Source organism: Imbroritus primus (assembly GCF_964332355.1).
Classification (GTDB): Bacteria; Pseudomonadota; Gammaproteobacteria; order Burkholderiales; family Burkholderiaceae; genus Imbroritus; species Imbroritus primus.
The window spans coordinates 1594883-1707784 of sequence record NZ_OZ201293.1 but is presented as its reverse complement, the minus strand read 5'-3'; the positions used below and the strand labels follow the sequence as shown (position 1 = coordinate 1707784).

The 112902-nt window shown below is 62.9% G+C and carries 109 protein-coding genes and 1 tRNA gene (2 of these 110 only partly in view); 75 read left to right on the top strand and 35 right to left on the bottom strand.

All coding sequences use genetic code 11. The features are described 5' to 3' along the window. From odhB to zapE, 3 genes are all read left to right on the top strand, one after another. Window positions 1-556: the end of a 2-oxoglutarate dehydrogenase complex dihydrolipoyllysine-residue succinyltransferase gene (odhB, locus tag ACQ3C8_RS07840; protein WP_428851196.1), read on the top strand. 707 nt of this gene lie to the left of the window's left edge; only the last 556 of its 1263 coding nucleotides appear in the window; the start codon falls outside the window, past its left edge; its stop codon occupies window positions 554-556. 181 nt (window positions 557-737) lie between these two features. Next, window positions 738-2174, top strand: a complete 1437-nt coding sequence (gene lpdA / locus ACQ3C8_RS07835; RefSeq protein WP_428851195.1) for a dihydrolipoyl dehydrogenase — start codon at window positions 738-740, stop codon at window positions 2172-2174. A gap of 186 nt (window positions 2175-2360) precedes the next feature. Then, window positions 2361-3458 (top strand): cell division protein ZapE, encoded by a 1098-nt coding sequence (zapE, locus tag ACQ3C8_RS07830; RefSeq protein WP_428851194.1) that lies wholly within the window; start codon window positions 2361-2363, stop codon window positions 3456-3458. Between the two features lie 80 nt (window positions 3459-3538). On the opposite strand, the gene ACQ3C8_RS07825 is transcribed toward zapE, so the two are convergent. Beyond that, window positions 3539-3829, bottom strand: a complete 291-nt coding sequence (locus ACQ3C8_RS07825; RefSeq protein WP_428851193.1) for a toxin-antitoxin system HicB family antitoxin — start codon at window positions 3827-3829, stop codon at window positions 3539-3541. 173 nt (window positions 3830-4002) lie between these two features. Here ACQ3C8_RS07825 and ACQ3C8_RS07820 point away from each other — a divergent pair, with 173 nt between their 5' ends. From ACQ3C8_RS07820 to ACQ3C8_RS07780, 9 genes are all read left to right on the top strand, one after another. After that, complete coding sequence (locus ACQ3C8_RS07820; RefSeq protein ID WP_428851192.1) at window positions 4003-6564, top strand: heavy metal translocating P-type ATPase; 2562 nt, start codon at window positions 4003-4005, stop codon at window positions 6562-6564. A gap of 12 nt (window positions 6565-6576) precedes the next feature. After that, window positions 6577-6726 carry a cbb3-type cytochrome oxidase assembly protein CcoS gene (gene ccoS / locus ACQ3C8_RS07815; RefSeq protein ID WP_009524177.1) on the top strand — a complete coding sequence of 50 codons (150 nt, stop codon included), beginning with the start codon at window positions 6577-6579 and terminating at the stop codon, window positions 6724-6726. 162 nt (window positions 6727-6888) lie between these two features. Continuing rightward, window positions 6889-8346, top strand: a complete 1458-nt coding sequence (gene ccoN / locus ACQ3C8_RS07810; RefSeq protein ID WP_428851191.1) for a cytochrome-c oxidase, cbb3-type subunit I — start codon at window positions 6889-6891, stop codon at window positions 8344-8346. A 15-nt stretch (window positions 8347-8361) separates the two neighbouring features. Further along, the gene (ccoO, locus tag ACQ3C8_RS07805) at window positions 8362-9015 is read left to right on the top strand and encodes a cytochrome-c oxidase, cbb3-type subunit II (protein ID WP_009524179.1); all 654 of its coding nucleotides are present in this window, start codon (window positions 8362-8364) and stop codon (window positions 9013-9015) included. Then, window positions 9012-9176: a cbb3-type cytochrome oxidase subunit 3 gene (locus ACQ3C8_RS07800; protein ID WP_083840489.1), complete on the top strand. Its 165-nt coding sequence runs from the start codon at window positions 9012-9014 to the stop codon at window positions 9174-9176. Before ccoO ends, ACQ3C8_RS07800 begins: the two co-directional genes overlap by 4 nt. Before the next feature lie 2 nt (window positions 9177-9178). Continuing rightward, on the top strand, window positions 9179-10099 hold the full coding sequence (gene ccoP / locus ACQ3C8_RS07795; protein ID WP_428851190.1) for a cytochrome-c oxidase, cbb3-type subunit III: 921 nt from the start codon (window positions 9179-9181) through the stop codon (window positions 10097-10099). 112 nt (window positions 10100-10211) lie between these two features. Then, entirely contained in the window at window positions 10212-11639 is a 1428-nt protein-coding gene (ccoG, locus tag ACQ3C8_RS07790; protein WP_428851189.1) for a cytochrome c oxidase accessory protein CcoG, read from the top strand. 68 nt (window positions 11640-11707) lie between these two features. Then, window positions 11708-11923 carry a FixH family protein gene (locus tag ACQ3C8_RS07785; RefSeq protein WP_009524183.1) on the top strand — a complete coding sequence of 72 codons (216 nt, stop codon included), beginning with the start codon at window positions 11708-11710 and terminating at the stop codon, window positions 11921-11923. Further along, window positions 11920-12183: a hypothetical protein gene (locus ACQ3C8_RS07780; protein ID WP_428851188.1), complete on the top strand. Its 264-nt coding sequence runs from the start codon at window positions 11920-11922 to the stop codon at window positions 12181-12183. Before ACQ3C8_RS07785 ends, ACQ3C8_RS07780 begins: the two co-directional genes overlap by 4 nt. A gap of 37 nt (window positions 12184-12220) precedes the next feature. Here ACQ3C8_RS07780 and fnr read toward each other — a convergent pair whose 3' ends face one another. Beyond that, on the bottom strand, window positions 12221-12946 hold the full coding sequence (fnr, locus tag ACQ3C8_RS07775; protein ID WP_428851187.1) for a fumarate/nitrate reduction transcriptional regulator Fnr: 726 nt from the start codon (window positions 12944-12946) through the stop codon (window positions 12221-12223). A 71-nt stretch (window positions 12947-13017) separates the two neighbouring features. Here fnr and ACQ3C8_RS07770 point away from each other — a divergent pair, with 71 nt between their 5' ends. The 12 genes from ACQ3C8_RS07770 (at window position 13018) to ACQ3C8_RS07715 (ending at window position 28062) form a co-directional block, all read left to right on the top strand. Then, complete coding sequence (locus ACQ3C8_RS07770; protein WP_428851186.1) at window positions 13018-13761, top strand: sulfite exporter TauE/SafE family protein; 744 nt, start codon at window positions 13018-13020, stop codon at window positions 13759-13761. 378 nt (window positions 13762-14139) lie between these two features. Further along, window positions 14140-15123, top strand: coding sequence for an SMC-Scp complex subunit ScpB (scpB, locus tag ACQ3C8_RS07765; RefSeq protein WP_428851185.1), 984 nt, complete (start codon window positions 14140-14142; stop codon window positions 15121-15123). 31 nt (window positions 15124-15154) lie between these two features. Then, entirely contained in the window at window positions 15155-16813 is a 1659-nt protein-coding gene (locus ACQ3C8_RS07760; protein ID WP_428851184.1) for a pseudouridine synthase, read from the top strand. A 216-nt stretch (window positions 16814-17029) separates the two neighbouring features. Further along, complete coding sequence (gene rimP / locus ACQ3C8_RS07755) at window positions 17030-17518, top strand: ribosome maturation factor RimP (RefSeq protein WP_009523951.1); 489 nt, start codon at window positions 17030-17032, stop codon at window positions 17516-17518. Then, window positions 17515-18990 (top strand): transcription termination factor NusA, encoded by a 1476-nt coding sequence (nusA, locus tag ACQ3C8_RS07750; protein WP_428851183.1) that lies wholly within the window; start codon window positions 17515-17517, stop codon window positions 18988-18990. Before rimP ends, nusA begins: the two co-directional genes overlap by 4 nt. A 69-nt stretch (window positions 18991-19059) precedes the next feature. After that, window positions 19060-21948, top strand: a complete 2889-nt coding sequence (infB, locus tag ACQ3C8_RS07745; RefSeq protein WP_428851182.1) for a translation initiation factor IF-2 — start codon at window positions 19060-19062, stop codon at window positions 21946-21948. Between the two features lie 253 nt (window positions 21949-22201). Continuing rightward, window positions 22202-22576: a 30S ribosome-binding factor RbfA gene (rbfA, locus tag ACQ3C8_RS07740; RefSeq protein ID WP_428851181.1), complete on the top strand. Its 375-nt coding sequence runs from the start codon at window positions 22202-22204 to the stop codon at window positions 22574-22576. A 20-nt stretch (window positions 22577-22596) separates the two neighbouring features. Next, window positions 22597-23574, top strand: a complete 978-nt coding sequence (truB, locus tag ACQ3C8_RS07735; RefSeq protein WP_428851180.1) for a tRNA pseudouridine(55) synthase TruB — start codon at window positions 22597-22599, stop codon at window positions 23572-23574. Window positions 23575-23666: 92 nt separating this feature from the next. After that, entirely contained in the window at window positions 23667-25490 is a 1824-nt protein-coding gene (gene typA, locus ACQ3C8_RS07730) for a translational GTPase TypA (protein ID WP_428851179.1), read from the top strand. A gap of 114 nt (window positions 25491-25604) precedes the next feature. Then, window positions 25605-26708, top strand: a complete 1104-nt coding sequence (locus tag ACQ3C8_RS07725) for an enoyl-CoA hydratase/isomerase family protein (protein ID WP_428851178.1) — start codon at window positions 25605-25607, stop codon at window positions 26706-26708. Between the two features lie 44 nt (window positions 26709-26752). Further along, a complete protein-coding gene (dusA, locus tag ACQ3C8_RS07720; protein WP_428851177.1) occupies window positions 26753-27841 on the top strand; it encodes a tRNA dihydrouridine(20/20a) synthase DusA in 1089 nt (362 codons plus the stop codon). Between the two features lie 145 nt (window positions 27842-27986). Beyond that, a tRNA-His gene (locus ACQ3C8_RS07715) sits at window positions 27987-28062 on the top strand. Window positions 28063-28157: 95 nt separating this feature from the next. On the opposite strand, the gene ACQ3C8_RS07710 is transcribed toward ACQ3C8_RS07715, so the two are convergent. The 10 genes from ACQ3C8_RS07710 to ACQ3C8_RS07665 form a co-directional block, all read right to left on the bottom strand. Further along, window positions 28158-29210 carry a tyrosine-type recombinase/integrase gene (locus tag ACQ3C8_RS07710; RefSeq protein ID WP_428851176.1) on the bottom strand — a complete coding sequence of 351 codons (1053 nt, stop codon included), beginning with the start codon at window positions 29208-29210 and terminating at the stop codon, window positions 28158-28160. Beyond that, window positions 29207-29419: a hypothetical protein gene (locus tag ACQ3C8_RS07705; protein ID WP_428851175.1), complete on the bottom strand. Its 213-nt coding sequence runs from the start codon at window positions 29417-29419 to the stop codon at window positions 29207-29209. Before ACQ3C8_RS07705 ends, ACQ3C8_RS07710 begins: the two co-directional genes overlap by 4 nt. A 9-nt stretch (window positions 29420-29428) precedes the next feature. Further along, window positions 29429-29755, bottom strand: coding sequence for a hypothetical protein (locus ACQ3C8_RS07700; protein WP_428851174.1), 327 nt, complete (start codon window positions 29753-29755; stop codon window positions 29429-29431). A 265-nt stretch (window positions 29756-30020) separates the two neighbouring features. Further along, window positions 30021-31706 (bottom strand): DNA cytosine methyltransferase, encoded by a 1686-nt coding sequence (locus tag ACQ3C8_RS07695; protein ID WP_428851173.1) that lies wholly within the window; start codon window positions 31704-31706, stop codon window positions 30021-30023. Next, a complete protein-coding gene (locus ACQ3C8_RS07690; RefSeq protein ID WP_428851172.1) occupies window positions 31703-32173 on the bottom strand; it encodes a hypothetical protein in 471 nt (156 codons plus the stop codon). The genes ACQ3C8_RS07695 and ACQ3C8_RS07690 overlap by 4 nt, the downstream gene beginning before the upstream one ends. Further along, window positions 32170-32298, bottom strand: coding sequence for a hypothetical protein (locus ACQ3C8_RS07685; protein WP_428851171.1), 129 nt, complete (start codon window positions 32296-32298; stop codon window positions 32170-32172). The genes ACQ3C8_RS07690 and ACQ3C8_RS07685 overlap by 4 nt, the downstream gene beginning before the upstream one ends. Further along, window positions 32295-32966 carry a hypothetical protein gene (locus ACQ3C8_RS07680; protein WP_428851170.1) on the bottom strand — a complete coding sequence of 224 codons (672 nt, stop codon included), beginning with the start codon at window positions 32964-32966 and terminating at the stop codon, window positions 32295-32297. Before ACQ3C8_RS07680 ends, ACQ3C8_RS07685 begins: the two co-directional genes overlap by 4 nt. 245 nt (window positions 32967-33211) lie before the next feature. After that, the gene (locus ACQ3C8_RS07675; protein WP_428851169.1) at window positions 33212-33424 is read right to left on the bottom strand and encodes a hypothetical protein; all 213 of its coding nucleotides are present in this window, start codon (window positions 33422-33424) and stop codon (window positions 33212-33214) included. Beyond that, entirely contained in the window at window positions 33424-33636 is a 213-nt protein-coding gene (locus ACQ3C8_RS07670; RefSeq protein ID WP_428851168.1) for a hypothetical protein, read from the bottom strand. Before ACQ3C8_RS07670 ends, ACQ3C8_RS07675 begins: the two co-directional genes overlap by 1 nt. After that, on the bottom strand, window positions 33633-34370 hold the full coding sequence (locus ACQ3C8_RS07665; protein WP_428851167.1) for a hypothetical protein: 738 nt from the start codon (window positions 34368-34370) through the stop codon (window positions 33633-33635). Before ACQ3C8_RS07665 ends, ACQ3C8_RS07670 begins: the two co-directional genes overlap by 4 nt. Window positions 34371-34643: 273 nt before the next feature. Between ACQ3C8_RS07665 and ACQ3C8_RS07660 the strand changes: the two genes are divergently transcribed. After that, the gene (locus ACQ3C8_RS07660) at window positions 34644-34997 is read left to right on the top strand and encodes a hypothetical protein (RefSeq protein WP_428851166.1); all 354 of its coding nucleotides are present in this window, start codon (window positions 34644-34646) and stop codon (window positions 34995-34997) included. A 13-nt stretch (window positions 34998-35010) separates the two neighbouring features. Further along, entirely contained in the window at window positions 35011-36639 is a 1629-nt protein-coding gene (locus tag ACQ3C8_RS07655) for a divalent metal cation transporter (protein ID WP_428851165.1), read from the top strand. Here ACQ3C8_RS07655 and ACQ3C8_RS07650 read toward each other — a convergent pair. Both ACQ3C8_RS07650 and ACQ3C8_RS07645 read right to left on the bottom strand, forming a co-directional pair. After that, entirely contained in the window at window positions 36585-37787 is a 1203-nt protein-coding gene (locus ACQ3C8_RS07650) for a CaiB/BaiF CoA transferase family protein (protein ID WP_428851164.1), read from the bottom strand. The two genes, ACQ3C8_RS07655 and ACQ3C8_RS07650, sit on opposite strands and share 55 nt — an antisense overlap. A 34-nt stretch (window positions 37788-37821) precedes the next feature. Then, entirely contained in the window at window positions 37822-39036 is a 1215-nt protein-coding gene (locus ACQ3C8_RS07645; RefSeq protein WP_428851163.1) for an acyl-CoA dehydrogenase family protein, read from the bottom strand. Window positions 39037-39123: 87 nt separating this feature from the next. Between ACQ3C8_RS07645 and ACQ3C8_RS07640 the strand changes: the two genes are divergently transcribed. From ACQ3C8_RS07640 to ACQ3C8_RS07600, 9 genes are all read left to right on the top strand, one after another. Beyond that, the gene (locus ACQ3C8_RS07640; RefSeq protein WP_428851162.1) at window positions 39124-40398 is read left to right on the top strand and encodes a CaiB/BaiF CoA transferase family protein; all 1275 of its coding nucleotides are present in this window, start codon (window positions 39124-39126) and stop codon (window positions 40396-40398) included. 87 nt (window positions 40399-40485) lie between these two features. Further along, on the top strand, window positions 40486-41244 hold the full coding sequence (locus ACQ3C8_RS07635; protein ID WP_428851161.1) for a crotonase/enoyl-CoA hydratase family protein: 759 nt from the start codon (window positions 40486-40488) through the stop codon (window positions 41242-41244). Window positions 41245-41288: 44 nt separating this feature from the next. Continuing rightward, window positions 41289-42242, top strand: a complete 954-nt coding sequence (locus ACQ3C8_RS07630; protein ID WP_428851160.1) for an NADPH:quinone oxidoreductase family protein — start codon at window positions 41289-41291, stop codon at window positions 42240-42242. Window positions 42243-42288: 46 nt separating this feature from the next. Beyond that, complete coding sequence (locus ACQ3C8_RS07625; protein ID WP_428851159.1) at window positions 42289-43254, top strand: Bug family tripartite tricarboxylate transporter substrate binding protein; 966 nt, start codon at window positions 42289-42291, stop codon at window positions 43252-43254. Between the two features lie 261 nt (window positions 43255-43515). Then, window positions 43516-44178 (top strand): TetR family transcriptional regulator, encoded by a 663-nt coding sequence (locus ACQ3C8_RS07620; RefSeq protein WP_428851158.1) that lies wholly within the window; start codon window positions 43516-43518, stop codon window positions 44176-44178. Window positions 44179-44487: 309 nt separating this feature from the next. Next, window positions 44488-46008, top strand: coding sequence for a chlorohydrolase family protein (locus ACQ3C8_RS07615; RefSeq protein WP_428851157.1), 1521 nt, complete (start codon window positions 44488-44490; stop codon window positions 46006-46008). Window positions 46009-46099: 91 nt separating this feature from the next. Then, window positions 46100-47080, top strand: a complete 981-nt coding sequence (locus ACQ3C8_RS07610) for a Bug family tripartite tricarboxylate transporter substrate binding protein (protein ID WP_428851156.1) — start codon at window positions 46100-46102, stop codon at window positions 47078-47080. 65 nt (window positions 47081-47145) lie between these two features. Then, complete coding sequence (locus ACQ3C8_RS07605; RefSeq protein WP_428849639.1) at window positions 47146-47922, top strand: phosphate/phosphite/phosphonate ABC transporter substrate-binding protein; 777 nt, start codon at window positions 47146-47148, stop codon at window positions 47920-47922. A 111-nt stretch (window positions 47923-48033) separates the two neighbouring features. Then, complete coding sequence (locus ACQ3C8_RS07600; RefSeq protein WP_009523939.1) at window positions 48034-48516, top strand: MarR family winged helix-turn-helix transcriptional regulator; 483 nt, start codon at window positions 48034-48036, stop codon at window positions 48514-48516. A gap of 58 nt (window positions 48517-48574) precedes the next feature. Here ACQ3C8_RS07600 and ACQ3C8_RS07595 read toward each other — a convergent pair whose 3' ends face one another. Beyond that, window positions 48575-48733, bottom strand: a complete 159-nt coding sequence (locus ACQ3C8_RS07595) for a hypothetical protein (protein WP_009523938.1) — start codon at window positions 48731-48733, stop codon at window positions 48575-48577. 145 nt (window positions 48734-48878) lie between these two features. Continuing rightward, the gene (gene lexA, locus ACQ3C8_RS07590; protein WP_009523937.1) at window positions 48879-49526 is read right to left on the bottom strand and encodes a transcriptional repressor LexA; all 648 of its coding nucleotides are present in this window, start codon (window positions 49524-49526) and stop codon (window positions 48879-48881) included. Between the two features lie 207 nt (window positions 49527-49733). Here lexA and ACQ3C8_RS07585 point away from each other — a divergent pair, with 207 nt between their 5' ends. From ACQ3C8_RS07585 to ACQ3C8_RS07550, 8 genes are all read left to right on the top strand, one after another. After that, window positions 49734-50771, top strand: a complete 1038-nt coding sequence (locus ACQ3C8_RS07585) for an asparaginase (protein ID WP_428851155.1) — start codon at window positions 49734-49736, stop codon at window positions 50769-50771. Between the two features lie 109 nt (window positions 50772-50880). Then, window positions 50881-51255 carry a 30S ribosomal protein S6 gene (rpsF, locus tag ACQ3C8_RS07580; RefSeq protein ID WP_009523935.1) on the top strand — a complete coding sequence of 125 codons (375 nt, stop codon included), beginning with the start codon at window positions 50881-50883 and terminating at the stop codon, window positions 51253-51255. A 73-nt stretch (window positions 51256-51328) separates the two neighbouring features. Beyond that, window positions 51329-51628: a primosomal replication protein N gene (gene priB, locus ACQ3C8_RS07575; RefSeq protein WP_428851154.1), complete on the top strand. Its 300-nt coding sequence runs from the start codon at window positions 51329-51331 to the stop codon at window positions 51626-51628. Window positions 51629-51631: 3 nt separating this feature from the next. Continuing rightward, window positions 51632-51907, top strand: coding sequence for a 30S ribosomal protein S18 (gene rpsR, locus ACQ3C8_RS07570; RefSeq protein ID WP_009523933.1), 276 nt, complete (start codon window positions 51632-51634; stop codon window positions 51905-51907). Window positions 51908-51933: 26 nt separating this feature from the next. Next, window positions 51934-52386 (top strand): 50S ribosomal protein L9, encoded by a 453-nt coding sequence (rplI, locus tag ACQ3C8_RS07565; RefSeq protein WP_009523932.1) that lies wholly within the window; start codon window positions 51934-51936, stop codon window positions 52384-52386. A 191-nt stretch (window positions 52387-52577) separates the two neighbouring features. Then, window positions 52578-53972, top strand: coding sequence for a replicative DNA helicase (locus ACQ3C8_RS07560; RefSeq protein ID WP_009523931.1), 1395 nt, complete (start codon window positions 52578-52580; stop codon window positions 53970-53972). 156 nt (window positions 53973-54128) lie between these two features. Next, on the top strand, window positions 54129-54755 hold the full coding sequence (locus ACQ3C8_RS07555) for a DUF47 domain-containing protein (RefSeq protein WP_009523930.1): 627 nt from the start codon (window positions 54129-54131) through the stop codon (window positions 54753-54755). Window positions 54756-54769: 14 nt separating this feature from the next. Beyond that, entirely contained in the window at window positions 54770-55780 is a 1011-nt protein-coding gene (locus ACQ3C8_RS07550; RefSeq protein WP_037030899.1) for an inorganic phosphate transporter, read from the top strand. Window positions 55781-55852: 72 nt separating this feature from the next. Here the strand turns inward: ACQ3C8_RS07550 and ACQ3C8_RS07545 are convergent, their stop codons facing one another. The 5 genes from ACQ3C8_RS07545 to ACQ3C8_RS07525 all read right to left on the bottom strand — a co-directional run bounded on the left by ACQ3C8_RS07545 (window position 55853) and on the right by ACQ3C8_RS07525 (window position 60514). Continuing rightward, complete coding sequence (locus ACQ3C8_RS07545; protein WP_428851153.1) at window positions 55853-56560, bottom strand: C40 family peptidase; 708 nt, start codon at window positions 56558-56560, stop codon at window positions 55853-55855. After that, entirely contained in the window at window positions 56560-56973 is a 414-nt protein-coding gene (locus tag ACQ3C8_RS07540) for a hypothetical protein (RefSeq protein WP_009523927.1), read from the bottom strand. The genes ACQ3C8_RS07545 and ACQ3C8_RS07540 overlap by 1 nt, the downstream gene beginning before the upstream one ends. A 122-nt stretch (window positions 56974-57095) precedes the next feature. After that, on the bottom strand, window positions 57096-58823 hold the full coding sequence (locus ACQ3C8_RS07535) for a PhoH family protein (protein WP_428851152.1): 1728 nt from the start codon (window positions 58821-58823) through the stop codon (window positions 57096-57098). A gap of 399 nt (window positions 58824-59222) precedes the next feature. Continuing rightward, window positions 59223-59687 (bottom strand): peroxiredoxin, encoded by a 465-nt coding sequence (locus ACQ3C8_RS07530; RefSeq protein WP_009523924.1) that lies wholly within the window; start codon window positions 59685-59687, stop codon window positions 59223-59225. A 392-nt stretch (window positions 59688-60079) separates the two neighbouring features. Next, window positions 60080-60514, bottom strand: coding sequence for an Mth938-like domain-containing protein (locus ACQ3C8_RS07525; RefSeq protein ID WP_009523923.1), 435 nt, complete (start codon window positions 60512-60514; stop codon window positions 60080-60082). Window positions 60515-60767: 253 nt separating this feature from the next. Between ACQ3C8_RS07525 and ACQ3C8_RS07520 the strand changes: the two genes are divergently transcribed. The 9 genes from ACQ3C8_RS07520 to ACQ3C8_RS07480 all read left to right on the top strand — a co-directional run bounded on the left by ACQ3C8_RS07520 (window position 60768) and on the right by ACQ3C8_RS07480 (window position 73002). Continuing rightward, window positions 60768-62003: a pyridoxal phosphate-dependent aminotransferase gene (locus tag ACQ3C8_RS07520; RefSeq protein ID WP_428853046.1), complete on the top strand. Its 1236-nt coding sequence runs from the start codon at window positions 60768-60770 to the stop codon at window positions 62001-62003. Window positions 62004-62083: 80 nt separating this feature from the next. After that, window positions 62084-63394: a homoserine dehydrogenase gene (locus ACQ3C8_RS07515; protein ID WP_009523921.1), complete on the top strand. Its 1311-nt coding sequence runs from the start codon at window positions 62084-62086 to the stop codon at window positions 63392-63394. 59 nt (window positions 63395-63453) lie between these two features. Next, entirely contained in the window at window positions 63454-64899 is a 1446-nt protein-coding gene (thrC, locus tag ACQ3C8_RS07510) for a threonine synthase (protein ID WP_428851151.1), read from the top strand. Window positions 64900-65152: 253 nt separating this feature from the next. Then, entirely contained in the window at window positions 65153-66376 is a 1224-nt protein-coding gene (locus ACQ3C8_RS07505; RefSeq protein ID WP_083840483.1) for a molybdopterin molybdotransferase MoeA, read from the top strand. Between the two features lie 2 nt (window positions 66377-66378). Beyond that, window positions 66379-66636: a molybdopterin converting factor subunit 1 gene (gene moaD / locus ACQ3C8_RS07500; protein WP_009523918.1), complete on the top strand. Its 258-nt coding sequence runs from the start codon at window positions 66379-66381 to the stop codon at window positions 66634-66636. A gap of 16 nt (window positions 66637-66652) precedes the next feature. Further along, window positions 66653-67171 carry a molybdopterin synthase catalytic subunit MoaE gene (moaE, locus tag ACQ3C8_RS07495; protein ID WP_428851150.1) on the top strand — a complete coding sequence of 173 codons (519 nt, stop codon included), beginning with the start codon at window positions 66653-66655 and terminating at the stop codon, window positions 67169-67171. Further along, entirely contained in the window at window positions 67168-67548 is a 381-nt protein-coding gene (gene crcB / locus ACQ3C8_RS07490; RefSeq protein ID WP_428851149.1) for a fluoride efflux transporter CrcB, read from the top strand. Before moaE ends, crcB begins: the two co-directional genes overlap by 4 nt. Before the next feature lie 208 nt (window positions 67549-67756). Next, entirely contained in the window at window positions 67757-70342 is a 2586-nt protein-coding gene (clpB, locus tag ACQ3C8_RS07485; protein WP_428851148.1) for an ATP-dependent chaperone ClpB, read from the top strand. Window positions 70343-70581: 239 nt separating this feature from the next. Then, a complete protein-coding gene (locus ACQ3C8_RS07480) occupies window positions 70582-73002 on the top strand; it encodes an NEL-type E3 ubiquitin ligase domain-containing protein (RefSeq protein WP_428851147.1) in 2421 nt (806 codons plus the stop codon). Window positions 73003-73105: 103 nt separating this feature from the next. Here the strand turns inward: ACQ3C8_RS07480 and ACQ3C8_RS07475 are convergent, their stop codons facing one another. From ACQ3C8_RS07475 to ACQ3C8_RS07465, 3 genes are all read right to left on the bottom strand, one after another. After that, window positions 73106-74089, bottom strand: coding sequence for a leucine-rich repeat domain-containing protein (locus ACQ3C8_RS07475; RefSeq protein WP_428851146.1), 984 nt, complete (start codon window positions 74087-74089; stop codon window positions 73106-73108). Beyond that, a complete protein-coding gene (locus ACQ3C8_RS07470; protein ID WP_428851145.1) occupies window positions 74004-74621 on the bottom strand; it encodes a hypothetical protein in 618 nt (205 codons plus the stop codon). The genes ACQ3C8_RS07475 and ACQ3C8_RS07470 overlap by 86 nt, the downstream gene beginning before the upstream one ends. Window positions 74622-75118: 497 nt before the next feature. Continuing rightward, the gene (locus ACQ3C8_RS07465; protein WP_428851144.1) at window positions 75119-78721 is read right to left on the bottom strand and encodes an autotransporter domain-containing protein; all 3603 of its coding nucleotides are present in this window, start codon (window positions 78719-78721) and stop codon (window positions 75119-75121) included. Window positions 78722-79219: 498 nt separating this feature from the next. Here ACQ3C8_RS07465 and ACQ3C8_RS07460 point away from each other — a divergent pair, with 498 nt between their 5' ends. From ACQ3C8_RS07460 to aceA, 12 genes are all read left to right on the top strand, one after another. Beyond that, on the top strand, window positions 79220-80215 hold the full coding sequence (locus ACQ3C8_RS07460; protein WP_428853045.1) for a sulfate ABC transporter substrate-binding protein: 996 nt from the start codon (window positions 79220-79222) through the stop codon (window positions 80213-80215). A 4-nt stretch (window positions 80216-80219) separates the two neighbouring features. Beyond that, a complete protein-coding gene (locus ACQ3C8_RS07455) occupies window positions 80220-81110 on the top strand; it encodes an EAL domain-containing protein (protein WP_428851143.1) in 891 nt (296 codons plus the stop codon). Continuing rightward, a complete protein-coding gene (locus ACQ3C8_RS07450) occupies window positions 81107-81778 on the top strand; it encodes an RBBP9/YdeN family alpha/beta hydrolase (protein WP_428851142.1) in 672 nt (223 codons plus the stop codon). The genes ACQ3C8_RS07455 and ACQ3C8_RS07450 overlap by 4 nt, the downstream gene beginning before the upstream one ends. Window positions 81779-81934: 156 nt before the next feature. Next, entirely contained in the window at window positions 81935-82933 is a 999-nt protein-coding gene (cysT, locus tag ACQ3C8_RS07445; RefSeq protein ID WP_428851141.1) for a sulfate ABC transporter permease subunit CysT, read from the top strand. Window position 82934: 1 nt separating this feature from the next. Then, entirely contained in the window at window positions 82935-83870 is a 936-nt protein-coding gene (cysW, locus tag ACQ3C8_RS07440; RefSeq protein ID WP_428851140.1) for a sulfate ABC transporter permease subunit CysW, read from the top strand. Next, a complete protein-coding gene (locus ACQ3C8_RS07435; protein WP_428853006.1) occupies window positions 83867-85000 on the top strand; it encodes a sulfate/molybdate ABC transporter ATP-binding protein in 1134 nt (377 codons plus the stop codon). The genes cysW and ACQ3C8_RS07435 overlap by 4 nt, the downstream gene beginning before the upstream one ends. Continuing rightward, on the top strand, window positions 84997-85926 hold the full coding sequence (locus ACQ3C8_RS07430; RefSeq protein ID WP_428853005.1) for a CysB family HTH-type transcriptional regulator: 930 nt from the start codon (window positions 84997-84999) through the stop codon (window positions 85924-85926). The genes ACQ3C8_RS07435 and ACQ3C8_RS07430 overlap by 4 nt, the downstream gene beginning before the upstream one ends. Before the next feature lie 186 nt (window positions 85927-86112). Then, the gene (locus tag ACQ3C8_RS07425) at window positions 86113-87375 is read left to right on the top strand and encodes an MFS transporter (protein WP_428853004.1); all 1263 of its coding nucleotides are present in this window, start codon (window positions 86113-86115) and stop codon (window positions 87373-87375) included. Between the two features lie 158 nt (window positions 87376-87533). After that, a complete protein-coding gene (locus ACQ3C8_RS07420) occupies window positions 87534-89255 on the top strand; it encodes a thiamine pyrophosphate-binding protein (RefSeq protein WP_428853003.1) in 1722 nt (573 codons plus the stop codon). A gap of 33 nt (window positions 89256-89288) precedes the next feature. Further along, window positions 89289-89795 (top strand): ribonuclease E activity regulator RraA, encoded by a 507-nt coding sequence (gene rraA / locus ACQ3C8_RS07415; RefSeq protein WP_009522722.1) that lies wholly within the window; start codon window positions 89289-89291, stop codon window positions 89793-89795. A 55-nt stretch (window positions 89796-89850) separates the two neighbouring features. After that, window positions 89851-90252, top strand: coding sequence for a gamma-glutamylcyclotransferase family protein (locus ACQ3C8_RS07410; RefSeq protein ID WP_428853044.1), 402 nt, complete (start codon window positions 89851-89853; stop codon window positions 90250-90252). Between the two features lie 317 nt (window positions 90253-90569). Next, a complete protein-coding gene (gene aceA / locus ACQ3C8_RS07405; RefSeq protein WP_428853002.1) occupies window positions 90570-91862 on the top strand; it encodes an isocitrate lyase in 1293 nt (430 codons plus the stop codon). A gap of 228 nt (window positions 91863-92090) precedes the next feature. On the opposite strand, the gene ACQ3C8_RS07400 is transcribed toward aceA, so the two are convergent. From ACQ3C8_RS07400 to ACQ3C8_RS07390, 3 genes are all read right to left on the bottom strand, one after another. Beyond that, window positions 92091-92513, bottom strand: coding sequence for a hypothetical protein (locus ACQ3C8_RS07400; protein WP_428853001.1), 423 nt, complete (start codon window positions 92511-92513; stop codon window positions 92091-92093). 365 nt (window positions 92514-92878) lie between these two features. Continuing rightward, window positions 92879-93313: a universal stress protein gene (locus ACQ3C8_RS07395; protein ID WP_009522718.1), complete on the bottom strand. Its 435-nt coding sequence runs from the start codon at window positions 93311-93313 to the stop codon at window positions 92879-92881. A 262-nt stretch (window positions 93314-93575) separates the two neighbouring features. After that, window positions 93576-94493, bottom strand: a complete 918-nt coding sequence (locus tag ACQ3C8_RS07390; protein WP_009522717.1) for a LysR family transcriptional regulator — start codon at window positions 94491-94493, stop codon at window positions 93576-93578. A 175-nt stretch (window positions 94494-94668) separates the two neighbouring features. Here ACQ3C8_RS07390 and ACQ3C8_RS07385 point away from each other — a divergent pair, with 175 nt between their 5' ends. From ACQ3C8_RS07385 to ACQ3C8_RS07370, 4 genes are all read left to right on the top strand, one after another. Then, window positions 94669-95385, top strand: coding sequence for a haloacid dehalogenase type II (locus tag ACQ3C8_RS07385; protein ID WP_428853000.1), 717 nt, complete (start codon window positions 94669-94671; stop codon window positions 95383-95385). A 65-nt stretch (window positions 95386-95450) separates the two neighbouring features. Further along, window positions 95451-97037 carry a malate synthase A gene (gene aceB / locus ACQ3C8_RS07380; RefSeq protein WP_009522715.1) on the top strand — a complete coding sequence of 529 codons (1587 nt, stop codon included), beginning with the start codon at window positions 95451-95453 and terminating at the stop codon, window positions 97035-97037. A 188-nt stretch (window positions 97038-97225) separates the two neighbouring features. After that, the gene (locus ACQ3C8_RS07375; protein ID WP_009522714.1) at window positions 97226-97696 is read left to right on the top strand and encodes an SRPBCC family protein; all 471 of its coding nucleotides are present in this window, start codon (window positions 97226-97228) and stop codon (window positions 97694-97696) included. Continuing rightward, window positions 97693-99159 carry a DHA2 family efflux MFS transporter permease subunit gene (locus ACQ3C8_RS07370; RefSeq protein WP_428852999.1) on the top strand — a complete coding sequence of 489 codons (1467 nt, stop codon included), beginning with the start codon at window positions 97693-97695 and terminating at the stop codon, window positions 99157-99159. Before ACQ3C8_RS07375 ends, ACQ3C8_RS07370 begins: the two co-directional genes overlap by 4 nt. A gap of 23 nt (window positions 99160-99182) precedes the next feature. On the opposite strand, the gene ACQ3C8_RS07365 is transcribed toward ACQ3C8_RS07370, so the two are convergent. Next, window positions 99183-99446 (bottom strand): acyl-CoA-binding protein, encoded by a 264-nt coding sequence (locus ACQ3C8_RS07365; RefSeq protein WP_428852998.1) that lies wholly within the window; start codon window positions 99444-99446, stop codon window positions 99183-99185. A gap of 103 nt (window positions 99447-99549) precedes the next feature. Here ACQ3C8_RS07365 and tsaB point away from each other — a divergent pair, with 103 nt between their 5' ends. Genes tsaB through ACQ3C8_RS07345 form a run of 4 tightly spaced genes read left to right on the top strand, consistent with a single transcriptional unit; the run spans window position 99550 to window position 102819 of the window. Next, on the top strand, window positions 99550-100275 hold the full coding sequence (tsaB, locus tag ACQ3C8_RS07360) for a tRNA (adenosine(37)-N6)-threonylcarbamoyltransferase complex dimerization subunit type 1 TsaB (protein ID WP_428852997.1): 726 nt from the start codon (window positions 99550-99552) through the stop codon (window positions 100273-100275). Window positions 100276-100296: 21 nt separating this feature from the next. After that, window positions 100297-100839: a ribosomal protein S18-alanine N-acetyltransferase gene (rimI, locus tag ACQ3C8_RS07355; protein WP_428852996.1), complete on the top strand. Its 543-nt coding sequence runs from the start codon at window positions 100297-100299 to the stop codon at window positions 100837-100839. After that, complete coding sequence (locus ACQ3C8_RS07350; RefSeq protein ID WP_428852995.1) at window positions 100836-101723, top strand: uracil-DNA glycosylase; 888 nt, start codon at window positions 100836-100838, stop codon at window positions 101721-101723. The genes rimI and ACQ3C8_RS07350 overlap by 4 nt, the downstream gene beginning before the upstream one ends. Beyond that, on the top strand, window positions 101689-102819 hold the full coding sequence (locus tag ACQ3C8_RS07345; RefSeq protein ID WP_428852994.1) for a DUF1853 family protein: 1131 nt from the start codon (window positions 101689-101691) through the stop codon (window positions 102817-102819). Before ACQ3C8_RS07350 ends, ACQ3C8_RS07345 begins: the two co-directional genes overlap by 35 nt. 40 nt (window positions 102820-102859) lie before the next feature. On the opposite strand, the gene lplT is transcribed toward ACQ3C8_RS07345, so the two are convergent. After that, a complete protein-coding gene (lplT, locus tag ACQ3C8_RS07340; protein WP_428852993.1) occupies window positions 102860-104179 on the bottom strand; it encodes a lysophospholipid transporter LplT in 1320 nt (439 codons plus the stop codon). Window positions 104180-104507: 328 nt separating this feature from the next. Between lplT and alr the strand changes: the two genes are divergently transcribed. Together alr and radA are read left to right on the top strand one after the other, a co-directional pair. Then, entirely contained in the window at window positions 104508-105599 is a 1092-nt protein-coding gene (alr, locus tag ACQ3C8_RS07335; RefSeq protein WP_009522706.1) for an alanine racemase, read from the top strand. Window positions 105600-105659: 60 nt separating this feature from the next. Further along, on the top strand, window positions 105660-107024 hold the full coding sequence (gene radA, locus ACQ3C8_RS07330) for a DNA repair protein RadA (protein WP_009522705.1): 1365 nt from the start codon (window positions 105660-105662) through the stop codon (window positions 107022-107024). Between the two features lie 111 nt (window positions 107025-107135). Here the strand turns inward: radA and ACQ3C8_RS07325 are convergent, their stop codons facing one another. The 6 genes from ACQ3C8_RS07325 to ACQ3C8_RS07300 all read right to left on the bottom strand — a co-directional run bounded on the left by ACQ3C8_RS07325 (window position 107136) and on the right by ACQ3C8_RS07300 (window position 111999). Further along, complete coding sequence (locus ACQ3C8_RS07325) at window positions 107136-108107, bottom strand: Bug family tripartite tricarboxylate transporter substrate binding protein (protein WP_009522704.1); 972 nt, start codon at window positions 108105-108107, stop codon at window positions 107136-107138. Window positions 108108-108218: 111 nt separating this feature from the next. After that, complete coding sequence (locus ACQ3C8_RS07320; protein WP_428852992.1) at window positions 108219-109310, bottom strand: 2Fe-2S iron-sulfur cluster-binding protein; 1092 nt, start codon at window positions 109308-109310, stop codon at window positions 108219-108221. Continuing rightward, a complete protein-coding gene (locus ACQ3C8_RS07315) occupies window positions 109291-109632 on the bottom strand; it encodes a Rieske 2Fe-2S domain-containing protein (RefSeq protein WP_428852991.1) in 342 nt (113 codons plus the stop codon). Before ACQ3C8_RS07315 ends, ACQ3C8_RS07320 begins: the two co-directional genes overlap by 20 nt. Before the next feature lie 9 nt (window positions 109633-109641). Then, window positions 109642-110148 (bottom strand): aromatic-ring-hydroxylating dioxygenase subunit beta, encoded by a 507-nt coding sequence (locus ACQ3C8_RS07310; protein ID WP_428852990.1) that lies wholly within the window; start codon window positions 110146-110148, stop codon window positions 109642-109644. Beyond that, a complete protein-coding gene (locus ACQ3C8_RS07305) occupies window positions 110142-111431 on the bottom strand; it encodes an aromatic ring-hydroxylating oxygenase subunit alpha (RefSeq protein WP_428852989.1) in 1290 nt (429 codons plus the stop codon). The genes ACQ3C8_RS07310 and ACQ3C8_RS07305 overlap by 7 nt, the downstream gene beginning before the upstream one ends. A 40-nt stretch (window positions 111432-111471) precedes the next feature. Further along, entirely contained in the window at window positions 111472-111999 is a 528-nt protein-coding gene (locus ACQ3C8_RS07300) for a type 1 glutamine amidotransferase domain-containing protein (RefSeq protein ID WP_009522699.1), read from the bottom strand. Window positions 112000-112158: 159 nt separating this feature from the next. On the opposite strand from ACQ3C8_RS07300, the gene ACQ3C8_RS07295 reads away from it, so the two are divergent. Beyond that, on the top strand, window positions 112159-112902 hold the 5' portion of the coding sequence (locus tag ACQ3C8_RS07295; protein ID WP_428852988.1) for a GntR family transcriptional regulator. 39 nt of this gene lie beyond the right edge of the window; only the first 744 of its 783 coding nucleotides appear in the window; its start codon is at window positions 112159-112161; the stop codon falls past the right edge of the window.

Sequence of the window (112902 nt, the reverse complement as noted above, 5' to 3'; positions counted from 1 at the left end):
GGATCGCTTCGAGAAGGAACACGGCGTCAAGCTCGGCTTCATGTCGTTCTTCGTCAAGGCGGCCGTGCACGCGCTGAAGAAGTACCCGGTCATCAATGCCTCGGTCGACGGCAACGACATCGTCTACCACGGCTATTTCGACATTGGTATCGCGGTCGGTTCGCCGCGCGGCCTCGTGGTACCGATTCTGCGCAATGCAGACCAGATGTCGCTGGCCGACATCGAGAAGAAGATCGCCGAGTACGGCGCCAAGGCGCGTGACGGCAAGCTGTCGCTGGAAGAGCTGACGGGCGGTACGTTCTCGATCTCCAACGGCGGTACGTTCGGTTCGATGCTGTCGACGCCGATCATCAACCCGCCGCAGTCCGCGATCCTGGGCGTGCACGCCACCAAGGACCGCGCCGTGGTGGTCGATGGCCAGATCGTGATCCGTCCGATGAACTACCTGGCAATGTCGTACGACCACCGCATCATCGACGGCCGCGAAGCCGTGCTGGGCCTGGTGGCGATGAAGGAAGCGCTGGAAGACCCGGCCCGCCTCCTCCTCGACCTGTAAAACCTGCTCATGATCCTACTGCGCGCCCCGATCTTGGCCCTGTGATGCTCGCCGTACCCATGTACGGCTGTGCTTCTCGGGCCAACCTCGGGCCGCTCGCTACGGATCCTGAACAGGTTTTCCTGCTTATTGATGTTTCTGTTTCTGCGTGTGCGGAAACAGCGAACCAAAGGATTTCTTCATGAGCAAAGAATTTGATGTGCTGGTCATCGGCGCAGGCCCCGGTGGCTACATCGCTGCGATCCGTGCTGCCCAGCTGGGCCTGAACGTTGCCTGCTGCGAATCGAATCCCTACGATGATCCCAAGGGTGAGCCGCGTCTGGGCGGTACCTGCCTGAACGTTGGTTGCATCCCGTCGAAGGCGCTGCTGGCGTCGTCGGAGGAAGTCGAGAACGTGAATCACCACCTGGCCGATCACGGTATCACCGTGAAGGACGTGGCGGTGGATGTCGCCAAGATGCTCAAGCGCAAGGATGACATCGTCGGCAAGATGACCAAGGGCATCGAGTTCCTGTTCCGCAAGAACAAGGTCACGCTGCTCAAGGGTCACGGCAAGTTCGTCGGCAAGGCCGACGGTGGCTATCAGATCGAGATCGCCGGCAAGGATGGCGCAGAGACGGTGAAGGCCAAGCAGGTCATCATCGCTACCGGCTCCAAGGCGCGCCACCTGCCATCGATTCCGGTCGACAACGTGATGGTGTGCGACAACGAAGGTGCACTGAAATTCGGCGAAGTGCCGAAGAAGCTCGGCGTCATCGGCGCGGGCGTGATCGGCCTTGAACTCGGTTCGGTGTGGCGCCGCCTGGGCGCAGACGTGACCATCCTCGAAGCGCTGCCGGCCTTCCTGGGCGCGGTGGATGCCGGTGTGGCCAAGGAAGCGCAGAAGCTGTTCACCAAGCAGGGCCTGAAGTTCGAGCTGGGCGTCAAGATCGGTAACGTGAAGGCCGACAAGAAGGGCGTGTCGTTGGCCTACACGGCTGCCGACGGGTCGGAAAAGACGCTCGAGTGCGACAAGCTGATCGTGTCGATCGGCCGCGTGCCGAACACCGACAAGCTGGGTCTCGACGCCGTCGGCCTGGCTGTAGACGAACGCGGCTTCATCCCCGTGGATGACCACTGCGCCACGACCGTGCCCGGCATCTGGGCAATCGGCGACGTGGTGCGCGGACCGATGCTGGCGCACAAGGCGGAAGACGAAGGCGTGGCCGTGGCCGAACGCATCGCCGGCCAGAAGCCGCACATCGACTACAACTGCATCCCGTGGGTGATCTACACTTCGCCGGAAATCGCCTGGGTCGGCAAGACCGAGCAGCAGCTCAAGGCTGAAGGCCGCGAGACCAAGGCTGGCCAGTTCCCGTTCATGGCCAATGGCCGTGCGCTGGGCATGGGCGCCGCCGACGGCTTCGTGAAGGTGATTGCGGACGCCAAGACCGACGAGATTCTCGGCGTACATATCATTGGCGCCAATGCCTCCGACCTGATCGCGGAAGCCGTGGTGGCGATGGAGTTCAAGGCGGCAAGCGAGGATATCGCCCGCGTCTGCCATCCGCATCCCTCGCTGTCCGAGGTGGTGCGCGAAGCGGCCCTCGCGGTCGACAAGCGCGCGCTCAATATGTAATGACAAGACGGCACGCGCAAGGCGTGCCGTTTTTGATTGCAGGGCCGCCCCAGGGCAATGCACGTCTTCCCGGGGGCAGCGCCGCCGCATGGCGGCAAGCGTGGGGCATTTTCAAGTGGTTCCCGCCAGCCGGTGTCATGTGACATCCGGCCGGCAGCACGCAACGCGTGCCGGCGATTTTCGACGATGAACGTTCAGCAGGCTTACGAACACGAACTCCAGCAGCGTGGCTATCAGTCCGACGAGGCCCAGCGGCGCGCCGTTGCACGTCTGCAGCAATGCTATGACGAGTGGGTGGCGTACAAGCAGAAGCGCGGTTCGGCGCTTAAGAAATTCCTTAATCGCCCCGAGGTGCCGCGTGGCGTCTATCTGTGGGGCGGGGTGGGGCGCGGCAAATCGTTCCTGATGGACTGTTTTTATCAATGCGTGCCGCTGGTGCGCAAGACCCGCCTGCATTTCCATGAATTCATGCGCGAGGTGCATCGCGAGCTCGAAGAGCTGCGTGGCACGGCCGACCCGCTCGACGTGCTCGCCAAGCGGATTGCCAAGCGCTATCGCCTGATCTGTTTCGACGAATTCCATGTGAGCGACGTGGCCGATGCCATGATGCTGCACAAGTTGCTGGACCAGCTGTTCGCCAATGGCGTGCAGTTCGTGATGACCTCCAACTACCGGCCCGACCTGCTGTATCCGGATGGTTTGCATCGTGAGCGTATCCTGCCGGCGATTGCGCTGCTGCAGGACAAGCTCGACATCCTGAACGTCGATGTCGGCACCGATTACCGCAAGCGTGCGCTGGAGCAGGTGGATGCCTATCACACGCCGCTCGATGCCAAGGCCAATGCGGCCCTGCGTGATGCCTTCACGGCGGTGGCTGGCGTGGCGGACGAGTCGCCCATCCTTCACATCGAACATCGCGAGATCCACGCGCTGCGTAAGGCCGGCGGTGCCGTATGGTTCGATTTTGCGACGCTGTGCGGCGGACCGCGCTCACAGAACGACTATCTGGAAATCGCCACGCAATTCCACACCGTGGTGCTTTCGGACGTGCCAAAGATGACGCCCCGCATGGCCTCCGAGGCGCGCCGCTTCACTTGGCTGATCGACGTGTTCTACGATCACAAGGTCAAGCTGCTGATGTCGGCGGAGGTGCCGGCGGTGGATCTGTACACCGAGGGTCCGATGTCTGGCGAATTTCACCGCACGGTGTCGCGCATCATCGAGATGCAATCGCGCGAATATCTGGAGGCGCCACGCCGCGTGGTCGATACCGCACTCACCTGAGGCGGGTGCCCGGCCGTTCAGTCCGCCGCACCTTGGACGCCTCGGCCTTTCGGTCTTCAGCCTTTTCGGCCTGCAGTCCCTCAGCCCTTCAGGCCCTTTTCAAGCAGCTCGCTGACCAGCGCATTCACGCTGATCTGGCGCGCTTGTGCCTCGGCGTGCAGGGCTTTTACCAGTTCACCGTTCAGCTTGACCGCAAACGGCACCAGCCCTTGTGCCTGATCGAGGCGGCGCTGTTCGCGCCGGTCCACCGGCTTGCCGCCAGCCTGGACGGGCAGGGTGGTGCGCTTCATGTTGTGGATCAGTTTGAGCGCCTTGTTTTTCTCGAGATCAGTCTTTTTCACGATGGTGTCCGATAGGGTTGTGGGCGGCATTGTACGCATCTTTTGAGCGTGGTCCGGATGACTTGGCGTGAGGCCGGCGGGACGGGGAGCCGCTGCTTGCCCGGATGCGTGACAGCCCCTCCATGGATCTGCGTCTTGCCACTCCGGGATGCCATTGACCCAGATCAACCCACGTTCCAGACCACACGGGCATACTGTGGACCATGGGTACCCTTGGCTCCGATTTTCCTGCGCCGGCCGGCGCCGCGGCCGTGATGCAGATGCGCACGCCGGTTGCAGCAGCGACGGAAGCCGGCTGCTACCACTGCGGCCAGCCGATGCCCGCGGACACACCTTGGCACACGACATTGGGCGACGTGCCGGCGGCGTTCTGCTGCGCGGGCTGCCAGGCGCTGGCGGAGACCATCCATGCCGGCGGTTTTGGCCATCTATACCGTGCCGACACGCGTTTTGCCACGCCGCTGGAGGGGGCCGCGTTGCAGGATGCCGAACGTCGCTGGCAGGCCTACGATGCCCCGGAGCTGATGGCACAGTTCACCCGCCCGGTGGGCGACGATGTGCTGGAATGTACGCTTGCCGTCGAGCAGCTCCGTTGTGCCGCCTGCGTCTGGCTGATCGAGCAGACGCTGGAGAAGCTGCCGGGCGTGCAGTCCGCGCAGGTCAATTTCAGTACCGGGCGCGCTACCGTGCGGTGGCGCCGCAGCACCTGCCAACTGTCCAGCCTGCTGCGCCGCATGGCGGAGATCGGCTATCCGGCATGGCCATTCGAGGCGGCCCGCTCCGATGCCCACGCCCGACGCGAGCGCCGCAGCCTGCTGATGCGGCTGGGCGTGGCGATGCTGGGCATGATGCAGGTGATGATGTATGCGTGGCCGGTGTATACCCATGCCTATTCCATCGATCCTGATCACCTGACCTTGCTCCGCTGGGCTAGCCTCTTGCTGACGCTACCGGTGGTGCTGTATTCAGCCCAGCCCATTTTTGCCGGCGCATGGCGCGATCTGCGGCGGCGTCACCTCGGCATGGATGTGCCGGTTGCACTGGGTATCGGCGCGGCCTTCCTCGCCAGCCTGGCCGCCACGATTCTGGATCGTGGCGACGTCTGGTACGACTCAGTCACCATGTTCGTCGCCTTCCTGCTGGCGGCGCGTTATCTCGAATTGCGGGCGCGCCAGTCGGCGCGCAGCGGAGCCGAGGCGCTGGCGCGCCAGCTACCGGCCACGGTCGAGCGGCTGGACGCCTCCGGCAGCGCCGAGGTCGTGCCCGTGGTACGCCTGCGCCACGGTGACAGGATCCGTATCCGGCCCGGTGAAACGATTCCTGCGGATGGCGTGGTGCAGGATGGCCAGACAGACGTGGATGAATCGCTGCTGTCCGGTGAAAGCCTGCCGGTGCCGCGCGCCGCAGGCGACGCTGTCCTCGCAGGGAGTTTCAACTGCAGCAGCCCGATCGTCGTGGAAGTCACGGAAGTTGGTGCCGGCACCCGCCTGGCGGGCATCGTGCAACTGCTCGACCGGGCGTTGGCGGAGCGACCGCCGGCAGCCGTCATGGCGGATCGCGTGGCCTCGGTCTTCGTGCTGGTGCTGCTCATACTGGCAGCACTGTCGGGGCTAGTGTGGTGGTGGGTCGACCCGTCCCGCGCGCTGCAGGTGATGGTCACCGTGCTGGTGGTGAGCTGCCCCTGCGCGCTCTCGCTGGCGACACCGGCGGCACTGGCGGCGGCACACGGCGCGTTGGCGCGATGCGGGCTGCTGGTGACGCGCGGCCGGATGATCGAGACGCTGGCCGGCGTGAGCGACGTCATGCTCGACAAGACCGGCACGCTTACGCACGGCCGGTTCATGGTCGCGGACATCGTCACGTACGGCCCGGCCAGTGCGGAAGCGTGCCTGGCGCTCATGGCCGGCATAGAGCAGGCCAGCGAGCATCCGCTGGCACGCGCGCTCTGTACCGAGGCGGCCCAGCGCGGCATCGCGCCGGTGGCGGCCGGCACGGTGCGGGCCGTGCCGGGGCGGGGCATGACAATGGATACTCCGCAGGGTGAAGTGCGCATCGGCAGCCTGGCATTCACCCAGGCGCTGTATGGCGGTGAGGGCGCCAGTCATGGTATTGCCGCAGGCGATGCGAAAGCCTGGGCAGGCACGGTAGCGCCGTCGCCCGCAGCGGGACAGACGCGCATCTGGCTGGCAGACACACATGGCCCGCTGGCTTGCGTGACGCTGCAGGATACGCTGCGCGAGGCGGCGCGCAGCCTGCTCGACGACCTGCGCGAACAGGGGTGCACCGTGCACCTCGTGTCCGGCGACGCGCCGACGACGGTCGCGTGGTGGGCAGGCGAACTGGGGATTGTGCACGCTGCTGGCGGTGTCAGCCCCGAGGACAAGCGCGCGTATGTCAAGGCGTTGCAGGCGCAGGGCAAGACCGTGCTGGCCGTCGGCGACGGCATCAATGATGCGCCGGTGCTCGCGCAGGCCGATGCTTCCATCGCCATCGGCAGCGGCGCGCCGCTGGCGCAGGCCGGAGCGGACGCGGTCCTGAATGGCGGGGACATCGGGGTGGTCGGCACATCCCTGGCATTCGCACGGAAGGCGCGCCGCGTGATTCGCCAGAACCTCGGCTGGGCCTTCGCCTACAATGTCACGGCGATCCCGCTGGCCATGGTCGGATGGATGCCGCCCTGGCTGGCGGCCATCGGTATGTCGCTGTCGTCGTTGCTGGTAGTCGGCAACGCATGGCGCCTGTCGCGCGGCGCGCATCGGTCTTGAGCGAGTTCTAAGATGGAAACCCTGTTCCTCCTGATTCCCCTGAGCCTGGTGCTGGTCGTGGCGATTGCCTGGGGCCTGTGGTGGGCGCTGCGCTCGGGCCAGTACGATGATCTGGAGCGCCCGGCGCAGTCGGTGCTGCTCGACGACGACCGGGCGCACTGACCGTCCGGCGCAACCGTGCCGGAATATGGCGTTCTACCGCTTTTTTGCAACAGTTCCCTGTCCACCATGTGAAAGCGCCTCCGCTTGACCTGGATCAACGCGGATTGCACAGGGCCCGCCTAACATGCTCCCATCGACTTATTTTGACACTCGGGGGGTAGTATGGGTGCGTCCCAATCGTTGACGCCTACGGCGGATACGTTCAACTACAAGGTGGTGCGGCAATTCACCATCATGACGGTCGTCTGGGGGATCGTCGGCATGGCCGTGGGGGTGCTGATTGCCGCTCAGCTGATCTGGCCCTCGCTCAATTTCGATATTCCCTGGCTGACCTATGGCCGCCTGCGACCGCTGCATACCAATGCGGTGATCTTTGCCTTTGGCGGCTCGGCATTGTTTGCCACCTCCTATTACGTCGTGCAGCGCACCTGCCAGGTGAGGCTGCTGTCCGATAAGCTCGCGGCTTTTACCTTCTGGGGCTGGCAGGCAGTGATTGTCGCTGCGGCGATTACGCTGCCGCTGGGCATCACGACCTCCAAGGAGTATGCCGAACTGGAGTGGCCGATCGACATCCTCATCACGCTGGTCTGGGTGGCGTATGCGGTGGTGTTTTTTGGCACGATCGTCAAGCGCAAGACGCGCCACATCTATGTCGCCAACTGGTTCTTTGGCGCCTACATCCTGACGATCGCGCTGCTGCACATCGTCAACAACATGGAACTGCCTGCCACGCTGTGGAAGTCGTATTCCGCCTATGCCGGGGTGCAAGACGCGATGGTGCAGTGGTGGTATGGCCACAATGCAGTCGGCTTCTTCCTGACCACCAGCTTCCTCGGCATGATGTATTACTTCGTGCCCAAGCAGGCTGAACGTCCGATCTACTCGTACCGCCTGTCTATCGTCCACTTCTGGGCGCTGAACTTCACCTATATGTGGGCCGGCCCGCACCACCTGCAATACACCGCACTGCCGGACTGGGCGCAGTCGCTTGGCATGGTGTTCTCGCTGATCCTGCTGGCGCCGTCCTGGGGTGGCATGATCAACGGCATCATGACGCTGTCGGGTGCCTGGCACAAGCTGCGGACCGATCCGATCCTCAAGTTCCTGGTGGTGGCCCTGTCGTTCTACGGCATGTCGACCTTCGAAGGTTCGATGATGTCGATCAAGACGGTGAACGGCCTGTCGCACTATACCGACTGGACCATTGGTCACGTGCACTCCGGTGCACTGGGCTGGGTGGCCATGATCACTATCGGCTCGCTGTACTACATGGTGCCGCGCCTGTTCGGCCAGAAAGAGATGTACAGCACGCGCGCCATCGAGCTGCATTTCTGGATCGCCACTGGCGGCGTGGTGCTGTACATCGCCGCGATGTGGATCGCCGGCGTGATGCAGGGCCTGATGTGGCGCGCCGTGCAGCCTGACGGCACGCTGACCTACACCTTCGTGGAATCGGTCAAGGCCACCTATCCGTTCTACGTGATTCGCCTCGCGGGTGGCCTGTGCTTCCTCGGCGGTATGTTCCTGATGGCCTGGAACGTATTCCGGACGGCGTACGGCAAGCCGGCGTTCGAAGCGGTCATTCCCCAGTCCCTGCCGGCTACGGCAACCAGCCACTAACCAGGAGGCGGAATCATGAATCAAGGCAAGCGCCGCTTCTTCTCGCACGAGACGCTTGAGCAGAACATCGGCTGGCTGATCCTGGCCACCATCGTCGTGGTCAGCATCGCCGGTCTGGTCCAGATCGTGCCGCTGTTCTTCCAGCATTCCACGACCCAACCCACCCCGGGCGTGGTGCCGTATTCGCCGCTGCGCCTGATGGGGCGCGACATCTATATCCGCGAGGGCTGCGTGGGTTGCCACTCGCAACACGTGCGTACGCTCCAGGCCGAGACGGAACGCTATGGCCACTATTCGGTCGCCGGCGAGTCGGTGTTCGACCGGCCGTTCCTGTGGGGCTCCAAGCGTACCGGCCCGGATCTGGCGCGGGTTGGCGGCCGCTATTCAGATGACTGGCACCGTATCCACCTGCGCAATCCGCGCGACGTAGTGCCGGAGTCGAACATGCCGGCTTACCCGTGGCTGGAGAAGACGCCTGTCGCGACGCACGATATCGAGGTACGCATGCGGACTTTGCGCACGCTAGGCGTGCCTTATACCGATGCGCAGATTGCTGGCGCCAAAGCCGAGCTTGCGGGCAAGAGCGAGGAAGACGCGATGGTCGCCTATCTGCAGGGCCTCGGCACCGCGCTTAAACCTGTGCGCCTGGGTGCGCAGAAGGAGCAATGATGGGCATGCTTTCCGCACTGGCCACGGTGATCTCCATGGCGACATTCATCGGCATCGTCTGCTGGGCATGGTCGAAAGGCCGACAGGCGGCCAACCGTGATGCGGCCATGCTGCCGTTCGCGCTGCCCGACGAGGCAGAGGACTCCAAGACAGGATACTGACAATGAGCGACTTCTTTTCCGCCGGCTGGGGATACTACATCGCCGCCATTTCCCTCATCGGTATCGCATGGTGCCTGTGGCTGCTGTGGTCGCAGCGCAAGACCACCGTGCAGCTCAAGCCGGATGGTTCGGTCGACGATACGACCGGGCATGTCTGGGACGGAGACCTGCGTGAGCTGAACAATCCATTGCCACGTTGGTGGGCCTGGATGTTCATCCTGGCGTGCGTATTCGGTCTGGCCTATCTGGTGCTCTATCCGGGCCTCGGTACCTACAAGGGCACCCTGCAGTACACCACGCGCGATGCGTTGGCCAAGCAGCAGGCCGAGGTCGAGGCCAACGTACGTCCGCTATATGCGAAGTACATGCAGATGGACGTGCCGGCAATCGCCAAGGATAGCCAGGCGCGCGAGATCGGCCAGCGCCTGTTCCTGAACTACTGTGCGCAATGCCATGGCTCCGACGCGGGCGGTAGTAAGGGCTTTCCGAATCTGACCGATGGCGACTGGCTGTATGGCGGCGAGCCCGACACGATCACGCAATCGATCCTGAAAGGCCGTAACGGCATCATGCCGCCGTTTGCGGCGCAACTCGACGGCAACAAGGCCGGCGATGTCGCGCAATACGTGCGCTCGCTGTCCGGGCTGCCTGCCGATCCGATTCGCGTGGCGCGCGGTGAGCCGCTGTACAAGGCGAATTGCGTGGCATGCCATGGCGCGGGCGGCAAGGGCAACCAGGCCCTGGGCGCACCGAATCTGTCCGACCGCACATGGCTGTATGGCAGTTCGGAACGCACCATCGTGGAAACGATTCTCAAGGGCCGCAATAACGTGATGCCTGCCCATGAAGAAATCCTGACACCGGAAAAAGTGCGCATGATCAGCGCCTACGTCTGGGGTCTGTCGAATGGCGCGGCACGCTAGAGCTGTGTTCGGCCGTGCCCGGGGCTGGCGCCCCGGCACGGTTATCCCGCAGCGCGTTGGAATGCAATAAGGAACGGATATGAGTACCCCGGCACCTCCGGACTGGCAGCCCATGCAGCCCCAACAATCCACGCAGCCAGAAAGCGTGGAAGCGGCGCTGTACGAGGTTCGACGCAAGATCTATCCGCGCGCCGTGTCCGGGCTGTTCGCCCGGTGGCGCGTGTGGACGGTGCTGCTGACCCAGCTGCTGTTCTACGGGTTGCCGTGGATGTCATGGAATGGCCGGCAGGCCGTGCTGTTCGATCTCGCCGGACGTAAATTCCATATCTTCGGGCTCGTGATGTGGCCGCAGGACATTATCTTCCTGACGGTTCTGCTGGTGATTTCAGCGCTCTCGCTGTTCCTGTTCACCGCGTTGGCCGGGCGCCTGTTCTGCGGGTATGCGTGCCCGCAAACGGTCTACACCGAAATCTTCATGTGGATCGAGCGCAAGATCGAGGGCGATCGCTTTGCGCGGATCCGCCTCGACAGCGATCCATGGTCACTGCGCAAGCTGCGCCTGAAGACCGCCAAGCATCTGGCCTGGGGCGCCATCGCCCTGTGGACCGGCTTTACCTTCGTCGGCTACTTCACCCCGATCCGCGAGCTGGGCCAGGCAGTCGCGACCTTCAGCCTCGGTCCGTGGGAAACCTTCTGGCTGCTGTTCTACAGCGTTGCCACCTGGGGCAATGCGGGCTTCCTGCGCGAACAGGTTTGCAAGTACATGTGCCCATATGCTCGCTTCCAGAGCGTGATGGTCGATCACGATACGCTGGTGGTGACGTATGATCCGGTACGTGGCGACCCGCGCGGTAAGCGTTCCAAGCGCGAAGACCATCGCGCGGCTGGCCTGGGTGATTGCGTCGACTGCCGTATCTGCGTGCAGGTCTGTCCGACCGGCATCGACATCCGCGATGGCCTGCAGTACGAGTGCATCGGCTGTGGCGCCTGTATCGATGCGTGCGACCAGGTCATGGACAAGATGATGTATCCGCGTGGCCTGATCCGCTACACGTCGGAGCGCGCCATCGAGGAGCGCCTCACGCCCGCCGAGGCACGGCGCCATATCAAGCGTCCGCGCATCCTGATCTACAGCGTGCTGTGGATCGTGCTGGTAGGGGCCTTCTTTACCGCACTGGCGATGCGTTCGCCGCTCAAGGTCGATGTCATCCGCGACCGGGGCGCGCTGGCGCGGGAAGTGGAGGGCGGCATGATCGAGAACGTATACCGCCTGCAGTTGATCAACACCACCGAGTCGCCGATGCCGCTGCGCATCACGGCCGAGGGCCTGCCGGCACTGCAGGTACGTGGCCTGCCGACCGAGACGGAGGGCGTGGTGGTGGTGGCAGCAGCGTCCAACCTGCTGGTGCCGGTGCGTCTGCGCCTGCCGATGGATGCAGCCGAGCCGGGCACACATGCCATTCGCTTTCGCATCGCTTCCCTGCAGCCGGATGGCGGCGCGGAGATCAACGAAGCGTCGAGTTTTATTGTGCCGAGATAATCAGGAAGGTGGGTCGTACATCGCGATCACGTACCGCCCAACCAGAACCGCGATCATAGGAGCGCGTGATGAAAGCAGCGACTGAAAGCAAGGTATGGTGGAAGGAGCCCTGGCCCTGGCTGCTGATGGCCGGTCCGGCCGTGGCAATGGTGGGCTGTGGCGTGACCATCTGGCTCGCCGTGTCCGGAGCCGACAAGGAAATCGTGCAGGGCGTCAGCAAGCAGGGGCTCAAGGTCGAGCAGGTCCAGGCGACTGCTGCGCCGGCCCGCCAGGAGCGGCCATGACAGTGCGGATCCTGCTGGCGGTGCTGTGGCCGGCATTCCTGGTCGCCGGGCTGGCCGAAGGCCTGCTGTTTTCAATGTTCAACCCGGACGACATCCAGGTGTTTGGCGTGGATGTCGAGCTGTCGCGCATGGCAGCCTACACCATCGGCTTCTTCATGCTGTGGGGAATGTGCACGATGTCCGGGTTGCTGACCGCCTACGTCATTACCGGATTGCGTGATCCGCTGATGGAGCCGGCACAAGATGATCTGCGCCGGTAGCCGGCATGCCGTGCCACGGCATGCGGCAGCTCATTGCTCAGCAGCGGGAACCGACCAGCTGGCGCAGGGCATCCATGTCCACCAGCTTGACCTGGCGTTGCTTGACCTGGATGAAACCGGATTCGGCGAAGCGCGAGAACAGCCGGCTGACGGTCTCCAGCTTCAGGCCGAGGTAGCTGCCGATTTCCTCGCGGCTCATGCGCAGGAGAAATTCCGTGGCGGAGTATCCGCGCGTGGACATGCGTTGCGACAGGTTCAGCAGAAAGGCTGCCAGCCGCTCTTCGGCGCGCATGGCGCCGAGCATCACGAGCATGTCATGGTCGCGCGAGATCTCGTTGCTCATCAGGCGCATGATCTGGATCTGCAGGGAAGGGAGTTCGCGCGCCAGTTCCTGGAGTTCATCGAACCGCAGCACACAGGCTTCGCTATCTTCCAGCGCGATGGCGTCCGACACGTGCACCATCTTGCCCAGGCCGTCAAGGCCGACGATTTCGCCCGGCAGGTGAAAGCCGGTGATCTGGCTGCGGCCATCCTGCAGCGTCAGGACGGTCTTCAGGGTACCGAAGCGCACGCCGTAGACGGTGGTCAGCGGGTCGCCCTGACGGTACAGCAGCTTGCCGCGAGGAATACGGACGCGTTCGCTGACCAACGCATCCATCCTGGTCGCGTCTTCGGCGGCAATGCCGACAGGCAGGCAGATCTGACCCAGGGCACAGGTCGAGCAGCGGGTACCGTTTTCGGCGACGGGCGTTCGAATAAGCACGGCAAAACCTGCCTTAAAACCATCAACGCGGGGATTGTACCCCTTACCGCGCCTCTCGGGGTGAAGTCCGTATGACAACCGGGATCCTCTTCAGTGCCTTCGTGATGGCCCTGCTCGGCGGTGTTCATTGTGCTGCGATGTGCGGCGGGGTCGCCGTGCTGGCCGAAGACCGCATGGCGTTGCCGCTGCGGCAGGTAAGGCCAGGCCGGCTGTGGCTGGAACAATGGGTCATGCACCTGGGCCGCCTGACCACTTACGCCATACTGGGCGGGGTGCTGGGCGCACTCGGCATGCTGGTCTGGCAGCAGTCGTGGCTGCCGGTTCAGCGCTGGCTGTTCGCCGCGGGCAGTTTCTGGATGATCGCCTACGGCCTGTTGCTCATGCTGCCAAACTCCCGCGACCGGACCGGCTGGGCGGGGCGTATGGGCCTGTGGCTGGGCCGGCTGATGCGCACGCTGCCAGGGCATGCCGCGTTCGGCCACTGGCTGGCCGGGCGGCCGGTCCTGCAGCGTTATGTCGCCGGGCTCGGGTGGGGGCTGATTCCCTGCGGGATGGTATATGGTGCGCTGGCACTGGCGCTGCTGGCCGGTAATCCGGTTGGCAGCGCGCTGGTCATGCTGGCGTTTGGCGCCGGCACCTTGCCTAATCTCCTGTTGCTCTCGGGCGGCGCGGGCTGGCTGCGGCACTGGGTCCGGCGGCCCGCCGTGCGCGGTACACTGGCGCTGGCCGTCACCGGCTTCGGACTGCTCGGACTGTACCGGGCCGTGCATCTGCCGGATGCATTGCTGGCGCAAGGCTTCTGCGTGACATTCTAGCGACGGTGTACGGTCGTCGCGCCCCGTCCCGCTGCCGACGTATTGCAGCCGATCGCGGAATTCGCCTACAATCCGGGAAAAGCAGTATTCAGATGGCCCGGTGCTAGGACCGCAGGCCCTGATTCAACGGAAGCCAGCCCCGGCACACACATGTTTCCTGCATGATTCCTGTGACGGGCCACCGGTGGCAACACCAGGCAAGCCGTGTAATCCCGTTTTCCGAAGTCGTGTGACTGTTGCAGCCTGTCGTTCTGGCGGTCCCTGCACTTTCCCGGCTGCTGGCTGCGAACCGGCAACGCCGTTTCGCCAGATTGAACCCAAGAATCCCGGGCGCCCGGGCACCACCGGCTGCCAGACCAAAACTGATCGCACACCTACATGAATACTCATGAGGCGAAAATCGTCCTCGAGACGGCGCTGATCTGCGCGCAGGAACCCTTGCGCGTCAACGATCTCCGCAAGCTGTTTGCCGAAGAAATCGGCCCGGATACGATTCGCGTCCTGCTTGAAGAGCTGCGGCTCGACTGGGAGGGGCGTGGTGTCGAGCTGGTCGCCTTGGCCACTGGCTGGCGTTTCCAGAGTCGCCCGGATCTGCGCGAATACCTGGACCGCCTGAACCCGGAAAAGCCCCCCAAATACTCACGGGCCGTGATGGAAACGCTGGCGATCATCGCCTATCGCCAGCCTGTGACGCGCGGCGATATCGAAGAAATCCGCGGCGTGACGGTCAATACGCAGATCATCAAGCAGCTCGAGGATCGCGGCTGGATCGAAGTGATTGGTCACCGTGACGTCCCAGGCCGGCCCGGCCTGTACGCGACCACCAAGTCTTTCCTGGACGACCTGGGCCTGCGCTCGCTCGACGAGTTGCCGCAACTGCAAGATGGACAGGCGCAACTCGCCGCCATGATGGCCAGCCAGGAAAGCATGGACTTCGCCCCGGAGGCCGCAGACGCAGATGCTGCAGCGAATGACGTCTCCGCAGAGGCGGAAGCTGGCGCGGTTGCTTCGGTCGCTGTTGATGCCGTAGAGGCGGCAGCCATCGAGGCCGGTGCTGCTTCGGACGTTGCCGAGGTCGAAACGACCCAAGCCGACGAAGACGACGAAGACGACGAAGACGACGAAGACGACGAAGACGACGAAGACGACGAAGACGACGAAGACGACGAAGACGACGAAGACGACGAAGACGACGAAGACGACGAAGACGACCGGTCGGCGCAGCGCGCTGCTCCCACCGATCCGGCGGCATCGGCTCACGTAGCAGCCAATCATTCCACAAGTGAACCGGACGCGCATGCGGACGGCAGCGCGGACGCCGATGAGCAGGCGCGTCGCGACAACACTCAACCAGATCACTAACGTGACAGATCAACATCAGCAGGATACCCGCATGGCCGACACGCCCAAGGTCAGTAACGACGATGCCGGCGCAGCGCCGGGCAACCCGGCTGCGGAGGGCAGTGAAGCCCCGCGCCGCAAGGGTTTGCGCCGCGGCCCCCGTAATCTCGTCACCGGAAGGCGGCAAGCCGCTCGTCCGGGCCGGCCCGAGAACCAGGGCGAGGCTGCCGTGGAAGCCGGTACCGATACCGGCGGTGGCGCGGGCAGGCAAAAGCCGGCAGGTTCGGCGCGGCCGGGCAAGCCGGCGGCAGGAAAAGGCCAGAAGGCCGGCGGCCGGGGGCGTCAGCAGAACGCCCGTGACCCGCAGAAGCGCCAGCCAGCAGCCCAGGCGCGTCCCACGGACAGCGGCATCGCGGGTCGCCCGCTGGCGGGTACCGTCGGCGACGACCTGTTTCGTTATGTCGTGTCCGGCGAATATGACCAGTTTGACGATGCATCACCCGATGATCCGCAGCGCGAGGCCAGGAAAAAGGGCCGCGAGCTGACAGCCGAGGATGATGCTCCGAAGCTTCACAAGATCCTGGCCGAGATCGGCATGGGATCGCGCCGCGACATGGAGGAGCTGATCCTGCAGGGCCGCGTATCCGTCAATGGCTTGCCGGCGCATATCGGACAGCGCATCCTGCCGACTGACCAGGTTCGCGTGAATGGCAAGCCAGTGCAGCGCAAGATCGCCACCAAGCCGCCGCGCGTGTTGCTGTATCACAAGCCAGCGGGCGAAATCGTCAGCCAGTCCGATCCCGAAAAACGTGCAACCGTATTCGAGAGCCTGCCGCGCATCAAGTCTGGAAAATGGGTGGCGGTGGGGCGGCTCGACTACAACACCGAAGGCCTGCTCATCTTTACGACCTCGGGTGATCTTGCCAACCGTTTTATGCATCCGCGCTATGGCGTGGAGCGCGAATACGCCGTGCGGACCCTTGGAGAGCTGCAGGAGTCGGATCGGCAGAAGTTGCTGCATGGTATCGAGCTGGATGACGGCCCGGCCAACTTCCTGCGGATTGCGGACGGCGGCGGGGAGGGCAGCAACCACTGGTATCACGTGGCGCTGACCGAGGGCCGCAACCGCGAAGTGCGCCGCATGTTCGAAGCCGTTGGCCTGACGGTCTCGCGGCTGATCCGTACGCGCTATGGCCAGTTCCTGCTGCCGCGCGGGCTCAAGCGCGGCCGCTGGGAGGAACTGAAGCCGGAAGACGTGCGTGCCGTCATGCAGGCCGTCGGCCTGAAGGCGCCCGGAGGTGCCGACACTCGCAAGAGTGGTGGCCCACAGGGCAAGCCGGCCGGTGGCCGGGGGCAACAGCAGCCCAAGAACGGCGGTGCGGCCAAGCGCCGGACCGGCAAGGTGATCGACAATGCCGTGATGGTGGCGTCGGATCTGTTGGCCAGGCCGCAAGGCGGCAAGGGTGGCAAGCCAGGGCGGGGGCCGCGCACGGAGAATCGCGGCCGTGGCCAGCCCGACCCCATGCAAACCGCCATGGGTTATTTCTCGACTGGTAGCGGTATGCTGTCCGGCCCTTCGCGTGGCCGGGGGCGCCGCGACAACAGCGCAGGCGAGCTGATCGGTCCGATGCGCAGTTCTACCAGCAATGTGCCGGGGCTCAGCCGGCCAGGTGGGCGCTCGCAAGGACGCGGGCGCAACGGCAACCGTTAAGGCGGGGCGGCCCGGAATCCCGGCCGCTTCCCTGTCCTGCTTTTGCTTTTTCAGTGAAAACGGTTTAAAATCCGAGTCTTATCAAAACTCATCTGGCGCCGGGTGAGCACATGATGGGCATTGCGCCCATTTTTTTTTGCTTTGGCGCGGTGATGGGGTTGATTTTGTGGCGCCCCAAGTGGCGCCTATGTATCTTAGTGATTTCTCAGGAAAACCGTGCAACTGGTTGATTTGATTGAAAAAACCGTCGAAGGAATGGGTTACGAGCTCGTGGATGTCGAGCGCGCCCCGGGCGGACTGCTGCGCGTTTCAATCGATCATGCCGAGAATGGCGTCGGAGTGGATGACTGCGAAAAGGTCAGTCATCAGTTGACGCACCTGTTGACGGTGGAAAATGTGGCTTACGAGCGTCTGGAGATCTCGTCTCCAGGCCTGGACCGGCCGTTGCGCAAGCTGGCCGATTTTGTCCGCTTCGCCGGCGCCGAAGCCAAGGTGACGTTGCGCGTTCCGCTGGATGGGCGGAAAAATTTTGTCGGAATCGTACATGAACCCACCGGCGGGCCCGGTGAGGAAAAGATCGGTCTCGAATTCGAGAGCAAGGATGGTCCGGCATTGCTGGAGTTCACGCTCGCGGAACTCGACAAGGCCAGGCTGGTGCCGGTGATCGACTTCAAAAGAACTCAGAAGAAAGGGAACAAGCAATGAGCCGCGAAGTTCTGTTGCTCGTCGATGCTCTGGCGCGCGAGAAAAACGTTGACAAGGACATCGTCTATGGTGCGCTGGAGGCGGCATTGGCCTCCGCGACCAAGAAGCGTTTCGAGGAAGACGTCGATATCCGCGTGTCGATCGACCGCGAGAGCGGCGAACACGAAACCTTCCGCCGCTGGCTGGTTGTGCCCGACGAAGCCGGACTGCAGGAAGCCGACAAGGAAATCCTGCTGTTCGAAGCGCGCGAACAGGATTCCGCCGTCGAAGTGGGCGACTATATCGAAGAGCAGATCGAATCGGTGGAGTTCGGCCGGATCGGCGCGCAGGCTGCCAAGCAGGTGATCCTGCAGAAGATCCGCGACGCCGAGCGCGAGCAGATCCTGAACGATTACCTCGAGCGTGGCGAACTGATCATGACCGGCACGATCAAGCGCGCCGACAAGAAGGGTTTGATCGTCGAGACTGGCCGCGTCGAGGCACTGCTGCCGCGTGAGCAGATGATTCCGAAGGAAAACCTGCGGACTGGCGACCGCGTGCGTGCCTACATCATGAATGTCGATCGCACCGCCCGCGGCCCGCAGATCGAGCTGTCGCGCACGTGCCCCGAGTTCCTCGTCAAGCTGTTCGAGAACGAAGTGCCGGAAATGGAGCAGGGCCTGCTCGAGATCAAGGCGGCCGCCCGTGATCCCGGCGTGCGCGCCAAGATCGCCGTGGTGGCGCACGATAAGCGCATTGATCCGATCGGTACCTGTGTCGGCGTGCGTGGCACGCGTGTCACCGCCGTGCGCAATGAAGTCGGCGGCGAGGCTGTAGATATCGTGCTGTGGTCGGAAGATCCGGCCCAGTTCGTCATCGGCGCGCTGGCCCCGGCCCAGGTGCAGTCGATCGTGGTCGACGAGGAAACGCACGCCATGGACGTGGTGGTCGATGAAGAGAATCTCGCCATCTCCATTGGCCGCAGCGGTCAGAACGTCCGTCTCGCGTCTGAACTGACCGGCTGGAAAATCAATATCATGACGCCCGACGAATCCGCCAAGAAGCAGGCGGAAGAGAGCAATGTCGTGCGTGAGCTGTTCATGCAGAAACTGGACGTTGACGAGGAAGTGGCAGACATCCTCATCGAAGAAGGTTTCTCCACACTTGAAGAGGTGGCTTACGTCCCGCTTCAGGAAATGCTCGAGATCGATGCCTTCGACGAAGACACGGTCAACGAGTTGCGTAACCGGGCCCGCGACGTGCTGCTGACGATGGAGCTGGCCAAGGAAGAAAAGGTCGAGGCGGTGTCGCAGGAACTGCGTACGCTGGAAGGACTGAATACCGAGCTGATCGCCAAACTGGCAGAAGGCAATATCCACACGCGCGATGACCTCGCCGAGCTTGCAGTCGATGAACTGGTCGAAATGACCGGCATGGACGAAGAGCAGGCAAAGGTGCTGATCATGAAAGCGCGGGAACACTGGTTTCACTGACAGGCACTCGTCACCGCGCTTCGGCGCGATTCGCAGTTCCCATGTGAAACACGCAATGAAAGGGTTTGAATGGCAAGCACAACCGTTGCCCAACTGGCCGCAGAACTGAACCGAGACGCCGCCAACCTGCTGGAACAGCTGCAGGCGGCTGGTCTGGGCAAGGCTTCGCCGGAAGATACGATTACCGAGTCCGACAAGGCCCAGCTGCTGGATCATCTGAAGCGCGCACATGGCGCGCCGCTGGACAGTTCACGCAAAAAAATCACGCTGACCAAGCGTGAGACCTCCGAGATCCGTCAGGCGGATTCCACGGGCAAGACCCGTACTGTCCAGGTCGAGGTGCGCAAGAAGCGCGTGCTGATGAAGCGCGACGATCCCACGCCTGCCGCTGCGGAGCCGGAAGATAACGCCGCCGCAGTGGTCGACGCGGCCGAGCAGGCGCGCCGGGAAGAAGAGGCGCGTCGCCAGAGCGAGCTGCTGGCCCGCCAGGAAGCCGATCTGAAGGCCCGCCAGGAAGCGCTGGAGCGCGAAGAGGCGGAGCGCCGCGCGCGTCAGGAAGCCCTCGAGGCCGAACAGCGCCGTCAGGTCGAGCTTGCCCAGCAGAAGGCGCTGGAACAGGCTGAAGCTGCCAAGGTGGCTGCCGAGTCGGCAGACGAAGCACCGCGCAAGAAGGCCGAGGAAGATGCATCGCGTCTCGCCTCGGAGCGCGAAGCCGCCCAGCAGGCCGCCGAGCAGGCGCGCATCGAATCCGAAAAGATCAAGGCCGAGGAAGAGGCTGCGCGCAAGCGCCGTGCCGCCGCAGAGGCAGAAGCACGGGCCATCCGCGAGATGATGTCCGCGCCGGCCCGCGTGCTGAAGACGCCGGCCGAACGCGCCGCCGAGGAGCGCAAGGCCGAGCAGACCACGGGAACGCTGCACAAACCCGTGAAGGCGCCGGGTACCGAAGTGCGCAAGGATGCCAAGAAGCCGGTGACCACGACAACGGCACCCGCGACGGCGACGACGGCTGACAAGAAAGGCAAGCCAGGCAAGACTGGTGGCTGGCAGGACGAAGGCGCCAAGAAGCGCGGCCTCAAGACGCGCGGCGACAGCTCTGGCGGTGTGGCCGGCTGGCGTTCGGGTGGTCGTGGCGGTGGCCGCAACCGCCATGGTGCCCAGGCCGACGATGGACGCAATGCCTTCCAGGCGCCAACCGAGCCGGTGGTGCGTGAAGTGCACGTGCCCGAAACGATTTCCGTCAGCGATCTGGCACACAAGATGTCCGTCAAGGCATCCGAGGTCATCAAGCAGATGATGAAGCTCGGACAGATGGTGACCATCAACCAGGTGCTGGACCAGGAAACCGCGATGATCGTCGTGGAAGAAATGGGCCACAAGGCATTTGCCGCCAAGCTGGATGATCCGGAAGCGCTGATCATCGAGGGTGCCGAGCCGAGCGATGCCGTTGCGCTGCCGCGTCCGCCGGTCGTGACCGTGATGGGTCACGTCGACCACGGCAAGACCTCGCTGCTGGACTACATCCGCCGCGCCAAGGTTGCAGTGGGCGAAGCCGGTGGCATTACGCAGCACATCGGCGCCTATCACGTCGAGACTGAGCGTGGTGTGGTCACCTTCCTCGATACGCCGGGTCACGAGGCCTTTACGGCCATGCGTGCCCGGGGTGCGCAGGCAACCGACATCGTCATCCTCGTGGTGGCTGCAGACGACGGCGTGATGCCGCAGACCAAGGAAGCGATTTCGCACTCCAAGGCTGCGGGTGTGCCAATCGTCGTGGCGATCAACAAGATCGACAAGCCGGAGGCGAACCCGGATCGTGTCAAGACCGAACTCGTGGCCGAAGAAGTCGTGCCGGAAGAATACGGTGGCGATTCGCCATTCGTGCCAGTGTCGGCCAAGACGGGTGCGGGCATTGATGATCTGCTCGAGCAGGTGCTGCTGCAGGCCGAGGTGCTGGAGTTGAAGGCGCCGGTCGATGCGCCCGCCAAGGGTCTCGTGGTGGAAGCTCAGCTCGACAAGGGCAAGGGTCCCGTGGCGACGATCCTGGTGCAGAGCGGTACGCTCAAGCGAGGTGACATCGTGCTGGCAGGTTCGGCATATGGCCGTGTCCGGGCAATGCTCGACGAGAATGGGCGTCCTATCAAGGAAGCTGGTCCTTCGATTCCCGTGGAAATCCAGGGTCTGTCCGAGGTGCCGCGTGCTGGTGAGGAAGTGGTTGTGCTGCCGGACGAACGCAAGGCCCGCGAGGTTGCGCTGTTCCGCCAGGGCAAGTTCCGCGACGTGAAGCTGGCCAAGCAACAGGCCGCCAAGCTCGAGAACCTCATGGAGCAGATGACGGAAGGCGACGTGAAGACGCTGCCGCTGATCATCAAGGCCGACGTGCAAGGCTCGCAGGAAGCGCTGGCGCAATCGCTGCTCAAGCTGTCGACGGGCGAAGTGCGCGTGCAGATCGTGCACGCCGCGGTGGGTGGTATCTCCGAATCCGACGTCAACCTGGCGACGGCTTCGAAGGCGGTCATCATCGGCTTCAACACACGTGCCGATGCCGGTGCCCGCAAGCTGGCCGAGAGCAACGGCGTCGATATCCGCTACTACAACATCATTTATGATGCGGTAGACGAGGTCAAGGCAGCCATGTCGGGCATGCTTTCTCCGGAGAAAAAGGAGGAAGTCATCGGTCAGATCGAAATCCGCCAGGTCTTCAAGGTGCCGAAGGTTGGCGCCGTGGCAGGCTGTATGGTGCTCGATGGCATGGTCAAGCGTTCCTCGCGTGTGCGCCTGCTGCGCAACAACGTGGTGCTGCACGACGGCGAGCTCGATTCGCTCAAGCGCTTCAAGGACGATGTGAAGGAAGTGAAGCAGGGCTTCGAATGCGGCCTGTCGATCAAGAACTTCAACGACATCATGGAAGGCGACCAGCTCGAGGTCTACGAGATTACCGAGGTGGCGCGTACGTTGTAATGTACGCAGGCCGGAAGAGGGCTCGCGCTCTTCCGGTCGCGGTACCGCGAGATCTGCAACGGCGCGACTTCATGTGCGCCGTTTGCTTTTGGGGAGTGTGTCCCGTGGGAAGCGGGGCGGTCGGCATCGGGATGCCGCGGCCGTCGCGTGATGTGGCGGGGGTGGATTCCACCACAAGGCTTCCCGGACACTATTCCGGAGCGCGTGCCGCGCTCGCTGCCCGGGCAGTCAATCCCGACAGGATAATTTCATCATGGCCAAGAAAAGTACGCCCCCGCGCAACTTGCGCATTGCCGATCAGATCCAGAAGGATCTGGCGCAGATGATCCAGCGCGAGATCCGTGATCCGCGCATGGGGCTGGTGACCCTGCAGAGCGTCACCCTGACGCCGGACTACGCGCACGCCAAGGTGCATTTTACGGTGCTCGGTGCCGAACCCGAGGTGGCTGCGGCGATCCTGAACGAACGCGCAGGTTATCTGCATTCGCTGCTATTCAAGCGCATGCACATCCATACGGTGCCGACCCTGCATTTTCATTACGATGGATCCGTACGACATGCCGTGGAGATGTCGCGTCTCATCGACGAGGCCAACGCCACGCGCGCCAAGGATGATGACCAGGCTTGACTTCTGCGATATCGCCATCCGTGACTGATTCCACCGATTCGCGCCCTGACGGACAGCCCGCCCAGCAGCCATCCGGTCGTCCTGCCCGGCTGCCGCGCCGCGACGTGCACGGCGTGCTGCTCCTCGACAAGCCGCTCGGGCTGTCGTCGAACGACGCATTGGTGCGCGCCAAGCGCCTGTTGCGTGCCAACAAGGCCGGCCATACCGGCACGCTTGATCCGCTTGCGACGGGCCTGCTGCCGCTCTGTTTTGGCGAGGCGACGAAGTTCTCCCAGGATCTGCTCGACGCCGACAAGGAATACATTGCCACCTTGCGCCTGGGGCAGGAGACCACCACGGGCGATGCGGAAGGCGAGGTCGTGAAGGCATTACCAGTCACGTGCGATGCCGCAGCCGTGGATGTGGCAGTACGCGCCTTCCTTGGGCCAATCGAGCAGGTACCGCCGATGTACTCCGCGCTGAAGAAGGATGGCAAGCCGCTCTACGCCTACGCGCGCGCAGGCGAAGTGGTGGAGCGTGCGGCACGTGCCGTCACCATCCATGAAATCGAAGTCCTGTCATGCACTGTGCCCCAGGTGACGTTGCGCGTGCTGTGCAGCAAGGGCACGTATATCCGGACGCTGGCGGAGGACATTGGCCAGCATCTCGGTTGCGGGGCACACCTCACGGCGCTGCGGCGTACACGCGTCGGTGCGCTGTCGCTGGACGGAGCATTGACGCTGGAACAGCTGGGTGAGTGCGACGACTTGGCACGTCCGGCACTGCTGGCGCCCGTCGATCGTCTTCTGGGCACCTTGCCCGAGGTGCGTCTGGACGCCGAGGGGGCGCGCCGTTTTGGCCATGGCCAGCGCCTGGCCTTGCGCGACGTGCTGAAAAGCGGACAGCCCCTGAGCAATGGCACCCTGGTGCGGGTCTACCGTGACTCAGACGCCACATTGCTCGGTGTGGCACGTATCGAGGCGGGCGCTTTGCGCCCTGAACGGCTGGTCAAGCTATAAAACCTTGCGCCGGTCGTTTAGCCGACACGGCTCTTGCACTGCAGCATGCTATAATTTCAGGCTTCACTTTTGATTACTGCGAGCCTGACATCATGTCCCGCGCCATTCGCAACATTGCCATCATTGCCCACGTCGACCACGGCAAAACCACACTGGTCGACCAGCTCCTGCGCCAGGCGGGCACCTTCCGCGCCAACGAACAAGTGGCCGAGCGGGTCATGGATTCGAACGATATCGAAAAAGAACGCGGTATCACGATCCTGGCGAAGAATTGCGCGGTCGAATACAACGGCACCCACATCAATATCGTCGATACCCCGGGACACGCCGACTTCGGTGGCGAGGTCGAGCGGGTGCTGTCGATGGTCGACGGCGTGCTGCTGCTCGTGGACGCCGTGGAAGGCCCCATGCCGCAGACGCGCTTCGTCACGCGCAAGGCGCTGGCGCTGGGTCTCAAGCCGATCGTGGTCATCAACAAGGTGGACCGTCCGGGTGCGCGCCCTGACTGGGTCATCAACCAGACGTTCGACCTGTTCGACAAGCTTGGCGCGACCGATGAGCAGCTCGATTTCCAGGTTGTGTACGCTTCGGGACTGAACGGCTATGCCGGACTGACCGACGATGTGCGTGAAGGCGACATGAAGCCGCTGTTCGACACCGTGCTCGAGAAGGTACCGGTGCGTGACGATAACCCGGATGGTCCGCTGCAGATGCAGATCATCTCGCTGGATTATTCGAGCTACGTCGGCAAGATCGGCGTCGGCCGGATCTCGCGCGGTCGCGTGCGGCCGCTGCAGGATGTCGTGGTCAAATTTGGCCCTGAAGGCGCTCCCATCAAGGGCCGGGTCAATCAGGTGCTGAAGTTCAGCGGCCTGGAGCGCGAGATTGTTCAGGAAGCGGAAGCTGGCGATATCGTGCTGATCAACGGTATCGAAGAACTCGGTATCGGTTGCACCGTGTGTGCACCGGAGGCGCAGGACGCGCTGCCGATGCTGAAGGTCGATGAGCCGACGCTGACCATGAACTTCTGCGTCAATACGTCGCCGCTGGCCGGCCGCGAAGGCAAGTTCGTGACCAGCCGCCAGATCCGCGAGCGGCTTGATCGCGAGCTCAAGTCTAACGTCGCGCTGCGTGTGGCCGATACTGGTGATGACACCGTATTCGAAGTGTCGGGCCGTGGCGAACTGCACCTGACGATTCTGCTCGAGAACATGCGTCGTGAAGGCTACGAGCTGGCTGTGTCTCGTCCGCGCGTGGTGATCAAGGAAATCGACGGCGTCAAGCACGAGCCGTACGAACTGCTGACGGTCGATGTCGAGGACAGCCACCAGGGCGGCATCATGGAAGAGCTGGGCCGTCGCAAGGGCGAACTTCTCGATATGGCCTCCGATGGCAAGGGCCGCACGCGTCTCGAGTACCGTATTCCGGCACGTGGCCTGATTGGCTTCCAGGGCGAGTTCCTGACACTGACGCGCGGCACCGGCCTGATCAGCCATATCTTCGACGACTACGCCCCGCTGCGCGAAGGTGGTGTCGGCGAGCGCCACAATGGCGTGCTGATCAGCCAGGACGATGGCGATGCCGTGGCCTACGCGCTGTGGAAGCTGCAGGATCGGGGCCGCATGTTCGTCAAGCCGGGCGATCCGTTGTACGAAGGCATGATCATCGGCATCCACAGCCGCGACAATGATCTGGTGGTGAACCCGATCAAGGGCAAGCAACTGACCAACGTGCGGGCTTCCGGTACCGACGAAGCGGTGCGCCTGGTGCCGCCGATCCAGATGTCGCTTGAGTACGCGGTGGAATTCATTGCGGACGACGAACTGGTTGAGATCACGCCCAAGAGCATCCGCCTGCGCAAGCGTCACCTGAAGGAGCACGAGCGCAAGCGTGCCGCGCGCGACGAGGCAGCCTGATGTCTTTGACCGTGTCATGAAAAAGCGTCCTGCGGGGCGCTTTTTTCATGCCTGTCGGTTTGGGATGAGAGTGGCTCTGATAGAGTGCGAGGCTGGAGGACACTGGAGAGAGCAATGCAGGACTGGATCGAGTGCGAAGTGCAGGGCGGTATCGGCTATCTGACGATGGCCCGTCCACAGGCCCTCAACGCCTTGTCGCACAGCATGCTGCTGACCATGCGCGACACGTTGCGCGCATGGGAGTCGGACCCGGCGGTACACGCAGTGATCATCGCCGGCGCAGGCGGTAAGGCCTTCTGCGCAGGGGGCGATATCCGCTTTTTTCATCAGATGGCGGCGTCATGGGACACTGTACTCGAGCAGTACTTTGTCGATGAGTATTCGCTCGACCATGCTATCCATCTGTATTCCAAACCCGTGGTCGCGCTGATGGATGGGGTGGTCATGGGCGGAGGCATGGGCGTCGCGCAGGGCGCGCACCTGCGGCTGGTGACGGAACGCACCAAAATGGCCATGCCGGAAACTAATATCGGCCTGTTTCCCGATGTGGGCGGGGGCTGGTTCCTGGCGCAGGCGCCCGGCCACGTGGGCGAGTATCTGGGGGTGACCGGTGCCGTGATCGGAGCCGCCGAGGCGCTGTATGCCGGACTGGCGGATGACTACCTGCCATTTGCCGCGCTGCAGGGCGTGCTGGCGCATCTGCGCGATCAGACATTTACCGACGGGGAATCCGTGCTGGCAGCGTTCCGCGATGCCTGTGCTCCGCATCGTGCTGATCTCAGCGTGATGTCGAACGTGCTGGCGGCCCGGCGCACCCAGATTGACCGTCATTTTGCTGCTCCCGATGTACCGACGATCCTGGCTTCGCTCTCGCAGGATGAGTGCGAATGGTCGCGTCAGACGCAGTCCATGATCCGCACCCGTTCGCCGCTCATGATGTGCGTGGCGCTCGAGCAGGTACGCCGCGCGCGTGCCTATAGCGTGACAGAAGAGCTGCAGGCCGAGCTAGGCATGATGCGCCACGTCTTTCACGGCGGCGATGGCGTGGAGGGCATCCGTGCGCTGGCCATCGACAAGGATCACCGTCCAGCCTGGCAGCATGCCGAGGTCGATGCGGTCAGCCGGGAGGAGGTCGCACGCTTCTTCGCATCGCCATGGAGCGCCGCCACGCATCCGTTGCGGAACCTGGCGCCGGCCCGGGGCCGCCATGCAGCCTGAGCCGGTGCTTGTGCGATCTGCATGACATGGCGCGGCGTAATACAATGCCGCCCATGTCATCTGTTTCATCCCTTCTCCCTTCGTCCGCTGCGCTGAATCCGGTCGCGTTGCCTGCCGGCCAGGGGCCGTTTGTCGCCCGTGCCAATCCGCGCCGCGTGTCGGTCGCACCCATGCTCGACTGGACCGACCGGCACTGCCGTTACTTCCATCGCCAGTTATCGCGCAACACGTGGCTCTACACCGAGATGGTGACCACGGGGGCGCTGTTGCATGGCGATGTCGCACGGCATCTGGCGTTCGATGCACATGAGCACCCGGTCGCCCTCCAGCTGGGCGGCAGCGAGCCGGCCGATCTGGCGGCAGCGGCGAAGCGGGGAGAGCAATGGGGTTATGCAGAGATCAACCTGAACTGCGGCTGCCCGTCGGAGCGCGTACAACGCGGCGCGTTCGGTGCCTGCCTGATGGCCGAGCCGGCACTTGTCGCCGATGGCGTGCGCGCCATGCGCGATGCGGTGTCGATCCCGGTGACGGTCAAGCACCGGATCGGCATCGATGCCGTCGAAGAGTATGCTTTCGTCCGCGATTTCGTCGGCACGGTGGCGCAGGCCGGCTGCAATGTCTTTATCGTGCATGCGCGCAACGCCATTCTCAAGGGCTTGAGCCCCAAGGAGAATCGAGAGATTCCGCCGCTCAAGTACGAAGTCGCCTATCAACTGAAGCGCGATTTCCCCGATCTGGAGATCGTGATCAATGGCGGCATTGACACGCTTGAAGCGATGGATGCACACCTGCGGCATGTCGATGGCGTGATGATCGGGCGTGAGGCCTATCACAACCCGTATTTCTTGGCGGCGTTCGACGGACGTTTCTACGGCGCGGCCGAACCGCTGCCGACCCGGGAAACCGTCGAGGATCGTATGCTGGATTACCTTGCCCGCTGGGTCGGGTCGGGCGGACACGCGGCGGCCGTCACGCGCCATATGCTGGGCCTGTACCGTGGGGTAGGCGGTGCTCGCGGATGGCGGCGCGAATTGTCGGAAATGGCACGTCTGAAGCAAGTCCGCACGCGCGCCGACGTTGAGGCGCTGTTCGCGGGTGCCCGTGCGCACCTGCGGATGCGGGATGCGGCCTGACTCCCCCATGTTTCGGTGCCTGGCGGGGTATGGCCGTAAAAAAGTGCAGCAGGTGTCCGGGTGGGCTAGCCACAGGGGAAAAACATTTGTATAATCTCGTTTTTCCTCGGAAGCCAGTCCAATCGATAGGCAACCGGGGGCAATGGTGGCTGTAGCTCAGTTGGTAGAGTCCAGGATTGTGATTCCTGTCGTCGTGGGTTCGAGTCCCATCAGCCACCCCAGAAATACCCAATGAAAACAGCGCCTTACAAGGGCGCTGTTTTTGTTTCTGGGTTTACGTACAGTGGTTGTATTCCCACCGTGGGAATACCCAGCGTTACAGTGCCTTCCGCTTGACCACCTTGTTTCGGTCATAGACGCGGGCCGTCGTGGCCGGATTGCCGTGCAGGTCGGGCAGGGCGCCGCGCTCGGATTTGTGCGTCGTCGCGTAGTAGGCGCGCAAGTCGTGGAACGTGAACCGCTCTTCTGCTGGAATCACCTTGCCCTCGATCGCAGCATTCATCAGCTTGCCCCACATCGACTTGAAGCCTTTCTGCGTATAGGCGTTGCCGAAGCGGTTTGGGAAGAGATACAGGCATTCCCGCGCCTGGTCGGCATGTGCGGCGCTGATGCGGTCCAGCAGGTCGGATAGCCGTGGCGTGATCTCGACCTCTTCGACAATGGTGCCGCGCTTCGCCCCCCGCTGCTTGGCGCGGAACGTCCGTATCACGCCTGCGCTGCGGTCGATCTGGGGCCATGACAGGTCCAGGAACTCGATTTTCCGATTGCCCGCCATTGACGCGTATTCAGCCGCCAGGCAGATGATCGCCCGCTGCGGTGTCTGCTTGGCCAGCCAGGCAGTGAAGCGGGCCAAGGTCGCCTGCGCCGGCGCGACGCTCCGCGGCTGTTCCCGGTTGCGCCGCACCTGGCGGCACGGATTGGTTTCCGCTTCGCCACGTTCGATGGCCAGGTTGATCAGGTTCGACAGCAGGGCGACTTCCCGATTGGCCCTCACAGGGGCGTTCGTGCGCTCCACGCGCAGATAGCGGGCAATGTCCGTGGCCCGAATATCCTGCGCACGCATCTCGCCGAATACGCTCAGCAGGGGTGTGCTGGCCTGCGTGTAGTCGGTGTGCGTGCTCTCGGCCAGGTGCTTCCAGTCGGCTGTATCTCGGTACTGATCCCACAGCCGCGCAATGGTGCCAAGGTTGTCGCCCATGCCGAGCATGTCGAGCACCTTCTGGATCGCCGCAGTGCGGTCAGTTCCCAGGTTGATGGGTTTGCCGTTCACAGGGCGATAGCGATAGGTCACCAGGCCGTCTTTCCGCGGCCGGGCTTCCATCCTGTCCAGCAGGCCGCGGCCAGCCTTTACCTTCCGTGGTCGGTTCATGCCGCGACGCTCCAGCGGGGGCCGGCGCGGCGCCCATCATCCTGTGCCGGGCGTCCGCGATTCACCTGGTCCCACGTAATGGACGGGTGGCCGTCGATCTTCATTGCCGGCTCGAATCCATACCATTTGATGATCCAGCGGCGCTGTGCTGCCCCCTGTATCAGACCGCCCGTCAGGTTGGTCAGATCATCATTCGACAAAATTGCCATCTCGCACTCCTACAACTGGTACATCGTGTTGCCGTCCCGGTGGTCGATCCATGGGTCGAGTGTCTCGACCTCGACCAGCGGGTAATCTTTTTCCTCGCCCTCCAGCTCCACTACCACGGGGCCGTGGCGCATGTCGCCGGCCATCTTGCCGTGCAACTGCCGGCGCACCTGGTCAGCGAGGTTGGACCATTTCGCAAGCCAGCAATCCTCATTGATCAGTCCGCGCGGCTGGTCGCGCTCCATCTGGCCGACCGTGATACCGCGCGCGGCACACCATGCCTCAGCCTCGCGGCATGCTTCGAAGTCGCCGCCCAGGGTGTCGAAAGTCTTTCTCATGCTACGATTCCCATGTTCAGGAGAGGGTGGATGAGCGATGTATTCTTCAGAAACAGCAAGGAACTGGGCGAGCTGAAACGCCTCGCGGACGTCCTTGAGGCTTCGACGAAAGATGCCGCCGAGGCGGCGACTATCGCTCGCGAATCAGTAGTCGCCGCTAAGCGTTCCGCCTTCTGGACCATGGTTGCGGCGATCGTAGCGGCCTTGGGCATGGTATTTAGTGCGGCCGCCACGCTGGGCTGGCTCGACTGGAGTAAGCGCGAAATCATGCAACAACCCTCGTCGTCTTCTGTTCCCTCGCAGACCACCCCGCCATCTCCGGAACGTTCGCCCGCACCAGAGCCGCAGCCATAGGCGGGCTGACGCTGTTCCCACACATGCGCACCTGGGCATGTTTGGGTAGCCGGCGTCCGTTCAGCACCGGAGCAATGACGTAGCTCGAGGGGAATCCCTGGGCCGCGTACAGTTCGTGCGGCTCCAGCATGCGCATGCCAATGTCGGCAATCTGGTATTGCTCGCCAGCCACTGTCACGAGGCCCAGGCGGTCCTTCGTCGGGATGGTATGCATGGGGTCGCGGCAATCCTGATCCTGCCCGCCCTCGCTGTAGTACTTGACCAGGAAGGCGCGGACCTCGCCGATATGCATGCCGCCGGCCGTGACAGTCGGCGCCGGAGCTGCGGTTGGGCTGCCCGTACACTCGCCGCGCAGCTTCACGAGATTAGATGACACCAGTGCATGGTGGTCCGTCGTCGTGATCGTGTCCGCCGGCGCGGCCAACGATACGCCTGGGCCGGTGTAGTTGCCGCCATAGTGCTTGGCAAGGAAAGCCGACACGAGTGCGTGCTTGGCGCCGCCGGCGACCACTGTGCCCAGCGGCTTGTCCAGCCCCGGCGCGCGCGGCGCCTGGCCGGGCCGTTCCCCGTATCCGGTCTGCACAAGCGTCGCAGAGGCCAGCGCGAAGTGGCCGCCCTTGACCTCGGCGCATTGCGTGCGCAATGGTTCGTCGGCGCGGAATGTGCGCTGGTTCGAGGCATTCGCGCACTCGGTGAGCACCGGGGTCACGACGCCATACCCATGCTTTCCTGTGATGGTCTGGACAGGCTGGGAGAGCGACTGGCCGCGGAAGTCACTGCCGCCGTGGTTCACCTTCACGATGAACGGATCTGCGGCGTCGATGACGTACCGGCGCAAGCCGCGGGCGATACGACGCTGCGTGGCCTCGGCCAGCGGCCGCGCACGCTCGAAAATCGACGGGCACGGGATCGACCAGTCGATACACTCGGCAGCCGTGCGCCACGGCTTGCGCTGTTTTGACTTCACCGCGGCGCTGTCTGGGGTGTCGTGCGTCGGCTCCGGCCAAACGATAGGCACGCCATCGCAGCGAGCGATCAGGAACAGCCGCTTGCGGATGGTCGGGGCGCCATAGTCGCAGGCGCGCAACTCCTGCCATTCGACCGCGTAGCCTTTCTCCTGCAGCTGGCGCACGAACGAACGGAAGGTGTCGCCCTTGCGCTTCGGGCACGGCATGCCGTCCGGCAGCAGCGGGCCCCACGTCTGGAACTCCTCGACATTCTCCAGCATGATCACGCGCGGCCGTACCAGCGCGGCCCAGCGCAGCACGACCCATGCGAGCCCGCGTATCTTCTTCTCGCGCGGCTTGCCGCCCTTGGCCTTGCTGAAGTGCTTGCAGTCCGGCGAGAACCACGCCAGGCCCACCGGCCGGCCGGCAGTGACTGCAACCGGGTCCACGTCCCACACCGATTCGCAGAAATGCTGCGTCTGCGGGTGGTTGATGGTGTGCATGGCCACCGCTTCCGGGTCGTGGTTGACGGCAATATCGACATGCCGGCCCAGCGCCAGTTCGATGCCGCAGCTCGCACCGCCGCCGCCGGCGAAGTTGTCGATGATCAGCTCGTGGCTGATGTCCAGCAGAAACTGTTCGCGGATCACGCTGCCTCCATGATGTCGATAACCTCGCCAACCTTCACGCGCCCCTTTGCCGCAGCGACTGAGTACACCGCGTGCATGGCCTTGCGCTGCTCTTTCTTAGTGGTGCTGAGCTGCATCTCGTCAGTGAGGTTCAAGCCGCCGCCGATGGCGCGCGACTCATCACCTGTGAGAATCATTTTTCCGGTTGTCACGTAACGCTTGCCAGCCTCGGCCACCGCATGAACTGCGGCCGTCATGGCTTCCTGCGCTTCGACGTTGAAATACAGCTTCGCCATCATGGCGCCAACGTTCACGCGGACGGCGAGGGTATGCCAGCTTTCCTCGGTGCCCATGCCCTTCAGCACCCTTGCCAGCTCATTGTGTGGAATCATCTGCAGGTGGCGCTCAGCTCTCTGAGAGAACCGGAACAGCGAGGGCAGGGCGCCGGTCTCGCGCGCCGGGCGGCCGCGTTTATTGCGCTTGCTCATCGGCGCGGCCCCCGAGGCTTGCGCGGGCCGAACAGGGCGAGCACGAAGGCGACCAGAGCGAACCCGATGACGCACACCAGAATCTGGATGTCGTGCTTGTCGAGGGATGCGAGAAACTCGCTCATGAGATCCTCCGGAATTCGATGACCCACACCCAGGGATTGGCATTCCAGGAGCCGGCGCCATTGAGTTGTTCCCACAACTCCCGGTATGCCCGTATGGAAGGTGGCCGGTCAGCACCGATGCAGTAGCCAATTCCGTGGCGTTCGTCGATCGATACGCCTTCGGCTTTAGCATCGCCCTCTGTAATGTCCTGCAGGCGCTGCATACGCACGCCGGTCACCTCGAGCAGGATGCGGCTGGCAGCGCGCGGCATGTGGATGCTGGGGCGCTTCCACCAGCCCGGCTGCGCGCCGGCGAGCTGGCGGCGTCCGGGCATGGGCCACAGGCCGTCGCCATCGACGGCGTAGCGGTAGACCTCGCAGCACTCAGCCGTCATGTCCACGAAGTGCCATTCGTCGCGCCCCTTCTTGGCGCTGTAGCGCGTCTCCCAGCGGCCATAGGCGTAGAATGTCTCGCGCACCCATAGCCGGTCGCCGGGCCGGCCGTAGGGGCACGCGCGCTCGATGATGTACTTGGGCTCACGCTCAAGCACCAGCGCTCCCGGCGCGTAAACATTTCCGAGGTCAGGGTGCTTGACAGGCTTAGCCAGGCGCCGCGTCTGCGTCTTGCTGCCCTCGAGGATGGCGCGCACCATGGCGCTGCTGAAGAGAATGGGGCGTTCTTTCGTCATGTTAGGATTGCCTCAAAAGGAGGGAGTCGCCATGCCATATGCCAGTGAAACCGTGTCGCGCCAGATCGACGGGTACGAGGTGTCTGTCGTGTGCATCCAGCACCGAGCGGATGGCCCATGGGAATACGAGGTCGCTGTCCATGAGCAGAATGGGGCCGCATTTCTTCCGCCTGTCCGCTCGCGTGATGGTGGGAAGCCGACCTTGAACGATGCTGTGGAAGCCGGCATGGAGCAGGGGCGGCTGTTCATTGCTCAGCTGCGTCGGTAGTGCCATTGCCGCCTCCGAACTTGTTGCGCCACCAGCGCTTGATGCGCTTCGAGCCGTCCCAGCAGATGAAGAACATCGTCAAGGCGACCTTGCCGATGGGCTTGCGCATCAGCACGATCAGCAGCAGCGCGAGGACGATGTAGGTTGCTGGGTGTAGCAGCAGGCCGAAATACCAGGGAAGGGCGTGCATTACTGGTCCTCCTGTGCGCCCGGCGCGGCCTCTTCGTGCCGCATTGGCCCGAGCTTTCGAAGGCCACATGCACAGCGATAGCGGCCCTTAACTGAGAGCTTTGCGGAAGAACCATTGGGGCCGATCGTCACGCTGCCCGTCCTGATGTTGCGGACGAATTCCCACTTATGCTTGGGCCCGAGGGTGCACGGCGGAATGATCGGTTTGCTCATGCCTGCTCTCCCTCTGCGCCCGGCGCGGCTGTACCTTCGACGCGTGTCATGTCGTCGGCCATTGCCTGATAATCGGTGGTATCCCAGATAGCTCCAATGCCGCCGCACTCATCACAACCGTTGCCAAGATGGCATTTCAGTAGTGCACTGTATGGACCGGTCGGCACGCCATTGTTCGACTCGTGACAGCCGGAGCAGGCGTGCCAGAACCCGCCACCGCCTGCCATAACTTCGCCGATTCCGAGTAGCTCAACGGGCATAGGCGCGGCCTGTTCTCCTTGTGCGCGGGCGAGGACTCCAGCCACGATCTTGCGCGCCACCAACGTCGGCTCGCCTGTGGAAGTAATGAGCTGGATGTGACTCCAGTCGCCATTAGCCTCACGGATTGTCTGGACAATTTGCTCATCCGTCAGCTCGGCAGGCGATGCGCCGGGCGGCGTCCATCCCATCTGCGTTGCAAGGCGCTTGACGACGGACTTGTCGTACACGGGCGATGCGCTCGGTTGCTCGGCGGGCTGACCCTCATCACTGGCGGGAACCCATTCACCGCGCTCGATAGAGCGCGCATCGCATTGGCAGTCATCCGTCGAACAATCGGTAACCGCTTTGGTCGGCTGCTCGGCGGGCACCCATCCACTGCGGTCGAATAGATCGTCGATTTCATCGTCCGGCTGCTCGGCGGGCTGGGCCGGGGCGCTTTTCAGGGCGCGGATGCGGCTAGCTTGGTGCAGCATGAAGCCACGCATTGCTCCTAGCTCTAGTGATTCCGCTGGCAGAAGCTCATCGGCGTGAGCTTCGCAGGATATTGCAACCGCTTCTCGCTAAATGCCGATCGCGTCGCTGCAGCAGCCGGTATGGGCATTTGTGCGGTGGAGCCGATCAAGTCGGTGCGCTGGAAAGCGCTTGTTGCAAAGCACTGTGAACGTTTCGAGCCAGCCGAGCCGAGCACCGTGGAGCCGCGCATGGCCTGGCTGGAAAGCAAACAAATAACGCGATAGGGGAGTGGGATGACAGATAGAGAGATGCTGGAGTTGGCGGCTAAGGCTGCGGGTTACCGGATTGCATATTGGACAGAGGATTCGTCCGGGGAAATCCAGGTGGCAGTGCTTGACAACGGCGACTTTTGGCAGCCGCTACGACTCAATACCCACACTGATTTCATGGGAGACGCGCTTCGCCTGGCGGTGAAACTGGACATCAGTGTGAAGCCCGGAGAAGCTGCGGATAGCGCCGGTAATTGGTTTGTTGATGAGACTACGGATGGCGACGAATTTGCTGCGACCGGTCGCGCTATTGTCCACGTCGCAGCAGAAATAGGGAGGGCTAACAAGGCCGGAGTTCGACGACAGCCTGATTTATGAGTATCCCCAGCACTTGCGGGATGCGATCAGCGATTTGCCAGCAGCGCCTGGCGTCTATATCTTCCATGGCGAAGACGGCGGCTTGCCGCTCTACATAGGGAAGAGCGTCAATCTGCGTTCCCGCGTGCTGTCCCACCTGCGCACCGTTGAAGAGGCGCGGATGCTGCGGCAGACGGTCCGGATCAGTCATCATCGGACGGCAGGCGAAGTCGGGGCTTTGTTGCTAGAGGCCGCGATGATCAAGCAGCAATTCCCCCTGCTGAACCAACGGCTACTGCAAGTTGCCGAGTTGTATCGTAAGAGTGGGCTCAAGCACATTCTTGTTAACAAAAAGGACTACATTGCTGTCCCCAAGACGTCGGGCTATCGCGGCATCCATCTCGTATATAAGTACCAAAGCGACAGGACCAGCACTTACAATAATCATCAGATCGAAGTGCAGTTACGCTCCCGCTTGCAGCATTCCTGGGCGACCGCTGTTGAGACCGTCGGGACGTTGCTGAGTCAGTCTCTCAAGGCAAGTGAAGGAGAGGCAAAATGGCTGGAGTTTTTCCAATGGACTAGCTCGGCATTCGCATGTGTCGAGGGCACGCCAATGGTGGCCAATACACTGAATATTGCCGCCGACATCGCCGCGATGTCCGAAGCGTTTCAGCTGATCATCGGGAGCGAGGGGCATGGCTACACCCTGGTTTTTGGGCTGGTATGCGCGATCCTGCCGGTATGGCTGGACTTCGAGCGCATGGTGCGGGTATTGAAATGGCTGACGCTGGCCTTGTTTGCCTATGTAGCCGTCGTCCTGATGCTCCATGTTGATTGGCGGCAAGTCGGCTTCGAGTCGGTGCATTATCTGCGGGTGGGCGGAGGCGACTACTGGATGATGGTGGTCGCTGTGCTGGGTACCACCATCAGCCCGTATCTTTTCTTCTGGCAGGCGTCGCAGGAGGCGGAATCGCGTCAGAAATACAATGATGCGGAAAGCCTTGTACGAAGCGATCTGTTTACACGGGAACACCTGTTCCGTATCAAAGTGGATACGACGGCGGGGATGATTTTTTCCAATCTCATCGCTTTTTGCATCATCGTGGCGGCAGCCATTGCTTTTCATCAGCGCGGAATTGTCGATATCGAAACGACGAGGCAAGCAGCCCTGGCGCTCGAGCCGATCGCAGGGCAATTCGCATTCACTCTCTTTGCATTTGGCATCATCGGTACCGGCATGCTGGCGGTTCCGGTGCTCGCAGGTTCTTCAGCTTACGCAGTGGCGGAGGTCTTTGACTGGAGATTCGGTCTCGATCGCTGCCAGGGGCTTCTATGGCGTGCTGGTCTCCGCTACGATCATCGGGACGTTGATCGATTTCACCGATCTCGATCCGATCAAGGGGCTGCTCTGGAGTGCGGTTGTCAACGGCGTGATCGCCGTGCCGATCATGGTGGTCATGATGCTGCTGGGAATGAATCGCCGCATCCTCGGCAAAGCAGTCTTGTCGTTGCGCCACCGTGTCATTGGTTGGGTTGCGACGCTGGTCATGGCATTCGCCGTCGTGGCCATGGTAACGCAGTGGTTTCGATGACAAGGCTAAGACATCAGACCGGCGTTCGACCAGATGCATCCAAGCCCGCGATTTCTTCATCGCTATAGCCGAGCGATGCAAGAATTTCCCGTGTATGCTCCCCCAGCCTTGGCGGTCCGCAATGAATCGCACCAGGCGAATCGGTATAGGTGATGGGGATGTCGGACATCAGCAGTTCGCCCTCCGTCGGATGCAGGAAAGTGCGGAAGAAGGCGCGATCGGTCAGATGCGGATCCTGCAGGACATCGGTGACATCGTTGGCCGGGCTGGCGGGAATGTCCGCTGCGCGGAACAATGCAAGCCATTCTGCCGTCGTACGCGAGAGTAGGGTAGTTCCGACGATGTCATAGAGCGCATCGAGATTGGTCATGCGCTCCTTGATGGTCGCAAAGCGCGGGTCGTTGCTGAGCTCCGGGCGATCCATCAGCCCGAAGAGGCGCTGCCATTGCGCATCGGTATTGGCGATAAGGCAGATCGACCCATCTCGAGTCGGCAGTGGGCGTCGCACGCGGCTGAATACGCGGGCATAGCCAGGTGACGTTGAGTTTTCTGTGCCGGGCGTCCCGAACACAGCATCAGCCATATGCTCGTGCAGGTTGAATGACGTCATGACCTCAAACATCGGCAACTGTACTGCCTGTCCTCTGCCTGTGCGCTCGCGATGCAGCAACGCAGTCATGATGGCGCCGTACAGGTAGACGCCGCAGAGCTTGTCTGCCAGCAGCATGGGAGCGTAGCTTGCGGTGCCGGTCATGCGGGCATTGAGGCCTGGCACACCGCTGAGTCCCTGAATAACGTCGTCATAGGCTGGCTGGTCGAAGTATCGGCCGTGCGCACCGAAACCTTGCGCGGTTGCATGGATGAGGCGCGGATAGCGGGCAGCGAGGGCATCGTAGTCGAGCCTCAGCCTGATGGCGGCCTTGCTGCGCATATTGTGCACGAAGACATCGGCACTCGCGAGCAGGCGATGCAGAGCCTCCTGCCCGGCAACTTGCTTGAGGTCAAGCACGACGCTCCGCTTGTTACGGTTCATGTTAAGGAAGAACGAGCCCATGCGGGGCGACCGCATGCGGCCGATATTGCGGGTGGGCTCGCCCTCCGGCGGTTCGACCTTGATGACGTCCGCGCCCATGTCGCCGAGCATTTGCGTGGCGATAGGCCCCAGCGCAAAACTGGTGGCGTCGATGACGCGCAGACCATGCAGCGCACCTTTCATGCGAGTCTCCTTCTTGATGTCGGGGTGAGGGCGGTCAGGCAGTTGCCGGGGCGGAATCCTGCTGCATCTGCTTGAGCAGGGATGTGCCGATGATCAGACGCTGCACCTCGCTGGCGCCTTCGTAGATCCGCAGGGCGCGCACGTCGCGATACAACTGCTCAACGATGCTGCCCACTTCGACGCCTGCGCCGCCCCAGAGCTGGACGGCAGCGTCGGCTACTCGTTGAGCGGATTCGGTTGCCACCAGTTTTGCCATGGCCGCTTCGCGCGATATCGTACGACCCTGGTCGCGCAGCCACGCGGCCCGGTAGACCAGCATGGCCGAGCATTCCACCTGCGTTGCCATGTCTGCGAGCGTGGCCTGTGTCAGCTGCATGGCGCCAAGAGTGGTGCCGAACATGCGGCGCTGCGCGGCGCGCTCCAGTCCTTGAGCCAGTGCTGCACGTGCAAAGCCGAGCGCCGCCGCGCCGACTGAGGTGCGGAAGATATCGAGCGTCCGCATGGCCAGCTTGAAGCCCGTGCCTTCCGCACCTAGCCGTTGCGTGGCGGCGACCTGGCAATTGGTGAAGCGCAGGCGGGCGAGCGGGTGAGGTGCAATCACGTCCAGGCGTTCGGCGATTTCCAGGCCGGGCGTGCCGGCCTCGACGATGAATGCGCTGATGCCGCTGGAGCGGGTGGTACCAGGTGCGCGCGCGAACACAACATAGAAATCGGCGATGCCGCCGTTCGAGATCCAGGTTTTCTCGCCATTGAGGATGTAGCCATCGCCAGCCGGCTCCGCGGTGCATGTCATGCCACCCACATCGGATCCGGCGCCAGGCTCCGACAGGGCGAAGGCGGCAATGGCCGAGCCTGCGGCGACCCGGTCCAGGTAGGTTGTCCGCTGAGCGCCGCTGCCATCCAGTGAAATCGCGCCGGAACCCAGACCCTGCATGGCGAACGCAAAATCGGCGAGGCCGCTGTGGCGCGCGAGAATTTCACGTGCCAGGCACACGGCGCGTGTGTCGATATCCGCACGGCCGGAGGCATCCGCCTGGGGCACGCAGTGCCGCAGGAAACCTGCTTCGCCGAGCTGCCGGACGAGCATTCTGCAGTGTTCATCGAGTGACTGCCTGTCGGTGGTGACAGCCGGAGCAGGGTGGGTGATATTGGACGCTGCCCAGTGGTCAAGTTCACGAGCCAGCTGCCGGTGGTGCGCGTCGAAGAACGGTGTATCGAGATGCTCGAAATGCAGGGCGGAGGTCGTCATGGCGTATCCGGTTGAGGGCTGGGAAAGCCGGTCGTATAGCAAGAGGGTGATGGAACGGAGGCGGTTCGGGGCACGGGTAAATGTGTCTTGACGGATATAATACTACTACGTAGCATTATAAATATGAAGTTGATCGAGAGGCAGCGAAACAGGCTGCTTCGACATCGAAAGGATTCGCCACATATACGGGAGACGGCGATGGCATTACCGCTCGAGGGAATTCTGGTGGTCGCGGTGGAGCAGGCCGCGGCAGCGCCTTATGCATCTTCCAGACTCGCGGACGCGGGCGCGCGGGTGATCAAGATCGAACGGGCCGAGGGCGATTTCGCACGGGGCTACGACAAGGCAGTGTTTGGCGAAAGCACATACTTCGTCTGGCTGAATCGGGGCAAGGAATCGATCGTTCTGGATTTCGCGAAAGAAGAAGATGCCGCCGTGCTGCAGCGCCTGATCGCGCAGGCCGATGTCCTGATCCAGAATCTCGGACCCGGCGCAGCCAAGCGCGCTGGTTTCGGCTGGGAGGAGATGCGTGCGCGCTATCCCCGCCTGATTACGTGCGATATCACCGGCTACGGTGAAGAAGGTCCGTATGCCGGCATGCGCGCCTACGATCTGCTGGTGCAGGCCGAAACCGGCATCGCCTCGGTAACCGGTACGCCGGAAGCGCCCGGACGCATCGGCATCTCCGCATGTGACGTCGGTACAGGCATGTACGCGCACGCCGCCATTCTGGAGGCGTTGATCGCGCGCGGCCGGACCGGCGAAGGCAGCGCCATTCATGTGTCACTGTTCGATGCGATGAGCGACTGGATGACGGTTCCGTTGCTGCACTACGACTATGCCGGCACTGTCTGGCCGCGTGTCGGGCTGTCGCATCCGACCATTGCACCGTATGGCGCGTATCCCGTCGGCGGAGCCATCGGTGCGGAACAGACCGTGCTTATTGGCGTGCAGAACGATGGGGAATGGCAGCGTTTTGCCGTGGAGGTACTGAAGCGTGCGGATCTGCTGGAACGTCCGGAGTTTTCCAGCAACTTGGCACGGGTCGAACACCGGGCGCAGCTTGATGCAGAGATCGGCACGGTGCTGGCACATATGACCTCGGAGCAGCTGCGCGAGGCGCTGGCGCGGGCACGCGTGGCCTATGCCGTCGTCAACGATGTGCGCGGGCTTTCCAGCCATCCGCACCTCCGGCGCGCAAGCGTGCCGACCGCACGCGGCGTGGCGGAGATCGTCGCGCCTCCCGCGATTTTCAGGGGCGAGCCGAGAACGCTCGGGCGCGTGCCGGAGATCGGCGAGCACAGCGCAGCGATTCGCGCCGAGTTTGCGGATATGCCGGTTTCCTCGCACGGCGAGAAATGAACCGCATGCGTACCGTCGTAGAGCCGACAGTCATTTCCATTCAGTTGATGCCGCGTAAGGCATCGGCGCCCTTCGCATGAAGACATCATGAGTCAAAAGATACTGGTTGAAAAACAGGGCCCCGTGACCACCATCGTGATCAATCGCCCGGAGGTCCGCAATGCGCTGGACCGCGAGGCAACGCAAGCGCTTGGCGCCGCACTGCGTGCATTCGAAACCGATGCGGATGCCCGCGTGGCGGTGCTGTGCGGTGCGGGCGGCGCTTTCTGTGCTGGCGCTGACCTGAAGGAGCTGGCCAGCGGCGTGGAATATGACGCCTGGGCCGGGGCCGAGGGCCCGCTCGCGCGCCCCGCGTGCAAACCAGTGATCGCGGCAGTGACCGGGCATGCCTGTGCCGGCGGGTTGGGCCTGGCGTTGTGGTGTGATCTGCGCGTGGCCGAGGAGTCGGCATCGTTTGCTGTGCTGTCGCGCCGCTGGGGCGTGCCGATGAGCGACGGCACCACGGTGCGGCTGCCTCGCCTGATTGGCACGAGCCGTGCACTCGACATGCTGCTGACGGCGCGCATCGTCCCGGCGAACGAGGCACTGGAGATGGGGCTGGCAAATCGCGTGGTACCGGACGGTACGGCACGGCAGGCTGCGGAGGTACTGGCGGCCGCCATCTGCGAATTCCCTCAGATCGCCATGCGTTCCGATCGCGCCTCGGCCTATCGACAGGACGGCATGTCGAGCGAGGCTGCCTTAGCACTAGAAGCCGAGCTGGCGGCCGAGGCTAAGCAGATCGAAGCGCAGGCGGGTGCCAGCCGGTTTGCTGCCGGCGCGGGGCGGCATGGGGCGACATCGTGAAAGCCGTGGTGTGCTCCGCGTTGGGCCTTGAACATGCGCAAGTCATGGAGGTTGCGCCACCGCCATTGTCTGCGCGTGGTGTGCGTATCGCCGTGCATGCGGCTGGCGTCAGTTTTGCCAACCTACTGGTGATCGAGGGCAAGCATCAGAACCGCTGGGAACCACCATTCACGCCGGGTACTGAAGTCGCGGGGGTTGTGGAGGCATGCGGGCCGGAGGTGACGCTGTTCCGTCCTGGCGACCGTGTTGTCGCAGGCGTGCGATCCGGTGGCTATGCCGATATTGCCGTGGCGCCGGAGTCCACAGTATTCGCCTTGCCCGACGGGGTCGATTTCGATGCGGCCGTGCAGTTTCCAACCATCTACGCCACCGCCTATGGGGCGCTCAAATGGCGTGCGCATCTGCAACCGGGTGAATGCCTGCTGGTGCATGGAGCTGCGGGTGGTAGCGGGCTCGCTGCCATTGAAATCGGCAAGAAGCTCGGCGCCACAGTCATCGCGACTGTCGGCAGTGCAGACAAGCTGACAGCCGCCAAGGCACATGGCGCGGACCTCGTCATCAATTACCGGGAACAGTCGTTTCGGGATGTCGTGCTCGATGCTACGGCAGGGCGCGGCGCAGATGTGATTTTCGATCCGGTGGGCGGCCAGACATTCGATACCTCGCTGCGCTGCATCGCGCCGGATGGCCGCCTGATTCCCATGGGGTTTGCCAGCGGCGAGATTCCGACGGTGCCGGCCAATCTCGTGTTGGTCAAGAACGTGACCATCATTGGCATCTACTGGGGCTACTACATGGGGTGGGCGCGGCAGGCGCCGCCAGCCGGCATGGAGGCGCGCGTGCGCGCGGCTTTTGCAGAGATGTTCGCGTGGGTAAATGACGGCGCTCTGCGCCCGCGCACCTACAAGGCGTTTGGCCTCAGTTCATTCCGCGAGGCGCTGGCCGCCCTTTCGGGACGGGAAGTGATTGGCCGGGTGGTATTGCACACGCGGCAATGAAGGTGAGCATCGGGAACGATGCATGATCAAGAAGAGAGGAGACACTATGAAGAACATTCTGTGCGGCGCAGTGACGGCCATCGCCGTACTCGCCGCATGCCCGGCTGCAGCGCAGCCAGCCTTTCCGGACAAGCCCATCAAGTTCATCGTGCCGTATCCGCCGGGGTCCGGCACGGACACGATTGCACGTTACACTGCCAAGCGGCTGGAAAGCGCATTCGGCAAGCCTGTGGTCATCGAGAACAAGGTTGGCGGCAACGCGATCATTGCGGTACAGACGGTGATCTCATCCCAGCCCGACGGCTACACGCTACTGTGGGCGGCAAACGGACCCGTGACGACCAATGTGGCGCTATACGAAAAACTGCCATATGACCCATTGACCGACCTGGAGCCTGTGGCGCGCGTTGCATTTTCGCCGATGGGCGTCTATGTGCCGAGCAGTTCGCCATACAAGACAGCGGCGGAACTATTTGATGCCGCGAGGAAGAATCCGAACAAGCTGAACTACGGCAGCGGCAGTGCGACCTACAATATCGCCTCGGAGTGGCTGATGTCGCTGGTCGGGGCACAGGCCAACGCAATTTCCTACAAGGGCGCAGCGCCGGCGCTGACCGATCTGGCGGGGGGGCAGGTTGACTTCGCCATTACGGAATACAGCACCGGTGTTGCGCTGGTGAAGGCCGACAAGATCCGCCTGCTGGGCGTGACATCGGACAAGCGTATGGCGAGCGAGCCGAATGCGCCGACCATGCAGGAGCTGGGTTACAAGGGTTTTTTCCAGGTCGCGTGGTGGGGAGTGTTCGCTCCGAAGGGAACGCCCAAGCCGGTGATCCAGCGTCTCGAGGATGCCCTGTTGACTGTCTATCGCGATGCAGAGACGAAGAGCTATCTGGACAAGAACAACTACAGCGCGTTCCTGGGGACGGCAGAGGAGCTGCGCCGTTTCCAGCGTTCGGAAATCGAGCGTGAGAGCCGGCTGGTTCGCCAGTTCAAGATTCCCAAGCTCTGATCCTGCCGCGTGAATGCTGCATAACATGCCAGTACGCCCTCCGTGACACGAGGGCGTTTTCGCTTGCACGTGTGCCGCGACTGGCCGGGCAAACTGCGCTGATGTGGTGAAATCTGCTACTGTCACGCGATATTCCAAGCGGCCATCGGGCTGCTGCGCCATGCGTGGCAATGCTGGTGCAGGCAGTGCAGATGACGCGCAGGCATGCCGAGTCGCAGAGCGCGGCTAGCGCGAATCTGGTTTTAAGGAGAAATTGAAGGTATGGCACGTAAGCGTCTGGTCGGCACACCGGAAGGCGATGAAAAACAGCTGGCTATCCTGGATGCGGCCGCATCGGTGTTTATGAAGCTGGGCTTTGCGGCGGCATCGCTGGATGACATCAGTGACCATTACGGTGCCACCAAAGGCATCATCTACTACCACTTCCGCAGCAAGACAACGCTGTTCTTCGCGGTGCAAAGGCGTGCCATGGAGTTGACGCGCGCGGCGATTGAGCCCGCGGCGAATGCTTCTGGCTCCCCCCGTGAGCGGCTTGAGCAGATGGCATTCGCGCATACGCTGCTGATGATGGAGCATCTCGATTATCTGCGTGTCGCCGCGCAGGGGCTTGAGTTGCATCTCGGCGGCCGCACGACCGAGGAAGAGCGCAATGCGCTGAAAGAAATCACGGTGCTGCGTGATTACAATGAAAAGCTCTATCTCCAGGTTCTGGAGGAGGGCATGAAAGCCGGGGTGTTCCGGCAGATGGATATACGGCTCGTGGTCAAGCCGCTGCTGGGCGCACTGAACTGGACGTCACGCTGGTATCACCCCCGCCAGGGTGAGACCCGGGCAAGCCGCGAAGTGATTGCGGCGGAAATTGCCCGCTATGTCGTGCAGGGTGTGTTGCCCCATGAGATGACGTTGCCTGCCGCCGCAGGCTGAGCAGGCGCTCCTCAGCATACTGTTCCCGGGCACTGCATCAACGCTGATGCAGCTGCCGCAATCGACTGCAGCCGTCGCATCAGCCTCCCGCTTTCCATTCTCATCGATCCGTGACATCCCGCGCGGTCGCAGGCAGGAATCGTTCTTGCTTGGCGATTAGCGTACTGGCGCAATGCCGGCCGCGAGCGACGTATTCTTCTGGCGAATGCATCCTCCACGGCACTCTCAAATTTTTCAAAAAACCCTTTGACGCATGCGTTTCCCGATATATAGTTAGTGAACTAACAATATTGGCGAAAGGAGAGAAAGATGCGGACGTCAATCCGTGGAGGCTGGGTGGTCGGGCACCAGAATGGCGCACATACGCTGGAGCAGGGTGCCGAGGTGGTCTATGAGGATGGCACGATCCTCTACGTGGGGCCGCGTTTTGACGGCACGGTCGATGAGGTCATTGACGCGACGGGCATGCTGGTGGCGCCAGGCTTTATCGACACACACGTGCACACGGGGCATCGCGCATCGCACCGCCTGATCGCGGATGCCGGCCGGCCAGACTATTTCGGCCAGCCGTTCCTGGAGATCAGTGTGCCGAAGGAAGGCAAGCGCATCGAAGGTGATGTTCGCTACCTACGGCCGGATGAACCGGGCGTAGACGATGAGATTGACTTCAATGCGGCCTTTACTGTCACGGAGATGCTGCGCAATGGCATCACCACCTTTGTGGAATTTGGCAGTCAGCTGCGCATCCAGAATGCGCTGGCACGCCAGTGCGAAAAGCTCGGTGTGCGCGGATACCTCGGGCCTGGCTACGACAGCGGGCGCTGGGTGGGGGATGAAAAAGGACGCCTCAAGCGCATCATGAACGAAGAAGAAGGTCTCAAGGGCTTGCAGGATGCCATCCGTTTCATCGAGGAGAAAGACGGCAGTGCCGGTGGCCTGGTGCGCGGCCTGCTGAGCCCGCGTGAAGCGGAAACCACGAGCGTCGATCTATTGAAGCGGACGCGCGCGGCGGCAGACGAAATGAATGTACCGATTGCCACGCATGCCGCCTACAGCGTGCTGGAATTCCATGACATCGTGCGCGAATACCGCATGACGCCGATCGAGTTGCTCGACAGCGTCGGACTGCTGCGGCCGACATTGAATATCGGGCACGGTAATTTTGTCTCGGACAACCTGCGTCTCAACTACTCCGGTGGCAGCGACCTGAAACTGATGGGTGATGCCGGAGTATCGATCTCGCATTGCCCGATCAACATCGTACGGCGCGCGCGTTCGCTCGATTCCTGGAAAAAATATCAGGATGCTGGCGTGAACATTTCCCTGGGCAGCGATACGTATCCGCGCGACACGATCCTGAACATGCGGTCGGCGTCGTATCACGGCAAGATCATGAGTCACAACTACCGTCATGCCACGGCGGGCGAAGTCTTCAGTGCAGCGACCCTGGGCGGTGCACGTTCTGTCGGCCGCGATGACCTGGGGCGACTGCAGCCAGGCGCCTGCGCCGACATCATCCTGATTGACCTGAGCGGTGGCGATACCTTGCGGTTCGGCCCCATCCTCGATCCGGTCAAGAGCCTCGTCGAGTGCGGCGTGGGTGACGATGTGAACACGGTGATCGTCAATGGCGTGGTACGGATGCGCGACCGCAAGATTCCGGGCGTGGACATCCCGGCCATGCGTCGACGCGCCCAGGAAACTGGCGAGTACATCTGGCGCCATTGGCATGAATCCGATCCGCTGGGTCGTACGGCACGTGAGGCTAGCCCTTGGAGTTTTTGTCCTGCGTGTTTCCGCGACCAGCAACTGGCGCGCCCGGAGGCATAAACCACGGTATCTGGGTTCCGTTATCCCAACCGGTCGTGACGGCGCATCAGCGGCGCATGGCCGATTTCAGCAAGCGTTCAGGAGAAGCATGATGTTGAAGCGTTCTGCAGTGCTGTTCTCGTTGTCGTTGTTGATGGTGACCGCGGCGTTGCCCGCGCGGGCCGCCGATCCCTATCCCAGCAAGCCTGTGCGTGTGATCGTGCCGTTCGGTCCCGGCGGATCGGTCGATCTGTTGCCGCGGTTGATCGGCGCCAAGCTGTCGCAAGTCTGGGGCCAACCCTTTATCGTGGAAAACCGTCCGGGCGCGGCGGGCAATATCGGCATGGATGCAGCAGCCCGCGCAGATGCCGATGGCTATACGCTGGTATCCGCGCCTGTGGGTAACCTGGCGATCAATCCGCATTTGTATCCCAATCTCAAGTTCGATGTCTTCAAGAGTTTTACGCCGATCACCTTGATCGGCACGGTGCAGAACGTGGTCGTGGTCGGTCCCGCCGTCACCGCCAGCAGTCTTCCTGATCTGCTGGCACAGGCCAAGGCAAAGCCGGGCATGCTGACATTCGGGTCCGGTGGGGTCGGTACCCAGGCGCATATCGGCGGAGAGTTGCTGGCCTCCATGGCTGGTGTCGAGATGAAGCATGTGGCATACAAGGGTGTGGGAGACTCGGTCAAGGATCTGCTCGGCGGGCAGATATCCATGATCGTGGCCCAGGTTCCGGCGGTCACGTCGTTCATCCAGGCCGGCCGCCTGAAGCCGCTGGCAGTGGCCAGCAGCAAACGCATCGCAGCATTGCCGAACGTTCCGACCGTTGACGAAGCTGCCGGGTTGAAGGGGTACGAGGCCGTGTCCTGGTATGCACTGATGGGGCCGGCAGGCATGCCTCGCGAGGTCGTCACCAAGATCCAGGCTGATGTGGGCAAGGTGCTGGCCATGCCAGAGATCCGCGAGAAGCTGCAGGCGGTGGGTACGGAACCGATGGGCAGTACGCCAGAGCAACTGGCCGCGTTGATGCACAAGGAACACGCGCGCTATGGCGAGATCATCCGCAAGGCCGGCATTCGTATTGATTGAAGCTGCGCATCGATTGGAAACAGTTTTAGGGGGTGGGGCGCTTTGGCATGATCAGCAATGCACGCATGTACTCTGTAACACCGGCCGCCGCTGCGGCCTGGGCGGAGATTTTCAACTGGGTCCAGGCGCGGGCTGGCGTTAACTTCGAGGCTGTTGCCCATGCGCCGCCGTTGCTGCTGTCTGATCTCTGGGAACGGGAAGATCTCGGCATGGTGATGATGTGCGGATTGCCGTTGGCGCGGCGAACCAGAGTAGTACAGATTCTCGGCGCGCCGTTGCCGTCGCTGCCGGATTATGGCGGCAAGCCGCACTATCGCGCCTGCATCGCCGTGCGTGCCGATAGTCCTGCGCACACGCTGGCCGATACGTTCGGCGGTGTGGCAGGGTACACCTTGCGCGACTCCCATTCCGGATACTATGCCTTCCGGCATCACCTGCTAAAGCACCACGGTTCGGACGGACAATATGCCAGGACGGTTGGCGGCTTTCTGAACGCGCATGAGATCATTCTTGCGCTGGTGGATGGAAAGATCGATGTCGGTCCGCTTGACGGCTACGTCTATGACTTGATGTGCGCGACCTGGCCTGAGTTTGCGTCACAGGTCCGCGTGATCGACCGCACCATGGCCGCGCCGATTCCCCCCTTGACCTGCTCCTCTGACCTGCCTGGCCAGCAGGTCGCCCGGCTGCGTGCAGCCCTGCGGGATGTCGAAGCCGAACCTGCCCTCGCGGAGGCGCGGCGGACGCTTTGCCTGACACGTTTTGTCGCAATGGATGCGGAGGCCTATCATGTCCAACGCTACATCGCGGCGCGCGTGGATGAGTCACCGGTATCCTGGTAACAGGTGAGGGTGGACGCGGTGCTACACTGACGCAGTCAGGTACATGCCTGGCCCGGGTCTCCCGCTGTTGCGGGAGACCCGTTTTCACGTCAACGTTTGACCGATGCGCGCATGACCACCAAGCCTCGCCACGCCAGCCCGCCGCAATTCGATATGGATTTCCGGCCGGGATTCATGATTCGCCGGCTGCATCAAATCCACGTCAGTTTTTTCTTTCAGGAGTGCGGGACCGATCTGACACCGCTGCAGTTCACGCTCCTGCATGTCTTGCTCACGCGCGGCGAACATGACCAGCACACGCTGGCCAAGGAAGTAGGCATCGATCGCGCCAATGCCACGGCCGTGATCCAGCGGCTGGAAGAAAAAGGATTGATCACGCGCAGGGGCTCCGATCGCGACAGCCGCGTAAAGCTCTGCTCCCTGACTGCTGCCGGACGCACGCTGACTGAGGAAATGCTGACCGCGGTCGAGCATGCCAATATGCGCACGCTCGAAGCGCTGGAACCTCGCGAGCGCGAGCAGTTCGTGCAAAGCCTGAAGAAACTGGTGCTGGCCAATAACGACAGCAGCCGCACCAAGCTGACGCTACGCTGACTGCCCACATCAGCGGTGTGCTGATGCTGGGGCGGTCTCTCGAGATGAGCTGTTTCGATCAGCGCTGGCCGCTGTCACGCTCCAGCATGCGGCAGATAGCGGCCATGCTGCCGACCATGGTGCGGCGGCGTTGCCCCTGATACACGCGGACGCCTTGCACCTGGCGGAACGGCGTCGGATGGACGGGGGTGCGGGTGGAGTGAACAAGCTGCAGCATTGGAACACCTCTACTGATAAACACGAGGCTGCACGACGGCCTGGTTGATCACGGACGTACGCTACCCTGCCAGCCAAGGCATCGGAGCTTGTCCATGAAGGTGCATGCAGGCCGCACCGGTCGGTGCGGCCACGCGGTGATGAGGCTAGGGCGCGCTGGGGCGGATCAGCCCCACGGCGATGCCCTCCAGTGCGAAATCGTCTTTCGACAGATCGACGATGATGCTTTGGTAATCGGGGTTTTCCGCGATCAGTTCGATAACCTGACCGCGGCGTTGCAGGCGTTTGACTGTGACTTCCTCGCCGAGGCGGGCCACCACGATCTTGCCGTTGCTTGCTTCGCGGGCGCTGCGCACGGCGAGCAGGTCGCCATCGAGAATCCCTGCGTCGCGCATGCTCATGCCGCGCACCTTGAGCAGATAGTCTGGTGTTTCGCTGAAGACGCTCGGATCCACCTGGTACTGGCGATCGATATGTTCGGTGGCGAGGATCGGGCTGCCGGCAGCCACGCGGCCCACCAGCGGCAGCGTGAGCTGCATGAAGCCCATCGACGGCAGGCTGAACTGGTGCGCGCCATCGTCCATGGCCTTGAGACGGATACCGCGCGAGGCGCCGGGCGTGAGTTCGATCACGCCTTTGCGGGCCAGGGCGCGTAGATGTTCTTCCGCTGCGTTGGCTGAGGAAAAGCCGAATTGCGCAGCGATTTCGGCGCGCGTAGGGGGGAATCCGGTCTGCTGGATCGTCGTGCGGATCAGATCGTAGATCTGCTGCTGTCTTGCCGTCAGTTTCGCCATCGCCTTCTATCCCGAGATGACCGCGCAGCCTGCTTCGCGGACTGTATATTTGAACAGTATGCTGTGATTTTATACAGTATTTTGCGAACTGCAAGAATTTTTGCCTGGTCGCATCGTTTGCCTGTGGTGGTGCGACGACACAAGCCTCGGGGTTCGCGACCGGCACTCTCGGTACAATGCAAGCCAGCCATTGATCAGTGAGGGACCATGTCCAAGCCGAGAATCGCCATTCTTGCCACGGGCGGTACGATTGCCGGGGTCGCCGCCAATCCGGCCGCAACCGATGGTTACCGTTCCGCCACGCTGCCCATCGATGCCTTGCTGGCAGCCTTGCCGGGCCTGGGCGATATCGCCGAGATCCAGGCCGAGCAGGTTGCCCAGCTGGACAGCAAGGACATGAGTTTTGCCGTCTGGCAGCGACTTGATACACGCATCCGCGCCTGGCGCGATAGTGGAGAGGTTGACGGCATCGTCATCACGCACGGCACGGACTCCCTTGAAGAAACCGCTATCCTGCTGCACCTCACGCAGCCTGCCGGCATTCCCGTGGTACTGACTGCAGCGATGCGCCCCGCGACGGCGGTATCGGCCGACGGCCCGCTCAATCTGCTCCATGCGGTGCGGGTGGCGGCCCATCCTGGTTCGGCGGCGCTGGGTGTACTCGTAGTGGTCAATCAGGAAATCCATGCGGCGCGCGATGTGGTCAAGCTCCATACCGGCGCGGTGCAGGCGTTTGCGTCGCCAGGATGCGGACCACTGGGTGCCGTTGCCGGGCAGCAGATCCGCTACGGACGCCGTCCGGTGGCGCTGGCCGGCATTGGTGGCCGGCTGCTCGGCATGCCGGCCGACTGGCCGTGGGTGGAAGTGATTGTCAGTGTCGCGGGCGCACGCCGCCAGTTGGTCGATGGACTGGTCCAACAGGGCGTTCAGGGCCTGGTGATCGCCGGCCCCGGCAACGGTTCGATTCATGAAGCGCTGCTGCCCGCCTTGGCCGATGCCTGGCGACAGGGGGTAGCTGTGGTGCGCGGCAGCCGTTCGGGTGCCGGATATGTCACCAGCGCCACAGGCGTGGCGGCAGGCGGGGAACACGCCGCGCCCGGCGGATTCCCGGCCACGGCAGACCTCAATCCCGCCAAGGCGCGCGTGGCGCTGATGCTGGCGCTTGGCACGGGCGAGGCGGGAATCATCGGCGCGCAAGGGGTGCCGGATGCACTCGCGCTGCAGCAGTTTTTCGAGGCAATCTAGGCGGCTTTTGGAAAAAGCGGTTTTTCCGCTATAATGACCGGCTTTCTACCTTGCCACACCGGTCTTCTTGACGCCCGGGTGGCTGTTTATCGATCCCAAAGGAGCGTCAATGCGTCATTACGAAATCGTCTTTATCGTCCATCCGGACCAGAGCGAGCAAGTGCCCGCGATGATCGAGCGCTACAAAGGCCTCGTCACCGGTCAGGCTGGCCAGATCCACCGCGTGGAAGACTGGGGCCGCCGCCAGCTCGCCTACATGATCCAGAAGCTTGCCAAGGCTCACTACGTTTGCATGAATATCGAGTGCAACCAGGAAACCCTGGTCGAGCTCGAGCATGCCTTCAAGTTCAACGATGCCGTGCTGCGTCACCTGATCGTGCAAACGAAGAAGGCCGAGACCGCACCGTCGCCGATGATGAAGGAAGTGCAGCGGGAAGAAGCCAAGAAGGCTGCCCAGCAAACCTCGGAAGGCCAGGCTGCCTGAGTGGCATGCCTTGCGCGGGCCGGCGGAGCCGACCCGGGTGTGCGGGTGTGTGACTTGAGGTGAGACGCAAGGCGTGAACCGGTTTTTTCTCACGGCCAGTCTGGTGGAGCGCGATGCGTTGCGCTATACCCCAGCAGGCATCCCCGTCGTGAACTGCATGCTGCAGCACGCCGGAGACGTGACCGAAGCCAATACGCCGCGCCAGATCGAGTTTCATATCGCCGCCGTCGCGGTGGGCAGTATCGGTCAGGAAGTCGATCGCATGCCCCTTGGCACAATGATGGAATGGGAAGGCTTCATGGCCCGCCGTCACCGCAACAGCAAGGCACTGGTCTATCACATCACTGGATGTAAAGAATTCGCAAAGGATTGAATCATGGCATTCGTCAAACGTAACGATAAGAACAAGAAGCGCTTCACACAGAACCCGCTGTTCAAGCGCAAGAAATTCTGCCGCTTCACCGTGGCCGGCGTCGAACAGATCGACTACAAGGATCTGGACACGCTGCGCGACTTCATCGGTGAGAATGGCAAAATCACGCCGGCCCGCCTGACCGGTACCCGCAGCCACTATCAGCGTCAGCTCGACACGGCCATCAAGCGTGCGCGTTTCCTCGCGCTGCTGCCGTACACCGACCTGCACAAGAACTAAGCCACGGTCGACAAGGAGAACTGAACATGCAAGTTATTCTGCTGGAAAAAGTCAAGAACGTTGGCGACCTGGGCGCCGTGGTGCGTGTCAAGGATGGTTATGCTCGTAACTTCCTGATCCCGAATCGCCTGGCACGTCGTGCAACCGACGCAGCGCTGAAGGAATTCGAAGCCCGCCGCGCCGAACTCGAAAAGATTGCTGCCGAGAAGCTGGCCGAAGCCGAGAAGCTCAACGAAAAGCTGAACGGCACGACCCTGGAAGTCAGCCAGAAGGCTGGCGTCGACGGCCGTCTGTTCGGCTCGGTGACGAACGAAGACATCGCACAGGCCCTGGGCAAGCAGGGTTACGCCATCGAGCGTTCGCGCATCACGCTGCCGAACGGCCTGGTGAAGACGATTGGCGAACATCCGGTGCGCGTGTCGCTGCACACCGATGTGGTGGCCGAAATCACCCTGGTGGTACAAGGCGAGGCAGCCTGATTTCCATTTGGCGCGCCGCAAGGCGGGCCACAGGAAATAGACAGCCGTGGAAAAAGCAGGCGCTTGCGCCTGCTTTTTCTTTGCCTGCGCGCTGCGTCTGCATGATGCGCATCCGCTTGCCCGCGCACGCCGGAATCCGCTGTGCGGATTCTTTTCATGTTGCCCGTGCCGGGCAGCTATAATCGCTACCCATGAACGCTCCCACGTCCGATCCGCAATTCGACGCGCTCAAGGTGCCGCCGCATTCCATCGAGGCCGAGCAATCGGTGTTGGGCGGGCTGCTGCTGGACAATTCCGCCTGGGACCGCATCGGCGACTTCCTGTCCGAGTCCGATTTCTACCGCTACGATCACCGCCTGATTTTCCAGAACATCGGACGCCTGATTTCGGGCGCGCGTCCGGCCGACGTGGTGACGGTGTTCGAGATGCTCAAGGCCGCCGGTAAGGCGGATGAGGTCGGTGGGCTGGCGTATCTGAATGCACTCGCGCAAAACACCCCCAGTGCGGCCAATATCCGGCGCTATGCGGAAATCGTGCGCGATCGCTCCGTGCTGCGCAAACTGGTGACGGTCGCCGATGAAATCGCTACCGGCGCCTTCAATCCTCAGGGGCGCGAGGTCCGGCAATTGCTCGACGAGGCCGAGTCCAAGGTGTTCGCCATTGCTGAAGAGGGCTCACGCGGCCAGCAGGGCTTCCAGGAAATCCAGCCGCTGCTGACGCAGGTGGTGGAGCGCATCGACGAGCTGTACCACCGCGACAACCAGAATGACATTACCGGTGTCGCGACCGGATTTGCCGATCTGGATCGCATGACCAGTGGCATGCAGGCCGGTGACCTGATCATCGTAGCCGGTCGTCCTTCCATGGGTAAGACGGCGTTCTCGCTGAATATCGGCGAGCATGTGGCGGTGGAGCAGGGCTTGCCGGTCGCGGTGTTCTCCATGGAAATGGCCGGCACGCAGCTGGCGATGCGGATGCTGGGCTCGGTGGGGCGGCTCGACCAGCACCGCCTGCGAACTGGCCGCTTGCTTGATGAGGACTGGCCCCGGCTGACCCACGCCATCCAGAAGATGAACGATGCGCAGCTGTTCATCGACGAAACGCCGGCGCTCAACCCCATGGAGCTGCGCGCACGTTCCCGTCGTCTGGCGCGCCAGTGCGGGCAATTGGGCCTGATCATCATCGACTACCTGCAGTTGATGTCGGGCTCCGGTGGCGGTGGGGAAAACCGCGCCACCGAGATTTCCGAGATCTCGCGCTCGCTGAAGGGCTTGGCCAAGGAGCTGAACTGCCCTGTCATTGCCCTTTCGCAGCTGAACCGCAGTCTGGAGCAGCGTCCCAACAAGCGTCCGGTCATGTCCGACCTGCGGGAGTCGGGCGCCATCGAACAGGATGCGGACGTGATCCTGTTCATTTACCGGGACGAGGTTTATAACCCGGATTCGCAGGACAAGGGTACGGCGGAAATCATCATCGGCAAACAGCGTAACGGTCCGATCGGCACAGTGCGCCTGACCTTCCTGGGGCAATTCACGAAATTCGACAATTTTGTTGGCGGTAACGCATTCTTCGACAACGAGCAGTAAAATTTCTCCGTTTTTTTGTGCGGTGCGGCGAATGTAGCCGTGCTAAGCCGGTAAAATATGTCATTTCCATGACGACACATGGCCGACACATCGGCGGTTCAGGTCGGCATGGCTGCACCAGCAGTTCATACTCCGTTCTTTCAAAAGGAAAGCATCATGTTTGGCCGTTTCATGCCGACAGAGGGTAAGTTTTTCGAGTATTTCGATCAGCATGCCGATTGCGCGGTCTCCGCTGCCCGCGAATTGCTCGCACTGATCAATGACCTGCCCAACGCCGAGGCCCATGCGCGGCAAGTGCAGGCGACCGAGAAGAAGGCCGACCGCATCACCCATGACACCGTCGACCTGCTGCACAAGACTTTCATCACGCCGCTTGATCGCGACGAGATCCACAAGCTCATCACCACGATGGACGACATCCTTGATCTGATGGAAGATGTCGCCGAAACCATTTCGCTCTACGACGTCACCAGCCTGACCGATGAAGCGCGCCAGCTGGCGACGATCTGCGTGTCGTGTTGCGACCAGGTGAAGATCGCTGTCGGCCTGCTCAGCAATATGAAGAACGCAGGCACGATCCTCAAAACCACACAAGAAATCGACCGCCTCGAGTCAGAGGCCGACCGCGTGATGCGTTCCGCGATGTCGAAGCTGTTCCGCGAGGAAACTGACGTCAAGCGGCTCATCAAGCTCAAGGCCATTTACGAGCAGCTCGAGACGATCACCGATAAGTGCGAGGATGTGGCCAACATCATCGAGGGTATCGTGCTGGAAAACGCGTAAGCAGCGGGGACAGTATGGATACTGTACAAATGAGCCTGTGGGTGATCATCTTCCTGGTCGCCCTGGCAGTCGCGTTCGACTTCATGAACGGCTTTCACGATGCCGCCAACTCGATCGCCACGGTGGTGTCGACGGGCGTGCTCAAGCCGCACCAGGCGGTGGCCATGGCGGCGGCATTCAACGTCATCGCCGTCTTCGTGTTTCATCTGAAGGTTGCAGCGACCGTCGGCAAGGGGACGGTCGATCCGGCAATCGTCGATCACTACGTGGTCTTCGGCGCGCTGGTTGGCGCAATCACGTGGAACATTATCACCTGGTACTACGGCATTCCTTCGAGCTCGTCCCATGCGCTGATCGGCGGCCTGGTTGGGGCTGCGGTAGCCAAGGCCGGTACCAGCTCGCTGGTCGCAAGCGGCCTGTTCAAGACCGTCGCGTTCATTTTCGTTGCCCCGATCCTGGGCATGGTCCTGGGGTCGTTGTTGATGCTGATCGTGGGCTGGATGTTCTTCCGTACACCACCGAGCCGCGTGGACAAGTGGTTCCGGCGCCTGCAGCTGGTGTCGGCTGCGATGTACAGCCTCGGGCATGGCGGTAACGATGCGCAGAAAACCATCGGCATCATCTGGATGCTGCTGATTGCAGGCGGCTATGCTGCCCAGGGAGCGGCAGAGCCGCCGATGTGGGTCATCATCGTCTGTTACGTTGCCATTGGCCTTGGCACCATGTTCGGCGGCTGGCGGATTGTGAAGACGATGGGGCAGAAAATCACCAAGCTCAAACCTGTCGGCGGTTTTTGCGCCGAGACGGGCGGGGCGGTCACGCTGTTTGTCGCATCGGCGCTGGGCATTCCCGTGTCGACCACGCACACGATTACCGGTGCCATCGTCGGCGTCGGCTCGGTGCAGAAGATGTCGGCCGTGCGCTGGGGATTGGCCGGTAATATCGTCTGGGCGTGGATCTTGACGATTCCGGCGTCGGCCTTCATGGCGGCGATTGCCTGGTGGATCGGCACGCATATCATGTGATCCGTACAAAAGGATGCATCGCAAAAAAAGCCCCGGTCATGCCGGGGCTTTTTCATTGCCTGCGCGCTTGCGTCATTGGCGCGCGAATGCCGCGATCGGATCGTCTTCTTCCGCCAGTGCGGCGGAGGGGGCAAGGGCGGGTAAGGGCGCTGGCGAAATGGCAGGAGCCGGCTCCAGGGAGGCGGTCATGCCTGTGCTCGAAGGCATCGGCAAAGAGCCGGCTTCGACCACGCGGCGGGCGCCGGTATAGCGCCGGGCCCAATAGCTTTTCGTCATGTCCTCCAGGCGCACGGTACCTCCGCTTGACGGAGCGTGGACAAAGCGGTTCTGGCCCACGTAGATGCCGACATGGGAATGCGGGTGGCCGGCGGTGTTGAAGAACACCAGATCCCCGGAGGCGACTTCTGCGCGTTGCAACGGGATGCCGCGCGTGCCCATCTCCGCAGTAGTGCGTGGCAGGCTGACAGCGGCCGAGCGATTCACGACATAGCGTACCAGCCCACTGCAATCGAAGCCGCTGTCCGGCGTATTGCCGCCATAACGGTAGGGGGTGCCGACCAGCGCCATGGCCTGGATGGAAATTTCTTCGAGTCCTGCGGAGGGATCCTTGATTGGCGGCCCGGGTGTGCGGCCTGCGGAAGGGGATTTGCTCGAGCGTGTGGGGGTGCTCGAACACGCCGCCAGCAAGCAGGCACACAGGAGCAGGACAGGCAGTGCGCGCCTGGCCGGTGTTTGCGTAAACAAGGGGCCCGTCGGCCCCGTGAGTCGCCGCCCTGTCATCACCAGCGGAACTGGTGCTGGCCGGACTGGGTAGACAGCTTGGCGCGCTTCATGGAACCCTGGGATGTCGCTTCGACCGTGTAGCTGCCGGCGGGGGCCTTGATCAGGCAGCGCGGGCCAGGAGCGCGGAAGGACGCAACCTGCTGTCCATCGCGGCTCAGGCGCACCTCCACATCCGACAGGTATTCGCCACGCGCACCCTGGGTAAAGAGTAGATCCATGTTGAAGCCGGATTTCTTGCTGTCGAGCGCCTGCTGTTCATCTGCGCCCACGCCCCCGCAGATATAACTGACCGGCCCGAGCGTTTCCATGACCATGGGAGCCTGGGCAGCCGCGGGCAGGGCAACCGGAATCAGCAATACCGGAAGGCTGGCCGCAAGCACGGATTGGATGAATTTTGCGGATCGTTTCATGCTGGGTCTCCTTGGACAGCTGGCAGGCGCCATCCCATGTGACGTCAGAACATCAGGCGTGCCGGGCATCACCCGGCACGTCATGTTGTTCGGACCCCGCGACTGCACGGATGTTCCTGAGTTTACAGGATGTCCGCTGCATGATCGGCCAGGCGCGAGCGTTCGCCTCGTGCCAGCGTGATGTGCCCGCTGTGGCTCCAGCCCTTGAAACGGTCGACCACGTAGGTAAGGCCGGACGAACCCTCCGTGAGGTAGGGTGTGTCGATCTGCGCGATGTTTCCCAGGCACACGATCTTGGTGCCGGGGCCGGCGCGCGTGACCAGCGTCTTCATCTGCTTGGGCGTCAGGTTCTGTGCCTCGTCGATGATCAGGAACTTGTTGACAAAAGTACGGCCGCGCATGAAGTTCATGCTCTTGACCTTGATGCGCGAACGGATCAGTTCCTGTGTCGCGGCACGTCCCCAGTCGCCTGCGCCGTCGTCGGATTTCTGCAGGACCTCGAGGTTGTCGTCGAATGCGCCCATCCACGGCTGCATCTTTTCCTCTTCGGTACCCGGCAGGAAGCCGATATCCTCGCCCACGGGCACGGTCGCACGGGTGACGATGATCTCGTTGTACAGCTTCAGGTCGAGCACCTGCTCGAGGCCGGATGCCAGCGCCAGCAAGGTCTTGCCGGTGCCTGCCTGGCCCAGCAACGTGACGAAGTCCACGTCGGGATTCATCAGCAGGTTGAGGGCGAAGTTCTGCTCGCGATTGCGGGCCGTGACGCTCCAGACATTGTTCTTCTGGTGCGTGTAATCGCGCAGCGTCTGCAGTAGCGCGGTCTTGCCGTTGATTTCCTTCACCTGGGCATACAGGGGCAGGCTGCCATCCGCCGGTTCAAGGTAGACGAACTGGTTCACCAGGAAGGACGGCACCAGCGGACCCGTGAGGCGATAGAACATGACACCGGTCTTGGGATCCTGCCAGCTTTCCATGCCTTTGCCGTGGCGGGTCCAGAAATCGTTCGGCAGTTGCATCACGCCGGAGTAGAGCAGGTCCTTGTCTTCCAGGACCTGGTCGTTGAAGTAATCCTCGGCGGGCAGCCCCAGCGCGCGCGCCTTGATGCGCATATTGATGTCTTTCGACACCAGTACCACCTGACGCTCCGTGAATTGTGTCTGCAGCGCGCTCACCACACCGAGGATCTGGTTGTCCGCCTTGCCCTGCGGCAGGCCTTCCGGCAGCTTCACTTCGTTCAGGCGCGTCTGGAAGTACAACCGGCCCTGGGCGTCGCGGTTACCGAGCTTGGACAGCGGCAGGCCTTCGTCCATGACGCCTTCCGTCCCGGCGACCAGCGCATCGAGCGTCCGGCTTACCGTCCGGGCATTGCGCGCGACTTCGCTCATGCCTTTCTTGTGATTGTCCAACTCCTCGAGCGTCATCATCGGGAGATAGACGTCATGCTCCTCGAAGCGGAACAGCGAGCTCGGATCGTGCATCAGCACATTGGTGTCGAGCACGAACAGCTTGGCCGGGCCGTCGTCCTTGGCGCGACGTTTGCGTGGCGCTGTCGCCGGCGTGCTGGCCGGCGCATTTGCCGGAGCGGCGCCACTGGTCCGCGCACGCGTCTCGCGAACGGGTGCAGGCGCTCCGGCAGGCACAGGCGCTTCCGCGCGTGCGATCGGTGCAGAGGGCCGGACGGCCGGTTCGGCGGTTGCAGCTTCGCCACTCAGGGAGGCATGCTCCAGCGCGGGCACCGGTTTGCGTGGTCCGGTTGAAACCTTGCCTCGCGCGTTCGGCTTGATCGGCGTGTACTCACGCGGGTCCAGCAATTGGGCGGGTTTGGCGGGCATGGTCGGTAGCGGCATGCTTCAGGTTCCTTTGCGGGCGGGAAAATGGGGAGTGTGCGGGACGTGCCGGCCAATCGGACAGAGCAGACCGATCAGGGCGACCGGCGCAGCAGCTTGACGGGCAGACACGTGCGGCGCCAGGACAGTTGGCGTGCCGGTCCGGCAATCGTGGGGAGCCCGCAATTGAAAAAGCCGCCTGTGACCGGTATGCCCGGGGAGGCGGCTGTTCAGGACAGTGCGGAAACCGGCGCGTGGCAAAAGCGGCTGGCGTAAAACCGGCCCGGGCATCGAATGCCGTGAAAACTGCTGTCGGGCGCTGGATCTTCGGCGTGTCGCACTCATTGAGTCCGACTGTAGCCTAAGGTTTTTGCTTTTGCAATCGTGTCGTGTTGCGCCGCGGCGTCGATCACCCTTGGCTCAGCGCTCGCGCACCGTCTTGAGCACCTGTTCGACATGGTTGGGGACACGCACCCCGCGCCATTCATGCCGCAGCACGCCCTTGTCGTCGATCAGGAAGGTGGAGCGTTCGATGCCGCGCACTTCCTTGCCATACATCTTTTTCATGCGGATCACGTCGAACAGCGAGCACAGTGCTTCATCGCCGTCGGACAGCAGTTCGAAAGGCAGGTCCAGCTTCGCCTTGAAATTCTCGTGCGATTTCATGCCGTCGCGCGAGATGCCGAAGATTTCGACGCCAGCCGCCTGGAAGGCTGCATACTCATCGCGAAAGTTCATGGCCTCGGTGGTGCAGCCGGGCGTGCTGTCCTTGGGGTAGAAGTACAGCACCACATGTTTGCCCTTCAGCTCGCTCAGCGTAAAGGTCTTGCCGCTGGTGGCGGCAGCACTGAAATCCGGAACTGGCTGGTTGAGGCTGACTGTCATGCGATGTGTGCTCCTGTATTGATCGCGGTGTCCGGCAGGGCAAGCGCTGCGCGGAACATTGGCTCATGCGACGTACTATTGTTGAGAGTCTGGCTAGGTGAGAATGATAAGCTCTCGTCCGAGGCTGGGCCACCATAATTAAAGATTGCTAACCAGTTTAGCCCGGAAACGCGCGCGCTCCTGCGTACGCCCGTTGGAAACGGAGGATTTCCGCCGCAGATGCGAACAGGCCGGCACGGGCATGCGTACAGGCCTTTGCATAAGCAGACTCCACGGCTGGCTGTTTCCGGCGGCTGCTGCTGGCATGGGCGAGCCCCTGTGGCCGCGACTTCCTGTTTCCAAGGCGATTCATCGCGCGGCGATCCTGTTCAGATTGCATGCTGCTGCTACGTTCATGCCCCTGCAGGTTGCGGCGTACTGTCGCCGCTGCCGCCGCTGGTACCACTGTCGCCCGCATTCTCGATCAGCAGCAGGGCGGCCACCTTGCGTCCTTCCGCCATCAGGATGTTGTAGGTCCGGCACGCGGCCTTGACATCCATCGTGTCGACCCCGATCCGTTGCCGCAGGAGGTTTGCCGTGAGACGCGGGTGCGGAAACCGAAGTTTCTGCCCGCTGCCGAACACGACCACTTCTGGCTGGTGCCGCAGGACCTGATCGAAATGTTCCGGGGCCAGATCCTCGAAGCGGGTGACTTCCCAGCGCTCCACGGGGCCTTCCGGCAGCAGCAGGATGGAGTGGGGGAAACGGACCAGATTGACCTCGAGCGAGGTGTCATCGTAGGCCGTGACGGTATTCAGCGCGTTGGATTGGTCAGCGTGGAGTTTCAAGCGAGTCTCGCGTGGGGCAGGTTTTGGGTGTGACGTAGCAGGCGCATCACAAGGCTGCCACAAAGGGTGGGCGGCCCAGGTCCGCGTCGGTCAGCTTCCCGATGGGATCGCCTGTGCTGCGATGCGGGAAATCGGGCAGAACTCTGTCATAATGGACAAATTATAACGTTCCAGTGCGGCGCGTGATCAGCTCCTGCCGTATGGACGCAGGCTCAACCACGCGCCGGGGGCGAGCGCACTTGCCGTGAACACCGTGAAATCCATCCAGAAATCCAACAAGCTCAATAACGTCTGCTACGACATCCGCGGCCCTGTCCTGGAAAAAGCGAAGCAGATGGAGGAAGAAGGGCAGAAGATCATCAAGCTGAACATCGGCAATCTGGCGGTGTTCGGCTTTGACGCGCCCGACGAGATCCAGCAGGACATGATCCGCAACCTGCCGGTTTCTGCGGCCTACTCGGATTCGAAAGGGATTTTCGCGGCGCGCAAGGCGGTGATGCACTATACCCAGGAGCGCGGCATCCGTGGCGTGACGCTGGAAGACATCTACCTGGGCAACGGCGCCTCGGAGCTGATCGTCATGGCGACCAACGCCTTGCTCAATGATGGCGACGAAATGCTGCTGCCGGCACCCGACTATCCGCTGTGGACTGCGGCAGTCAGCCTGTCCGGCGGCACGCCCGTGCATTACCTGTGCGACGAGGCGAACGAGTGGATGCCCAACCTGGACGACATCCGCAGCAAGATCACGCCGCGCACCAAGGGCATCGTCGTCATCAACCCGAACAACCCGACCGGCGCGCTGTATTCGGATGAGTTGCTCAAAGGCATCATCGCCATTGCCCGCGAACATGGCCTGATCATCTTTGCCGACGAAGTCTACGACAAGATCCTGTACGACGACGTCAAGCATACGGCCATCGGTTCGCTCTCCGAGGACGTGCTGACGATCACCTTCAACAGCCTGTCCAAGAGCTATCGCTCGTGTGGTTATCGTGCCGGCTGGATGGTGGTGTCCGGCGACAAGCGCGGCGCCGAGGACTATATCGAAGGGCTGAACATGCTGTCGTCCATGCGTCTGTGCGCCAACGTGCCGGGCCAGTGGGCGATCCAGACCGCGCTGGGCGGCTACCAGAGCATCCAGGAACTCGTGGCGCCGGGCGGCCGCATGCGTCGGCAGCGCGATCTGGCGCACGAACTGATCACCGCGATTCCCGGCGTGACCTGCGTCAAGCCCAAGGCCGCGCTGTACATGTTCCCGCGCCTCGACCCCGAGATCTATCCGATCAAGGACGACCAGGCCTTTATCCGCGAACTGCTGGAGCAGGAGCGGATCCTGCTGGTGCAGGGCACTGGCTTCAACTGGCCGGCGCCCGACCATTTCCGCATCGTATTCCTGCCGCACGAGGATGACCTGCGTGAGTCGATCAACCGGCTGGCGCGCTTCCTGGAAGGCTACCGCAAGCGTCACGGCACGGTTGCTGCCTGACGAACGATGTATAACGCGACGCGCCGGCGGCCGGGTCGCCTGCGCGTTTTTTTTCCGTGTCTATTTTTTAATCAGCGAACATGAACCCGATCAAAGTTGGCCTGCTGGGCATCGGTACCGTCGGTGGCGGTACTTTCAACGTACTGAAACGCAACCAGGAAGAAATTCGTCGCCGTGCTGGCCGCGGCATCGAGATTGCCATGGTTGCCGATCTGGATGTGGAGCGCGCCCGTGAGCTGACTGGCGGCGAAGTCGAGGTGGTGAACGACGCCAACCTGGTCGTCAATCATCCTGACATCGACATCGTCATCGAGCTGATCGGCGGCTACGGTATTGCCAAGACGCTCGTGCTGCAAGCCATCGAACAGGGCAAGCATGTCATCACTGCCAACAAGGCGTTGCTGGCCGTGCACGGTAACGAGATCTTCGCTGCTGCGCACCGCAAGGGCGTGACGGTAGCCTTCGAAGCTGCCGTCGCGGGCGGCGTGCCGATCATCAAGGCGCTGCGCGAAGGCCTGTCGGCCAATCGCATCGAATGGATTGCCGGCATCATCAACGGCACCACCAACTTCATCCTTTCCGAAATGCGCGAGAAGGGCCTCGACTTTGACGTGGTGCTCAAGGAAGCACAGCGGCTGGGCTATGCGGAAGCCGATCCGACCTTCGACATCGAAGGCTTCGATGCCGCCCACAAGGTGACGCTGATGAGCGCGCTGGCCTTCGGTATTCCGGTGCAGTTCGACAAGGCCTACGTCGAGGGTATCACCAAGCTCGAAGGCAAGGATATCCGCTATGCCGAGGAACTCGGCTACCGTATCAAGCTGCTGGGCCTGACGCGCCGCCGCGAGAACGGCGTGGAGCTGCGCGTGCATCCCACGCTGATTCCAGCCAAGCGCCTGATCGCCAACGTCGAGGGCGCCATGAATGCCGTGGTGGTGCAGGGCGACGCAGTCGGCCCCACGCTGTACTATGGCAAGGGCGCCGGCGCGGAACCGACGGCCTCGGCCGTGATCGCCGACCTGATCGACGTGACGCGCCTGCAGACCGCCGACCCCGAGCACCGCGTGCCGCACCTTGCGTTCCAGCCCGATGCGCTGTCGAACGTGCCGGTGCTGCCGATGGACGAAGTCTTCACCAGCTACTACCTGCGCATGCGCGTGGCCGACCAGACTGGCGTGCTGGCCGATATCACGCGCATTCTGGCCGACGCCGGCATCTCCATCGATGCCATGTCGCAGAAGGAGTCGCGCGAGGATGAGCAGCAGACCGACATCATCGTGCTCACGCATGTGGCACAGGAAAAGCAGGTCAATGCCGCCATCCAGCGTATCGAGGCGCTGCCGACGGTCTTGTCGGACGTCACCCGCATCCGCATGGAAGAGCTGAGCTGAACTGAGATTCGACTGCTGTTACCCTGCGATCGAACAGAATTAAGGAATTGCACAAGCCGATGAAGTACCTGTCTACCCGCGGTCACGCCGCACCGCAAACCTTTTCAGACATCCTGCTGGGCGGCCTCGCGCCGGATGGCGGCCTGTACCTGCCGGATCATTATCCGCGCGTGTCGAGCGAGGAACTGGAAAGCTGGCGCGGCCTGGCGTATGCCGATCTGGCCTATGAAATCCTGCGCAAGTTCGCTACCGATATTCCGGATGCCGATCTGCGGGCGCTGACGCGCAAGACCTATACCCCCGAGGTGTATTGCAATGTGCGCGATGGCGACAATGCTGTCGATATCACGCCGTTGCGCCGCCTGGGCGAAGAGGGCGGTACCACGGTATCGTTGCTCGGTCTGTCGAACGGACCGACGCTGGCCTTCAAGGACATGGCGATGCAGCTGCTCGGCAACCTGTTCGAGTACACGCTGCTGAAGACCGGGGATGAACTGAACATCCTCGGCGCCACCTCCGGTGACACCGGCAGTGCGGCGGAATACGCCATGCGTGGCAAACGCGGCATCCGCGTGTTCATGCTGTCGCCGCACAAGAAGATGAGCGCCTTCCAGACGGCGCAGATGTTCAGCCTGCAGGATCCGAATATCTTCAACATTGCCGTCGAAGGCGTGTTCGACGACTGCCAGGATATCGTCAAGGCTGTGTCGAACGATCTCGAGTTCAAGGCACGCCAGAAGATCGGCACGGTCAACTCCATCAACTGGGCACGTGTGGTCGCCCAGGTGGTGTACTACTTCAAGGGCTGGCTGCTCGCGACCACGGGCCCAGGCCAGAAAGTGTCGTTCAGCGTACCGTCCGGCAACTTCGGCAACGTCTGCGCCGGCCATATCGCGCGCATGATGGGCCTGCCTATCGACAAGCTGGTGGTGGCCACCAACGAGAACGATGTACTCGACGAGTTCTTCCGCACCGGCAACTACCGGGTGCGCAAGTCGGCCGAGACGCTGCACACGTCCAGCCCGAGCATGGACATCTCCAAGGCCTCGAACTTCGAGCGCTTCGTGTTCGATCTGTTCGACCGCAACCCGGAACGTGTTGCCGGCCTGTTCCGCGATGTCGAGGAAAAGGGTGGTTTCAGCGTGGCAGATACCGCTGCTGGCGCACGTGTGGCCTCGTTCGGTTTTGTCTCCGGCCGCAGTTCGCATCAGGACCGTCTCGCGACGATCCGCGATCTGGCGGCGCGCTACGATATCGTCATCGACACTCACACCGCGGATGGTGTCAAGGTGGCGCGCGAGCATCTTACGCCCGGCGTGCCGATGATCGTCCTGGAGACGGCGCTGCCGGCCAAGTTCTCGGAGACCATCGTCGAGGCGCTTGGCAAGGTGCCCCCGCGCCCGGCCGGTTTCGATGGTATCGAAGACCTGCCGCAACGTTTTGACGTAATGCCGGCCGATGCGGCAGCCATCAAGCAGTTCCTCGCTGCCCGCACTGGCCGCTGAGCCATCTCTTTCGCGCCCGGCTCCGGCCGGGCGTCATCAGGAATGCGCCTTGCCTGGGTATCCCCTCATATCGTGAGGCGGATCCGCTTTCCCCTGTGTCCTTGTACTATGAGTCCGACGGCGGAAATCGCATCGCCGTGACAGCGCATGCCCCTGCGCCGCGTGACCGATTGGCTGCGGACCGCGTGCACTCTCGCTACAATAGGGTTTTAAACCCTTGTGCAGGTTCCGCCGCATGCAACCTCGTCCCCCCATGCTGACCCTGGCTGCCGCGCTCGAGTCCTTGCTCGCCGGCGCGCGCCCGCTCGCTGCGGATGCTTCCGCCGTGGAAACAGTTAACACGCTGTACGCCAACGGCCGCGTGCTGGCTGAAGACATCCGCAGCGGCCTCGACGTGCCGCCGCGCGACAACACCCAGATGGACGGCTATGCCGTGCGCAGCGCTGATATCACCGCGCCGGGCAGGCGCTTGCGGGTGGCGCAGCGGATTCCGGCCGGCCATGTCGGCGAGCCGCTGGCTCCCGACACCGCCGCGCGCATCTTCACTGGTGCGATGATTCCCGAGGGCGCTGACGCCGTGGTGATGCAGGAACAGTGCACCGTGGATGGCGATGACGTGATCGTCAACCACCAGCCAGCCGCAGGCGAATGGATCCGCTATGCTGGCGAGGATATCCGCAACGGCAGCGTGATTCTGCCCGCCGGCACCCGGCTGGGGGCGCAGCATCTCGGGCTGGCCGCCTCCGTGGGTTGTGCAACCCTGCCGGTACTGCGCCGCGTGCGTACCGCCGTGTTCTTTACCGGCGATGAACTGGCAATGCCCGGCGAACCGCTCAAGCCGGGTGCCATCTACAACTCGAACCGCTTCACCCTGCGCGGCCTGCTTGAGAATCTTGGCTGCGAGATTACCGATTTTGGCATCGTGCCCGATACGCTCGAGGCCACGCGCGACACCCTGCGGCGTGCGGCCGCCGAGCATGACCTGATCATCACCTCCGGCGGCGTGTCCGTTGGCGAGGAAGACCATATCAAGCCGGCCGTCGAGGCAGAAGGGCAGCTCAACTTGTGGCAGATCGCCATCAAGCCAGGCAAGCCGCTGGCCTTTGGCGAGATCAACCGGGCTGACGGCGCCGGGCGCACCTTTTTCCTGGGGTTGCCGGGCAACCCGGTGTCGAGTTTCGTCACTTTCCTGCTGTTCGTGCGGCCGTTCATCCTGCGCCTGCAGGGCGTTGCTGATGTCACCCCTAAACGCCTGCCGTTGCGTGCTGATTTCACGCTCGCCAAGGGCGACCGTCGTAACGAGTTCCTGCGGGCTCGCATCAACGAGCGGGGCGGGCTCGACCTGTTCCCCAACCAGAGTTCCGGCGTGCTGACCTCCACGGTATGGGGGGACGGCCTGATCGACAATCCGCCGGACCGGACCATTGCGGAAGGCGATATCGTGCAGTTCATCCCGTTTGACCAGGTGGTGTATTGAAGATGGAAGTCGAATTGCGTTTCTTCGCCAGCGTGCGAGAGCAGGTTGCCACAGCCCACGAGCGGGTCACCGTGCCCGAACACGTGGGCACCGTGGGTGAGCTGCGCGAATGGCTGTGCGAACGCGGCGACAACTGGCGCGCCGCGCTGGCCGGCAATCGGGCGTTGCGCATGGCGCTCGACCAGGCCGTGGCCACGCCCACAGCCCGACTGCATGCGGGGTGCGAGGTGGCATTTTTTCCGCCCGTGACGGGCGGTTGATCAGCGAGATAGAGTGATGCCGATACGTGTACAAACCGAAGACTTCGATCTCGGCCGGGAAATCGCCGCACTGCGCGCCGGCTCGCCGCAGGTCGGCGCGGTCGCGAGCTTCATTGGCACGGTGCGTGACATCAACGATGGCCAGAGCGTGTCGGAGATGGAGCTCGAGCACTACCCCGGCATGACCGAGAAGGCGCTCGAGCAGATCGTCGCAGCCGCCAGGCAGCGCTGGGAGATCATCGATGCGCTGGTGATCCACCGCGTCGGGCCGCTGCGCCCGCTCGACCAGATCGTGCTGGTGGCGGTCACGTCCGCACATCGGGGCGAAGCGTTTGCCGCCTGCGAGTTCATCATGGACTACCTGAAGAGCGAGGCGCCGTTCTGGAAGAAGGAACAAACGCCTGCCGGGGCGCGTTGGGTCGACGCTCGCGTCTCGGATGATGCCGCCCTGAAGCGCTGGGGGATCGAAACCGGCAATGCGGGCGGGTCGGCGGCCGAAGACCTGTCAGTGGCCCCCACCGGTTCACCTACGTGACGCCCCTGGGCCTGCTTGCGGTTGGTGTCGGCGCCACGCTGGGCGCCTGGCTGCGCTGGGCGTTTTCGCTGGCCTGGAATGCCCTCAATCCGACCCTGCCGTACGGTACGCTGGCCGCCAATCTGCTGGGCGGCTACCTGATCGGCGTCGCCGTCGGCGTGTTCGGCGACCATATCGAATTGCCCCCCGAATGGAAGCTGCTGGTCATTACCGGCTTCCTGGGCGGCCTGACCACCTTCTCCACCTTTTCGGCGGAAGTCCTGGCAAACGTGTCGGCCGGCAATTACACCGCTGCGGCGCTGCACATCAGCGTGCATGTGCTCGGCTCCTGCCTGCTGGTCGCTGCCGGACTCTGGACTTACCGCCTGCTTGCGTAACCGGCACATCACTTGCGGCTGGAGGGCGCAGGCAGGTGGGGCGGACAAGCGGAAGGCCGGAGCACTGAAAGTACCGGCAGTCGCCGGGACGGGGCGTGCTGCCACCACGAGTGCGGTTTTCAGTGGTTGTTTGATCTGGATCACTTGAAAATGTCAAGGCTTGCCTCATCTTTGTCGCATCTTTGAATGCAGGACTTGAGGGGTATTCATGCGTCTCGACAAACTCACCACGAAATTCCAGGAAGCGCTGGCAGATGGCCAGAGTCTTGCCCTGGCCAACGATAACCAGTACATCGACCCGCTGCATGTCCTGGCTGCCATGCTGCACCAGGTCGACGGCGGGGCCGGACCCTTGCTGGAGCGCGCCGCGGTCAACGTGGGCGCCCTGAAGGATGCTGTCGACGGTGCGATTCACCGCCTGCCGAAGGTCGAAGGCGTGACCGAAATCCAGGTCGGCCGCGAGCTGAACAACCTGCTCAATGCTACCGAAAAGGAAGCCATCAAGCGTGGCGACCAGTTCGTGGCGAGCGAACTCTTCCTGTTGTCGCTAGCCGACGACAAGGGCGAGGCCGGCCGCCTGGCACGCCAGCACGGTCTGACGCGCAAGATGCTGGACCAGGCCATCAATGCCGTCCGCGGCGGGCAAACCGTCGGCAGCGCCGATGCGGAAAGCCAGCGCGAAGCCCTGAAGAAATACACCATCGACCTGACGGAACGCGCCCGGTCGGGCAAGCTCGACCCGGTGATCGGCCGCGACGATGAAATCCGCCGTTCGATCCAGATCCTGCAGCGCCGTACCAAGAACAACCCCGTGCTGATCGGCGAGCCCGGCGTCGGCAAGACCGCCATCGTCGAAGGGCTCGCACAGCGCATCGTCAACGGCGAGGTGCCCGAGTCGCTCAAGAACAAGCGCGTGCTGGTGCTCGACATGGCTGGGCTGCTGGCCGGCGCCAAGTATCGCGGCGAGTTCGAGGAACGGCTCAAGGCCGTGCTGTCAGATGTCGCCAAGGACGAAGGACAGACCATCGTCTTCATCGACGAAATCCATACCATGGTGGGCGCCGGCAAGGCCGAGGGCGCCATCGATGCGGGCAACATGCTCAAGCCGGCGCTCGCGCGCGGCGAGCTGCACTGCATCGGCGCGACCACGCTCGACGAGTACCGCAAGTACATCGAGAAGGACGCTGCCCTCGAGCGCCGCTTCCAGAAGGTGCTGGTCGAGGAGCCGACGGTGGAGGCGACCATCGCCATCCTGCGTGGTCTCCAGGAGCGCTATGAACTGCACCACGGCGTGGAGATCACTGATCCTGCCATCGTCGCGGCGGCGGAGCTGTCGCACCGTTACATCACGGACCGCTTCCTGCCGGACAAGGCCATCGATCTCATCGACGAGGCTGCAGCGCGCATCAAGATGGAGATCGACTCCAAGCCGGAAGTCATGGACCGTCTCGACCGTCGCGTGATCCAGCTGCAGATCGAGCGCGAGGCCGTAAAGAAGGAAACCGACGAGGCTTCCATGAAGCGCCTCGACCTGATCGAGCAGGAGATCACACGCCTGCAGAAGGAATATGCGGACCTTGACGAAATCTGGCGTGCGGAGAAGGGCGCGGCGCAGGGCACGGCTTCGCTCAAGGAAGAGATCGACCGTATCAAGCTGGAGATCGTGCGCCTGCAGCGCGAAGGAAAACTCGACAAGGTGGCCGAGCTGCAATATGCCAAGCTGCCGGAACTGGAAGGCAAGCTGAAGGCCGCCAATGCCGCGGAAACGCAGGGAGCGACGCAGAACAAGCTGCTGCGCACGCAGGTGGGCGCCGAGGAAATCGCCGAGGTAGTCAGTCGTGCGACCGGGATCCCGGTGGCCAAGATGATGACCGGCGAGCGCGAGAAGCTGCTGCAGATGGAAGACCGTCTGCATCAGCGCGTGGTTGGCCAGGACGAGGCCGTGCGCCTGGTGTCGGACGCCATTCGCCGCTCGCGCGCAGGTTTGTCGGACGAGAACCGGCCGTATGGTTCCTTCCTGTTTCTCGGCCCGACCGGTGTCGGCAAGACCGAGCTGTGCAAGGCCTTGGCCAGCTTCCTGTTCGATTCGGAAGAGCACCTCATCCGCATCGACATGAGTGAGTTCATGGAGAAGCATAGCGTGGCACGCCTGATTGGCGCGCCGCCGGGATATGTCGGCTATGAAGAAGGCGGTTACCTGACCGAGGCCGTACGCCGCAAACCGTACAGCGTGGTATTGCTGGACGAAGTGGAGAAGGCGCACCCGGACGTGTTCAACGTGCTGCTGCAGGTGCTCGACGATGGCCGCCTGACGGATGGGCAAGGCCGCACGGTAGACTTCAAGAACACGGTGATCGTGATGACGTCGAACCTCGGTTCGCACCTGATCCAGGCGATGACAAACGAACCGTACGAGGCAATCAAGGGCGCCGTGTGGCAGGAAGTGAAAGAGCATTTCCGCCCCGAGTTCCTGAACCGTATCGACGAGGTCGTGGTGTTCCATGCCCTGGGCCAGGACCATATCACCAACATCGCGCGCATCCAGCTGCAGCGCCTGCACGACCGGCTGGCGAAGATGGACATGTCGCTCGATATCAGTGATGCGGCACTGACCCATCTGGCCTCGGCCGGCTACGATCCGGTATTCGGCGCGCGGCCGCTCAAGCGAGCCATCCAGCAGCACATCGAGAATCCGCTGTCGCGGCTGATTCTGGAGGGCAAGTTGGTGCCCAAGGATGTGGTGCCGGTGGACTACCGGGATGGCGATTTCGTGTTCGAACGGGTCGTGCACTAATCTGCAGGGCAGATTGAAACGGAGGGGATTGTCCCCTCCGTTTTATTTTGTGGCTCGCATCGCCGCGTATCCCGATTCGTTGTTTCCGATCTGCGCATTCCTGATCCAATGGTTAACAATCTTTGTCATTTGTGGTTAACCTTGATGCATAAAATGAGCCGCTTTATTGCTGTGCTGTAGGAAGCATCTGGCGATCATGGCGCGCCATGCTCCGAGCGCATACGTGATGGAGCTGCTGCATGAACAAGGCTTGTCTCACTCGCAGTCTCAGCTCGATTTGCCTGGGAAAACAGACGAAGCAGGCGGAGATCCAGACCACACAGGGCACGCTGTCCACCCTGGTACGCAGACGCAACAGCCTGACGCGTATGCATTCGCAGGCAACCGGGTCACACGTCGAACCATCGCAAACCGGGCAGATTCCGCAAGGCGCGGAGGCGCTGGCGAGGATACCGCGTCTGCGCGAGCACCCGCTGCAGGCTCCCGGTCCACATTCGCCATTGGCGACCGCACCCACCGTGACATCGGCGACACCTGTGGGGGGATCCTCCGCGATGCCACATGCAGTGCTGTGCATGACCGCTGCCGCGGGGTCTCGGTCATTGCCGGACGAGATGCGGCCAGGCCAGATAAAAGGCTGGGTATGGTTGGCAGAACAGATTGTTGCAGCCAAGCGCCATGCCCGTGAGCTGAAGCATCAGTACCACGAGGCTGACCCCGATGCAGACGACCGAGACGATCGTGCCTGCCAGCTGAAGTGCGCGCAGGCCCGGCTGCAGTTCCTGACAACACTGGAGGAGCGGCTTCGGGCCGCAGCGCGAGCAGGTGAGGCACAGACGTCGGACGATACGGTCTGGAAACTGAATCATCTCAGTCCTGAGCGCATGCCGATCGAATTCCTCGAATTGCTACCCTCGTCGGCGACAGTGATCGAACTGGCCGGAAACAGGATCAAGGTGATTCCTGATGGAACATTCGAACGCTTCAGGCGACTGGAGCGTCTCGGCCTGTCCGGTAACCAGCTCGGGACATTATCCCGCCAGAGCTTGCGCGGCCTTGAGGGCTTGACGGAGCTGGATCTGTCCAGCAATGCAATCGCCACCATTGATCCCGATGGACTCGCCGGGCTTGGCGCTCTTCGCAAACTCAGGCTGGACAGCAACAATCTGCGCCGCTTTCCTTGCTTGCCCAAGGCGCTGGAAGAGGCGAACCTCTCTGCCAATGCCATTTCCGTGATCAGCCCCCAACACCTGGAAGGGCTTTCGCGGTTGCAGAGCCTGAACCTCAATAACAATCGTCTGGAGAGATTCAAGCCGCCTGTCGCGGGTCTGAAGGCATTGAAGGTGCTGTGCCTGGGATATAACCAACTGACACAGCTCGACAGATGGTTGATGCGTCTGCTTCCGAATCTGCGTACGCTCGTTCTCGCCGACAACAGCTTGAGCGAAATCACACGGGAAAGCATGCAGGGACCGCCCGCCTATCCCAGCAGACTCAGCAACCTGAGTCTCGCAGACAATGCTATTCGCCATCTCGAGGCAGGTGCATTCCGGGAAATGATGGCACTGCAGGTCCTGGATCTCGAGAATAATCGCCTGTCTGAACTTCCTGACATCTTGCCCAGGACGCCGGCGTTAATGAGAGTCAATCTGTCTAACAATATGCTCAGGCGGATCGACAACGACATTTTCAGCGGGCTGCCCAATCTCGGCAGGATCGACCTGTCGCAAAACCAGATCACCGAGATCGGAGAACAGATACTGGGTCAGCCGACAGGCATGTCCCATACTGCCGTGATCCATATCCAACTGCAGGACAATGCACTCCAGCAGTTTCCTGCTGGAATGCTTCGCCACGGCTGGATCCGGGTCGATCTGTACAACAACCGCTTCACGCAGGCGGAAGCGGCCCGACTGGAGGCTGGTCCCCATGCGGCCGGTACCTTGTGCTTGAGCAATTTTTCTCGCCACGAGCGGGAGTTCACCCGCTGGCTCGGCAAACCGATGACTAGCCTGCTTGCCGGAGTCAGATACGTGACCGGAGTCGACTCGCTCTACGAATTCCTGCATACCGTGCGCCATATCGTTAGTCATCGGGCGGCCTTGCCGATGGCATTGCAGGACAAGCGCGAACGCATTCTGGCCAACGTACTCGATCGGGTCGAGGCATTGCTTCCTGGCCTGGTCGCGAACCAGACCCTTGCTGCGCAGTGCTTTGAAGCACTGCAATCGGGTTTGAAAGGTTGTGGTGACCGCGCCATGCTTGCCTGGTGGCTTCTGGAAATCGAATGCCGCAAGCAGGGTATTCTGCTGGCGTCGCCCGATCGCCAGCAACTGGTGCAACTGGGCATCTGGCTGCATCGCCTGGAGAAGCTGCTGCAGTTCGCCAAGGTACTCAGTGCGCGGAGCACCGGTAATACCGCAGAGGCCGTGGAAATTCAATTGTGGCTGCTTGAAGCCCTTCATCACCAGGTACTGGGCGACCTCGGCCGGGCAGGGGATACATCGATGCAGATCCTCTACAAGAGCGCGGTGCTGGTTCACAACAGAGATTTGCTGGAGATGCCGCGCTGCGCGGCAGCACCAACGTGGCCTGGCAGCCGACGAACGGGAAGTCGCTCATGCAGTTCAATTCGCTGCCCGTGGATCGGCGCGTCCTGAACAATGCCTCGTTCCATTTCGGAGCCGATACGGCGGCGAGCGAAGCCGCACCCGGCACGCGCAACCGCGTCTTCTTCCAGGCCATTCCCAACCTGAACCGGCTTTATGGCATCGATGGCCAGGAAGACTTCGGCAAGAACCTGCGCGTGCAGGTCGATAACGCCAACCGTGGAAATGCTGTCAGGGCATTCTTGCGTGCATTGCATTCCTCGAGAGCCACGAGATCCTTGAACGCAGTCGGTGCGATCGCCGTCAAGAGGTTATCGGAAAGATCGAGATACCGAAGGCGCCGCAGCCCCTGCAGGCTTTTCTCCTCCAGCGCGGTCAGCCGGTTCCCTCCCAGGAGCAGATACTCCAGCTCCGGAAAACGGCTGAATGCGTTATCGGGAAGATGCTCAATGGCATTGTCCGACAGCTTGATAAAGGTTGTCTGTTCCGGCAGCAGTCCGAGTAATGCCACAGGAAACTCCAGCAGCCCCAGGTTGCTGAAATCGAATGCCCTGTACGTGGGGCTAGCCAGCGTCTTGTGGAGATCTCTTAGTGCGCCTCGCTGTGATTTCCAGCATTGAAACCTGGCACGCAAGACGGCGGCATGGGCGCGTGCAGGGCGTCTTTTACACCGCTCCGCGAAATCCGTTTTCACCGCCATCCATGCGGCACATGCCTGCCCGACCTGATCATCCAGCCATCGCCAGCCACTAGCATGGCGCTGTGCCACGGCTTCCACGGTGTCCGGCTTTGCGCTGCTGTTCCGGGCATGCTGGGCCAATGCCTGCAAGCTCTCCGCGACGGGAGCGGTCGTTCGGCGCGCATGGCTTTCATGGGCTTCAGAAAGATCCTGGGCGCGTTGTCTATCGAGTGCTGTCTGTGCAGCCCGATAAGCCGCGTCTCCCGCATCATAGTCATGGCACTCCATCAGTTCCAGGCTGGCGGCACGATACTCTTTTTCGATCTCCTCCACCCTGTTTCCGAATACTCTGACCATGGACCGCCATGTCGGATCATCGGCCAGGTGAGCCTGCCAGAACTGCTGCGTCTGCAGGTACGCCGCCAGCACGTCCGGATAGTCGTTCGCCGACTCGGCCACGGCAATCTGACGTTGAATCGCTATCCATCGATACATTGGAACCGACCAGCAGGACATTGGGCGCGCCGCCAGGCGTGCCTACCGCAGTCGACCCCATTGCCAGGCGCAGGTTGCCCGACGCGCCCGTGCCATCGCCATTGCCGCGCAAGGCCAGCGGCCCCACGGTGGCATTGGTGCCAATGTTGACGTTATAAAAGTCTCCGGCGATGCCACTGCTGACACCGGCCGAGCCCAGCGTGCTGCCAGCCCCGGCATTGATCGTGACAGTGGACGGACCCAGTGCAGGGTCACCTGAGAGTGCGGTCGTACCGGACGGGGTGAAATTGAAGCTTGAGAGCGTCGCGCCGGGTGCCAGGTTAACCGTTGCACCGTTGTTCGCGGGAGCATTGCCGGTCAGGTTGGCTGTCGTGCCTGTGCAGGTATAGATCGGTGGTGTTGCACCGTTGGAGACGCATGCTGCATAAGCGCCGGGTGCGAGGGACAACGAGAGGGAGCCAAGCAGGATAGCTTGCTTCGTGTGTTGAGATTTCATGTTGCATTCGCCTTTGAGTCAAGCATTGAATCGAATACGTCAAACTTCCTTGGACGATCCGGAACAGGTATTTGAGGATATTCAGGGGAGTGACATGGCGATTTTAAAAAAGCGAATGACAGGCAATAATAAGAATCTGCTTAAATGATAAAAACCAAAGTTAATTCCGGTATAAGTATCGTGAGGCTGAAGCGGTGGGCTGTGTAGTAATCGTTTTAAATCAATGGATTAGAGGCCATCTCGTTATTGACGCGAGCTTTCGTAGGCGTTGGCAGAATGCTACATAGAAATGGTTTATCGCCGTTACTTAATGTTTCAAAAAAATAAGGTGATGCTTGGTTTAATAGGATGTTGTGAGATTTTGAGTTTTTCATTGTGTAATATATTGATGCTTGGCTTGATTGGTTTTTCAGTATTTAAGATATATTTTGTAATAAAAAACCGGAGGGGATGCCTCCGGTTTTTTATGTAGGGCGACGACGCCCCAAAAAGCTTGCTTACCAGCTGTAGCGCAGGCCCGCGTAGAACGCGTGATCGCTGAAGTCATGCTTGTAGCGCGCGGCAATCCGGCCCATCAGCTCCAGATTGCGCGCCACGGTGCCCGTGTAGTCCAGGCCGATCATTGCGCCGTTGGGATGCTCGCGTGGCCCGTGCACCGTGTAGGTCGGGCTGCCCGGGGCACCTGCAAACGAGGCGACCACGCCCTTGTTGATGGCGCCGTTCTCATGCGTCCAGGCCAGCGTTGCGCTAACACGCTGCATACCTGCCGAACCCATCCAGTGGTAGCCCAGGCGCGTACCGACCATCGCCATGGTGGCGGTGCCGCTGTTGCCACGGATATCGAGTTCCGCACCGCTGTTGCCGCCTTCGGTGAAGCCACCGTTGCGGAAGCGGATTACCTGCCCGGCGATGAACGGCTCGACGCTGGCGGGGCCGGAGGTCGTCAGGCGGTAGTTCAACTCGCCATACGCGCCGACTTCGGTGCCGCTGCCCTTGCCGGAGGTTGCGCCGGCAAAGTTGCCGAAGGTCGGCGAGCGATCCATGTCGTAGCGGTGATAGCCGCCGCCAACCACGCCGGTGGCCGTGAACTGGCCTTCGCGGTAGCCGACGTAGCCGCCCGCGTAGGCGCTGGTCACCTTGCCCTTGGCGTTGCGGTCGCTGAAGGTGGCGTTGGTCTGGTCCACATCTGCGGCAAAGCCGACCACGACCTTGTCGTTCAGATGATGATCCACACCGCCGATCACGCCAAAGTTGTGCGAGCGGTAGCCGCCGCCATTACCATCGCTCTCGGCGCTGGTGGTGGCGTATTGTGCGTTGAGCCAGCCGTCCTTGTTGGGCGAGCCGATGACGACGCTGTTGCTGGTGCTACTGCCTGCGCCGTTGGAGCCGGTGGCCGGCTGGGCGTGCGCTTCAGCCGACAGGCGCTGTTGCATGCGGTTGCCGACTTCGCGGTAGAAACGCGAGCTTTGCGCCAGCGCCATGCGACGCAGGGTCGCGTAGCTTTCACCCGAGAGCTGGTCGTAGGCACCCGGAACCTGATCGCGCGGCAGAGTAAGGATGCTGTTGCACACGGCGTTCAGGCGGCCGCTGGCACAGACCGACGGATCGTTGAGATTGGCGCCAACCGCCTTCTGGTTCGGCGTGCGAGCTGGGTCGTCGAGCGATACGGCGTTACGCAGGAATTCCAGGTACACGTTGTTCGGATCGTAAGTCAGGCGCGGCGAGAGGAAGGCGAAGTCGTGCGTCAGGCCGCTGAACTGGCCTGATACGCCGGCATCGCCATGCACCAACCGGTAACGCGTGGTGGGCAGGTAGGCGCTCTGGTCGCCGATTACGCCCACTTGGACGGTACCGCCATTGATGGTGGCGCCACCGGTAGCCGTCAGCAGGCCAGCCTGGCCCGCGGCGTTGACATTGGTGACAAAGGTCGAGCCGGGCTGGAAAACCACATTGCCGTTGGCCGTCAGTGTGCCGATCTGGCCGGGGCCGGCCGGGCCGGGCACTACGGTGCCGGCGATGGTAATGCCACCGGTCTGGCCCGTGCCGCCGAGTAGCGTGCCCGGATTGACGGTCACGGCGGCGTTGGGGATCGCGCCATTCACATACAGTTTGCCGGCTTCGATGACCGTGGTGCCGGTATGTTGCGGCATGTCGCTATCGAGCGTCCACGTGGTATTGCCGCGTTTGATCATGGTGCCGGCAAGACGCGTGTTGCCGGTGACCACGTTTGAGTAGATCGCATCAGTCTTGCCGTCGAGGATCAGTGTCGACGCAGTGGTGTTGCCGAGATCGAGATTGCCTGCGATCTGGCTTTGGGAGTCGACCAGTACTGTGTTGACATGGCTGTTTGCCAGCGCGACATCGCCATTCACCTGCCCGAAGTTGGAGAAGGTGATGTTGCCGTAGCCGCTTTCGATGGCCTTGCCCGCGCCGCTGATGGTCGCGCCGGCCTGGTTGGTCAGCGTGATGGCTGCGCCCGGGTGGGCTGCGGCGGCATTGCCGAGCGGGTTGAGCGCAATGCCGACACTGTTCGTGCCGGTGGCTTCGATCGTCTTGCTGTTCGTGATGGTGGCCTTGCTGGCGTCGGACAGCATGGATACCGTGAGGCCTCGTGCGCCAGTGCCCGAGCCGCTGATGGTGCCGCTGTTATTGATGGTCGAGGTGACGGCGCCGACAGCGCTGTCAGGCACGCCGAAGGTGCTGCCGAGCACGACCGCGCCGGTACTATTGAGGCCCGTAGCGGTGATGGTGCCGGTGTTGTTCAGCGCCTGCTGGCCGGTGGGCGAGCCGAGGACGACCGCGCCCCGGCTGTTCGGTCCCGTGGCGTTGATGGTGCCGTCGTTGTTCAGTACCGTGCTTGGCGAACCGCCCATGCCGACGAGCGCGCCCGTGGCTTTTTCGCCGGCGACGGAAATCGTACCGGTGGCGCTGTTGATGCCGGTGGTGTAGGCCGCCAGGCCGGTCGCGCCCGTACTGAGCGTATCGTTGGCAAGCGCCATGTCGGTGCCGCTGTAGGCCGGCGTGCCAAACGGCACGGCCTGCTGCACGGCGATGTTGCCGTCATTGGTTGCGCCGATGGCGAGCATGCCGATCTGCTGGCCTGTGGCTGATTTCGAGCCGACGGTGATGACGCCGCCACCCTGGTTGATGCCGGTCGGGCCATTCATGCCGATGCCCGACTGCACGCCGATGATGCCGTTATTGACTGCCTTGCCACCCGAGTTGATGCCGATGCCCGTGCCTACCTGGATGTTGGCGCCGGCAGTGTTGCCGCCGAATGTTCCGGCATTGATGCCGGTGCCCTTGCCCACGGTGATCTTGTTGGTGTTGTAGTCGATCCGGCCCTGCATGCCGATGCCGTTGGCAACGCTGATCGTACCGTTGTTCACGTCATTTCTGTCCGTGAGGAAGTTCAGGTCGTAGTTGCGGTTGTAGACGCCGATGCCAGGATTCGACCCAGTGATCGCGATGTCACCGTCGTTGACGATGGTGATGCCAGCGGTCTGGATGCCAATGCCATCTCCGACCGTGATCTTGCCGGTCGCACCGTTGTGCGCGACACCCGCGAAAGGACCAAAGATATTGATCCCGGTGCCGGTACTGACATTGACCTGTCCATCGTTCTGCACGCCTCCGGTGGCGGCGATGCCCGTGCCGTTGACGATGTTGATGACACCAGTGTCTTTGTTCCAGACGGCAATCGGATCGCTTGCAGAAATCGGCGGATTGCCTGGGCCAGTCGGTCTCCATTCCGGACGGGTATAAATGCCCACGCCATTTTCCGCCGAGATGGTGCTCGAGTTGACGGCGCCGAACAGGGGGGTGCTCACACCAACCTGAGGCGCACTGCTGCCGAGGTCGAGGCCCGAGGTCACGATCACCGCGTTGCCATTGCCCGTGCTGCTGATGGTGCCGGCATTGTCCTGCAGAACGCCGATGCGCAGCGTGGCCTCATTTCCGCCGAGGTTGCTGGTCGAGACAGTGGCGCCCGGATCGACAACAACACGCGAGGCATTGTCATGTATTCCGACGGTGTCTGTGCCGGTACACACTGTCGGCAAGCCTGGCGAGCAGGCAGCATGTGCCATTGCGGTAGTCATCAGAAGTCCGGCGGCAGCCGCGATGGGGTGGAGTACTGCGTATTTGCTACGCGGCGTGCGCTGCGTGCGATGCGTGGGCTTGTTCATTGATTGTCCTTTCAAGGCGCCTGCATGGGGTTTCGGTGCGATAACAAATCGCGGAATGCGCCAATGAGTGCGTCTTTCATCCAAATTTGTTTCAAGACTCACGTGAAGGATTGTTAAATCGGGCGTAATAGCGCAATGAAGGAAGGAACCCTCCCGGTGTTAAGAAAATGGGGGGCTCACATGAATGAATTTGAGGTTGTGCTGACGGGGCGAACCTGAGATACGTGGACCGTCGCTCGATAGATGGGCACTGGTGTGGGGGGGGCTCGATGCTGTGCTTATGAGATTTCCAACTGAGCGCCAACGGAAACATTCGTTGGTTGCATGAGGGGCGCTCGGTACGCTCTTTTCTGTGCCCTGGGCAATCAGGGTTGACTCTCGACAGAACGGAGCACCACATCCATGTTTCACATTGTTTTAAAGTCTGCAGTCGCAGCGGCGCTGCTCGGTCTCGTTGGCCACGCGGCGGCGCAGGCAACGTTGCAGAATGTTTCGTACGATCCGACGCGCGAGCTGTATCAGGACGTCAACAAGGCGTTCAACGCAAACCTGCAGGCACAGGGCAAGAGCCCGATCACCATTCGCCAGTCGCATGGCGGCTCGGGCAAGCAGGCGCGTTCGGTCATCGATGGGCTCGATGCCGACGTGGTGACGCTGGCACTCGGCTATGACATCGATGCCATCGCGCAACGCGGTCTGCTGGCGAAGGACTGGCAGAAGCGGTTGCCGCACAACGCCGCGCCGTATACCTCGACCATTGTGTTCCTGGTGCGCAAGGGCAACCCCAAGGGCATCAAGGACTGGATCGATCTGGTCAAGCCAGGCGTGCAGGTGATCACGCCGAATCCGAAGACTTCGGGTGGAGCGCGCTGGAACTATCTCGCGGCCTGGGGCTATGCCAAGGCCCAGCCAGGCGGTAGCGATGCGAAGGCCAAGGAATTCGTGACACGGCTGTTCCGGAATGTTCCGGTGCTCGATTCCGGCGCGCGCGGCGCGACCACGACCTTTGTCGAGCGCGGCATCGGCGACGTGCTGCTGGCCTGGGAAAACGAGGCGCTGCTGGCTATCAGGGAGCTGGGACCGGACAAGTTCGATATCGTCGCGCCGTCGCTGTCGATTCTGGCCGAGCCGCCGGTAGCCGTGGTGGACAAGGTGGTCGATCGCAAGGGCACGCGCAGCCTGGCGCAGGCCTATCTGCAGTTTCTCTACACCGACGAAGGGCAGGCGCTGGCGGGCAAACATTATTACCGGCCGACATCGCCAAAGATTGCGGAGCGCTTTGCCGTACAGTTTCCTAAACTGAAGCTGCTGACCATCGACAAGGATTTCGGTGGCTGGCAGGTGGCGCAGAAGACGCACTTCAACGACGGCGGCACCTTCGACCAGATCTATCAGGCCGGGAGGTAACACTATGACGCAGCCGCACGCCGCGCTTGTCCGGAGCGCACGGTTCCAGCATTACCTCGAGGGCCTGCCATCGCGCTACAAGGCGGACGCGGCGCGTCCGTTGTGGCGCGATGCCGGCGGCCGCGTGCAGGCGCAGTTCCTGCAATGCGCGCTGACCAGCGAGTTTGCGCCCGTGGTGCATGTGCAGACCGGTGCGGCATTTGCACATGAGGGGCGCATCCGCACGTATGCCGAGGATGGCGAAGGCCTCTCGGCATGGCGGCTGTTCGCGCGCGCGGCGGACGACGCCACGCTGATCGCGCTGGATCGCATGTGCCGGCTGGTCCATGCGATCAATTATTTCCAGGGCGACGATACGGTGCCGCTGATTGCCGGCATCCATGATCGCCTGCTGGCCGCGGTGCTGGAAGACCATGGCGCGGCCTACCGCAATGTACTGGTGGCGCTCGGGCTGCCGCAGGATTTCGTGTGGATCCAGATTCCCGCCAGCGCCAATCGCGAGCTGTCGCTGCTGCTGCAGGTGGTGCGCAACTACCGGCGTAATGGCTTTCATCTGGTGGTACAGGCCGATGATCTGGCCACGGCGCGCATGCTGCTCGCCCAGGCGCGCCCGGCAGTGCTCAGCATCGACTGGCGGACCGGATGGTCGGCCGCCGATCTCGACACCTTGCGGGCGGCGTGCGAGGCGCAGGCGGTCCAGCTGCTGGCGCGGCATGTACAGACCGCACAGGATGCGGTGCGCGTGGCCGAAGCCGGCATTCCGCTTGCGCAGGGCGAAGCGGTGCGGCCGCGCTGGCATATGAGCCAGGCGGGCGAGGGCGAGGCTGCCGTACCGCAGCTTGCCGCCACGGCAGGCGCTGCAGAAGCCGTAACTACGTTATGGGAGCGCGCATGAGCAGGCCGCCCATCGTCATTCCGCCAGGTTTCCGGGTACTGACGGTCCCCGGCCTGTACGGCAGCGGGCCCGGACACTGGCAGTCGCGCTGGGAAGCGCTGCATCCGGACTGGCAGCGGGTCGAACAGAAGGACTGGTCGCAACCGAGCCTGCACCTCTGGGCGGAACGGGTCGGCGCGGCGGTTGCCCAGGCGAGGCAGGCTAGATCGGACGGAGCGGGCGGTGCGGGCAAGGTCCTGCTGCTGGCGCACAGCTTTGGCTGCCTGGCCTCGCTGCGCCATGTCCTCGATTCCGCCCTCGAAGATCCGGCGCACATCGCCGGCATGCTGCTAGTGGCGCCAGCCGATCCGGAGAAATTTGGAGTCGGGCCCTTGCTGCCGCAGGGGCCGTTGCCGTTTCCGACGATCGTGGCGGCCAGCCGCAACGATCCGTGGGTTCCGCAGCCCGTCGCCTTCGACTGGGCGACAGTGTGGGGCAGCGAAAAGATCGATCTCGGCATCGCCGGGCACGTCAATGCCGATTCCGGGCTGGGCGACTGGCCCCTCGGGCTCAGTCTGGTGGAGCGGCTGGTGCAACGCATTGTGGCGTCTGGTGCAAGGCCCGAGCCGGAAGCGCAATCGGCGTGGCAACGCGATGTCGACCTGATCGGTCCGATTCCATATATGTAATTCGAATAACAAAATTTAAAAAGATTCGTTTTTATAATAAACGCGGTTCTGCACAATGATTTCTCCGGTGCGCAACGGGCCCTGCGGGGCGACAGCGCACCGGTCCGATCATCCCCATGGAGCACCTTGCGGCGCTCCACCACCGGGCCAGAACCGATGTCCTTGTCGCTTTCTTCTGCTTCACCTCAGGCATCTCCGCCGCCACCGGGCGCTCCGGCATCTTCTGCATTCGCCGCTTCGGCCAGCCGGCATGCGCAGCGCGCGGTGTCATCGCGGCGCTTCAGCGTATTGCCCGGCTTCGGGCTATCGCTCGGCTTTACCGTGGTCTATCTGTCGCTGATCGTGCTGCTGCCGCTGTCCGCCGTCTTTCTCAAGACACTGACGCTGACCTGGGACAGCTTCTGGGCGACGGTGACAGCGCCGCGCGTGCTCGCGTCGTACCGCCTCAGCTTCGGCGCCTCGCTGATCGCAGCGGTGATCAACGCCGTGTTCGGCCTGCTCGTGGCCTGGGTGCTGGTGCGCTATCGCTTTCCGGGCAAGCGCCTGATCGACGCGCTGGTCGATCTGCCGTTCGCACTGCCGACAGCGGTGGCTGGCATCGCATTGACGGCACTGTTTGCTGGCAACGGCTGGATCGGCCAGTGGCTTGAGCCACTCGGCATCAAGGTCGCCTTCACGCCGCTGGGTGTGGTGGTGGCGCTGACCTTTATCGGACTACCGTTCGTGGTGCGGACCGTGCAGCCGGTGCTCGAGGACGTCGAGCACGAACTCGAGGAGGCTGCCGCCAGCCTGGGGGCGACACGCCTGCAGACGTTCGTGCGCGTCATCCTGCCGGCCATCCTGCCGGCATGGCTGACCGGCTTCGCGCTGGCCTTTGCGCGCGCCACGGGTGAATACGGCTCGGTCATCTTCATCGCCGGCAACATGCCGATGGTGTCGGAGATCACGCCGCTGCTGATCTATTCCAAACTGGAGCAGTTCGATTACGCAGGGGCGACGGCCATCGCCGTGGTCATGCTGCTGCTGTCCTTTCTCCTGCTGCTGGCGGTGAATCTTCTGCAGGGCTGGATGCGCCGTTGCCGCGACGGTGCGCCGGCACCGGTCGCTCCGGCAGCGCCCACGTCTTCTTCTTTTTTTTCTTCCCCGGAGCACTGATATGGCAGGTTCAACCACAGGCCGCCTGACGGGTGCGGCAGCGGCGCATGCGCCGCGCCATGCGATCGGCGAACGCGCATGGGTGCGCTGGAGCCTGATCGGCATCGCGCTGTCCTTTCTCGCGCTGTTCCTGTTCGTGCCGCTGGCCGCGGTGTTCTATGAAGCGCTGAAGAAAGGCGTCGCGCTGTACTGGCGTGCCCTGATCGAGCCCGACGCGCTTGCCGCCATCCGCCTGACCTTGCTGGTGGCCGCTATCGCGGTACCGCTCAATCTGGTATTCGGCGTGGCTGCGGCCTGGGCGGTGGCGAAGTTCGAGTTCCGCGGCAAGCAGGTGCTGACCACGTTGATCGACCTGCCGTTCTCGGTCTCGCCGGTGATCTCGGGGCTGATCTATGTGCTGATCTTCGGGGCACAAGGCTGGGTCGGGCAGTGGCTGATCGAGCACGATATCAAGATCATCTTTGCCGTGCCAGGCATCGTGCTGGCGACAGTCTTCGTGACCTTTCCGTTCGTCGCCCGCGAACTGATTCCGCTGATGCAGGCGCAGGGCAGCGAGGAAGAGGAAGCCGCGGTCGTGCTCGGCGCCTCGGGCTGGCAGGTGTTCTGGCGCGTCACGCTGCCCAACATCAAATGGGGCCTGCTGTATGGCGTGATCCTGTGCAATGCACGCGCCATGGGCGAGTTCGGCGCGGTGTCGGTGGTGTCCGGGCATATCCGTGGTCTGACCAATACGCTGCCGCTGCACGTCGAGATTCTCTACAACGAATACAACTTCACGGCTGCGTTTGCGACCGCATCGCTGCTCACGCTGCTGGCGCTCGTGACCTTGGCAATCAAGAACGCCGTGGAGTGGCTCAGTCGCCGCGAGCAGGCCGATGCTACCCGGGGTGCAAGCGAGCACGCCGCACGCACTATCTCTTCAGGACAACCCACATGAGCATCCAGGTATCGCACATCTACAAGCAGTTCGGCACGTTTACTGCGCTCGACAACGTGACGCTTGACTTCGCACAGGGCGAGCTGACCGCGCTGCTTGGTCCCTCGGGTTGCGGCAAGACCACGCTGCTGCGCATCATCGCCGGTCTCGAGCAGGCCGATGCCGGGCAGGTGCTGCTCAATGGCGAGGATGCGACGCAGTGTCATGTGCGCGAGCGACAGGTCGGGTTTGTGTTCCAGCACTACGCGCTGTTCAAGCATATGACCGTGTTCGAGAATGTGGCGTTCGGCCTGCGCGTCAAGCCACGCGCGGTACGCCCGTCAGATGCGCTGATCCGCGAGAAAGTGCGTGCCTTGCTCGAACTGGTGCAGCTCGACTGGCTGGCTGACCGCTATCCACCGCAGCTCTCAGGGGGGCAGCGGCAGCGTATTGCCTTGGCGCGTGCGCTGGCGGTCGAGCCCAAGGTGTTGCTGCTGGACGAGCCGTTCGGCGCGCTCGATGCCAAGGTCCGCAAGGAACTGCGGCGCTGGCTGCGGCGCCTGCACGACGAACTGCATGTGACCAGCGTGTTCGTCACGCACGATCAGGAAGAGGCGCTGGAAGTGGCCGACCGGGTCGTGCTGATGAACCACGGACGGGTCGAGCAGGCCGGCACGCCCGATACGGTGTACAACCATCCGGCCACGCCGTTCGTCTATGGCTTTCTCGGCCATGTGAACCTGTTCCATGGCCGTGTCGAGGCAAGCGCTGGCGGCGGCGTGCTGCACACCGGAGAAGTGGCGCTGCCGCTGGACACGACGCTCGATGGCGAAGACACGCCAACGGGCAACAGTGCCGTGGTGGCATTCGTGCGTCCGCATGATTTCGATATCGAGCGTTTTTCGCCCGGCAGCGGGGGCATTCCCGTTCGGCTGTTACGTACGCTGACTATCGGTGCCATGGCGCAGCTCGAACTGGAGCGCGACGACACCGGCGAAGTGCTGGAGCTGTCGCTGCCCGTCACCCAGTACCGGCAGCTGGCGTTCCGGACCGGCGAGTTGTTGGTGGTCCGGCCGCGTGCGCTACGGATATTTCCGGCAGGACAGTCTGTTGCAGACAAGGTCCAGGCTGAAGCGGAGGCGCGCCAATGAATTTCCAGCAGTTGCGTTCCATCCGCGAAGCGGTGCGGCGCCAATTCAATCTCACCGAAGTCGCCAATGCCTTGTATACCTCGCAGCCCGGCGTCTCGCGGCAGATCCGCGAGCTGGAGGACGAACTCGGCGTGGAGATATTTGAGCGCTACGGCAAGCGACTGACCGGCCTGACCGAGCCGGGTCGCGAGATCGTGCGTATTGTCGAGCGCCTGCTGCTGGAAGCGGAAAACCTCAAGCATGCCGGCGAAGAATTCGCGGGCAGCAGCAGCGGCAAGCTGACTGTTGCCACCACACACACCCAGGCGCGCTACGCTTTGCCGCGGGTGGTGCAGGCGTTCCGGCGCGAATTTCCGCAGGTCACGCTGGCATTGCAGGAAACTTCGCCCACGCATATCGTTGAAATGCTGCTGACCGGTCAGGCGGATATCGGCGTCGCCACGGAAGCCGTAGCAGGCGAGGCGGGGCTGGCATCGTTCGAAGCCTACACTTGGCAGCACGTCCTCGTGGTCGCGCACGGGCATCCACTGACGGCGCTGGCGTCGCCGACGCTCGCCGATGTCGCGCGCTATCCGGTCATTACCTACGATGCCGGTTTTACCGGGCGTAACAGGATCGACAGTGCGTTCGCCCACGCGGGACTTAAGCCGGAAATCGTGCTGACCGCCCTCGATGCCGACGTGATCAAGACCTATGCCGAACTGGATCTCGGCGTGGGCATCGTAGCGTCCGTGGCCTACGATCCGCGCAAGGACACGGGCCTGCACTGCATTGCCGCGGCGCATCTGTTCGAGCAGAACACCACGCGCATTGCTGTGCGCAGGGGCGCTTACCTGCGCGGCTACACGCACGCCTTCATCCGCCTGTTCGCGCCGCAGCTGTCGCGCGAGGAAATTGTGCAGACGGTCAATGGCGGTGCCGACTAGCTGCGCTGCAGCGGAGGCGATTGTCGGCGGGCAGGGGACCGGTAACCGCCCCATCAGGGCAAGCCCCGATAGGCAACGGAAAAATGTGCTCTGCGGGAGGCATGGCTTGCGTGACCGGCTTGCGCTATGATCCGGAGGTGCCCGCCTCCCGGGGCGGCCGCCGCGTCTTTTCAAGGAAGTCTCCCCATGACAGCAGCAACCCTGCCGCAGAACGCACTGCGTCATGACGCCCAGGTGATCGGACTGGTGGGCCTGGCCCACAGTGTGTCCCACTTCTACCACCTGATTCTGGCGCCGCTTTTCCCGTGGATCAAAGTTGAATTCGGCCTGAGCTATTCGCAGCTGGGTTTCCTGATGACGGTGTTCTTCATCGTCTCGGCGACTGTCCAGACCGCTTCCGGCTTTATCGTCGACCGTTTTGGCGCACGACCGGTCCTGTTTGCCGGGATGGTCAGCCTCGGAACCTCGGCCCTGATCCTGGCCGCGAGCCCGACCTACGGCATGCTGATGCTGGGGGCGGCCGTCGCCGGCATGGGGAACGGCGTATTCCATCCGGTGGATTTCACGCTGCTGAACAAGCACGTCTCGCAGTCGCGCCTTGGCCATGCTTTCTCGGTGCACGGCATTAGCGGTAACCTGGGCTGGGCGGCGGCGCCGGTGTTCCTCGTCACCATTGCCAACCTGGCGAGTTGGCGCACGGCGCTGGTCGGGGCCTCGCTGCTGGCCTTCTCGGTGCTGGCCGCGCTGATCGTCTACCGCAGCGCGCTGGATCCGCGCGAAGTCCGCGAAAGTGTCGGTAAGGCCCCGGCCAAGGGTGCGGACGCCGGCGGAAGCGCCTCGATGCTGGCGTTCATGAAGCTGCCGCAGGTGTGGGCATGCTGGGCGTTTTTCCTCATCACTACGTTTGCGCTCTCGGGCATCCAGAATTTCTCCGCGTCCGCGCTCACGCAGATCTACAATATTTCCCTGCCGCTGGCGACCGCCTCGTATACGGTGTTCATGCTGAGCAGCGCGGGCGGGATGATCCTGGGCGGTTTCGCGGCGGGCCGTGTGGCCAATCACGACCGCATTATCGCGTACAGCTTCGTGCTGTCCGGTTCGTTCGCAGTGCTGGTCGGCCTGAATCTGTTCCCGGGCTGGACGGTGCCATTGCTGCTGGGCGTGATCGGCTTCGGCTCTGGTGTCGCAGGTCCATCGCGCGACCTGATGGTGCGTGCGGCTGCGCCCAAGGGTGCTACGGGGCGGGTGTATGGCGTGGTGTATTCGGGCCTGGATATCGGGCTGGCAACCGGTCCGCTGCTGTTCGGTGCATTGATGGATGCAAGCCATCCGACGTGGCTGTTCCTGCTGGTGGGCGTGCTGCAGGTCGCGGCGATCTTCACGGCCGTGACGGTCGGCAAGGGCAACCGCGCACGGCGCGCCCAGGCGGAGGCGCAGACCGCTGCCTGACGGTGCGGCCTGAACGTGCCGCATGATCAGCCGATGCCCCGCCATGTGCGGGGCATTTTTGTATGATCGCCGGCACGGTCGCTTGTGTGCCGCGCCGCGTAACGACGGTGTGGCAGCCGCGGCAACCGTGTGAGCGCAACGACAGAGAGAACATACGCATGACGAGGACTTCTGACGACAAGACGGTACCGCTACCAGGCGGACACGTGCTGGTGGATGCGCTGATCGCGCATGGCGCGGACCTGGCATTCGGCGTGCCCGGCGAGAGCTACCTGGCGGTGCTGGACGGCATCCATCGCCGCGCCGATGCCCTGCGTTTCATCATCTGCCGGCAGGAGGGCGGGGCGGCGAACATGGCCGAAGCCTATGGCAAGCTGACCGGCCGGCCCGGCATCGCCTTCTGCACGCGCGGACCTGGTGCGACCAACGCCAGCATCGGTGTGCACACGGCCTTCCAGGATTCGACGCCGATGATCCTGTTCATCGGCCAGGTTGGCTCCGACTTTGCCGACCGTGAGGCTTTCCAGGAAATCGATTACCGTCGCATGTTCGGCCAGATGGCCAAGTGGGTGGCGCAGATCGACCGAGCGGAGCGGATTCCCGAGTATGTCGCACGCGCTTTCCAGACGGCGACTTCCGGGCGACCGGGGCCTGTGGTCCTGGCGCTGCCGGAGGACATGCTGACCACCGAGGTCACTGCCCCGCAACTGCCACGCTACGAGCGCGTCATGAGCTGGCCCGGCGATGCCGATATGGAGCGCCTGCACAGCATGCTGCTGGCGGCGCAGCGGCCGTTCGTGCTGCTCGGCGGCAGCGGCTGGACGCCGGCGGCGTGCGCTGACCTGCAGGCATTCGCCGAGCGCTTTGGCGTGCCGGTGGGGTGTGCCTTCCGTTTCCAGGACCTGTTCGACAATCGGCACCCGCTTTATGCGGGCGATGTCGGTATCGGCATCAATCCGGCGTTGGCCGCGCGCATCCGCGCCGCGGACCTGGTGCTGGCCATCGGGCCGCGCCTCGGCGAGATGACGACGGGCGGCTACACGCTGCTGGAAGCGCCGCAGCCACGGCAGCAACTGATCCATGTCCACGCCGGCGCCGAGGAACTCGGCAGTGTGTACCGGGCAGACCTGATGATCCAGGCGAGCATGCCGGCCATCGCCGCCCGCCTTGCCGCACTGCCAGCCCCCGCGGCGCGGCTGTGGGAAACGGGGGCACAGGCGGCGCATGCGGAATACCTGGCGAATATCGCGGTGCCGGCTGCCGGCACCGCTCATGAAGAAGGCGTCGATCTCGCGCGGGTGGTGTCCGAGATGCGCGCGATCCTGCCGGACAACGCCATTGTCACCAATGGCGCCGGCAACTACGCTGGCTGGCTGCATCGCTACTATCCCCATGCCGGTTTCGTGCACGGCAGCCGCACGCAGCTGGCGCCGACGAGTGGTGCCATGGGTTACGGCACACCGGCTGCAGTGGCCGCCAAGCTCGTGCATCCCGACCGCCCGGTGGTGGCACTGGCCGGCGATGGCTGTTTCCTGATGAATGGCCAGGAGCTGGCGACCGCCATGCAGTATGACGCGCCCATCATCATTATCGTGGTCAACAATAGTATGTACGGCACGATCCGCATGCATCAGGAGCGCGAGTATCCGGGACACATCAGCGGCACGCCGCTGCGCAATCCCGATTTCGCCGCGCTGGCACGCGCCTATGGGGCGCGCGGCGTGACCGTGACGCAGACCGCCGGCTTTGCACCCGCCTTGCGCGAGGCACTTGCCGCACCGGTCAGCACGTTGATCGAGATCCGGACCGATCCGGAGCAGATCACGTCGCGCACCACCCTGAGCGCCATCCGCCAGGCAGCGCAGGCGCGCGGTCACTGAGGATTTGAACACCGGTTTTTTCAGGAGAACGGAATGGCAGCGGATATGACCTTCAACACCTGCGATCTGTGCGACGCCAATGAGGCGCGTCTTGCGGATGGCTCCCTGCGTGTGATGGCGCCCGGCCTGCGCAGCTTTGGCAAGCTTGCGGCCTTTGCCGGGCCGGCGGCCACGCTGAAGGTCTTCGAAGACAATGCGCTGGTACGCGCCACGCTCGAAACACCGGGCAACGGCCGCGTGCTGGTGGTGGAGGGCGGCGGCTCGCTGCGCTGCGCACTGGTGGGCGGCAATCTCGGCAAGCTGGCCGAGCAGAACGGCTGGGCTGGCGTGATCGTGAACGGCTGCGTGCGGGACTCGCAGGAGCTGGCGGCGTGTGCGGTCGGCATCCGTGCCTGGGCCACGTGTCCGGTACGCAGCAACAAGCGTGGCGTCGGCGAGTCCGGCGTGCAGGTGCAGATGGCGGGCGTGGTCGTACGGCCTGGTGACTGGATCTACGCCGATGATGACGGCGTCCTGGTGGCCGCGCAGGCGCTGCACTGAGTCAGTCTTGAAATGATATTGAAGCGGGTACGAACCGCCGGGATTGCTCTTGACCATGCCCTTCATCTTTGTCTATGGCACGCTGCGCACCGGTGAGTCGAACGATATTCATCGGGCCGCAGCCCGTCACAGCCTGCCGGCTCCCACGCTGATTGGGGCGGGTACCGTGCGGGGTGAGCTGGTTGACATGGGCGATTACCCGGGCCTGATACCGGATACGACGGCCAGCCCGGTATCGGGCGAGGTATATGAAATCGATGCAACGTTGATTCCTGTGCTCGATGCCATCGAGGAGGTGTACCCGGGGCGATTGTCCCTGTTCCTGCGCACTGTCTTGCCGGTACAGTGCGGCGAGGCCAGCATCGACTGCATCGTCTACCCGGTCCATGCCGATGCCGTCGCGCTGGCAACCCGGATTGCCGGTGGCGATTGGATCCGGCATCGGCTGGCGAGATGACCCTGGGTGACAGCTGCGGGGCCACATTTCGTATTTCATGATGTGAAATATTGTTTTGGTGCGTAAAAACATGTCGATGCGAGGCACAAGCACGCTGTCTCATGATGGAAAAAGACGTTTCGCATCGTAAAAATAATTTTCTATCCATTTGAATTTAAAGGAATGAATTTCTTGTTGTAATTGTTCTTTCGGCTTGTTGCGGCGCCGCACCATTCCCTACACTCTTATATAAGACATATGACTTGATGCCTGTTGGTCGAAGTAATGCAGGCCGGGTCAGTCGGACAAATTTCGTATGTCATCTCAGGAGAGTGAAAATGTCGCGTGAAGCCGAAGCCAAGAAACTGCAACAGGAATGGGACACGAATCCGCGCTGGAAAGGGATCAAGCGCGGTTACACCGCCGAAGACGTGATCCGCCTGCGCGGCTCGCTGCAGATCGAGCACACGCTGGCCAAGCGTGGCGCTGAAAAGCTGTGGACCCTCATGAACAATGAGCCGTTCGTCAACGCACTCGGCGCGCTGACCGGCAACCAGGCCATGCAGCAGGTCAAGGCTGGCCTCAAGGCCATCTACCTGTCGGGCTGGCAGGTCGCGGGCGATGCCAACCTCGCCGGCGAAATGTATCCCGACCAGTCGCTGTACCCGGCCAATTCGGTGCCGCAGGTGGTCAAGCGCATCAACAATACCTTCCAGCGCGCCGACCAGATCCAGTGGAGCGAGGGCAAGGACGATATCGATTTCTTCGCGCCGATCGTAGCCGACGCCGAAGCCGGGTTCGGCGGCGTGCTGAACGCCTTCGAACTGATGAAGTCGATGATCGAGGCCGGCGCCGCCGGCGTGCACTTCGAAGACCAGCTGGCTTCCGTGAAGAAGTGCGGCCACATGGGCGGCAAGGTGCTCGTGCCGACGCGCGACGCCGTCGCCAAGCTGGTGGCAGCGCGTCTTGCTGCCGACGTCATGGGTGTGCCGACCGTGCTGGTGGCGCGTACCGACGCCGAAGCCGCTGACCTGCTGACCGCCGACGTGGACGACAACGACAAGCCGTTCTGCACGGGTGAACGTACAGTGGAAGGCTTCTACCGCACCAAGCCGGGCCTGGAGCAGGCCATCTCGCGCGGCCTGGCCTACGCCGAGTACGCCGACCTCGTGTGGTGTGAAACCGGCAAGCCGGATCTGGAATACGCCCGCAAGTTCGCCGAAGCCATCCATGCCAAGTTCCCGGGCAAGATGCTGTCGTACAACTGCTCGCCGTCGTTTAACTGGAAGAAGAACCTCGATGACGCGACCATCGCCAAGTTCCAGAAGGAACTCGGTGCCATGGGCTACAAGTTCCAGTTCATCACGCTGGCTGGCTTCCACGCGCTGAACTACTCGATGTTCAACCTGGCGCACGGCTATGCCCGCAACCAGATGAGCGCCTTCGTCGAGTTGCAGGAAGCGGAGTTCGCCGCCGCCGAGAAAGGCTTCACCGCCGTCAAGCACCAGCGCGAAGTCGGTACGGGCTACTTCGATGCTGTGACGCAGACCATCGAAGGCGGTCAGTCGTCGACGACTGCACTGAAGGGTTCGACGGAAGACGAACAGTTCTTCGACAAGAAAGTCGCCTGATCACTCTCCAGGCTACTTGACCGGTGCGCGACCAACGCACCGGAACCTTCCGCCCCGCGATCCGCGGGGCTTTTTCATGCCCGCGTGATCGGTGGGGAAGCAACAAGGGAGCCGCAAGGCCAGCCAGCAGACGCCTTTGAGGGCAGTGTGCGGATGGCGTATGCATATTCCGCCGGGGCTTTCCTTGCGCTGTTCATCGTGCGTGACGCGCCTGCCGACCGGTGTCAGTCAGAGGGCAGCGTGGGTGGCGTGGGCGCTCTGGAGGTCGGAGCGCGGCTTGCTGGTGCCATAGCCTTCGGCCCACTGCAGGGTATGGCGCAGCAGGTCATCGATGAAACGGTGCTCAGTCGCGGTGCATTGGGCGCGGTGATAGCGGATCAGCAGCGCGACACGACGCGCCATCAGGCTGCCGAAACGGTACTGGGCATGCCGCAGAGCGCCGGGGGCAGGCGCAAGGCAGACCAGGTAGCGCATTGCCGTGGCTTCGGCCTGCAGCGTAGCGTGCTCGGTATCGTGCGGGCTGGCATGGGGATGGCGTGTGACATGTTCGAGTGCGCTGACCTCGGCAAAAGCCGTCAGGTAGGCATGCATGTCATTCGACGAGGCGCGGGTCCGACTGCGCTCGAGCGCATGCATGGCGTGCTGCAGCATGCGCCGCATCAGATGCGCGCGGCTTGCGAGGCGTGTTGCAAGAGACCCCGGGGCAGAAGGGGAGGCCGGCGAAAGCACCTTGCGGTGAAACGGCAGGATATTGCCCGGTGCGGGATCTGCATGCGAAACGTGCGTCGATGAATCCGCCATCGTCATTCCTTATTAACGAACTGCAAGAGTTAAGGGAAAAACTGAAAGCAGTATTGCACACGCTACACATTAATTTTGTGAATTAGCGTGATATTGATATTGATATAAATGAAGAACAGATATTAGAAATATTAAAAATAAGCCGGAGACGGATTCCCGTACGTCTCCGGCAGGCGCATGCAGGGCACGCGCCGCTCGCCCATGTCCGGGCGTGTTTAACGGTAGACCACCACGGGGATCGCGGTGTGGGTCAGTACCTTCTGCGTTTCGCTGCCCAGCAGCAGGCCACTCAGGCCGCGCCGGCCATGCGAGGCCATGAAGATCGCATCGCAGCCATGGCGCTCGGCAGCATCGATGATGCCGAGATAGGGGGCGGCAAAGGTGGTCATGTCCGTCGTGCAGGCAACGCCGGCTTTCTGCGCGGCATCCGTGACTTCTTTCAGGTAAATACGCGCCTGATTTTCCACACGCTCGTGAAATGCCTGCGGCGCTTCGACGACGATTTCACTGAATGGCGTATAAGGGTATTGTTCAAGGCAGACATAAGCCGTGACTTTGGCATTGAGGGCAGTGGCCAGTTCCAATGCGCCCTGCATCGCCTTGTGCGAGAGTTCCGAACCGTCGGTGGGAATCAGCAAATGCTTGAACATGGTCTTCTCCTTATTGTGGATGGAACGAAAAGAAGCGATTGCCTTGCCTCGTATTCAGTGTAGTCCGCTCGCGCAATAAGGAAATACCGATTACGCCTCTTCTTGATCTGGCGCAAACCGGACGCTGCCGCCGGGCTCGTGTCTGCCCGGCCATGCAGGCTATATGAGTTGCCTGGACGATACGGGCTGCGCGGACCCTATTGTCAGGCGTCTGCGTGCTGGCGCGGTACCGGAACCGCCATAGCCGGCCGTCATATCCGTGCTACGACGCCATGCCGCCACGCCGCCAATAGGCCGGATTGCCGTAGGTGTTTTTCAGGAAATCGATGAACAGCCGCACGCGCAGCGGCAGGTGCTTGCGCTGCGGAAAGACTGCGTGAATGCCGATCGGCGGCGCGGCATAGGCATCGAGCACGGTCACCAGGCGCCCGGCGGCAATGTCCTGGCCAACCTCCCACCAGGAGCGCCACGCCAGCCCGTGGCCCTGCAGGCACCATTCGTGCAGAACGGCGCCGTCGGTGCATTCCATGGTGCCGGCGATCTTCACCATCACAGTCTGGCCGTCCTGCTGGAAGACCCAGCCGCGTTGCGCCGCACCAGCGCCGAACGACAGGCAGTTGGCGTGATTGAGATCGTCCAGCGTGGCGGGCGTGCCATGTCGGGCCAGGTAGTCGGGGGTCGCCACCACCACGCGGCGCGTGTCGGCCAGGCGGATCGAGACCAGGCTGGAATCCGGCAGGTCGCCGAGCCGGATGGCGCAATCGAAGCCTTCGTTGACAAGATCGACAACCCGGTCAGAAAGATCGAGAGTCAGCGAAACGTCCGGATGCGCCTCCAGAAAGCGCGGCACGAGCGGCGCGACGTGCCGCCGCCCATAGCCGGCCGGAGCGGTGATGCGCAGATGGCCGCTGGCCTTGACGCCGCCGGCCGAGACGCTGGCCTCGGCATTGTGCAGGTCGTTCAGGATGCGCTGGCAATCCTCCAGAAAGGCCGCGCCTTCGAACGTCAGACTGAGCTTGCGCGTGGTGCGGACCATCAGCTTGACGCCCAGCCGCTCCTCGAGCGCAGTCAGACGGCGTCCGATGATGGCCGGCGCCACGCCTTCGGCGCTGGCGGCGGCAGACAGACTGCCGCGGGAGGCGACGGCCACGAAGGTTTCAAGCTGCTTGAGGTGGCTCATCGAGCACTGATATCCGGCTGAGTCTGCAGAAAACCGCAGTATTTTGTCTGGAATGACGCAAGATTATGTACTTAAAAGTAAAAGATCAAGTGACCGTCGGCGTCTTTCTGCTGTCGCACCGGCTTCCTACAATGCGTTATCCGATTGACTAAACCGGCGCCTCGCGCCGCTGCCCATGTCTGCCATCCGCGCCGTCCTGTTCGATGCCTACGGAACACTGTTCGACGTGTATTCCGTCGCGGCGCGCGCCGAGCAGCTATTTCCGGGCAAGGGCAATGCGCTGGCGCTGCTGTGGCGCGACCGACAGATCGACTACACCCGGCTGCGTTCGCTGGCCGGGCCGGGTGGCGAGTATTACAAGCCGTTCTGGGACATTACGCAGGACGCATTGCGTTACGCGGCTGCCCGCCTCGAGTTGGCGCTGAGCGAGACGCAGTGCGCGCAACTGATGAAGGAGTACAGCTGCCTGTCGGCGTTTCCCGAGAATGCGGGTGTGCTGCGGCAGTTGCGCGAGATGGGTTTGCCGCTGGGCATTCTCTCTAACGGCAATCCCGAGATGCTCGACATCGCAGTCAAGAGCGCAGGCATGGGCGGGCTGTTCGAGGCCGTGCTGAGCGTGGAGCCGGTGCGCCTGTTCAAGACCGCGCCGGAAGCCTATGCGCTGGGCCCGGCCACGTTCGGCGTGCCGGCGCGCGACATTCTTTTCGTCTCGTCGAACGGCTGGGACGCATGCGGGGCGGCGTGGTACGGCTATACCGCCTTCTGGATCAACCGCGCCGGTCACCCGCCGGAGCAGCTCGATGTGGTGCCACAAGGTACCGGGCACGATATGAACGACCTGCTGCAGTTTGTCCGCGAGGCCCGTGCCGGGCGCGCGGCGTCCGCAGCGTAGCGGGTGCGCCTGCACCCGCCCGATGAACCGATTTTTCGCTTTGAACACAATCACAGGAGATGACCATGGCTTTGACGCTCCCCGCAGGCATGCAGATCACCGGCGAGATCCTGCCCGCCTACGAATCCATTCTGACGCCCGAAGCGCTTGCGCTGGTTGCCAAGCTGCACCGTGCCTTTGAGCCGCGCCGCCAAGAGCTGCTGCAGGCCCGTGTGGCCCGCGCCAAGCGCCTGGACGCTGGTGAAATGCCCGATTTCCTGCCGGAAACCAAGAGTGTGCGCGACGGCGACTGGAAGATCGCCCCGATCCCGCCCGCGCTGTACTGCCGCCGCGTGGAAATTACCGGTCCGGTCGAGGCCAAGATGGTGATCAACGCCTTTAACTCGGGCGCGGATTCGTATATGACCGACTTCGAGGACAGCAACACGCCCAACTGGCACAACCAGATCCAGGGGCAGGTGAACCTCTACCAGGCCATCCGTCGCACGCTCACGCTCGAGCAGAACGGCAAGTCGTACAAGCTCAACGATAAGATTGCCACGCTGCAAGTGCGTCCGCGCGGCTGGCACCTGACCGAAAAGCACGTCACGGTCGACGGCCAGCGCGTGTCCGGCGGCATCTTCGATTTCGCGCTGTTCCTGTTCCATAACGCCAAGGAACAGATCGCCCGTGGCGCCGGCCCGTTCTTCTACCTGCCGAAGATGGAAAGCCACCTCGAAGCACGCCTGTGGAACGACGTGTTCGTCATGGCGCAGAACGAGATCGGCCTGCCGCAGGGCACCATCAAGGCCACCGTGCTGATCGAGACGATCCTCGCAGCCTTCGAGATGGACGAGATCCTGTACGAACTGCGCGAGCACAGCGCCGGCCTCAACGCCGGCCGCTGGGACTACATCTTCAGCTGCATCAAGAAGTTCAAGGTCGACAAGAACTTCTGCCTGGCCGACCGCGCCAAGGTCACCATGACCTCGCCGTTCATGCGTGCCTATGCGCTACTGCTGCTCAAGACCTGCCACAAGCGCAATGCTCCTGCGATTGGCGGCATGAGCGCGCTGATCCCGATCAAGAACGATCCGGAAAAGAACGCCATCGCCATGCAGGGCATCATCAGCGACAAGCAGCGCGATGCGACCGATGGCTACGATGGCGGCTGGGTGGCACACCCGGGCCTGGTCGAGCCGGCCATGAAGGAATTCGTGGCAGTGCTGGGCGACAAGCAGAACCAGATCGAAAAGCAGCGTGATGATGTCCAGGTGACGGCCGCCGACCTGCTCAACTTCCAGCCGGAAACGCCGATCACGCGCACCGGCCTGGAGATGAACATCAATGTCGGCATCCATTACCTCGGCGCCTGGCTGGCCGGCAATGGCTGCGTGCCGATCCACAACCTGATGGAAGATGCCGCCACGGCGGAAATCTCGCGCTCGCAAGTGTGGCAGTGGATCCGCTCGCCCAAGGGCGTGCTGGAAGACGGCACCAAGGTGACGGCCGAGCTGGTCCGGCAGATCATCCCGGTCGAACTGGCCAAGGTCAAGGCGCTGGTCGGCGGCGACACCAAGACCTACGACCGCGCTGCGCAGATCTTCGAGCAGATGTCCACTGCCGAGGACTTTGCCGAGTTCCTGACGCTGCCGTTGTACGAGGAAGTCTGATCGCAAGGTCTGACAATCAAGCCTGAGCTTCGGCACTGAAGGCCGGATCTCATCGCCTGCATCGCGTGGCGGAGCCGCTCTCCGCCTTGCCCCGGGGCCGGTTCCGCACAGTTGTGTGCGGGCCCGGCCTTTTTCCATGGCGCAAATGCGCTCATAATCGAGGCTGAACGCTGCCCTGGAGAAATCGCTTGCAATTCGAGCACCTGATTGAAATCAATGATCCGCTGAATCCCTTGCTGGTACCGCTCACCTCGCAGCAGGTCTGGCAGGGGCTGGTCCTGCGGGCGCGCGAGCCCGAGGCGTTCATGCTGGGCCTCGACCGTGCGGAGATCCTCTCGGATACGGGCAATGTACTGGAGCGCGAACTGCATTTCGGTGCGGCGCGCATCCGCGATACCGTGACGTTGATCCCCCACGCCGCCGTGCGCTACGACACGCATGCCACGGCCGAGCACGCAGGCGGTTCTCTCATGATGTCGATCGAGATGCCGGACGAGGCGCACCTCTTTGTCCGCTTCGTCTACGCGACCACCATGGCTGAGGCCGATGCCCGCGGCGATACGCGCTACGCCGATATCGTGCGGTCTGCCTATCACGCGGCGGACCTGGATACGATCGCCAAGATCCGCGAATTCGCAGCCGCAGGGCGCCTGGGATGATTCCCTGGCAAGCCGGGCCCACGCGGGAATCGCTAGCCGCCCGTTACGGTGAGCGTACACGCTGGCTGGTCCTGCTGGTCCTGATGATCGGCACCATTTCGTCGATCATTTCCTCGACCATCGTCAACGTCGCCATTCCCGATCTCAGCCGGACCTTTGTGCTGACGCAGGCGCGTGCCCAATGGGTCTCCGCCAGTTTCATGATCGCCATGACACTCGGCATGCTGCTCACGCCCTGGCTGCTGCTGCGTCTCGGCTTGCGCCGGACCTTCATCGGCGCAGTGGTGTTGCTCGGCTGTGGCGGGCTGGTGGGTGGATTGGCCCATTCGTATGAGCTTGTGCTGATGATGCGGGTCACGGAAGGACTCGCAGCCGGTATCATGCAGCCGCTACCAAATATTCTGATCCTGCGCGCGTTCGAGGAGCGTGAGCAGGGACGGGCGATGAGCCTGTTCGGTTTTGGCGTGATCCTGGCCCCCGCAGTGGGGCCAAGCGTCGGCGGGTTCCTTGTGGAGGCATTTGGTTGGCGCTCGATCTTCTTCGTCGTGCTGCCATTCTGCGTATTGGCTGCGTTTCTTGCACGCCGCTTCATGCCGGTGAATTCGGCGCTGATGGGAGAACGCCAGCCGCTCGACTGGACCGGGCTGCTGCTGATCAGCGCAGCGACCATCATGCTGATGAACGGCCTGGTGGAGGTCATGCATGCTCCCGCGCTTGGCAGCGGGCTGCTGGCCGGTGGGGCGCTGGCGCTCGGGGCCTTCGTGTTCTGGCAGCTGCGCGCCGTCTATCCCCTGGTCGACATGCGCCTGTTCAGCTATCGCCAGTTCGCCATGGGCGCGATCGTGTCGTTCATGTATGGCGCCAGCCTGTACGGCTCGACCTATCTGCTGCCGGTGTACATGCAGCTCGGGCTTGGTTATACGCCTACGCATGCCGGGTTGCTGCTGTTGCCGGCCGGTATCTGTCTGGCCATAGTGATCGTACTGGCGGGGCGACTGATCGAGATCATCCGGCCCTACCAGCAGGTCACGCTCGGATTGGCCTTGCTGATGGCGTCGTTCCTGCTGATGGCGACCAATTCGCTGGCCACCAGTTATATCGTGCTGGTGCTGTGGGTGGTGGTGGGGCGGATCGGCCTTGGCCTGATCCTGCCGTCGCTGAGCATCGGGGCCATGCGCGGCGTGGATTTTTCGCTCGTGTCGCAGGGGTCGAGCGGGATCAGTTTCATCCGCCAGTTGGGCGGCGCAATCGGCATCAGCGTGTGCGGTATCGTACTGCAGTGGCGGCTGGGCATGCAGGGCGGTGAGCCGGTCAGCGCCAGCGCGGTGGATCCGGTCCACCGGCTGGCGGCATTCGACGACACCTTCCTGTTCCTCGGCGTCCTGCTGGGGCTGGCGATGCTGGCCGCATGGCGCATGCGCCCGGCCCCCGCGCCGGTGATCGGGCCGACTGACCAGCCTTGAGGGTCAGGCTTCAGGGGCAGGGTTCAGTTCCCGGCCTTCAGCTCCTCGACCAGTTCGATGTACTTGCCTTGTGCGTCTTCGGTGGGCATACCCCTGAGTGCAGCCCAGGCATCGAACTTGTAGCGTGCCACGATATCCGTCACGCCCGGACGGTCATCGCCGGCATCGCCTTCGCTGGCCTGCTTGAAGAGGGCGTACAGGCGCAGCAGGACCATGTTGCCGGGGCGTTCCGGCAATTGCTGGACGTCCTGCTGGGCCTGGGCGAAACGTGCGGAAAGGTCGGTCATTGAAGCAGATCCTCATGGACGAACGGAAAATTCCATCATAGCAACGAACCTCGCGGATCGATTCGAGGGCCTCCTCGGTTTCGCCAACCGCTACAATCGCGTCATGACCCAGATTCTTGCATTGGAAACATCGACCGAGTGGTGCTCGGTCGCCCTGGCATTGCGCCGGGACGGCGGCGTCCGCACAGTCGCGCGCCATGAACAGACGGGCCCGCGTTCGAGCGACCTGATCCTGCCGCTGGTCGACGCGGTGCTGGCCGAGGCCGGCGTGACGCTCGACGCCTGCGACGCCATTGCCTTCGGCGCCGGACCTGGCGCCTTCACTGGTCTGCGCACGGCCTGCGGGGTGGCCCAGGGCCTGGCGTTCGGTATCGACCGGCCAGTGATTGCCGTCAACTCGCTCGAAGCCTGTGCCGAGCAGGCCGGTGCACAGCTGCCCGCCGGCATGCCCGTGGTCGTGGCGCTCGACGCCCGCATGCAGGAATGCTACTGGGCCACGTTCCGCTGGGATGGCAGCGGCTGGGAAGCGCTGACACCGACCCGCGTCGCGCCGCCGGAGGCCGTGATCGCGCCGGAAGGACCGTTCTGGCTGGTGGGGAGTGCGCTGACCGTATTTGGCGAACAGCTGACGCTTGCAGCCCAGGCAGCGCATCGCCTGCCCGCGATATTGCCGGACGCACGCAGCGTGGCTGCCATCGCGTTACGCATGTTCGATGCCGGCATGACGCAATCCGCCGAACATGCCGCGCCGCTGTATGTGCGCGACAAGGTGGCGCTGACGGTGACCGAGCGGCAAGCCGTGGCGGCCGCCAAGGCCGCAGGCAACTGACAGGAACGGCAGGGACGCGACATGTCGAATTTGTCAGCCAATCTGTCCGTGCCGGCAGGGTTGCCAGCCGGCTGGCGCCTTGAGCGCATGACCGTGCTGTCCATACCGGAAATCGTGGCGATCGAGCTGCGGGCGTATCCGTTTCCGTGGTCGCAGCGCAATTTCGAGGACTCCGTACGCAGCGGTTATGTCGGCCTATTGCTGCGCGACGCGCATGGCCGGCTGGCCGGCTACGCTATCGTCATGCCGGCGGTCGATGAGATGCATCTGCTGAACATCACCATCGCCCCTGAGCACCAGCGCCGTGGCCTTGGCGCCTGGCTGCTGCAGGCCGTTGCCGATACGGCACGGGCCTCGGGCTATCATGGCATATTGCTCGAGGTGCGGCCGTCCAACGGTGGCGCGATCGCGCTGTACCAGCGCAGCGGTTTCGCGGAAATCGGCCGGCGGCGGGGTTATTACCCGGCGGCTGATGGTGCACGCGAGGACGCACTGGTCATGCGCCTGCACTGGCCCACAGCGGACGGTGATACCGCGAGCGCACACGGAGGATTCCGGCCATGAGCCGACGCGAACAGTTTCTCGATGCAATGGGCCTCATGCCGGAATGGCTGCCGCGCCAGCATGGCGCAGTGCTGGAGGTGCCGGAAGCGCTGCAGGTACCGGAATCCACGGCAGGGGTGGTGGAGCGCGCCGCCATTGGGGCAGAGGCCAATGTGGCTGCCGCACGGGATACAAGGACGGCATCTGTTACCGCGCCCGGGACCGGGCATCCTGGCTCGTTCGACGAGGGAATGCCGCTGCAGCAGCCGGCCCGCCGGCCGCACGGGGGTGACCACGCCCAAAGCAACGCCCGCGCCCTGGAAATCGCCACGCTCGACTGGGAGCCGCTGGCCCGGCATGTGGCTGATTGCCAGGCATGCCAGCTGTGCGAACGGCGTACCAATACCGTGTTCGGGGTGGGCGACCAGCAGGCCGAATGGATGTTCATCGGCGAAGGTCCAGGCGAGCAGGAAGACTTGCAGGGCGAGCCCTTCGTCGGGCAGTCGGGCAAGCTGCTCGACAATATGCTGCGGGCGCTCGGCATGTCGCGCCAGCGCAATGTATATATCGCCAACATCGTCAAATGCCGGCCGCCACGCAACCGCGATCCGGAGCCGGAAGAGGCCGCGCTATGCGAACCCTATCTGCAACGCCAGATCGCACTGCTGAGGCCGCGCCTGATCGTGGTGCTCGGCAAGGTCGCTGCACATCGCCTGTTGCGCACCGACGCGCCAGTCAGCCGCCTGCGCGGCCAGGTGCATGACTATGAGGGCATCCCGGTGGTGGTGACCTACCATCCGTCCTACCTGCTGCGCTCCCCGAACGAAAAGGCCAAAGCCTGGGATGACCTGTGCTTTGCGCGTGCCCTGCATGAACGATCCGGTCCGTCCGCCGGACGCGCCTGAGCGGGTCGTCCGGACGCAGCGCGACCTGCGCTGGCTGGCAGCATCGCCATGGCTGCTGGGACATGGTGCGCCGGATGCAGCGGATGCAGTGCGTACCGGCGACACGGATCGGGCAGCAGGCGCGTGCCGGAGCAGCAACGATCTGGTTCTTCCTCCGCTGGCCGACTGGCCGGCGCATCTGGCGCCGGTACTCGAGCATTGGCTGAAGGCTCCCGATGGCGCCGCCAGCTTGCCGCCGGTGGCGGCCATTCCCAAGCGCCTGGGACGCTACGCTGAACTCCTGCTGGGCGGCGTGCTTGCGCATCTGCCGGGTATCCATGTGCTGGCGGCCAACCTGCCCATCCGCCGGACGGCCGGGCAGGGCAACGAGATCGATACGCTGGGAGAACTCGACTTCGTCTGGCGCGACCAGGCGAGCGGCGTGGTCACCCACTGGGAACTCGCCACCAAGTTCTACCTGCTGATGCCGGAACCCGATCCGGCTGCCCCCATCACCTGGATGCACTTCGTCGGCCCCAATCTTGCCGACCGCTTTGGCGACAAGCTGCACCATATCGCTACCCGCCAGCTCCCCCTGTCGCACACGCCAGAAGCGCGCGCCGCACTCGGCTGCAACGTGGACCGGGCCGAGGCCTATCTGAAGGGCTGGCTGTTCTATCCGCTGGAATGGCCCGATGTGCGCCAGTCCGGTCGCCTGCCGGCGCGCTTGGCGGCCGATCACCTGCATGGCTGGTGGGGGACGCTCGATCAGTTTGCACACAAGCCTTCCGGCCGTTCGGGCGATCTGCGCTGGTGCCTGCTGCCGCGCGCCCTGTGGCTGTCGCCGGCGCAGCTGGATAGGGGGAGTGGCGGCCTGCTGGAACATGCCGCCATGGTGTCTGCGCTATACGAGCGGTTTCATAGCGGCAGCGAGGCGCCGGCATACCGGCGCAATATTCCGGTGATGGTATGCGGCCTGCGGCGCGAGACCGACAATGCTGGCCGAGACGGCTGGCATGAGGTGACGCGCGGATTCATCGTGCCCGATGGCTGGACCGACCTGGCATTGCGCCGGGCGCAAGGGGAACGGGTGGAACCAGGCGGCAGGATGGGCTGAGCGGCCGGCCGTGAAGTCCTCGCTGGCTGCCGGAACGGTATCAGTGGTGCTTGTCTTCGGCGATCAGCGCGACCGAATCGAACTTGCGCTGGTTGATGCGATGCTTCTGCATCACCAATAGCATGGTCACGCACACAAATGTGCCGAAGGCGATGATGACGATGCTCACCGGAACGTCGAAGCGGATCAGCAGCGCATACAGGCACAGCATCACCAGCACGGAAATGTTCTCATTGAAGTTCTGCACGGCAATGGAATGGCCGGCCGAGAGCAGCACATGGCCACGATGCTGCAGCAGGGCATTCATCGGTACCACGAAATAGCCGGACAGGCCACCCAGCAGCATCAGGAACAGATAGGCCATCAGCATGGCCAGCGACAACTGCATATTGCCGATCTGGAACACGACGTGCGGCAGGGTATCGCGCGTGTAGAAGGCCATCAGCATCACCAATAGGCCCATTGCCACGCCATACGGCAGCACCGACAGCGAACGCTTGAGCGGCACGCGCATTGCCGCGAGGATGGCGCCTGCCGCCACGCCCACCGCCACCACGGCCTGCAACAACGCACCCTGCGAGAGGTTGAGTTGCAGAGACTGCTCGGCCCATTTCAGCACGATGAACTGCAGCGTTGCCCCCGCCCCCCAGAACAGCGTGGTCACCGCCAGCGAGATCTGGCCGACCTTGTCGCGCCACAGTGTGCTGCAGCAATCGGCAAATTCGGAAATCAGGCGGAAGGGGTTTTTTTCCTGGGCAGGATACCGGGCGCCGGTGTCAGGAATAAAGAGGTTGAAGATGGCTGCCGCCAGATAGCACAGCATGATCACGATCATGGCGGCCTCGGTTGGCGATTCGATGCCGAGATCGATGAACGGCACATCGATCCCGAGCAGCATCTGCGATACCTTGTGCGAGATCAGCGCGCCGCCCAGTACCGTGCCGAGGATGATCGAGCCTACCGTCAGGCCCTCGATCCAGCCGTTGGCCGCCACGAGTTTCTCGGGTGGCAGCAGCTCGGTCAGGATGCCGTACTTGGCCGGGGAGTAGGCTGCGGCGCCCAGCCCGACCACGCCATAGGCAATGAGCGGGTGCGAGCCGAACAGCATGATGGAACAACCGCCGATCTTGATGGCATTGGTGATCAGCATCACGCGGCCCTTGGGCATCGAGTCGGCGAAGGCCCCGACAAACGCCGCCAGCAGCACGTAGGAGAGCACGAAGAACAGCTTGAGCAGCGGGGTCATCCAGGCCGGGGCAAGCATCTCGGTAAGAAGGGCAATGGCCACGATGAGCAGCGCATTGTCGGCCAGCGACGAAAAGAACTGCGCGGCCATGATGGTGTAAAAACCCTTCTTCATACTCTCGACTCGGTCTCCGGCGACGACGCCTGCCGTGGGGTCCGTTATAGGACGACCGGACGGCGCGTCCGGCTTTATATCACGAAAAAGGCGCCCATCCTGTGAAAATCGCTGCGCTTTTTCCTGCTCTTCCGGCATGCGCGGCAAGTCCCGAAACCGGTCGGGAGGCAGGCGGGCGCACGTTCCGGCGAGGCGTCGCAGCATTTTTGCAGGGTCACCGCCCGGATGTGTTCAAATAACGCTTTTGCATGCCACCTGGCTGACGGCCGCCTGCAATAGAGACCCGATTGCCGCGCCAGGTTCCATGCCGACCCAGGTAATTTGTCCCATGCCGAGACCCATCCGCGCCACGATCTTCCCCGCAGCCCTTCGCCACAACCTCAATGTCGCCCGCCGCTGCGCGCCGCAGTCGCGTGTTTGGTCGATCATCAAGGCGAATGCCTACGGGCACGGCATCGAGCGGGTGTTCGCAGGCCTGCGTGGCACCGACGGGTTCGGGCTGCTGGATCTGGACGAGGCCGTGCGTCTGCGGGAGCTTGGCTGGGAAGGGCCGATCCTGCTGCTCGAAGGATTCTTCAAGCCGGAAGATATCGCGTTGATTACGCAATACCGGTTGACCACCACGGTGCACTGCGAGGAACAGTTGCGCATGCTCGAGCAGGCGCGCCCGGCCGGGCCGCTATCCATCCAGCTCAAGATGAACACCGGCATGAACCGCCTGGGATTCCGCCCCGAACAGTACCGGGCGGCCTGGGAGCGTGCACGCGCCATGCCGTGGATCGGGTCGATCGTGCATATGATGCATTTTTCGGATGCGGACGGCGAACGGGGTATCGCCCATCAGGTGCAAGCCTTCGATGCCACGGTGGTGAACCTGCCGGGCGAGGCCAGCCTCTCCAACTCCGCTGCGACGCTATGGCATCCTGCCGCGCACCGTCACTGGGTGCGTCCGGGCATCATGCTGTACGGCGCCTCGCCGACTGGCATCGCCGCAGATGTGGCGCAGTTCGACTTGCAGCCTGCCATGTCGCTGACCAGCGAAATCATCGGCGTGCAGCAGCTGGCCCCCGGCGATACCGTTGGCTATGGTTCGCGCTTTACCGCCGATACGGCGATGCGCATCGGCGTGGTGGCGTGCGGCTATGCCGATGGCTATCCGCGCCATGCGCCGGGCTGGGGCGACACCTTCACCCCGGTACTTGTCGATGGCACACGCACGCGCATGGTGGGGCGCGTCTCGATGGACATGCTGGCCGTCGATCTTACGCCGTGTCCGTCAGCGGGCGTTGGCACGCCGGTCACCCTGTGGGGGGAGGGACTGTCGATCGATGAAGTCGCTGCCGCCAGCGGCACGATCGGCTACGAGCTGATGTGCGCTGTGGCACCGCGCGTGCCGGTATCCGTGGCGGACGGCGACTGATACCGTCCAGTTGCACTGTCGACTGCATGACTAGCCTGCCGATTCCCGGAGTTTGAGCGCGTGGCCAAAGCGAAAACGATCTATACCTGCACCGAATGCGGCGGCAGCACACCCAAATGGCAGGGCCAATGCCCGCATTGCCAGCAATGGAACACACTGGTCGAGAGCGTGGCGGAAAATGCTGCCTCCGGCCACCGCTTCCAGTCGCTGGCCGCACCGGCGCGCGTGCAGAAGCTGCCGGAAATCGAAGCGGCTGATGTGCCGCGCTTCAGCAGCGGCATCGAGGAATTCGACCGCGTGCTCGGCGGAGGCCTGGTACCGGGTGGGGTCGTGCTGATCGGCGGCGATCCCGGCATCGGCAAGTCCACCCTGCTGCTGCAGGCCATGGCGGAATTGTCGCGCGAGCGCGGGGCGCTGTATGTGAGCGGCGAGGAGTCGGGCGCACAGATCGCGCTGCGGGCACGCCGCTTGGGCATTGATAGCCCGAACCTGTCCCTGCTGGCCGAGATCCAGCTCGAGAAGATCCAGGCCACCATCGAAGCCGAGCGGCCTGATGTGGTTGTGGTCGATTCGATCCAGACCGTTTATTCGGATGCGCTGACGTCCGCGCCCGGCTCGGTGGCGCAGGTGCGTGAATGCGCCGCGCAACTGACGCGCATTGCCAAGAGCACGGGCGTGACGATGATCCTCGTCGGCCATGTCACCAAGGAGGGCGCGCTTGCCGGTCCGCGCGTGCTCGAACATATCGTCGATACGGTGCTGTATTTCGAAGGCGATACGCACTCCGCGTACCGGCTGATCCGCGCCATCAAGAACCGCTTCGGCGCAGTCAACGAGCTCGGTGTGTTCGCCATGACCGAACGCGGGCTGCGTGGCGTGGCCAATCCATCCGCGCTGTTCCTGTCGCAGCATGAGCAGACCGTGGCCGGCTCATGCGTCCTGGTCACGCAGGAGGGCACGCGGCCGCTGCTGGTGGAAGTGCAGGCGCTGGTCGATGCTGCGGGCGCACCGAATCCGCGCCGCCTGGCCGTGGGGCTCGAGCAGAACCGCATCGCCATGCTGCTGGCCGTGCTGCACCGCCATGCTGGCATTGCCTGCTTCGACCAGGACGTGTTCCTTAACGCCGTGGGCGGCGTGAAGATCACCGAACCCGCTGCTGACCTCGCCGTACTGCTGGCGATTCACTCCTCAATGCGCAACAAGCCGCTGCCGCGCGGCCTCGTGGTCTTCGGGGAAGTTGGCCTGGCGGGCGAGATCCGTCCCAGCCCGCGCGGCCAGGACCGGCTCAAGGAAGCCGCCAAGCTCGGTTTTACCGTCGCGCTGATTCCCAAGGCCAATGCGCCCAAGCAGAAGATCGACGGCCTGCAGGTGATCGCCGTCGAGCGGATCGAGCACGCCATCGACCGGGCGCGCGAGCTCGACTGATGCCGGCCTGAATCCGGCTCGCATGGCGCCGGCGCGTATTCCGGTCGCGCGTGGTTTCCGTGCGAACCCGTCCACCGCGCAACCGGCAACCGCGCTGCAGGCACATGCGCCTCAATCGATCCGGATCTGCCGTTCCTTGACAAGTGCCGCGATACGCGCGCTTTCGCGCTCCATCGTGCGTTTCATGTCCTCGGGCGTATCGCCCACCATGTCCATGCCCATGGCGGCTACTCGTTCTTTCATCGACGGGTCGGCAGAAGCGATCCGGACATCCTGCGAAATTTTCTGCACGATATCCTTTGGCGTGCCAGCGGGAGCGACGATCCCGAACCAGCCGCGCGCCTCGTAGCCCGGCACGGTGGCCGACACCAGCGGCACATTGGGCAGCTGGGCGATCGGTGCAGGCGCGGCCACCCCCAGTGCGCGCAGCTTGCCGCCCTTGACCAGCGTCAGTGCCGCGGTGATGTTGGCTACGCAGAAATCGACCGTGCCGCCGGCCAGATCGACCAGCGCGGGCGGATCACCCTTGTACGCGATGGCCGTTGCCTGGATATTGGCAGCCTTCAGGAAGCCCTCGCTGGCGAGATGGCTTTGCGAGCCGACCCCGGCATGACCGAACGATAGTGATTTGGGCTTGGCGCGCGCCGCGTCGAGCAGGTCCTTGAGCGACTTGTAGGGCGAATTGGCTGGCACCACGATGACCATCGGCCCGGAAGCGACAGTCGCGATCGGCACGAAATCGCGCTCCGGGTTGTAGCGCGGATTGCTGTAGATATGCTGGTTGGCGGTCATCACCGCCCCCGAGGGAAAGAACAGCGTATAGCCGTCCGGCGCAGCACGGGCCGCCTCCACGGCGCCGACCGTTCCGCCAGCACCTGCACGGTTTTCCACGATGACCGACTGTCCCCACATGCCGCCGAGTTTTTCCGCTAGCATGCGTGCCGGTGCATCGGTAGCCCCACCGGCAGGAAACGGCACGATGATCTTGACTGGCTTGTTTGGCCATGCCTGGGCAAGGGCGGTGCCAGCGCAGGCCATGCTGGTCACGAGTGCTGCCAGTATTAAAGTGATACGGCGCTTCATGATGTCGTCTCCTGTGGGTGGATAGTGCGCTTGTTCTAGTGTTCGTGCTTGTTCCCGTTCTTGTGTTAATGCTTGTGATCGCGCATCAGTCAGTGGTATTCAGGGCAGGTGTTATCCAAACCGGTCGAAGCGGATTCTCTGCAATGGAAATTTCTGCTTCATCAGCATGCGGATACCGGCATCGACCGCTACGGGCGGTCCGGCAAGGAACGCTGTCGGTGTTTCCAGACCGGGGCGGAGGCCGTGCATCGCGACTTCATGCACGAAGCCATGCGCAAAGCGCAGCGCCGGATGACGCTCGATAAGCGCGGGAGCTGGTTGGACCTCGGAGAGGGCGACGGTGACCTGCAGCAATCCGTTTGACCGCTCCGCCAAGGCGTTGAGTTCAGAGGCATAGAAGAGGTCGTGCGCCGCCCGTACGCCAAAGAACATGTCGGTACGGCGCGTGCCGCGCAGTGGCTGTCCATGGATCGCCCCGACGATGGACATCATGCCCGCGATGCCGGAGCCGCCGGCAATGCAAACGATGTCCTGCATCGTGTCTGCCTCGAAGGTTGCCTTGCCCAGCGGACCAAACAGGTCAACCCGCATCCCCTCGCGCGCCGTCTGGAACAACCAGGTGGAAAAGTCGCCATCCGGCTTGCGCTTGATCAGCAGGGTCAGTGCCGTTGCCGGCATATCGTGGTTGACCATGGAATACGCGCGGTAGCCGGTGACGCCTGGCGCACCAAGCAACACGAATTGCCCGGGTAGAAAATCCAGGGGGGCGGACAGTTCGAGCCGCAGTTCGATGATGTCCGCATTGAGCAGGCGCAAGCCGGAAACGCGTGCTTGCTGTCGTGCTGGCCAGCAGTGCGGTTCGAGCATCTGCTCCGCCCCCTTGGGCAGTGCCACTTCCAGCGGGCCGCATGCAGCCGTCTGGCACATCAGCACCTCGCCGCGCTCCCGCCGCAGCTTGGCGGCAGCGGGCGCTTCCGGCCAGAGGTCGCGGTGCTGGCCGTGCAGTACGGTGGCGCGGCATTGTCCGCAGGTACCCGTCGCGCATTCATAGGGCAGGCAATGGCCGGCGCGCAGGCCGGCATCAAGCAGCCGCTCGTCTGCCATGGCCCGGTAGCCGGCCGTGCCGGAAGGCGTGCGTATCAGGATCGCGTGCGGGGTGGAATGCAGCATGGTATGCATCGGCTCACTCGCACTCGTCTTCATGGCAGTACTGCAGCTCGGTTTCCACCTCCGCCCAGATCGCCGCATCGCGGATTTCGGACGGGTAGCGCAGCAGGGCCTGCTCGGCCACGCCGATAGGCTGGGCATCGGGGATGCTCCATTGCCACAGATGCTTGTTGCAGGTGAGCACGCAGCCGTCGAAGAAGCCATCGGCCAGCGCGTTTTCCATGTGCGGGCACGAAGGGGGAACGACCAGGTGGCCGTTATCCCCATGGATGACCATCACCTCGAACGCGCCGATCGAGAAGTTCTTCATCTCGCCCTTGGGCACATCCGCGACCTCGCATACTTTTTTCCAGCCCATGCTCGTCTCCTAGAACGGGATGTGCGAACCGACATCGATCTGGCGTGTTTCCAGGCGTACGTTGCGGCTGACCAGCCGGCCCGATTCGCCATCTGCTGCCAGGCGGATGCGGTCGTCGTACTTACCGACGGCGAACAGGCTCGTGCGGCCCGAGACGATATGCGAGTTCAGGCCATCCAGCTCTGTGCGGTACAGCGAGAACAGCGTCTGGACCCGTATGGTGTCGCCATCGGCCTCGTGCTCGGCCCGGTACACCGTGGCATGGCGCATGAGCGGCGCATTGTTGGTGTTGTGTCGGGGTAGCAGGTCGAACAGCGATTTCAGGCCCTTCCAGTCGCGATCCATCCACGTCTGGTCTTTCTGGATCTCGGGGCTGTAGTTAGTGATGCGATAGCGGAACGACTCAGGTTCGCAGAGTGCGAGAAAACCAGCCCAGTCGTTGGCGTTCATGGCAAGGCAGCTTTCGTACACGATACTGTCGATGACTTGCCGCGTGCCGGGATCCCGAATCAGCATGCTGCACCTCCTGCAACCGGGTTGGAGGCGGGCCGGCCCATGCGGCGTGACCATTCCGCGAAATACGAGCGTAGTCCGATCTCGTCATGGATCGTGTCGCCTTCCTCGCGCGCCATGATCAGGTACTTGGCGGCCGGGCTTTCGTTCATCGCCAGCGTCTGGTTCTGCACGGCCAGCAGGTCTTCGATGATGTTGCGGCCGAACGGGCCCCAGATGGTGTCGTGATCGATAATGCGCGCTTCACGGATCTCTGGAGTGTCGCTCTTCAGGCCGAGGCCGCGCACCTCAATCAGCGTCTCGCTTTCGCTGAGCGGTGTCATCACACTCACGCGCAGACAAGAGGCACGCAGGCTGTAGGTGCAGGCGGGGAAGATATTGAGCTGTTTCCAGCCGTTCTTTGGCATGCCGGGGAAGGTCAGGTGGCGTTCCTTGTTGCCTTCGTAGGCATCGTAGGCCACCGTGGTCAGTCCGGTCGCGGCGTGGCCATTCGGAAAGACCTGGTACTTGCGGTCGAAGTAGCCCGGCTGCAGCATGCCAGTCGCGCGGTTATGGAAATGCATGTAGTCGTGGTAGAACTCGCGGCTGGTTTCATGCCACAGCTTGTAGTTCGTCGGGATGACTGCTTTCTGGTAGTGAAAGATTTCCAGCGGCTCCGACTCAAGCTCGGTATGCATCCCATCGAACGCGCCGGCGATGAAGTCACTCAGCGATTCACCTTCATCTGCGAGGTTGACCCAGACGAAACCGCCATAAGCCACCTCGGTGCGCAGTTCGCGCAGGCCGACATCGGCCTTGCACAGACGATCCTGGTAACCATCTTCCTCGCGCGGAATCTCGGCGCAACGACCCTTCGCATCAAACTGCCAGCCGTGGAACATGCAGGTCATGTGTTTGGGATTGCCCGACGGCTCGGCCTTGAGCAGCGAGCCGGAGGGGGCGCGCACAATAATGTTGCCTCGGTGTGGGCACATATTGAGGAATGTACGGATCTTGTTGTCCGGGCCTCGCACGACCACGATCGGACGATTGTTGGAGACACCGCTGGTGCGGTAGTCGTACGGCTTTGGCAACTCGCTTTCATGGCAGACCGGCAGCCACATCCGGTTGAACAACTTGTCGATCTCTTCCTCGAATACACCGTGGTCGGTGTACACGCGCGTATCGACATAGTGCGTATCCGGCAGGTTCGGACGCGTGCGCCATTGCATGTCGTTGCGCGTGGTGGCGGCGCGCCGTGTCGTCGCAGGCGGCGCGACGATGGCCTCGGAGAAAGCGGACTTCATAGAATGGTCTCCTGTGGGAAGGGGATATGTCTGTTGAGGGTCAGGCGTGCTTCTCGGCCAGGGCCGATACGATGGCAGCACAGAACTGCGGCAGATCGGCCGGCTTGCGCGAGGTGATCAGGTTGCCGTCGCGGACGGCCGGCTCATCGACGAATGTGGCGCCGGCGTGGACGATGTCATCGCGAATCTGTGTTGCGCCGGTCACGCGCTTGCCAGGCAGGACGCCGGCCGACGCCAGCATCCATGTGCCATGGCAGATCGCCGCGACAATGGCGCCGTTCTGGCAATGATCACGTACGATTTGCACCAGGCTGGCATCGGTACGCATCAGGTCCGGCGCGTAGCCGCCCGGGACGATCACGGCGTCGAAGCGCTTGCCTACCGCATCGCGCGATGCCAGGTCGGCCTGCACGGGGTAACCCAGCTTGGACTTGTACGCATCGGCCTTCGGACCGATGAACGTGACCTGCGCGCCTTCTTCCTGGAGGCGGAATACTGGCACCCAGATCTCCATTTCCTGATAAAGGTTTTCGACCAGCACCGCGACGTGCACGTCTTTTAGCTTCATCGCTCGTCTCCTTCGACTCATTCGAATGAGTCAATTGTATGAGGGAAAAGGGGTTTGTCAATGAATATTGATGCTGCAGCGCGCCACAAAGGTTGCCTGGGCTGGTGAAACCGTTGCCTGGATGGCGGAAAGGAAGGGGGCTGGTGCTACAATCGCCGCATGGAAAGCAAACCTGCCACGACAGTTTCCCGACGCTTCAACCACGGCCCGGCGCCTGCGGACATGCCGCTGTACAAGCACGTCAAGGACCAGATCATCGAGGCGCTGCGCACCGGTGAATGGCGCCCCGGCGACATCCTGCCGAGCGAAAGCCGGCTGGCGGAGCGCTACGACGTGGGCATCTCGACGATCCGCGCAGCCGTGTCCGAGCTGGCCGCGGCAGGCGTGCTCGTGCGTCGGCAAGGCAAGGGCACCTTCGTTGCCATCCATGGCGACCAGCAGAATCTCTTTCGGTTCTTCCACGTCGTGCGCAACGACGGCACGCGCATCCTGCCGGTCAGCACGCTGCTGTCATTCAGCAAATCGACTGCCGACGAGCAGACGGCCGAAATCCTCGCGCTGCCCCGGTCGCGACAGAAGGCCGGGGTCTATCGCATCTCCAACATGCTGAAAGTCGACGGCACACCAGTGATCGTGTCCGAGATGGTGGTGCCGGTGGAAATGTTCCCGGGCCTGACCAAGGCCCAGCTGCAGCAAGGCAGCACCCTCTACGCTGTCTACCAGCGGCATTTCGGCATCACCATCACACGCTCCTCCGAGCGGCTTGCTTCGGCCGGTGCCGATGCCTTTGCCGCCGAGCACTTTGGCATCGAGCTCGGCGCGCCGGTGCTGGAAGTCCGCCGTGTGGCCTACACCTTTGGCGACAAGCCAGTGGAGGTGCGCCACAGCCGCATCGATACGCGC

Coding starts and splice junctions, on each gene's coding strand:
- ACQ3C8_RS07540 (WP_009523927.1), bottom strand. CDS start 56,973: ATGAAACGATCCGCAAAATTCATCCAATCCGTGCTTGCGGCCAGCCTT.
- ACQ3C8_RS07430 (WP_428853005.1), top strand. CDS start 84,997: ATGAATTTCCAGCAGTTGCGTTCCATCCGCGAAGCGGTGCGGCGCCAA.
- rpsF (WP_009523935.1), top strand. CDS start 50,881: ATGCGTCATTACGAAATCGTCTTTATCGTCCATCCGGACCAGAGCGAG.
- ACQ3C8_RS07615 (WP_428851157.1), top strand. CDS start 44,488: ATGCGGACGTCAATCCGTGGAGGCTGGGTGGTCGGGCACCAGAATGGC.
- ccoS (WP_009524177.1), top strand. CDS start 6,577: ATGGAAACCCTGTTCCTCCTGATTCCCCTGAGCCTGGTGCTGGTCGTG.
- clpB (WP_428851148.1), top strand. CDS start 67,757: ATGCGTCTCGACAAACTCACCACGAAATTCCAGGAAGCGCTGGCAGAT.
- typA (WP_428851179.1), top strand. CDS start 23,667: ATGTCCCGCGCCATTCGCAACATTGCCATCATTGCCCACGTCGACCAC.
- ACQ3C8_RS07325 (WP_009522704.1), bottom strand. CDS start 108,107: ATGAAGCGCCGTATCACTTTAATACTGGCAGCACTCGTGACCAGCATG.
- ACQ3C8_RS07555 (WP_009523930.1), top strand. CDS start 54,129: ATGTTTGGCCGTTTCATGCCGACAGAGGGTAAGTTTTTCGAGTATTTC.
- ACQ3C8_RS07770 (WP_428851186.1), top strand. CDS start 13,018: ATGACAACCGGGATCCTCTTCAGTGCCTTCGTGATGGCCCTGCTCGGC.
- ACQ3C8_RS07585 (WP_428851155.1), top strand. CDS start 49,734: ATGTCCAAGCCGAGAATCGCCATTCTTGCCACGGGCGGTACGATTGCC.
- ACQ3C8_RS07820 (WP_428851192.1), top strand. CDS start 4,003: ATGGGTACCCTTGGCTCCGATTTTCCTGCGCCGGCCGGCGCCGCGGCC.
- ACQ3C8_RS07665 (WP_428851167.1), bottom strand. CDS start 34,370: ATGCTGCACCAAGCTAGCCGCATCCGCGCCCTGAAAAGCGCCCCGGCC.
- zapE (WP_428851194.1), top strand. CDS start 2,361: ATGAACGTTCAGCAGGCTTACGAACACGAACTCCAGCAGCGTGGCTAT.
- thrC (WP_428851151.1), top strand. CDS start 63,454: ATGAAGTACCTGTCTACCCGCGGTCACGCCGCACCGCAAACCTTTTCA.
- ACQ3C8_RS07825 (WP_428851193.1), bottom strand. CDS start 3,829: ATGCCGCCCACAACCCTATCGGACACCATCGTGAAAAAGACTGATCTC.
- rbfA (WP_428851181.1), top strand. CDS start 22,202: ATGGCCAAGAAAAGTACGCCCCCGCGCAACTTGCGCATTGCCGATCAG.
- ACQ3C8_RS07785 (WP_009524183.1), top strand. CDS start 11,708: ATGAAAGCAGCGACTGAAAGCAAGGTATGGTGGAAGGAGCCCTGGCCC.
- ACQ3C8_RS07760 (WP_428851184.1), top strand. CDS start 15,155: ATGGCCGACACGCCCAAGGTCAGTAACGACGATGCCGGCGCAGCGCCG.
- lexA (WP_009523937.1), bottom strand. CDS start 49,526: ATGGCGAAACTGACGGCAAGACAGCAGCAGATCTACGATCTGATCCGC.
- ccoG (WP_428851189.1), top strand. CDS start 10,212: ATGCAGCCCCAACAATCCACGCAGCCAGAAAGCGTGGAAGCGGCGCTG.
- rpsR (WP_009523933.1), top strand. CDS start 51,632: ATGGCATTCGTCAAACGTAACGATAAGAACAAGAAGCGCTTCACACAG.
- ccoN (WP_428851191.1), top strand. CDS start 6,889: ATGGGTGCGTCCCAATCGTTGACGCCTACGGCGGATACGTTCAACTAC.
- ACQ3C8_RS07410 (WP_428853044.1), top strand. CDS start 89,851: ATGCCCTTCATCTTTGTCTATGGCACGCTGCGCACCGGTGAGTCGAAC.
- ACQ3C8_RS07450 (WP_428851142.1), top strand. CDS start 81,107: ATGAGCAGGCCGCCCATCGTCATTCCGCCAGGTTTCCGGGTACTGACG.
- ACQ3C8_RS07700 (WP_428851174.1), bottom strand. CDS start 29,755: ATGAGAAAGACTTTCGACACCCTGGGCGGCGACTTCGAAGCATGCCGC.
- ACQ3C8_RS07400 (WP_428853001.1), bottom strand. CDS start 92,513: ATGCTGCAGCACGCCATGCATGCGCTCGAGCGCAGTCGGACCCGCGCC.
- ACQ3C8_RS07350 (WP_428852995.1), top strand. CDS start 100,836: ATGAGCCGACGCGAACAGTTTCTCGATGCAATGGGCCTCATGCCGGAA.
- alr (WP_009522706.1), top strand. CDS start 104,508: ATGCCGAGACCCATCCGCGCCACGATCTTCCCCGCAGCCCTTCGCCAC.
- ACQ3C8_RS07345 (WP_428852994.1), top strand. CDS start 101,689: ATGAACGATCCGGTCCGTCCGCCGGACGCGCCTGAGCGGGTCGTCCGG.
- ccoP (WP_428851190.1), top strand. CDS start 9,179: ATGAGCGACTTCTTTTCCGCCGGCTGGGGATACTACATCGCCGCCATT.
- ACQ3C8_RS07780 (WP_428851188.1), top strand. CDS start 11,920: ATGACAGTGCGGATCCTGCTGGCGGTGCTGTGGCCGGCATTCCTGGTC.
- ACQ3C8_RS07675 (WP_428851169.1), bottom strand. CDS start 33,424: ATGCACGCCCTTCCCTGGTATTTCGGCCTGCTGCTACACCCAGCAACC.
- ACQ3C8_RS07680 (WP_428851170.1), bottom strand. CDS start 32,966: ATGACGAAAGAACGCCCCATTCTCTTCAGCAGCGCCATGGTGCGCGCC.
- ACQ3C8_RS07630 (WP_428851160.1), top strand. CDS start 41,289: ATGGAGGTTGCGCCACCGCCATTGTCTGCGCGTGGTGTGCGTATCGCC.
- ACQ3C8_RS07545 (WP_428851153.1), bottom strand. CDS start 56,560: ATGACAGGGCGGCGACTCACGGGGCCGACGGGCCCCTTGTTTACGCAA.
- ACQ3C8_RS07705 (WP_428851175.1), bottom strand. CDS start 29,419: ATGGCAATTTTGTCGAATGATGATCTGACCAACCTGACGGGCGGTCTG.
- ACQ3C8_RS07645 (WP_428851163.1), bottom strand. CDS start 39,036: ATGACGACCTCCGCCCTGCATTTCGAGCATCTCGATACACCGTTCTTC.
- ACQ3C8_RS07635 (WP_428851161.1), top strand. CDS start 40,486: ATGAGTCAAAAGATACTGGTTGAAAAACAGGGCCCCGTGACCACCATC.
- ACQ3C8_RS07690 (WP_428851172.1), bottom strand. CDS start 32,173: ATGAGCAAGCGCAATAAACGCGGCCGCCCGGCGCGCGAGACCGGCGCC.
- ACQ3C8_RS07625 (WP_428851159.1), top strand. CDS start 42,289: ATGAAGAACATTCTGTGCGGCGCAGTGACGGCCATCGCCGTACTCGCC.
- ACQ3C8_RS07620 (WP_428851158.1), top strand. CDS start 43,516: ATGGCACGTAAGCGTCTGGTCGGCACACCGGAAGGCGATGAAAAACAG.
- ACQ3C8_RS07425 (WP_428853004.1), top strand. CDS start 86,113: ATGACAGCAGCAACCCTGCCGCAGAACGCACTGCGTCATGACGCCCAG.
- ACQ3C8_RS07605 (WP_428849639.1), top strand. CDS start 47,146: ATGTACTCTGTAACACCGGCCGCCGCTGCGGCCTGGGCGGAGATTTTC.
- moaD (WP_009523918.1), top strand. CDS start 66,379: ATGGAAGTCGAATTGCGTTTCTTCGCCAGCGTGCGAGAGCAGGTTGCC.
- ACQ3C8_RS07390 (WP_009522717.1), bottom strand. CDS start 94,493: ATGAGCCACCTCAAGCAGCTTGAAACCTTCGTGGCCGTCGCCTCCCGC.
- aceB (WP_009522715.1), top strand. CDS start 95,451: ATGGCTTTGACGCTCCCCGCAGGCATGCAGATCACCGGCGAGATCCTG.
- ACQ3C8_RS07300 (WP_009522699.1), bottom strand. CDS start 111,999: ATGAAGCTAAAAGACGTGCACGTCGCGGTGCTGGTCGAAAACCTTTAT.
- ACQ3C8_RS07435 (WP_428853006.1), top strand. CDS start 83,867: ATGAGCATCCAGGTATCGCACATCTACAAGCAGTTCGGCACGTTTACT.
- ACQ3C8_RS07595 (WP_009523938.1), bottom strand. CDS start 48,733: ATGCTGCAGCTTGTTCACTCCACCCGCACCCCCGTCCATCCGACGCCG.
- ACQ3C8_RS07315 (WP_428852991.1), bottom strand. CDS start 109,632: ATGGGCTGGAAAAAAGTATGCGAGGTCGCGGATGTGCCCAAGGGCGAG.
- aceA (WP_428853002.1), top strand. CDS start 90,570: ATGTCGCGTGAAGCCGAAGCCAAGAAACTGCAACAGGAATGGGACACG.
- ACQ3C8_RS07670 (WP_428851168.1), bottom strand. CDS start 33,636: ATGAGCAAACCGATCATTCCGCCGTGCACCCTCGGGCCCAAGCATAAG.
- ACQ3C8_RS07455 (WP_428851143.1), top strand. CDS start 80,220: ATGACGCAGCCGCACGCCGCGCTTGTCCGGAGCGCACGGTTCCAGCAT.
- ACQ3C8_RS07660 (WP_428851166.1), top strand. CDS start 34,644: ATGACAGATAGAGAGATGCTGGAGTTGGCGGCTAAGGCTGCGGGTTAC.
- ACQ3C8_RS07530 (WP_009523924.1), bottom strand. CDS start 59,687: ATGACAGTCAGCCTCAACCAGCCAGTTCCGGATTTCAGTGCTGCCGCC.
- ccoO (WP_009524179.1), top strand. CDS start 8,362: ATGAATCAAGGCAAGCGCCGCTTCTTCTCGCACGAGACGCTTGAGCAG.
- ACQ3C8_RS07650 (WP_428851164.1), bottom strand. CDS start 37,787: ATGAAAGGTGCGCTGCATGGTCTGCGCGTCATCGACGCCACCAGTTTT.
- cysW (WP_428851140.1), top strand. CDS start 82,935: ATGGCAGGTTCAACCACAGGCCGCCTGACGGGTGCGGCAGCGGCGCAT.
- tsaB (WP_428852997.1), top strand. CDS start 99,550: ATGACCCAGATTCTTGCATTGGAAACATCGACCGAGTGGTGCTCGGTC.
- ACQ3C8_RS07320 (WP_428852992.1), bottom strand. CDS start 109,310: ATGAAGACGAGTGCGAGTGAGCCGATGCATACCATGCTGCATTCCACC.
- ACQ3C8_RS07800 (WP_083840489.1), top strand. CDS start 9,012: ATGATGGGCATGCTTTCCGCACTGGCCACGGTGATCTCCATGGCGACA.
- ACQ3C8_RS07685 (WP_428851171.1), bottom strand. CDS start 32,298: ATGAGCGAGTTTCTCGCATCCCTCGACAAGCACGACATCCAGATTCTG.
- ACQ3C8_RS07420 (WP_428853003.1), top strand. CDS start 87,534: ATGACGAGGACTTCTGACGACAAGACGGTACCGCTACCAGGCGGACAC.
- cysT (WP_428851141.1), top strand. CDS start 81,935: ATGTCCTTGTCGCTTTCTTCTGCTTCACCTCAGGCATCTCCGCCGCCA.
- moaE (WP_428851150.1), top strand. CDS start 66,653: ATGCCGATACGTGTACAAACCGAAGACTTCGATCTCGGCCGGGAAATC.
- ACQ3C8_RS07610 (WP_428851156.1), top strand. CDS start 46,100: ATGTTGAAGCGTTCTGCAGTGCTGTTCTCGTTGTCGTTGTTGATGGTG.
- ACQ3C8_RS07515 (WP_009523921.1), top strand. CDS start 62,084: ATGAACCCGATCAAAGTTGGCCTGCTGGGCATCGGTACCGTCGGTGGC.
- lplT (WP_428852993.1), bottom strand. CDS start 104,179: ATGAAGAAGGGTTTTTACACCATCATGGCCGCGCAGTTCTTTTCGTCG.
- rimI (WP_428852996.1), top strand. CDS start 100,297: ATGTCGAATTTGTCAGCCAATCTGTCCGTGCCGGCAGGGTTGCCAGCC.
- ACQ3C8_RS07600 (WP_009523939.1), top strand. CDS start 48,034: ATGACCACCAAGCCTCGCCACGCCAGCCCGCCGCAATTCGATATGGAT.
- ACQ3C8_RS07535 (WP_428851152.1), bottom strand. CDS start 58,823: ATGCCGCTACCGACCATGCCCGCCAAACCCGCCCAATTGCTGGACCCG.
- ACQ3C8_RS07560 (WP_009523931.1), top strand. CDS start 52,578: ATGAACGCTCCCACGTCCGATCCGCAATTCGACGCGCTCAAGGTGCCG.
- lpdA (WP_428851195.1), top strand. CDS start 738: ATGAGCAAAGAATTTGATGTGCTGGTCATCGGCGCAGGCCCCGGTGGC.
- infB (WP_428851182.1), top strand. CDS start 19,060: ATGGCAAGCACAACCGTTGCCCAACTGGCCGCAGAACTGAACCGAGAC.
- ACQ3C8_RS07310 (WP_428852990.1), bottom strand. CDS start 110,148: ATGCTGATTCGGGATCCCGGCACGCGGCAAGTCATCGACAGTATCGTG.
- ACQ3C8_RS07370 (WP_428852999.1), top strand. CDS start 97,693: ATGATTCCCTGGCAAGCCGGGCCCACGCGGGAATCGCTAGCCGCCCGT.
- scpB (WP_428851185.1), top strand. CDS start 14,140: ATGAATACTCATGAGGCGAAAATCGTCCTCGAGACGGCGCTGATCTGC.
- ACQ3C8_RS07725 (WP_428851178.1), top strand. CDS start 25,605: ATGCAGGACTGGATCGAGTGCGAAGTGCAGGGCGGTATCGGCTATCTG.
- rraA (WP_009522722.1), top strand. CDS start 89,289: ATGGCAGCGGATATGACCTTCAACACCTGCGATCTGTGCGACGCCAAT.
- ACQ3C8_RS07385 (WP_428853000.1), top strand. CDS start 94,669: ATGTCTGCCATCCGCGCCGTCCTGTTCGATGCCTACGGAACACTGTTC.
- ACQ3C8_RS07470 (WP_428851145.1), bottom strand. CDS start 74,621: ATGAAATCTCAACACACGAAGCAAGCTATCCTGCTTGGCTCCCTCTCG.
- ACQ3C8_RS07395 (WP_009522718.1), bottom strand. CDS start 93,313: ATGTTCAAGCATTTGCTGATTCCCACCGACGGTTCGGAACTCTCGCAC.
- ACQ3C8_RS07305 (WP_428852989.1), bottom strand. CDS start 111,431: ATGAAGTCCGCTTTCTCCGAGGCCATCGTCGCGCCGCCTGCGACGACA.
- ACQ3C8_RS07480 (WP_428851147.1), top strand. CDS start 70,582: ATGAACAAGGCTTGTCTCACTCGCAGTCTCAGCTCGATTTGCCTGGGA.
- ACQ3C8_RS07505 (WP_083840483.1), top strand. CDS start 65,153: ATGCTGACCCTGGCTGCCGCGCTCGAGTCCTTGCTCGCCGGCGCGCGC.
- ACQ3C8_RS07710 (WP_428851176.1), bottom strand. CDS start 29,210: ATGAACCGACCACGGAAGGTAAAGGCTGGCCGCGGCCTGCTGGACAGG.
- rplI (WP_009523932.1), top strand. CDS start 51,934: ATGCAAGTTATTCTGCTGGAAAAAGTCAAGAACGTTGGCGACCTGGGC.
- ACQ3C8_RS07365 (WP_428852998.1), bottom strand. CDS start 99,446: ATGACCGACCTTTCCGCACGTTTCGCCCAGGCCCAGCAGGACGTCCAG.
- nusA (WP_428851183.1), top strand. CDS start 17,515: ATGAGCCGCGAAGTTCTGTTGCTCGTCGATGCTCTGGCGCGCGAGAAA.
- ACQ3C8_RS07550 (WP_037030899.1), top strand. CDS start 54,770: ATGGATACTGTACAAATGAGCCTGTGGGTGATCATCTTCCTGGTCGCC.
- ACQ3C8_RS07465 (WP_428851144.1), bottom strand. CDS start 78,721: ATGACTACCGCAATGGCACATGCTGCCTGCTCGCCAGGCTTGCCGACA.
- dusA (WP_428851177.1), top strand. CDS start 26,753: ATGCCGCCCATGTCATCTGTTTCATCCCTTCTCCCTTCGTCCGCTGCG.